At 35.2% G+C, this 115,343-nt stretch carries 98 protein-coding genes and 6 tRNA genes (2 of these 104 only partly in view); 40 read left to right on the top strand and 64 right to left on the bottom strand.

Translation table 11 applies throughout. From position 1 onward, the window contains the following. The 3 genes in view from porA to AW729_RS05480 are tightly spaced (at most 16 nt apart) and all read right to left on the bottom strand, a layout consistent with a single transcriptional unit that may run on beyond the window. On the bottom strand, positions 1-826 hold the 5' portion of the coding sequence (porA, locus tag AW729_RS05470; RefSeq protein WP_112124158.1) for a pyruvate synthase subunit PorA. The gene continues 314 nt to the left of window position 1, outside the view; only the first 826 of its 1,140 coding nucleotides appear in the window; it begins with the start codon at positions 824-826; its stop codon lies beyond the left edge, outside the window. After that, positions 827-1,069, bottom strand: coding sequence for a pyruvate synthase subunit PorD (porD, locus tag AW729_RS05475; protein WP_112124159.1), 243 nt, complete (start codon positions 1,067-1,069; stop codon positions 827-829). 16 nt (positions 1,070-1,085) lie between these two features. After that, positions 1,086-1,631, bottom strand: a complete 546-nt coding sequence (locus tag AW729_RS05480; protein ID WP_112124160.1) for a pyruvate ferredoxin oxidoreductase subunit gamma — start codon at positions 1,629-1,631, stop codon at positions 1,086-1,088. Positions 1,632-1,870: 239 nt separating this feature from the next. Here AW729_RS05480 and AW729_RS05485 point away from each other — a divergent pair, with 239 nt between their 5' ends. The 3 genes from AW729_RS05485 (at position 1,871) to AW729_RS05495 (ending at position 4,879) form a co-directional block, all read left to right on the top strand. Next, positions 1,871-3,457 carry a dihydropteroate synthase-like protein gene (locus tag AW729_RS05485; protein WP_112124161.1) on the top strand — a complete coding sequence of 529 codons (1,587 nt, stop codon included), beginning with the start codon at positions 1,871-1,873 and terminating at the stop codon, positions 3,455-3,457. A gap of 170 nt (positions 3,458-3,627) precedes the next feature. Next, positions 3,628-4,584: a TIGR00269 family protein gene (locus AW729_RS05490; protein WP_112124162.1), complete on the top strand. Its 957-nt coding sequence runs from the start codon at positions 3,628-3,630 to the stop codon at positions 4,582-4,584. 94 nt (positions 4,585-4,678) lie between these two features. Then, complete coding sequence (locus AW729_RS05495) at positions 4,679-4,879, top strand: MoaD/ThiS family protein (protein ID WP_112124163.1); 201 nt, start codon at positions 4,679-4,681, stop codon at positions 4,877-4,879. Positions 4,880-4,927: 48 nt separating this feature from the next. Here AW729_RS05495 and mfnA read toward each other — a convergent pair whose 3' ends face one another. The 4 genes from mfnA to rplJ all read right to left on the bottom strand — a co-directional run bounded on the left by mfnA (position 4,928) and on the right by rplJ (position 11,555). Next, a complete protein-coding gene (gene mfnA, locus AW729_RS05500) occupies positions 4,928-6,094 on the bottom strand; it encodes a tyrosine decarboxylase MfnA (RefSeq protein ID WP_112124164.1) in 1,167 nt (388 codons plus the stop codon). 15 nt (positions 6,095-6,109) lie between these two features. Further along, complete coding sequence (locus AW729_RS05505) at positions 6,110-8,437, bottom strand: hypothetical protein (RefSeq protein WP_112124165.1); 2,328 nt, start codon at positions 8,435-8,437, stop codon at positions 6,110-6,112. Positions 8,438-8,601: 164 nt separating this feature from the next. Continuing rightward, positions 8,602-10,899 (bottom strand): phosphoenolpyruvate synthase, encoded by a 2,298-nt coding sequence (gene ppsA, locus AW729_RS05510; RefSeq protein WP_112124166.1) that lies wholly within the window; start codon positions 10,897-10,899, stop codon positions 8,602-8,604. 170 nt (positions 10,900-11,069) lie between these two features. Continuing rightward, positions 11,070-11,555: a 50S ribosomal protein L16 gene (rplJ, locus tag AW729_RS05515; RefSeq protein ID WP_112124167.1), complete on the bottom strand. Its 486-nt coding sequence runs from the start codon at positions 11,553-11,555 to the stop codon at positions 11,070-11,072. Between the two features lie 272 nt (positions 11,556-11,827). Between rplJ and AW729_RS05520 the strand changes: the two genes are divergently transcribed. Further along, on the top strand, positions 11,828-12,052 hold the full coding sequence (locus AW729_RS05520; protein WP_112124168.1) for a KEOPS complex subunit Pcc1: 225 nt from the start codon (positions 11,828-11,830) through the stop codon (positions 12,050-12,052). Positions 12,053-12,111: 59 nt separating this feature from the next. Here the strand turns inward: AW729_RS05520 and AW729_RS05525 are convergent, their stop codons facing one another. Beyond that, positions 12,112-12,930: a peptidylprolyl isomerase gene (locus tag AW729_RS05525; protein ID WP_112124169.1), complete on the bottom strand. Its 819-nt coding sequence runs from the start codon at positions 12,928-12,930 to the stop codon at positions 12,112-12,114. Further along, a complete protein-coding gene (locus AW729_RS05530; protein ID WP_112124170.1) occupies positions 12,921-14,036 on the bottom strand; it encodes a nucleotidyltransferase family protein in 1,116 nt (371 codons plus the stop codon). The genes AW729_RS05525 and AW729_RS05530 overlap by 10 nt, the downstream gene beginning before the upstream one ends. An 88-nt stretch (positions 14,037-14,124) precedes the next feature. On the opposite strand from AW729_RS05530, the gene AW729_RS05535 reads away from it, so the two are divergent. Then, positions 14,125-15,414 (top strand): dihydroorotase family protein, encoded by a 1,290-nt coding sequence (locus AW729_RS05535; protein ID WP_112124171.1) that lies wholly within the window; start codon positions 14,125-14,127, stop codon positions 15,412-15,414. A gap of 497 nt (positions 15,415-15,911) precedes the next feature. Here AW729_RS05535 and mcrA read toward each other — a convergent pair whose 3' ends face one another. From mcrA to mcrB, 4 genes are read right to left on the bottom strand one after another with little or no spacing between them, the layout of a single operon-like run. Then, the gene (mcrA, locus tag AW729_RS05540; protein ID WP_112124172.1) at positions 15,912-17,570 is read right to left on the bottom strand and encodes a coenzyme-B sulfoethylthiotransferase subunit alpha; all 1,659 of its coding nucleotides are present in this window, start codon (positions 17,568-17,570) and stop codon (positions 15,912-15,914) included. Beyond that, positions 17,570-18,367 carry a coenzyme-B sulfoethylthiotransferase subunit gamma gene (gene mcrG, locus AW729_RS05545; RefSeq protein ID WP_112124173.1) on the bottom strand — a complete coding sequence of 266 codons (798 nt, stop codon included), beginning with the start codon at positions 18,365-18,367 and terminating at the stop codon, positions 17,570-17,572. The genes mcrA and mcrG overlap by 1 nt, the downstream gene beginning before the upstream one ends. Before the next feature lie 6 nt (positions 18,368-18,373). Continuing rightward, the gene (mcrD, locus tag AW729_RS05550) at positions 18,374-18,880 is read right to left on the bottom strand and encodes a methyl-coenzyme M reductase operon protein D (RefSeq protein WP_112124174.1); all 507 of its coding nucleotides are present in this window, start codon (positions 18,878-18,880) and stop codon (positions 18,374-18,376) included. Between the two features lie 17 nt (positions 18,881-18,897). Then, on the bottom strand, positions 18,898-20,226 hold the full coding sequence (mcrB, locus tag AW729_RS05555) for a coenzyme-B sulfoethylthiotransferase subunit beta (RefSeq protein WP_112124175.1): 1,329 nt from the start codon (positions 20,224-20,226) through the stop codon (positions 18,898-18,900). A gap of 654 nt (positions 20,227-20,880) precedes the next feature. On the opposite strand from mcrB, the gene AW729_RS05560 reads away from it, so the two are divergent. Continuing rightward, positions 20,881-21,780 carry a hypothetical protein gene (locus tag AW729_RS05560; RefSeq protein ID WP_112124176.1) on the top strand — a complete coding sequence of 300 codons (900 nt, stop codon included), beginning with the start codon at positions 20,881-20,883 and terminating at the stop codon, positions 21,778-21,780. Between the two features lie 686 nt (positions 21,781-22,466). On the opposite strand, the gene AW729_RS05565 is transcribed toward AW729_RS05560, so the two are convergent. From AW729_RS05565 to AW729_RS05575, 3 genes are read right to left on the bottom strand one after another with little or no spacing between them, the layout of a single operon-like run. Further along, a complete protein-coding gene (locus tag AW729_RS05565) occupies positions 22,467-23,900 on the bottom strand; it encodes a Ni/Fe hydrogenase subunit alpha (protein WP_112124177.1) in 1,434 nt (477 codons plus the stop codon). Positions 23,901-23,924: 24 nt separating this feature from the next. Then, on the bottom strand, positions 23,925-24,842 hold the full coding sequence (locus tag AW729_RS05570) for a F420-nonreducing hydrogenase (RefSeq protein ID WP_112124178.1): 918 nt from the start codon (positions 24,840-24,842) through the stop codon (positions 23,925-23,927). Between the two features lie 4 nt (positions 24,843-24,846). After that, positions 24,847-25,275, bottom strand: coding sequence for a hydrogenase iron-sulfur subunit (locus AW729_RS05575; RefSeq protein ID WP_112124179.1), 429 nt, complete (start codon positions 25,273-25,275; stop codon positions 24,847-24,849). Between the two features lie 769 nt (positions 25,276-26,044). On the opposite strand from AW729_RS05575, the gene sufC reads away from it, so the two are divergent. Beyond that, the gene (gene sufC, locus AW729_RS05580) at positions 26,045-26,782 is read left to right on the top strand and encodes a Fe-S cluster assembly ATPase SufC (RefSeq protein ID WP_112124180.1); all 738 of its coding nucleotides are present in this window, start codon (positions 26,045-26,047) and stop codon (positions 26,780-26,782) included. A 1-nt stretch (position 26,783) separates the two neighbouring features. After that, a complete protein-coding gene (locus AW729_RS05585; RefSeq protein ID WP_112124181.1) occupies positions 26,784-28,001 on the top strand; it encodes a SufD family Fe-S cluster assembly protein in 1,218 nt (405 codons plus the stop codon). Positions 28,002-28,275: 274 nt separating this feature from the next. Here AW729_RS05585 and AW729_RS05590 read toward each other — a convergent pair whose 3' ends face one another. From AW729_RS05590 to AW729_RS05600, 3 genes are all read right to left on the bottom strand, one after another. Beyond that, positions 28,276-33,030 (bottom strand): DUF3344 domain-containing protein, encoded by a 4,755-nt coding sequence (locus AW729_RS05590; protein ID WP_112124182.1) that lies wholly within the window; start codon positions 33,028-33,030, stop codon positions 28,276-28,278. A gap of 628 nt (positions 33,031-33,658) precedes the next feature. Next, complete coding sequence (locus tag AW729_RS05595; RefSeq protein ID WP_112124183.1) at positions 33,659-33,928, bottom strand: PRC-barrel domain-containing protein; 270 nt, start codon at positions 33,926-33,928, stop codon at positions 33,659-33,661. A 124-nt stretch (positions 33,929-34,052) separates the two neighbouring features. Continuing rightward, the gene (locus AW729_RS05600; RefSeq protein ID WP_162685809.1) at positions 34,053-34,640 is read right to left on the bottom strand and encodes an NTP transferase domain-containing protein; all 588 of its coding nucleotides are present in this window, start codon (positions 34,638-34,640) and stop codon (positions 34,053-34,055) included. Positions 34,641-34,829: 189 nt separating this feature from the next. On the opposite strand from AW729_RS05600, the gene AW729_RS05605 reads away from it, so the two are divergent. Continuing rightward, positions 34,830-35,708, top strand: coding sequence for a M48 family metalloprotease (locus AW729_RS05605; RefSeq protein ID WP_112124185.1), 879 nt, complete (start codon positions 34,830-34,832; stop codon positions 35,706-35,708). 147 nt (positions 35,709-35,855) lie between these two features. Here AW729_RS05605 and AW729_RS05610 read toward each other — a convergent pair whose 3' ends face one another. Then, positions 35,856-36,785 (bottom strand): TMEM175 family protein, encoded by a 930-nt coding sequence (locus AW729_RS05610; protein WP_112124186.1) that lies wholly within the window; start codon positions 36,783-36,785, stop codon positions 35,856-35,858. A gap of 273 nt (positions 36,786-37,058) precedes the next feature. Beyond that, entirely contained in the window at positions 37,059-38,708 is a 1,650-nt protein-coding gene (locus tag AW729_RS05615) for an AarF/ABC1/UbiB kinase family protein (protein ID WP_112124187.1), read from the bottom strand. A 373-nt stretch (positions 38,709-39,081) separates the two neighbouring features. On the opposite strand from AW729_RS05615, the gene AW729_RS05620 reads away from it, so the two are divergent. Together AW729_RS05620 and AW729_RS05625 are read left to right on the top strand one after the other, a co-directional pair. Beyond that, positions 39,082-39,576: a hypothetical protein gene (locus AW729_RS05620; RefSeq protein WP_162685810.1), complete on the top strand. Its 495-nt coding sequence runs from the start codon at positions 39,082-39,084 to the stop codon at positions 39,574-39,576. A gap of 31 nt (positions 39,577-39,607) precedes the next feature. Continuing rightward, complete coding sequence (locus AW729_RS05625) at positions 39,608-40,786, top strand: pentapeptide repeat-containing protein (RefSeq protein ID WP_112124189.1); 1,179 nt, start codon at positions 39,608-39,610, stop codon at positions 40,784-40,786. 262 nt (positions 40,787-41,048) lie between these two features. Here the strand turns inward: AW729_RS05625 and AW729_RS05630 are convergent, their stop codons facing one another. Continuing rightward, on the bottom strand, positions 41,049-41,684 hold the full coding sequence (locus tag AW729_RS05630; protein WP_112124190.1) for a zinc ribbon domain-containing protein: 636 nt from the start codon (positions 41,682-41,684) through the stop codon (positions 41,049-41,051). A gap of 107 nt (positions 41,685-41,791) precedes the next feature. On the opposite strand from AW729_RS05630, the gene AW729_RS11255 reads away from it, so the two are divergent. Beyond that, positions 41,792-42,427, top strand: coding sequence for a hypothetical protein (locus tag AW729_RS11255; protein ID WP_162685811.1), 636 nt, complete (start codon positions 41,792-41,794; stop codon positions 42,425-42,427). Positions 42,428-42,563: 136 nt separating this feature from the next. Here the strand turns inward: AW729_RS11255 and AW729_RS05640 are convergent, their stop codons facing one another. Next, positions 42,564-42,794, bottom strand: a complete 231-nt coding sequence (locus AW729_RS05640) for a hypothetical protein (protein WP_162685812.1) — start codon at positions 42,792-42,794, stop codon at positions 42,564-42,566. Between the two features lie 349 nt (positions 42,795-43,143). Between AW729_RS05640 and AW729_RS05645 the strand changes: the two genes are divergently transcribed. Continuing rightward, a complete protein-coding gene (locus AW729_RS05645) occupies positions 43,144-44,103 on the top strand; it encodes a PLP-dependent cysteine synthase family protein (protein ID WP_112124192.1) in 960 nt (319 codons plus the stop codon). 214 nt (positions 44,104-44,317) lie between these two features. Here the strand turns inward: AW729_RS05645 and AW729_RS05650 are convergent, their stop codons facing one another. From AW729_RS05650 to mcrC, 11 genes are all read right to left on the bottom strand, one after another. After that, positions 44,318-45,538, bottom strand: coding sequence for a chloride channel protein (locus AW729_RS05650; RefSeq protein WP_112124193.1), 1,221 nt, complete (start codon positions 45,536-45,538; stop codon positions 44,318-44,320). Between the two features lie 57 nt (positions 45,539-45,595). Further along, entirely contained in the window at positions 45,596-46,957 is a 1,362-nt protein-coding gene (locus AW729_RS05655; protein WP_162685813.1) for a methanogenesis marker 14 protein, read from the bottom strand. Positions 46,958-46,962: 5 nt separating this feature from the next. Beyond that, a complete protein-coding gene (gene mtrH, locus AW729_RS05660) occupies positions 46,963-47,895 on the bottom strand; it encodes a tetrahydromethanopterin S-methyltransferase subunit H (protein ID WP_112124195.1) in 933 nt (310 codons plus the stop codon). Positions 47,896-47,913: 18 nt separating this feature from the next. Then, complete coding sequence (mtrG, locus tag AW729_RS05665; protein ID WP_112124196.1) at positions 47,914-48,102, bottom strand: tetrahydromethanopterin S-methyltransferase subunit MtrG; 189 nt, start codon at positions 48,100-48,102, stop codon at positions 47,914-47,916. A 1-nt stretch (position 48,103) separates the two neighbouring features. After that, a complete protein-coding gene (mtrF, locus tag AW729_RS05670; RefSeq protein WP_112124197.1) occupies positions 48,104-48,292 on the bottom strand; it encodes a tetrahydromethanopterin S-methyltransferase subunit F in 189 nt (62 codons plus the stop codon). Continuing rightward, positions 48,289-49,059, bottom strand: a complete 771-nt coding sequence (gene mtrA, locus AW729_RS05675) for a tetrahydromethanopterin S-methyltransferase subunit A (protein WP_112124198.1) — start codon at positions 49,057-49,059, stop codon at positions 48,289-48,291. The genes mtrF and mtrA overlap by 4 nt, the downstream gene beginning before the upstream one ends. A gap of 16 nt (positions 49,060-49,075) precedes the next feature. Then, the gene (mtrB, locus tag AW729_RS05680; RefSeq protein WP_162685814.1) at positions 49,076-49,372 is read right to left on the bottom strand and encodes a tetrahydromethanopterin S-methyltransferase subunit MtrB; all 297 of its coding nucleotides are present in this window, start codon (positions 49,370-49,372) and stop codon (positions 49,076-49,078) included. Next, on the bottom strand, positions 49,362-50,156 hold the full coding sequence (mtrC, locus tag AW729_RS05685; RefSeq protein ID WP_112124200.1) for a tetrahydromethanopterin S-methyltransferase subunit MtrC: 795 nt from the start codon (positions 50,154-50,156) through the stop codon (positions 49,362-49,364). Before mtrC ends, mtrB begins: the two co-directional genes overlap by 11 nt. Continuing rightward, entirely contained in the window at positions 50,149-50,850 is a 702-nt protein-coding gene (gene mtrD / locus AW729_RS05690) for a tetrahydromethanopterin S-methyltransferase subunit D (protein ID WP_112124201.1), read from the bottom strand. The genes mtrC and mtrD overlap by 8 nt, the downstream gene beginning before the upstream one ends. Before the next feature lie 73 nt (positions 50,851-50,923). Then, positions 50,924-51,796, bottom strand: coding sequence for a tetrahydromethanopterin S-methyltransferase subunit E (gene mtrE / locus AW729_RS05695; protein ID WP_112124202.1), 873 nt, complete (start codon positions 51,794-51,796; stop codon positions 50,924-50,926). Between the two features lie 19 nt (positions 51,797-51,815). Further along, positions 51,816-52,418 (bottom strand): methyl-coenzyme M reductase I operon protein C, encoded by a 603-nt coding sequence (gene mcrC, locus AW729_RS05700; protein WP_112124203.1) that lies wholly within the window; start codon positions 52,416-52,418, stop codon positions 51,816-51,818. A 320-nt stretch (positions 52,419-52,738) separates the two neighbouring features. Here mcrC and mmp10 point away from each other — a divergent pair, with 320 nt between their 5' ends. After that, on the top strand, positions 52,739-53,980 hold the full coding sequence (gene mmp10 / locus AW729_RS05705) for a methyl coenzyme M reductase-arginine methyltransferase Mmp10 (protein ID WP_112124204.1): 1,242 nt from the start codon (positions 52,739-52,741) through the stop codon (positions 53,978-53,980). Between the two features lie 33 nt (positions 53,981-54,013). Then, positions 54,014-54,745, top strand: a complete 732-nt coding sequence (locus AW729_RS05710; RefSeq protein ID WP_112124205.1) for a class I SAM-dependent methyltransferase family protein — start codon at positions 54,014-54,016, stop codon at positions 54,743-54,745. Between the two features lie 61 nt (positions 54,746-54,806). Here AW729_RS05710 and AW729_RS05715 read toward each other — a convergent pair whose 3' ends face one another. From AW729_RS05715 to AW729_RS05745, 7 genes are all read right to left on the bottom strand, one after another. Next, the gene (locus tag AW729_RS05715) at positions 54,807-56,300 is read right to left on the bottom strand and encodes a DUF2779 domain-containing protein (RefSeq protein WP_112124206.1); all 1,494 of its coding nucleotides are present in this window, start codon (positions 56,298-56,300) and stop codon (positions 54,807-54,809) included. Positions 56,301-56,313: 13 nt separating this feature from the next. Next, on the bottom strand, positions 56,314-56,658 hold the full coding sequence (locus AW729_RS05720) for a hypothetical protein (protein ID WP_112124207.1): 345 nt from the start codon (positions 56,656-56,658) through the stop codon (positions 56,314-56,316). A gap of 82 nt (positions 56,659-56,740) precedes the next feature. Next, the gene (locus AW729_RS05725) at positions 56,741-57,640 is read right to left on the bottom strand and encodes a hypothetical protein (RefSeq protein WP_112124208.1); all 900 of its coding nucleotides are present in this window, start codon (positions 57,638-57,640) and stop codon (positions 56,741-56,743) included. Between the two features lie 323 nt (positions 57,641-57,963). Beyond that, positions 57,964-59,061, bottom strand: coding sequence for a 7,8-didemethyl-8-hydroxy-5-deazariboflavin synthase subunit CofG (gene cofG / locus AW729_RS05730; RefSeq protein ID WP_112124209.1), 1,098 nt, complete (start codon positions 59,059-59,061; stop codon positions 57,964-57,966). Positions 59,062-59,106: 45 nt separating this feature from the next. Further along, positions 59,107-59,562, bottom strand: a complete 456-nt coding sequence (locus AW729_RS05735) for a DUF2120 family protein (RefSeq protein WP_112124210.1) — start codon at positions 59,560-59,562, stop codon at positions 59,107-59,109. 1 nt (position 59,563) lies between these two features. Further along, complete coding sequence (gene mptA, locus AW729_RS05740) at positions 59,564-60,511, bottom strand: GTP cyclohydrolase MptA (RefSeq protein WP_112124211.1); 948 nt, start codon at positions 60,509-60,511, stop codon at positions 59,564-59,566. A gap of 311 nt (positions 60,512-60,822) precedes the next feature. Beyond that, on the bottom strand, positions 60,823-61,323 hold the full coding sequence (locus AW729_RS05745; RefSeq protein WP_112124212.1) for an Lrp/AsnC family transcriptional regulator: 501 nt from the start codon (positions 61,321-61,323) through the stop codon (positions 60,823-60,825). Positions 61,324-61,761: 438 nt separating this feature from the next. Here AW729_RS05745 and AW729_RS05750 point away from each other — a divergent pair, with 438 nt between their 5' ends. Continuing rightward, a complete protein-coding gene (locus AW729_RS05750; protein ID WP_112124213.1) occupies positions 61,762-62,454 on the top strand; it encodes a hypothetical protein in 693 nt (230 codons plus the stop codon). Positions 62,455-62,618: 164 nt separating this feature from the next. Here the strand turns inward: AW729_RS05750 and AW729_RS05755 are convergent, their stop codons facing one another. Beyond that, the gene (locus tag AW729_RS05755; RefSeq protein WP_112124214.1) at positions 62,619-63,773 is read right to left on the bottom strand and encodes a tRNA (guanine(10)-N(2))-dimethyltransferase; all 1,155 of its coding nucleotides are present in this window, start codon (positions 63,771-63,773) and stop codon (positions 62,619-62,621) included. Positions 63,774-64,112: 339 nt separating this feature from the next. Between AW729_RS05755 and AW729_RS05760 the strand changes: the two genes are divergently transcribed. After that, the gene (locus AW729_RS05760) at positions 64,113-65,204 is read left to right on the top strand and encodes a DegT/DnrJ/EryC1/StrS aminotransferase family protein (RefSeq protein WP_112124215.1); all 1,092 of its coding nucleotides are present in this window, start codon (positions 64,113-64,115) and stop codon (positions 65,202-65,204) included. A gap of 47 nt (positions 65,205-65,251) precedes the next feature. Then, positions 65,252-66,115, top strand: coding sequence for a TIGR00269 family protein (locus AW729_RS05765; RefSeq protein WP_394339566.1), 864 nt, complete (start codon positions 65,252-65,254; stop codon positions 66,113-66,115). A gap of 15 nt (positions 66,116-66,130) precedes the next feature. Here AW729_RS05765 and AW729_RS05770 read toward each other — a convergent pair whose 3' ends face one another. Both AW729_RS05770 and AW729_RS05775 read right to left on the bottom strand, forming a co-directional pair. Continuing rightward, complete coding sequence (locus tag AW729_RS05770; RefSeq protein ID WP_112124217.1) at positions 66,131-66,343, bottom strand: DUF1922 domain-containing protein; 213 nt, start codon at positions 66,341-66,343, stop codon at positions 66,131-66,133. A gap of 87 nt (positions 66,344-66,430) precedes the next feature. Beyond that, a complete protein-coding gene (locus AW729_RS05775) occupies positions 66,431-67,738 on the bottom strand; it encodes a TraB/GumN family protein (protein WP_236951201.1) in 1,308 nt (435 codons plus the stop codon). Positions 67,739-68,014: 276 nt separating this feature from the next. Between AW729_RS05775 and AW729_RS05780 the strand changes: the two genes are divergently transcribed. The 9 genes from AW729_RS05780 to comE all read left to right on the top strand — a co-directional run bounded on the left by AW729_RS05780 (position 68,015) and on the right by comE (position 77,201). Continuing rightward, the gene (locus AW729_RS05780; protein WP_112124219.1) at positions 68,015-68,539 is read left to right on the top strand and encodes a hypothetical protein; all 525 of its coding nucleotides are present in this window, start codon (positions 68,015-68,017) and stop codon (positions 68,537-68,539) included. Then, positions 68,524-69,432 carry a methanogenesis marker 7 protein gene (locus AW729_RS05785; RefSeq protein ID WP_112124220.1) on the top strand — a complete coding sequence of 303 codons (909 nt, stop codon included), beginning with the start codon at positions 68,524-68,526 and terminating at the stop codon, positions 69,430-69,432. Before AW729_RS05780 ends, AW729_RS05785 begins: the two co-directional genes overlap by 16 nt. A gap of 395 nt (positions 69,433-69,827) precedes the next feature. Then, the gene (locus tag AW729_RS05790; protein WP_112124221.1) at positions 69,828-70,685 is read left to right on the top strand and encodes an Mrp/NBP35 family ATP-binding protein; all 858 of its coding nucleotides are present in this window, start codon (positions 69,828-69,830) and stop codon (positions 70,683-70,685) included. A gap of 202 nt (positions 70,686-70,887) precedes the next feature. Next, on the top strand, positions 70,888-71,508 hold the full coding sequence (gene psmB / locus AW729_RS05795; protein ID WP_112124222.1) for an archaeal proteasome endopeptidase complex subunit beta: 621 nt from the start codon (positions 70,888-70,890) through the stop codon (positions 71,506-71,508). Between the two features lie 353 nt (positions 71,509-71,861). Then, positions 71,862-73,769, top strand: coding sequence for a beta-CASP ribonuclease aCPSF1 (locus AW729_RS05800; protein ID WP_112124223.1), 1,908 nt, complete (start codon positions 71,862-71,864; stop codon positions 73,767-73,769). Positions 73,770-73,930: 161 nt separating this feature from the next. Further along, on the top strand, positions 73,931-74,956 hold the full coding sequence (gene purM / locus AW729_RS05805) for a phosphoribosylformylglycinamidine cyclo-ligase (RefSeq protein ID WP_112124224.1): 1,026 nt from the start codon (positions 73,931-73,933) through the stop codon (positions 74,954-74,956). Positions 74,957-74,968: 12 nt separating this feature from the next. Then, a complete protein-coding gene (gene comC, locus AW729_RS05810) occupies positions 74,969-76,000 on the top strand; it encodes an L-sulfolactate dehydrogenase (protein WP_112124225.1) in 1,032 nt (343 codons plus the stop codon). Positions 76,001-76,116: 116 nt separating this feature from the next. Next, on the top strand, positions 76,117-76,626 hold the full coding sequence (gene comD / locus AW729_RS05815; RefSeq protein ID WP_112124226.1) for a sulfopyruvate decarboxylase subunit alpha: 510 nt from the start codon (positions 76,117-76,119) through the stop codon (positions 76,624-76,626). Then, positions 76,626-77,201 (top strand): sulfopyruvate decarboxylase subunit beta, encoded by a 576-nt coding sequence (comE, locus tag AW729_RS05820; protein ID WP_112124227.1) that lies wholly within the window; start codon positions 76,626-76,628, stop codon positions 77,199-77,201. Before comD ends, comE begins: the two co-directional genes overlap by 1 nt. Positions 77,202-77,400: 199 nt before the next feature. Here the strand turns inward: comE and AW729_RS05825 are convergent, their stop codons facing one another. Continuing rightward, positions 77,401-78,999, bottom strand: coding sequence for an AarF/ABC1/UbiB kinase family protein (locus AW729_RS05825; RefSeq protein ID WP_112124228.1), 1,599 nt, complete (start codon positions 78,997-78,999; stop codon positions 77,401-77,403). A 369-nt stretch (positions 79,000-79,368) separates the two neighbouring features. On the opposite strand from AW729_RS05825, the gene AW729_RS05830 reads away from it, so the two are divergent. Next, on the top strand, positions 79,369-80,769 hold the full coding sequence (locus AW729_RS05830) for a carbon starvation protein A (RefSeq protein WP_112124229.1): 1,401 nt from the start codon (positions 79,369-79,371) through the stop codon (positions 80,767-80,769). A 680-nt stretch (positions 80,770-81,449) separates the two neighbouring features. Here AW729_RS05830 and AW729_RS05835 read toward each other — a convergent pair. The 6 genes from AW729_RS05835 to AW729_RS05860 all read right to left on the bottom strand — a co-directional run bounded on the left by AW729_RS05835 (position 81,450) and on the right by AW729_RS05860 (position 82,068). After that, positions 81,450-81,522: transfer RNA gene (locus tag AW729_RS05835), tRNA-Asn, on the bottom strand. A 14-nt stretch (positions 81,523-81,536) separates the two neighbouring features. After that, positions 81,537-81,611 (bottom strand) — tRNA-His (locus AW729_RS05840). A 25-nt stretch (positions 81,612-81,636) separates the two neighbouring features. Continuing rightward, positions 81,637-81,720, bottom strand: a tRNA-Leu gene (locus tag AW729_RS05845). Between the two features lie 109 nt (positions 81,721-81,829). Beyond that, positions 81,830-81,904 (bottom strand) — tRNA-Glu (locus AW729_RS05850). Between the two features lie 8 nt (positions 81,905-81,912). Beyond that, positions 81,913-81,986, bottom strand: a tRNA-Ile gene (locus AW729_RS05855). A gap of 9 nt (positions 81,987-81,995) precedes the next feature. Further along, positions 81,996-82,068 (bottom strand) — tRNA-Asn (locus AW729_RS05860). 249 nt (positions 82,069-82,317) lie between these two features. On the opposite strand from AW729_RS05860, the gene AW729_RS05865 reads away from it, so the two are divergent. The 8 genes from AW729_RS05865 to AW729_RS05895 all read left to right on the top strand — a co-directional run bounded on the left by AW729_RS05865 (position 82,318) and on the right by AW729_RS05895 (position 91,121). Beyond that, positions 82,318-83,328 carry a radical SAM protein gene (locus AW729_RS05865; RefSeq protein ID WP_112124230.1) on the top strand — a complete coding sequence of 337 codons (1,011 nt, stop codon included), beginning with the start codon at positions 82,318-82,320 and terminating at the stop codon, positions 83,326-83,328. Positions 83,329-83,508: 180 nt separating this feature from the next. Beyond that, a complete protein-coding gene (gene gatB / locus AW729_RS05870; protein ID WP_112124231.1) occupies positions 83,509-84,867 on the top strand; it encodes an Asp-tRNA(Asn)/Glu-tRNA(Gln) amidotransferase subunit GatB in 1,359 nt (452 codons plus the stop codon). Between the two features lie 75 nt (positions 84,868-84,942). Beyond that, entirely contained in the window at positions 84,943-85,719 is a 777-nt protein-coding gene (locus AW729_RS05875; protein ID WP_112125243.1) for a CBS domain-containing protein, read from the top strand. A gap of 1 nt (position 85,720) precedes the next feature. After that, entirely contained in the window at positions 85,721-86,011 is a 291-nt protein-coding gene (gene hisE, locus AW729_RS05880) for a phosphoribosyl-ATP diphosphatase (RefSeq protein ID WP_112124232.1), read from the top strand. 151 nt (positions 86,012-86,162) lie between these two features. Continuing rightward, positions 86,163-88,277: a class I SAM-dependent methyltransferase gene (locus AW729_RS11420; protein WP_204355172.1), complete on the top strand. Its 2,115-nt coding sequence runs from the start codon at positions 86,163-86,165 to the stop codon at positions 88,275-88,277. A 321-nt stretch (positions 88,278-88,598) separates the two neighbouring features. Next, positions 88,599-90,137 (top strand): type I restriction-modification system subunit M, encoded by a 1,539-nt coding sequence (locus tag AW729_RS05890; protein WP_112124233.1) that lies wholly within the window; start codon positions 88,599-88,601, stop codon positions 90,135-90,137. 35 nt (positions 90,138-90,172) lie between these two features. Continuing rightward, positions 90,173-90,316 carry a hypothetical protein gene (locus AW729_RS11260; protein ID WP_162685815.1) on the top strand — a complete coding sequence of 48 codons (144 nt, stop codon included), beginning with the start codon at positions 90,173-90,175 and terminating at the stop codon, positions 90,314-90,316. A gap of 514 nt (positions 90,317-90,830) precedes the next feature. Continuing rightward, positions 90,831-91,121, top strand: a complete 291-nt coding sequence (locus AW729_RS05895) for a hypothetical protein (RefSeq protein WP_112124234.1) — start codon at positions 90,831-90,833, stop codon at positions 91,119-91,121. Positions 91,122-91,379: 258 nt separating this feature from the next. On the opposite strand, the gene AW729_RS05900 is transcribed toward AW729_RS05895, so the two are convergent. The 7 genes from AW729_RS05900 to AW729_RS05930 form a co-directional block, all read right to left on the bottom strand. After that, the gene (locus tag AW729_RS05900) at positions 91,380-93,866 is read right to left on the bottom strand and encodes a hypothetical protein (protein ID WP_112124235.1); all 2,487 of its coding nucleotides are present in this window, start codon (positions 93,864-93,866) and stop codon (positions 91,380-91,382) included. 829 nt (positions 93,867-94,695) lie between these two features. Beyond that, the gene (locus tag AW729_RS05905) at positions 94,696-95,466 is read right to left on the bottom strand and encodes a DUF389 domain-containing protein (RefSeq protein ID WP_112124236.1); all 771 of its coding nucleotides are present in this window, start codon (positions 95,464-95,466) and stop codon (positions 94,696-94,698) included. Between the two features lie 81 nt (positions 95,467-95,547). Then, on the bottom strand, positions 95,548-97,224 hold the full coding sequence (locus tag AW729_RS05910) for an AMP-binding protein (RefSeq protein ID WP_112124237.1): 1,677 nt from the start codon (positions 97,222-97,224) through the stop codon (positions 95,548-95,550). 12 nt (positions 97,225-97,236) lie between these two features. Beyond that, on the bottom strand, positions 97,237-97,794 hold the full coding sequence (locus AW729_RS05915; protein WP_112124238.1) for a helix-turn-helix domain-containing protein: 558 nt from the start codon (positions 97,792-97,794) through the stop codon (positions 97,237-97,239). 223 nt (positions 97,795-98,017) lie between these two features. After that, positions 98,018-99,361, bottom strand: coding sequence for a phosphoglucosamine mutase (glmM, locus tag AW729_RS05920; RefSeq protein ID WP_112124239.1), 1,344 nt, complete (start codon positions 99,359-99,361; stop codon positions 98,018-98,020). Between the two features lie 107 nt (positions 99,362-99,468). After that, a complete protein-coding gene (locus tag AW729_RS05925; protein ID WP_112124240.1) occupies positions 99,469-100,947 on the bottom strand; it encodes a hypothetical protein in 1,479 nt (492 codons plus the stop codon). 10 nt (positions 100,948-100,957) lie between these two features. Next, positions 100,958-102,487 (bottom strand): glycosyltransferase family 39 protein, encoded by a 1,530-nt coding sequence (locus AW729_RS05930; protein ID WP_162685816.1) that lies wholly within the window; start codon positions 102,485-102,487, stop codon positions 100,958-100,960. 226 nt (positions 102,488-102,713) lie between these two features. Here AW729_RS05930 and AW729_RS05935 point away from each other — a divergent pair, with 226 nt between their 5' ends. Further along, on the top strand, positions 102,714-102,941 hold the full coding sequence (locus AW729_RS05935) for a hypothetical protein (protein WP_112124242.1): 228 nt from the start codon (positions 102,714-102,716) through the stop codon (positions 102,939-102,941). A gap of 85 nt (positions 102,942-103,026) precedes the next feature. Here the strand turns inward: AW729_RS05935 and AW729_RS05940 are convergent, their stop codons facing one another. Continuing rightward, positions 103,027-103,392: an OB-fold nucleic acid binding domain-containing protein gene (locus tag AW729_RS05940; RefSeq protein ID WP_112124243.1), complete on the bottom strand. Its 366-nt coding sequence runs from the start codon at positions 103,390-103,392 to the stop codon at positions 103,027-103,029. A 37-nt stretch (positions 103,393-103,429) separates the two neighbouring features. Next, positions 103,430-104,155 (bottom strand): sugar phosphate isomerase/epimerase, encoded by a 726-nt coding sequence (locus AW729_RS05945; RefSeq protein WP_112124244.1) that lies wholly within the window; start codon positions 104,153-104,155, stop codon positions 103,430-103,432. Positions 104,156-104,385: 230 nt separating this feature from the next. On the opposite strand from AW729_RS05945, the gene AW729_RS05950 reads away from it, so the two are divergent. Beyond that, complete coding sequence (locus AW729_RS05950; RefSeq protein ID WP_112124245.1) at positions 104,386-105,057, top strand: flavodoxin family protein; 672 nt, start codon at positions 104,386-104,388, stop codon at positions 105,055-105,057. Between the two features lies 1 nt (position 105,058). On the opposite strand, the gene AW729_RS05955 is transcribed toward AW729_RS05950, so the two are convergent. The 3 genes from AW729_RS05955 to AW729_RS05965 form a co-directional block, all read right to left on the bottom strand. Continuing rightward, positions 105,059-105,427: a helix-turn-helix domain-containing protein gene (locus AW729_RS05955; protein WP_162685817.1), complete on the bottom strand. Its 369-nt coding sequence runs from the start codon at positions 105,425-105,427 to the stop codon at positions 105,059-105,061. Positions 105,428-105,564: 137 nt separating this feature from the next. Beyond that, entirely contained in the window at positions 105,565-107,241 is a 1,677-nt protein-coding gene (locus AW729_RS05960) for an ATP-dependent DNA ligase (RefSeq protein WP_112124247.1), read from the bottom strand. Positions 107,242-107,254: 13 nt separating this feature from the next. Further along, positions 107,255-108,463 carry a hypothetical protein gene (locus tag AW729_RS05965; protein ID WP_112124248.1) on the bottom strand — a complete coding sequence of 403 codons (1,209 nt, stop codon included), beginning with the start codon at positions 108,461-108,463 and terminating at the stop codon, positions 107,255-107,257. A gap of 235 nt (positions 108,464-108,698) precedes the next feature. Between AW729_RS05965 and polC the strand changes: the two genes are divergently transcribed. Then, a complete protein-coding gene (gene polC, locus AW729_RS05970) occupies positions 108,699-112,052 on the top strand; it encodes a DNA polymerase II large subunit (RefSeq protein WP_112124249.1) in 3,354 nt (1,117 codons plus the stop codon). A 173-nt stretch (positions 112,053-112,225) separates the two neighbouring features. Beyond that, positions 112,226-114,541, top strand: a complete 2,316-nt coding sequence (nrdD, locus tag AW729_RS05975) for an anaerobic ribonucleoside-triphosphate reductase (RefSeq protein WP_204355173.1) — start codon at positions 112,226-112,228, stop codon at positions 114,539-114,541. 29 nt (positions 114,542-114,570) lie between these two features. On the opposite strand, the gene AW729_RS05980 is transcribed toward nrdD, so the two are convergent. Further along, positions 114,571-115,343, bottom strand: the 3' portion of a protein-coding gene (locus tag AW729_RS05980) for a heavy metal-binding domain-containing protein (protein WP_112124250.1). 46 nt of this gene lie beyond the right edge of the window; the window shows 773 of its 819 coding nt (coding positions 47-819); the start codon falls outside the window, past its right edge; it ends in the stop codon at positions 114,571-114,573.

Consider the following 115,343-nt stretch of genomic DNA (forward strand, 5'->3'; position numbering starts at 1 on the left):
TTATGGTGTCACATAATGAACCCATTGCTATGAGTATAATTTCAGCATCTTCTGATTTGTATTCTTCTATTAAACCGTATGTTCTGCCGAATTTTTCTCCGTATTCTTTTCCCACTTCTTCGATTACTGATAATGAATTTTGTAGTGCCTTTTCGATATCATATCTTATTTCCATGTAATGAGCTGGATCTGCGAGTGTTCCTAAACTCATTGGATCTTTAGGATCTAGGTAGGAATGTTCAGGTACGTATGGTGGTAGGAATTCATCCACATCTTCCTGTGTGATTAATTCTACAGGGTCTACTGTGTGTGTTAGGATAAATCCGTCTACACATACCATTACAGGCAGTAGTACATCCTTGTTTTCGGCAATTTTGAATGCCTGTATTGTTGTATCGAATGCTTCCTGTCCGGTTTCTGCATAGATTTGTATCCATCCGGCGTCACGTTCAGCTAATGAATCCTGTTGATCGTTCCATATGTTGATTGGTGATGACAATGCACGGTTTACATCTGCCATTACTATAGGAACTCTCATACCTGCTGCCGCGAAGACTGGTTCGTGCATGTATGCCAGTCCCTGACTTGAAGTTGCTGTAAATACTCTTACACCAGCACCTGATGCACCTATAGCTGCACTCATTGCACTGTGTTCTGATTCTACTTTAATGTAATGAGCATCCAATTCACCATCTGCAACGTAGTCCGCTAGTTTTTCGGATATTTTTGTCTGTGGCGTAATTGGGTATACAGGAATTACATCTGGTCTTGCACGTTTTACAGCTTCGGATATTGCTTCTGCTGATGAAATAACTTTAACAACCATTTATTCTCTCTCCATTGATATTGCTTTTACCGGGCATTCTTCTGCACAAATTCCGCATCCTTTACAGTAATCATAGTCTATTTCAACGTCTAAATTGATACATCCTTCAGGACAGAAATAGTAACAGATACCACATTCTATACACTTTTCTCTGTCATGTACTGGCTTGAATGTTCTCCAGCTTCCAGTTTTATTTTTTCTTGAACTTCCAGGTTCTCTTACAACTGCACCTATTGAATCCATATTCTCACCTATTATCTTATTCTTGGTCAACACATGAGTTGTAAACATACTCTGTAGCTTCTTTGTTTGTTTTTGCAATCTTTTCAGGGAATGTCTGATCGATGATTTTAAGTAATGAATCGATTGATACTACTCCTGTTTTTGCAGATAAGAATCCTAACATTATAGTATTTACTATGTTTCTTCCAATAGTGTCTAATGCTATTTTTGTTGCATCCACTTCATGTGTTTTAATATTTTGTTCTTCTAATGATGGTATTGATGTTCTTTCAGTATTTATTAATACTGCACCATCATCTTTTAATCCTGAAGTTAAGTTAACTACATTTGCTAATGTTTCATCTAAAACTACAACATATTTTGGTTCGTATATCTGATATCTTCTTCTGATTGGCTGATCAGATATTCTTGTAAATGCTGTAACTGGTGCTCCCCTTCTTTCCACACCAAATGATGGAAATGCTTGAGTGTATTTTCCTTCCTCAAACACCGCTTTAGCCAATATCTCTGCTGCGGTTACAGCACCTTGGCCTCCACGTCCATGAAATCTAATTTCAATCATAGAATATTATTCCTCCAAACTTCTTATTAATATTTTAATGTGAATAAAAATAGTTTAAATTATAGATAATAACATTATAAAATTTAGAATTATCTAGACTATATTTATCATGTTAAATCGTTATGTTTGTTATTATATTTATATTTGTGGTTTTGAAAAATCAAAAATTAAAAAAGCTTTTATTTTATTTCAAATATATTAACATATATTCAGAGAGTAAGTAGAAGACGAGTGATACGATGAAAATATTAATTGTTACGGGGACTATCGCCAAAGACAACATCATAAAACATGTTTTTGATTACAAAAAACATGAATTGTACATTAAAATACTGCCCATCCCAATTGCAGCATTCATAACACCAAAACTAGTTCTATACCACCTTAAAAAGGAGAAAGTGTTTGAGTCAATCAATTCTGATAAGGACTGCGGATTAAGTGACATTGATTTGATTATTACACCAGGTTTGATGAAACAGGATGCAATTGCTATTAAGGATGAAATCAATATACCTTGCGTTAAGGGTTCGACCAATTCGGCAGATATAAGATTGACATTGGACATCTTAGGCGATATGGACTTGTCAACCACAACCCCCGCCGACATATTAATACGGGAAAAACAATATGAAGAAAGCATGAACATCATAAACAAATTCAACAAGTTATCTGATGAAAATAAGGGATTGCTGGATAAAAAGTCCAATATTATGATTGGAAACTGTCCTACAGGGCAGGATTTTCCAATGAGAGTTCTCGGAGAAATTGCCAATGCTACCAGTTTTACAGAAGATGAACTGTTAAAAAAAGTGGACTACTACATCAAGTCAGGGGCGGATATGATTGACGTTGGAATGACTGCTGGAGAAAATAATCATAAAAAAGCTTATGAGATGATAAAGACAATCAAGGACAACCATGACATACCAGTCAGTATAGATTCAATGAATCCCGATGAAATTATAAGTGGATTGAATGCCGGTGCGGACATGGTATTGAGCCTTGATCATGGAAACTACAAAAAGGTTATCGCTACCATAGCAGACTATGAAGCAAGGGCAGTCATCATACCGACGGATTATTCGAAAAATCACATACCCTCAAGTCCCGAGGATAAGGTCAAATCCCTTGAATTATTGGATAAAAAATGTGAAAGCATTACCACGATAGCGGATTTATTGCTTGACCCGATTAACAGTCCATCACTAGTAAAATCCCTTGATGCGTACTCTCTATATAGAAGACAAAATCCATTAAAGCCCATGTTTTTTGGAGTGGGTAATGTGTCAGAGCTGCTTGATGCTGATAGTCAGGGCGTTCATGCACTCCTTGCGGCTATAGCAATGGAACTGAAGATGTGCATATTGTTTACACCAGAGGCTAGCCTAAAGACTAAAAATGCAATAAGTGAATTGAAAACTGCATCCCATATGATGTTTATATCAAAATATAAAAATAGTATTCCTAAAAATATTGGAATCAATCTTATTCAACTTAAGGATGCTTACAGAAAGGATGATGCAAAAATCGATACTGACGGTTTGGAAAAGATTGAAGCATATGGAGATGGAAAGTTCATACCCGATAGAAAGGGAAGTTTTAAGATAATTGTTGAGGATGGATATATAAAGGCCATTTATTATGTCAACTATAAGAAGACATCCGTAATTTATGGCCGGTGTGCCCGTGACATCTATGAGGAAATTCTTAGAAGGGATATGATTAGCAGGCTTGAACACGCCGCATATATGGGCATGGAACTGCAGAAGGCCGAGACCGCATTGAAGTTAAACAAACAGTATGTGCAGGATTTTCATGTCTTTTGATGATTATGCTTTAGTTATCGGATGTTGTTAACCATACTTTGTTTTGGTCACATTATGTAAGAAAGGATGTATCCATCCCTACTTAAAAAAAAATATTATGCGTTGCAATAAATTAATTAAGATTGATTAAGAAAAATTATTATAAGAAAAAAAGATAAGGATTGTTAATATTGACAGATAACATTTGTACACAATGTGGGTATGAACATGTTGTGATTAATAGAAAATATAATGGTCAAAAGCTATGTAGCAGTTGTTTTAGGGATTCTATTGAAAAAAAGGTACTTAAAACCATTAAAAAGAACAAGTTAATCACCAAGGGCGATAAGGTTCTTGTAGGATTATCCGGTGGAAAGGACAGTGTTGCACTTTTAAACATTCTTAATATTCTAAAAAAGAAGGGCATCATAGAATTGGAAGCCGTGACCATTGATGAGGGTATTGGCGGTTATCGTGAGGAAGGAGTACGTATTGCCAAGGATGTGGCCGGCAAATTAGACGTCAAGCATCATATTGTTAGTTTTGATGAGAAATATGATTTTACGATTGATAAGATAATGAATGCTCAAAAAGATAAGGGTCATAACCAGAATGCATGTACTTTCTGTGGGGTTTTCAGAAGACAGGTGTTCAATCAGGTTGCAAGGGACATAAATGCAACAAAGCTTGCCACGGGACATAACCTGGATGATGAAACGCAGAGCATTGTGATGAATTATCTTGAGGGAAACATCACCAACATGGTTAGAATTGGTTACAAGACCGAATCACGGGACAAACGCTTTACCCCCAAGATTAAACCATTACGTGAAATTCCTGAAAAGGAGATTGGACTGTACGTATTGGAAAGCGGATTCGAGGTTCACTTTGATGGTTGTCCATATGCCCATGAATCATTTAGAATGGAAATAGGAGACTTTATTAGAGAACTTAATCTGAAACATCCGACCATCATGTATTCGACGCTCAATAACTTTGAAAAGATTAAGCCCGCCATTAAGAAGGAGTATGTCAAGACCCACAGTGTGCCGAACGGTACGTGTGAATTATGCGGCGAACCTGCAAGTAGCAGGATATGTAAATCATGCAAGTTTTTGGATGTGATTCACAATCAACTGCTTGATTAGAATAATTGATTTTGCAATGACAAGGATAAGTATATAACAATGTTATAAATATATTTAATTATACCAAATAACAAAAAAGACAGGAGAATATGATATGACAATAACACTAATCAATAAAAAAGATGTTAAAGAAATAGAATATGAAGAAAATCTAAAGGTAGAGGATATATTAAAAAGAGAAGATATCCCTATTGAAACTGTTGTCGTTAAACTAAACGATCAGACCGTTACCGAGGATGAACCCGTCAACGATAATGACAAGATGGAAATCATAAAGGTCATCTATGGAGGATAACCCCTCCCATTTTTCAAACTTATATTGGAATTTAACATGTCAAATGGGTTAGCTCCCACCAATAATCTCTTCCAAGTCAGACAGGAATTCATCGATGTGTTCACGTTTTACATGAGGCATCAGTACCAATCTGATTGCATATGGCTTAACAGTATTTGATACTCTCCATCCTTTTTTAAATAATTCTTCTTTTAACACGTTTACCTTCATGTCATCCACATTGAATGCTATGACATTCAACTCAGGCTTGACTATGACGTTGACGTTTTTCATTTGCCTGAGCTTATTATATGTATACCCGGTCAGATTAATTGACCCCTCAACGATATCTGCATAGCCATCCATTCCATAGTAGTTTATAAGGGCCCATGTAGCTGCTGTTGTAGCACCGGTACGTGTGCCTACAATGGTTGTCTGTACATTTTTTGTCAGGTATGGTGCATCTATTGCAAGCTTGTCGAGGTATTTTTTTTCACGGAATAATATTCCGCCTGCCGGTACAGGTGCAAGTCCCATTTTATGTGGATCAAGGGTTATGGAAGATACACCTTTACACTTGAAGTCAAAGTTTAATCGAGTCTTATTTCTATAATTTAAGAAGGGTATTATGAATCCACCTAATGCAGCATCGACATGTAGATACACATCATTTGAATGTGCTATTTTTGATATTTCATGGATGTCATCAACCAAGCCGAACTCAGTGGAGCCGGCAATTGCAACGATTGCCATGGTATTATCTGTTATACAATCCTCAAGTGCTGTCGTGTCAATCTTATATTCATCATTCAACGGAACTTCAACAGTCTTTAAGGATAACATCGAACATGCCTTCTTAAATGAAAAATGAGCCGTTCTAGGAAGTATTACCTCGGGAGTATCCTCATTATCCTCCTGGAAAATATACTTTGCAGCACACATCGCCATTATATTAGCCTCGGTACCTCCTGTAACGATATGACCACAAGCTTCACTTGAGTGAAGAAGCCTTGATAATGATGAGATTACTTCATCTTCCATCATGCTTGTACCCTTAAACAGCCCCCCATCACCAAGATTAGTTTCAGTAAACATCCTAAATGCCTCCAATGCAATAGGATCCGGCTTGGTACACATAGAACCCAATATTCTCCCAGAGTCATAGGTCATATCCATTTGATGAAAGGATTCCAGTTTTTCAAATATATACTTCTGATCATGCGTCTTCTTAAACATTACAAAATACCCCCTTTAATTTATGTCAAACTCCTTCGTGATAACTCGTGCCTTTGTGGACTCAGATTCCTCCAGACGTAACTTCAATATGTGACTTCCCACATTCAAATATTCAACGCTCAAACTGCATATGCATCTTCCCTGCATCAATTCCCTTTCACATAAGAGTTCATCGTCAATATAAAACTTTAATGTCGAATCAACGGGAAGATTCCTGATATCCCTACAGCTTACCTCAACAGTCAGTTTATTATCCTCCTGTTCAAATTGATTAACATTGATCTTGACGGGAATCAAGACATGTGAGTTGTCGTTGATGATGAATGTCAGTGCCGTATCCAAAAATCTTTCTGCCTTGACTTCGATTACGACATCAAAACTTGCATAATCAATCAGATTCTTGTTGAAATACCAGAAGTCATGATAGAAGAATACTTCCCGGAAGTATGCAATGAAAGCCTCAAATAGTGGATGGGCTGACTTGTCACATATAATCAATGCCCTTCTATTGCTGATGCTGTCAGGATTGTGAACATAATCTGATGCCACATTGTTAAATTGTAGAAATTCCTCGTCAATATCCATGTGGGTTAGCTTGTCCTTGGCAATTAAGGATAATTCATCTATATTGATTTTTGAATATTTTTCATAAACATCATCCTTCGGATAGGACCATGCCTCATCGGTAAATAAATCGCCCTGGTGTGTCACTTTATTTGTCGTGAATTTTTCAAGAATTTCGCCTTTAATTTCCGAAAATGACTTTTCTTTGAATGTCTTGAATAATATGTAACTTACGGCCTTAACTGCCGCTTGTGAGGTGAGTTTTGTATCGTTTACCAAAAAGTCATCATTGCCTATTACATCAGATAAATCATAGTAATAATTTTTAAGGCTATCCCAGTTACGTTTAGCATCCGTTGTCTCAAAGGGAAGATATTCTCTTAATACTACACTTTTATCAGGTATGATAAACTGTGTAAATTTGATATTCTTCTTTGCAAGATATTTCCTTTTTGATTCAAGGCTTTGTTTGAATTGTCTTAAATCCAATGATGAATCATATTCCAAGTCATAATGCTGTAAGAGTTCATTGGTGTTGTCATTTACCAAAAAGAATGTGTTGTCCAATCCCTTGATGGAGGATTTCAGATTAGCAAAATACTTCCTGATGTCCTCGGATACTAGTATGCTTCTTGTAAACTTGAATGTGTTTGTTGTATCTGTGGCGTTTACTATTACCTTGAGGTCGTATCTGTTAGTTGGATAACAGGATAGGTCATAACACTTATCGAATATGGAATTGGTTGTATCATCACTGACAAATGGTTCGTCATTTATGTATATGTCCACTTTCGTATCGATTGGCCGGTTATAGTAGTCCATGATGTCAAACTTAACTTTTAACTTCTTGTCATGTGACTCGATTGTCTCCAAATTAAGTATTACATCCTGTTTTATTTTAAAGTCTGTTTCAGCTGTCGGATAATGTGGATTTTCAATAAACCTTTCAGTTCTTATTTCAATTACATCATCAGGGTTGAACCATTCCACCAGTTGTTTATTGAAGTACCAGTGGTCCCAGTAGAAAAATACTTCCCTGTAATAAGCTATGAAGGACTTTGTCAGTGAGTTTGTAGAGGAATCCCTTAATATCAAAGCTTTTTTATTGCTTATGCTGTTTGGGTTTATGTAATACTCGGATTTTCTTTTTGATACCCTTCGATACTCTTCTGGTATGTCCTCAAGTTCCACTTGTTTGTATTCATCATTTAATTCCAAAGTCTCCAGTTGCATGTGTGCATAATTTTTGAATCTTTCATCCTGAGGATATGACCAGTTGAATACGAAAAACAAATCTCCCTTATGATCTACAATTTCAACATGAGTTTTATCTGTTATCTGTTGAGCATATTCTTCGGCTTCGGTGCCGTGTAAGACCGACAATATGTGGGGAGTGAGCTTAAGTGAAGACATTACAGAGATGTGCGTATCGTTTCTAAGCACGTCATCAATTGTGATAACACTGCTTAAGTCATGAAGCAATCCTCCCAATTGATCCGTGATTCTTTTTGGTTCGGGAGTTTCGAAGGGCAGATATTGGCGTGCAGTTATGCTCTTATCAGGTATGACAAAGAATTCATAGTTGATGTTTTTAGAATAAAAGTAGTCTTTCTTGGAAGCAATGCTTTTTGCAAATCTTTGAATGTCGATAGAACTTTGATAATTATAGTCATAGTGTTGTCTTATTTCATTATTTGTATCGTTGACTAGGAAGTAATAATTATCCTTTCCCTCTATGGTCTTTTTCAGGCCCCTAAAATATTGATTAAAATCTATCATAAATAATAAAACCCATATCATTTCTTATTAAATATTATATATTTAAAGGTTAATATGTTATTCTATTTGAATGGATTAATTGACAATATACTACTATTGGAATAGTAAATGGAAAAACTTAAATTAAAATTAGAAAATAATGGGTGGAGAAGAGTGTTTTATATTTAATTATCTTTCAATACTTTTTTAGCAGCATCAAGCATGATTTTTTTCTCTACTTTAGCTACTATTCTTCTTATTTCTGGAACTGCATCAGTATTAGCGGAAATACTATCAATACCAGCTTCAACTAGTTTTTCAACAATTTCCGGTTTACTGCCAGCTTGTCCACAGATACTGGTTGTGACTCCAGCTTCATTACATTTTTTAATTACACTCATTAATAATTTCATTACAGCCGGATGTGCTTCAGTGTAATGTTTTGCAACCAATTCATTGTTTCTGTCTAATGCAAGGGTATATTGGGTCAAATCATTAGTTCCGAAACTAACGAAGTCCAATCCTTCTTTAATAAACTCTTCAATGATTATTGCGGATGCAGGTGTTTCAACCATCATACCGAAGTCGACATCTACGTGTGGTATTAAACCGACGGAAGTGGCTATTTCTTTTGCTTGGCGTAATTCTTCAGGTTTGTGTAATAATGGTAGCATTACTCCAATGTTTGTGTAACCTTGTTGGTGTAACTTTTTGATAGCCTTGAATTCTGCTTTTAAGATTGCCGGCTGATCTATTTCTCTTCTGATTCCTCTCCAACCAAGCATTGGGTTTGCTTCGTCAGGTTCGTTTTCTCCACCTTCTAGGGTTTTGAATTCATCGGTTGGAGCATCTAATGTCCTATACCATACTGTTTTTGGATAGAATACATCGACCACTTTAAGAATTCCGTCTGCCAGTACGTGTACAAGTTCATCTTCTCTTCCTTCATCAATGAATTTGTAAGGTACTGTACCTGTAGCAAGCATCATGTGTTCGGTTCTTAGTAAACCTACACCATCGGCCCCTGTTTCATATGCTTTTTGAGCAGCTTCGGCCATACTTACATTTACTTTTACATCGGTAACCGTTATTAACGGTGCTGATTGAACATTAACAGTTTGTTGTGATTGTTCATCTGTTGAGTCTTCTGATGCGAATGCTCCTTCAAATACCAATCCTTTTTTACCGTCAATGGTTACTTGAGTATCTTCTTCGAGCACTGATGTTGCATCACCTGTTCCGGATACACATGGTATACCCAATTCACGTGAGATGATAGCTGCGTGACAGGTTACTCCACCTTCATCTGTTACAATTCCGTTTGCACGTTTCATTGCCGGAACCATGTCAGGTGTTGTCATGGTTGTTACGAGTATGTCACCATCTAGGATTTTATCTAATTCATCAAGGTCGCTTACGATTTTTACGGTTCCTGATACTAATCCAGGACTTGCACCTAATCCTCTTGTAATGATTACTCTTTCTTCATCATCGGATGATTCTTCAACTTCAGTTATGTTATCTAATGTTGTGATAGGTCTTGCCTGTAGCATGTATACCTTATCGTTTTCAATACCCCACTCAGTATCCATTGGAGCTTGATAGTGTTTTTGTATTCTTCTACCCAGTTGGGTTAGCTGTTTTAGGTCTTCATCGGTTAAGACCCTTTTATCCCTGCATTCTTCAGGAACATCTATCTGTACTGTTTTACCCGTTTCAGGGTCTTTAGTGAACATGGTTTTCTTGGTGTTTACCTGATATGATTTGACTTCATCGTTTACTTTGTCATATCTGCAGGTGTCCGGTGTTACTGTACCAGATACAACCCCTTCTCCAAGTCCCCATGCTCCTTCTATGAGCATTTCTTCAGCACCTGTTGAAGGGTCTACTGTAAACATTACTCCGGCTTTTTCGGAGTTGACCATTTGTTGTACTACTACAGCTATTAATACCTGTGAGTGATCAAAGTCATTTTCTGCTCTGTAGAATATTGCTCTTGCTTCAAATAGGGAAGCCCAACATTTTCTTACGTTTTCAATTACATCATCAATTCCGCTAATGTTAAGGTAAGTGTCCTGTTGACCTGCAAATGATGCATCAGGTAAGTCTTCAGCTGTTGCTGATGATCTTATTGCTACTACAACATCTTCTATATCCACATCGAGACATAATTTATTGTATGCTTCTATTATCATACGTTGGATGTCATCAGGGATACTGGTTGTAATAATTAAATCTTTTATTTGATCGGATACTTTTTGTAATTCAATGGTATTGTTTATATCCAAACCACTTAACATATCATTGATTTGATTATCAATACCTGTTTTTGTAATGAATTCACGGTACGTTCCGGCTGTTACAACAAAGCCCGGTGGAACTGGAATTCCAGCGTTTGTCAATTCACCAAGGTTTGCACCTTTACCACCCGCAATAGGTATATCATCTTTACCCAACTGTTTGAAAAATTCAACATAATTCATTGATAACACTCTTCTATTCTATTTTTCCATTATTATTATATTAAATGAGTTTAGGAAGATTATTTAATAAAGGATATAACGGATAATTCAATATCCCATTAAATAGCAACTTCCAAATGTTTAATTTGATTAAAAACATCAATAATCCATTAGTCTATCAAAAAAAGCGATTAGAACTGAACTAAATCGTTACCTTTGTCGACGACAAGTTTACATGTTACAGGTAGTTTCATTCCAGCCCTGTTTAATGCTATTTTAGCACTTTCGAAATCTTTCACATTTACATAAGCTGTGATAATTTTTTGATTTGCACGAACTAAAGCTTCAGAACTTACAGCTTTACCGAATGCTCCTCTCATACCACTCTGAACCCTATCTGCCCCTGCACCAGTTGCCATAGGATTTTCTCTTACTATGTGATGTGGATATACTCTTATTTTTAATCTGTAACCGAGTTTTCCGGTTGTTCTTTGTAAATATCTGTTTGCAGCAATCCTAGCAGCCTCTAAAGAATTATGTGATAAATGTGCATGATCTTTAACTGCTAATGTTACTTGTAAAGGAAAGTCTTCTGTTAAGTTTCCCATATCATACTGAACAATTTTGGATGCTGGTATTTTCCTAATATAATCTTTTCTTGTATATGGACGTACCATTATAATTTTCCTCCTTAATTAAACTGTTAAATATTTTTATATTAAAAAATATCAAAAAAATCATCGTAAAAATGTAATACAATAAATATATTCTCTCAAAAATATTACGAATTCGAATTACATCATCATGTAATTTAGTATAATAGTATATAATATGTTTAAACAGTTATATAAATTTATGGTTAACATATCCACTTAAAAAAATAAGTCCCCTATTATTAATATAATGAGATGGACAAATACTAATATAATAAGACACCAAGGAATTTAATATGAACGTTAAAACTAGAATGGTATTCACCTATAAAAGCAAGCAATTGGCTGAAATTGCTTATAATTCATTGTACCCGGACAATGAAAATCACATCGAAAGCTTCGTTGAAGACAATAGATTAACATGTATTATTGAAAACGAAAATATCGGCAGTGTACTTAACACCATTGAGGATTTGATTCAATGTGAAAAGGTTATTGAGGTAACTTCCGAAATTATTTAATTGAGGGATATTCATGTATTGATATTCAATACATTAAAAGAAAAAAAGAGTTGATGAGATTATTGCTCATCTTCATTTAATACTTCAGGTACTTCTTCTTCAACTTCAGCATCATTTGCTTCTTCTGTTCCGAATACATCTTCAACATCTGATACTTCTTCATTTTCCTGAGGTACTACTTCCTGGTATTCATCGATGAATTGAACTTTTTCAACTGAATCTATGTTTTCATATGCTACACGTGCTACTTGGAATTTTGCTAATGTAACTTCTTGAACTGTTCTCTGTTCAAATCCTGCTAGTTTGTCGAGTATGATTTTAGCTGTGCCATCTTCTATTTCAACTTCTGTTTTTTCCAGGTTTATATTTGGATTTCCATAGTATACATCGATTAATCCTTTGATTTTTTCCACGTCATCTTCAATTTTTTCTTCAATTACTACATCATATACTATGTCTTTGCCTGCTAATCTGTGGTTGAAGTCTACTCTTACTCTTCCGCCATCTACTGTTCTGACAATACCTTGTTGACCGTCTAGGCTTATAGGCATACCAGGGAATGGTCTGATGTTTTGTTGTTTGAATTCTTTCATTGGAATGAGTTGGATTAGACTTGGATCTTTTTTACCGAATGCATCTTCACATGGTATTTCGATTGTTTTTTCTTCTCCTACTTCTAAACCAATTAATTGATCTTGTAGAGCGGATAGTACTTGGTCTGCACCTACTGATAATACTATTGGATGGTAATCTTTACCTTCAACTTTGATTCCCGCTTCTTCAGCTACTTCTTCATAGGTTGTGTCGAACACTTCACCGTTTTGCTGTACTTTTCCTGTGTAGTTTAATCTTATAAAATCATTTTCTTCTATTGGCATATTATCTTATTATCTCCTATTGAATTATTATTTAAATTATTTTTAAATTTACTAAGAGTTTCTTCATTTTTATATCCTAATACTCTAATTTTCTGAGGATAGTTATTTATATATTTATGTATCTCATCCTTTAAAATACCTGTTTCCAATACACTTAGTATTCTCTGTTTTCTATGGGTACTGAATCCTTGAGATATGTTCTCCAATATACTTGAAACATCCTCAAACGGCCGGTTGTTGATAATATTTTCAACCGTTTTGTCGTCCATCAGTGTTAAATTGGATAACTTTTCTTCGTCAAAGGTATTGACGTTATCTAATAGAATCCTTTCAGCCCTGTATTCATGTAATGGGGCTTTGGATTCACTGATGGCCTTTTTTAAAGTATCTATGGTGTTCTGTGGCAGCATGTCATCAAGATTGTCAAAGTCCTTGTTGGATATTTTTTCTCTGATTAGACTACCACTGACATTCTCCAGACGAGGAATAAAAATAAATTTACCCTTGTAATCAAAATCTAGTTTTGTTAATGACTTAGCTAATGAAACAATAACGTAATCGTCATTTGATAGCTTTCCATCAAGCAGCACTTTTTTATCGTCCATTGATATAATTTTGTATGGCCGTGGTGCTACTGGCTTACCATTATTTATGTAGTTCAATATATTTTTAAATTTCGCATCCTGACTGATGTATCCACGTGGTATGTAATCAGCATTTAATGTTTTAAAAAGTAATGACAGACACAACGAGTACTGTCCTGAACCCATAACTCCCATAGGTGGGCCTTCTATAGCAATGTCGGCACCCAAGCTGATTGCCAGATTTGCCCTGTTGTAACGATCAAGTATATATGGAAGTCCTCTACCGTTGCGTTCAAACAAGCCCGGTATTATAGCTACAAATAACGCTTCAGGATGTAGGCGTTTTGCCTCCTGCATACAATATAAATGACCATTATGCAATGGAGAGTACTCCGTGAAATCTGCTATCACGGGGGTGATATTTTTATTACATGACATCTCGATTTTTTCCATATCCAAGTCCTTATAAAACTGTCTTTTATCTTCAAGTAATATATTTTCAACATAATCTTCTATCATCATTTAAATACACACTTACCATAGAGCTCTAATTAAACATATGTTTAAAATACTATTAATAACTAAATAAGAATTAGAGTAGGTGGAAAGTATGAACAACTTGATACTTAAGAATTGTAAATTTTCTGATAAGCAAATAAAAAACATAATAATAGAAGATGGAAAAATAGCCAAAATTACAAAAACTTTAAGTAAATCCGACTTGACCAGTGACAATATAATAGATTTAAAGGAAAAATATGTAATACCCGGACTTATAGATCCACACGTTCACTTCAGAGACCCCGGCTTAACATATAAGGAGGACTGGGCTTCAGGAAGTATGGCTGCAGCACACGGAGGATACACCACGGTAATCGATATGCCCAATACCAATCCACAGACGGATACCTTGAAAAATTTCAAAGAAAAAAAACAGATAGCCCTCAAGAAGTCATACTGTGACTTTGCACTTCAGGCAGGCGTCAAATCAAAAAAGGATGTGGATGAGATAATGACCGAAAAACCTGCATCCTTCAAGATTTTCATGGATTTATACAGCGATGATGAGTTGAATGAATTGTTCAGCCATATTGAGAATACGGGTAAGCTTCTATGTCTGCACTGTGAGGACCAGAAATTGGTGAACTATTACACGTCCAAACTAAAGGAAAACCCCGACAATAAAAGTGACTGCAAGGCATACAGCCGGGCAAGATCGGAAATTGCCGAGCTGATATCAGTACATAAGGCCATGACCTATGCAAAAAAATATAACCTGCAATTACATTTATGTCACATTAGCAGCAATCAAACCCTCAAATATGTAGAGGCATATAAACAAGACATGAACATAAGCATAGAAGCAACCCCACATCACATCTTCCTTGATAACAGTACATACGACAGTTATGGTACAAAGGCCAAGACCAATCCACCACTTAGAAATAAGAAATATGCGTTATGTGTAGATGATTTATGCAAGTTTGACAGCATCGGAACAGACCACGCACCTCATACACTTGAGGAAAAAACAAAGGATACCTGGACAACTGCTGCTGGAATACCGGGATTGGAGGTTACCATGAAACTGCTCTTATCACAGGTAAACAAAAACAAGCTAAGCTTAGATGAGATAATAAGATTAACCAGTGCCAATCCTGCAAGAATATTTAAGATAGAAAATAAGGGATTCATAAAGGAAGGCTATGATGCAGACTTATGTGTAATTGACATGGATAAATACGGAAAAGTAGACGTGGATGAATTTTATACACAGGCAAAATACACGCCATTTGAAGGTATGGAATATAACGGTGATGTCATCATGACAATTAACAGGGGAGAAATAATCTGTGAAGATGATGAATTAATAAAACATGACGTCAAATACGTTTACTAAAAATCTCCAACCACCTTTTTTTTAATAAGATAATTAAAGCATTAATTTAAACACCAGAAATAACAACGTCCTTGATTCTTAATTGATTAAATGCATCAAAAAGATGTTCTTTTTTAATAATTTAAAGCATTATTCAATAGTTAATTATGAAATTTTGTATTGAAATTGAAAATATACCTAAAAAGGCTTTGTTAAAAATGAGTTATGAATTTAAAAAGATTTTAAAAAATAGAGAAATAATATGAAGGAATATAATGACTCCCAAGTAGCATTATAATTCCTTATGTTATTCCCAGTAAAAGTATATAATAGCTTTATTATGGATGATGCAGATCGTACCTAGTTTACCTTGGTAATACTGGTCGTATCTTGCTCATATTCATTAATAAACCATTATTGAATATATTACTATACTTAAGTTTACTTGGAAACTCTATAATGATATATGTATATCATCATATATAAATATTCCTTCATATCACCTTAATCAAAAATGCTTATAAAGCTGGGTTGATTAAGTCACGTTCACCGCTAGGCATAAATTCTCTGATTGCACCTTTTGCGATACATTCTCTTGGGTTAGCCCAATCGAATAATAAGTTTTTGTCAGCAAATGCAACTTTTATGAGAGGGTTGAGTGTGAAAGCGTCTCCTCTAGCTGCGTGTGGTGCTTGAGCAATACCTGCGTATTCAGGTTGGTGACCTACGTTCATTGCGTAGTTAGGGTAGTTAGGACCTCTTAATTCGTGGATGAGACCTTCGTCACTTCTGATAGCGAGTGAGTTGGATGAACCACATTGATCTTGTAAGTCGTAACCGTAGAATCCTAATCTGCTGTGACCTTCTTTGTGTAATAATTGACTTAAGTACCATCCGTTTACACCAGCGTTTGAGTTACCGGTAGCGAATGCTACTGAACAACCTGCACCTGCTGCAGCTACACATGCTCTTTGTGATCCACCGAAGTGGTCTTCGAGTGCTGCTGGGGTTTCGTATTGTTCTAATGCGTATAAAGTTACTTCACTTGCAATGTCTTTTACTACATCAACGGAAGCATCAGCTTGACATAATCCACCATAGTTTGTTTCTACGTAATCTTTACCGTAGTATATGAAGTCATCTAAGATTTCGTCGGTGTATGCTGCGGTAGCATATTGTGTGAATCCTACACCACCAGACATGTATGAACCTAACCATACTTGGTCGTATAATGGTGATGCTGCACCGATTACTTCTAATGTTACTTTAGCAGGGTCGTCAGATGTTCTGCTGGTTTGTACCATATCTGAGAATGCACCGAAGGTTACACCTCCAGGTTCGTTAGGACCTCTTGCTCTTCTTGATGGCATTGCACTAGCCATAGATACTACGTCTGCGTGTTTTGCAGCGTATGAGAAGTCAGCAATAGCAGCTTCTCCTGCACATAATTTGTATGCAGAAATGAAACTCATACCGATTTGCATAGCAGACCATCTTGAGGTTGTACCACCGTCACAAGCACGTACTACTAAAGTAGGTACTCTTGATACTTGGTATGTTTTTTTACCTATGTATTTTTTGAGCATTTCAGCTTGTTCTTCAGGGAATTCTTTGTTGATGTCGATTACGAATCTCTGATCTAATTGGTCGAGTAAGTCATCGTCACCAGTAAAGATTTTTGCGTATGAATCTACAACGAGTCCAGGGTCTACTTCAACCATGTGTTCTTGTACAACTGCTCCTCCAGGGAGTGCGTGGTTGATTGTTTCGAGGTATTCGTTGATTGTTTCAGGAGTTACTTCTACACCAAGTCTTTGTTCGAGTACTCCGTGAGCTGTGTCCATACCTACAATTACAGTTCTTTTAATATCGTCAACTAATTGTTGGATAGCAGAGTTGTTACAGAAGTGAAGGTCGTCTCCTTCTACGTATGTGTCTGTTCCAGATACTTGGTAAGCCATTAATTTTCTTTGTCCAAGAGGTACCCCAATATCTGGGTTGTAGAATGGTAATCCTCCACGAGCTTCCATAGCTTTTTCTGCTTGTTCATTAAATTCTCTTTTTCTTGCGGATTGTTCCCATCCACCGTAGCAGTAATATTTAGTGTTTTGTTCTTCAGGGTCTTCGTCAAATTTTTCTTGTAAAGCCTTTAAGAATAATTTTTTCTCATTATCCATTATTTACCACCTAATTTACTTTGTAAATCTTTGTTGAATACTTCTAATCCGTATCCACCGTCAGTTCTTGCGAAGTGGATTTCTTCAACTACTTTGATAACTTCTGGGTCGTCTCTTAAACTTATGTTGTCACTTCTGTAAATAGTTGTGATTTCTTTAAGTTTATCTTCTGGTAAAGGTTCTCCTACTGATATAGGTTCGTCAAGTTCTACACCTACTTGGTCTTTTACGTATTTAACTACTCCTTCATCTTCGTCAAATACATATCTTTGTAATGCGTCGAACATTAAACCGTTTTCATCAAGTCTTAATGAGTGACCGTGTACGGTTGCTCCTCTTAAACCTGTTTTTGCTGGATCAAAGAATTCTGATTCAATTAATAATTTTGAGGTTTCTTCGAGGTCTGATTCTCTCATTTCTACTACTTGTCTTCCTGAGAGTGTACCGGTATCTACTCCTCTGAATCTTCTCATGTATGATCTTGCTCTGTCGTATGGTTGAGCTGGTGCGTTATACATGGAGTCTGCGAATTGTACGTATCTTATACGAATTCCTTTTTTAGCTCCGTCGATAGGTTCAACGAAGTCTTTCATATCATCTGCTTCAAAGTCCATTTCATCTAGAGGTGGGTGTACTGTTTTGTAACCTTCCCCTGGGTTTCTGTGACTTAAAAGTTTTACTATGTCATCATCTGCTATACTTCTTAGTATTTCGAGTTCATAATCTGGGTTTAAGTGTTTTTTACGGTTTTCCGCAATCTTACTTTCCCCAGGATAAAATTGTACGTCATATGCCATTTACAATCACCTGATATATTTAACAGTTTCTGATGATTTTGCATTTGGATCAACTAATCCGATAAGTCTAGAATCGATTTTATCCTCAAAACCTTTTCCGTATTTCATGTAATCTGATACGGATGTTTGTGTTTTGGTGAAAACACCGACTTTCAAATCATATCCGAAACTTAGTGTGTTTTCTAAAATTTCATCTACCTTTTCTACAAAATCTTCAAGATTGTCTAATTGGACAGTCAATATTATTTCACCAACAGATACCCTTAGCGGTACGTCATTACCTTTGACATTGATTGTCTTTCTGTCAGTATGATTAACCGGCAATCCTCTGGCAGGACCGAAGTTAACTACCGTAGGCAATGATTCCCCATTAATTAAAACTCTCAAAACTCCATCTAAAACCATGACTTCATTCAAAATACTTTCCGCCGTTTCTGGTTTCAATATCCGATATGGAAATATCTTTACATCGGTTGCTTTAATTATATTTGATTCGTCTATATCTGTTGACATAACATAACATCCTTTAATTAGATTTTATCTTTTATTTGACTAGCTCCTTCAGCAACATATTTTACTGGTTCTCTTAAGTTATCTACATTACCATATACTTCTCCAACTAATCCTGATGTAGCTTCTACAGAGAACATCTGTGTACCTGCATCTAAGGACATAGCTGCTGCGTTACATGGAATTGCGTAACCTTTACTGTGTCTTGTTACTACGTGGTTACCGTTGAATACACCAGGTCCTCCTCCACCGTATATACCGTGTGAGAAGAAACTCATACCTACACCTGTACCCATTACTCTACCAAAGTCTACACCAGGTAATCCTGCTTCGTATTCTAAGATATCGTTAAAGTATAAAATGGATGATGCAATACCTTGTGCTGCTCTTGCTGCACCTACGTTTACAATAACAGATGCTACGAGACCTGCTGCTGCATATGCATTCCATAATGCCCAGTCAGCTGGTTCATATAATTTGTATCCGGATGGTAATGTTTCTTTTACTTTGATTACTCCATCGTCTTCTGCTCTTGCTAATAATGAAATAACAACGTCACCAAGGGTTCCTTTACCGTTTTCTTTTACTAAGTCGTAAACTAAGTTGTTTGCGTTTAATCCTTGGAATGCTAAACCTAAAAGGTGGCTTCTTTCGAATGCACCGATTGCGTCACCCATTTCGAAGGTAGCTGTTTGTTCTAATATAGAGGATAAAGCTACTGCGTTGAGTGTGTTTTTCTTAGTAATTGCTACTACGTGGTTTGCTCCGATGTTTCTTAAACTGTAACCTAAACCTTCAAGGTGAGTGGTTTGACCTAATAAGGTTGTTAATGCTCCACCTAATTTAACGTTGTGTGGGTATCCACCCATAGCTGCGGTTTTTATTTCTACAGCTTGGAATTTGTCAATGTCGAAAGTGTCTAATATAGCTTGGATTAATGCTGAACCTGTTGCGAGTGGTGCAACTGAGTAGTCACCAGCAATATCTAATCTTTCAGATGGTAATTGAACTAATAATTGTTTACCGCCGTTTAAGACTTCAACGTTGAGATCATCGTCATCGTTTACTTTTAACATTCTTCCAATTCTGCAAGCAATAGCATCAGCATTGTCAACAATGTCTAATTCTAATTCTCTTCCTGGAATAAAGTTAGCTTTTCCACCGTAAGCTCCGTTTGCTAATGATTTTTCAATACCTGCAAGGTTTACAGCAACTGAACGCTTAATTTCTTGTATAATACTTTTTATTGTAGGGTTTACTACTGGACTAATTGCTTCTAGAGGTACTTGTTCTTCTAAAAGTTTTCCATCTACCCCATATAGATCTATTTTGTCTTCATATGTTGGCATTTATATGTACACCTCTTAAATAGTAAATTCATTAAGAAATGAATTATCATATTCATTCCGGTCTATATGTCCACTTGAAAATCAATTATTAAAAAATATAGTTATAACTTCAACAACACTTAGTTGGTAAAAATGTTTATTGAATAAGTATATCCTTTATATCAATGATACTGCAATAATTAATTTAAAATACAAATAGACATACTCCCTCCAACTCTTATCTAAAAATACATTTCTATGTGTTCAAATATTTATACAAAGAAAAAACTCCTAAGAACAAATGATTAACGATACAAAAATCACAACCCCTATATCATCATGATTAAAGTATCATATACATCAATCAACCTTAGGATGTAATTTACAACCGTTATTAGTACGTTTCTTATTTCATAGAGTAATACAAATAAACATCAATTTGAATACCTATGTTTGTGATAAATATTCTTACAATTGAAATATTTAAAAAAGAAAACATATAAATGTTTTTATATTTTTAATTTATATATAAATGGGATATTTAGTATAAGATAGTTTAATATGATAAAATAGTCAACATAAAAAATTCATTAATTATTATACAAAGTGAAAAAATAGTTTACAAGTAATAAAGGATTATTTAATCAAAATTCTTTAAAAGAGTGGAGAAAAAAAATGATTGAAAAAATAGTTAAAAATCTGGAAAATGCGCGATTGTTTTTTGAAGACATGAAAATTTTATTATTCACTGATGATGATTGTATTAATATTTTATACAAGAAAGCTGCCGATATCAACATAAAAGAGCATGATGCGATAAAATTGGAAACGAAGATTTTTTACCCGCTTGTTTATAGTGTTCAGAGCAATTGTCCAACTTGTGGTTACCAGACTCCGGAAAGCCGCAGGGAGTATAATCCGGCATACATGGAAAGTGTGATTAAATACAATATAGATGTAATTAAATCATATGATATTAAAAGAATTAACTGTTTACATATAGAGAACAATAAGAATTATGAAAGAGAGTTATTTTTGAAAATATTGAATAAATATGATATAGACAAAGCCATCAAAATTGATGACATTAAAGAATTGGACATTATTGAAAAATATGATTTTGCCTCATTGATTATGGATTCCAAAAACCTCGAACTGTTCAAGTACCTTAAGGACAACAAGTCCATACAAAAAAGTTACCATATCACGGCAAACGTAGAAATCTATAACAACAATCTTGAAGAAAATATAGAATTCATCAATAATCTAAGAGAATATGATGTGGATGCAGTTGAGATAGTTGGTTATGATCCGTTTTATGACGATGTTCACGAGTACAATCCACAGTATAACAAAGAATACGTCAAGAGGGTAATTTCCACTTTGAGAATAATGTATCCTGAGTTGGAATTGAAAATATCCTATGCTACAAACGGATGCAACTATTTTGATGAAATTATACCGTTGGGAATTAATTCAATAAATGGAATATACTGCAATAGGACAAACAAGTTGTTTAACATGGAAAAGATAATGGACATATTACAAAAAATACCTCAAAACCAGGAAAAGTAATACTTTTTAATAAAAAAGTATTTATCATAGGACATACATATTAATTATTGTAAAAGTAATACGAAAAATAAAATAAGTATTATTTTTTACAACATAAGTTAATTTACCTAAATTAATTAAAAAAACTCCCAAACTCTTATAAAACGTGTTCAAATTAAAATATATATTCATAACGGATAAGACTTAAAAAAAGTCTTAAATATTTTACTTTTTTTTAAAAAAATAATACATTTAAATTAAGACGATAAGACAATATTCTTTTTTTTAAAAATTACAGCAAACGCTCTTTTTTAAAATAAATCTCATATTAACCCATTATTAGGATATGACTTCAAAAATCAATGCTAACTCAATAATCTAATAAAAATCAAGGAAAAAAAGTTCATTAGGACTATGAATAAAATCAATGATTGAAAATAAAAATTATAAAAAAAAGATTGATAAAAAATAAAAAGAATAAGGCTGTTAGTTGAGAATGAACTTCTCATACTACAACCATTGTTCCCTATATTTGTATTATTTTAGTCATTATTTGTTCAAAAGATGCGACAAACAAATATTATATTAAATACAATACCCTATAAATCAGCGATAACTAATTTAAATATTTGAAAGAAAAGAAATTAGGGAAACTGATCCCCAATTCCACAACTTCATAAGAAGTTAGTATTTTTAGATTTGACTAATTATATTTTTTTAACTAAGTTACCCATGTGGTCGTATACTTCAACAGTAGATAATCTCATTTGAGTATCTAATTGGTGAGTTGCACATGATAAACATGGGTCGTATGCACGAATAACCATTTCCATTAGGTTGAATATTTTGTCGTCTACTTCTACACCAGGTTTGATGTAAGTTTTTGCAACTTGTTGAATACCCATTTCCATGGAAGGGTTGTTTTGTACAGTAGCTACGATGATGTTAGCTTTTGTTACTAAACCGTTTTCATCGGTTTCGTAGTGGTGAGTTAAAGTACCTCTTGATGCTTCAACTATACCTACACCGCTACCGGTGATAACTTCACGGTCTAAAGCTTCTGGACGTTTTTGACCACTTAAGTCACCTTCAAGTCCATCTACTGCTAATTCAGCAGATGCAACAAGTTCTATGAGTCTTGCTGGGTGGAATAATAAAGGTGCTTGAGGACATCTTCCGAAAGTGTCTCTGAATGCTTCTAATAATTCTTGAGCTTGAGGAGCAGCATCAGGCATTTTTGTACATGCGTTGATTCTTGATAGAGGTGCTACTCTGTAGATACCTTCAGGATATCCGATGTCTTTGATGTAAGGGAATTTTAACCAGGAGTATGGTTTTACACCTTCAGCCATGTAGTCGGTGTAGTCTTGTGGTGCAAATTCAGCATAGGTTTTTGCTTCTTTGTCTACCATTCTTACGTTACCGTTGTACATGTCCCAACTACCATCGTTTTTGTCTACTAAACCACAGTGGTATGTTTCTACATAACCTAATTCTGCGATTAAGTCTAAGTTTTCTTCAAAGATAGGTTGAGCTGCTTCCCATGTATCCATGGATAACTCGAGTCCTCTTTGTGCTTTTACTAAGTTTTCTTTTTGTTCTTCATCACTTAATACAGTGGTAATTCCACCAGGGGTGTTTGATACTTGGTGAATTGGTCTTCCACCGATAGCTGTTACGATATCTTGTGATAAGTGTCTTAGTTCTAAAGCTTTTTTAGCTAATTCTGGGTGAGTTTTGATGATTTGGAATACATTTCTTGTTTTTCTGTCTGCTCCACCGATAAAGTCAGGTGCACTTAAGAAGTAGAAACTTAAAGTGTGTGAGTGCATTACAGATCCCCAGTTCATGATTTCTCTCATTTTGTATGCTGCTGGGTAAATGTTATCATCTTCAAATCCGAATACTTGGTCACATGCTTTAGCTGCAGCTAAGTGGTGCTGTACGTCACAAATACCACAGATTCTTGGTACGATTCTTGGTACTTCTTCGATTGGTCTTCCTTGTAAGAATTTTTCAAATCCTCTGAATTCCATTACATGTAATTTAGTATCTTTTACGTTTCCTTCTTCATCAAGGTCTACTGTAATTTTAGCGTGACCTTCAATCCTTGTTACAGGTTCTAAAGTTAATTCTACCATATAAGTTATCCTCCTATAAATAATCTAGTTTCTTAATTTGAGTGGAATTAAAGCTGCTGGTAATGTGTAAGTGTAGAATGTTCCTACTACATCTTCAACTTGGTTTGCAACTTCTTCTGGATCAATTTCTTTATCGTTTTCTACTCCGTAGTCTGATGCGATAGCACTGATCATTTTAGCTCCTGCATCTAATACTTTGTCTGTAGGTCCGTAACATCCTCTACATGGGGTGTCTACTGATGGACATTGTGCACCACATAATGGACGGGTAGCAGGACCTAAACAAATAACTCCTTGAGGTACTAAACACATGTCTCTGTCGGTTTCTCCAACTTCCCATGGTCTTTTGATTTTGTCCATTGCCATACCCATAGGTGGTTTTTCTCTTTCACATACGTCACAGAGGTTGTTATCAGGTATTTCTGGGGTTTCTCCATCCAATAATGCAAGTAATACTTGTGCGATTACTTCTGATTTAGGTGGACATCCAGGTAAAGCTGCGTCTACTTTAATTACATCTGATAATGGTCTTACTCTGCTTTCTAAGTGAGGTACGCTTTCACTAGGTATGATTCCATCCGGGTTAACTGTTGATACTGAGTTGATGTATGCTTCAGTTGTTAATTCATCGTTGGTGTGTAAGTTACCGAGTCCTGGAACTCCTCCGAATTCAGCACAACTTCCGTATGCGATTACAAAACCAGCTTTTTCTCTTAATACTTCAGCTAATTCTTTGTTTTCATCGTTACGGATTCCACCTTCAATTAATAAAATGTCCATTTCTGGAATTTCATCATATTTTGTATCCATAAGTACTGGACTGAATTGGAATTCTACAGCTTCTAATACATCTAATAATAATTCGTGTAAATCTGTTAAAGCGATGTGACAACCAGAACATCCTCCGAGCCACATTGTTCCTATTTTAACTTTTTCTGCCATGTACTTATTCCCCCTCTGCTAATTGTTCTTTGAGTGGTGATGGACCTAACTCTTGAATTTCTGCAGTTACTCTTCTAATTGTTGAAGCGAATTTTTCTCCTTCGGAAGCTGAAATCCAGTCGTGCTGTACTCTCTGTTTTTCAATTCCAAGTTCGTCTAATAATCTGTATACTAATCTCATTCTTCTGTCAAATTTGTAGTTACCTGCATCGTAGTGACAGTCACCCATGTGACATCCACCGATGAATACTCCGTCTGCTCCTTCTCTTAAAGCTTTTAATATGAATTGAGGTTCAATTCTTCCAGAGCACATTACTCTGATCATTCTTATGTTAGGTGGGTATTGCATCCTTGATGTTCCAGCAGTATCTGCTCCACCATAGCAGCACCAGTTACAACTGAAAACGATTATTTTAATATCGTCGTTAGCCATTATTTTTCCTCCTATTATAAAACATGATTATTTTATCTTGTAAAAACAATCATAAAACTTTTTAAATGTTTACATTTAAATTTCTTATTTAAACACGTGTTTATTGTACTAATATGACTCTATAGTACAATATTAAAAAATGTACAAACTAAAATAATGTACAATATTATATCACTTTAACTATTATTATAAAGGTTGTTTTATCATATCAACCATAAAGTATAAATATTATGACTGTAATTTTTTGCTTTTTTTAGTGTAAAATATGGATGAAAATGATAATAAAAAAAGGGCATTAATGCTTATAATTTAATTTAAAGGACAAATTGCAAATATTTATTTTAGATGATTTTTAATAAAAAAATGATATAATTTTAGGTAAACCTAATAAAAAAATTCGGTCCAAAAGCACATCGCATCAAAAAAAAATACGCCAAAACATCAAATACAGTGAAAGCATTATTATGTTATGACAAATGCCCATATTTTTTCAGATTTATTGTACCTATTTCCAAAATATATTTAAAGTTATGTTTTAATTATCAATAAAAACTTGTTTAAATGAGTAACTGCCCATTATCCTATAATGATTATTGAAACAGTAAAAATTCCAATAACACATTCAATAACAATAGTTATATAATACTTATTAGATAACGATAGTTATAACACTAAAAAAATATAACCAATAAAAAATATATAATAATATATTATTGAAGAAAAAAATATAACGATATTTTATTATTTATAAACAAATTATGGTGATTGAATGCTACTTGAAATATCAGATTTAGAAGTAGAAGTAGAGGGAAAAAAGATACTTAAAGGAGTAAACCTTCAAATTGACGAAGGAGAAACACACGTTTTATTAGGACCGAATGGTGCAGGAAAAAGTACATTATTCATGACCATACTAGGATTTCCTAAATACGAAGTAACAAAAGGTAAAATAATATACAAAGGACAGGACATAACCAATTTAGAAACCCACGAAAGAATAGCCTTAGGTTTAGGAGTAACATTCCAGAATCCACCGGCAATCAGAGGAGTAAAACTCAAAGATTTACTCAAGATAGTTGATGGAAAACATGAATACAAAACAGAAGATGACCTGGATGATGAAGTAGTAGCACTAGGAGAAAGATTAAAACTCAATGAAAACTTCCTTGACAGAGATGTCAACCTAGGATTCTCAGGTGGAGAAGTAAAAAGATCAGAACTGTTACAACTTTTAGCACAGCAACCTGACTTCATCATGTTTGACGAACCGGACAGTGGTGTAGACATAGAAAATGTGGAATTAATATCAAATGAAATAGGAACACTACTCGGTCAGGATGATGAAAACACCAAAAAAGCAGGACTGTTAATTACCCACCTCGGATATATATTGAACTTCGTAAACGCTACGCATGCCCATGTATTAATAGATGGAAAAATAGTACGTACAGGAGAACCTAAAGAAATAATGGATAACGTAAGAACAAGTGGATTTGGGGAGATATAATATGGTATCAATAAAAGATAGAGCAGAAAAAGCATTAAATAAAAAAGCGGTGATAGGTGAAGATATCGATTTAAATGAATATGAAACCATGGATGTTGACGCATACGAACACGTAGACTCCTTGGAAGATTTGGATAAATCAGATAAACAAATGCTCACCAGTGTAGGAATGGACACCACAGAAGAAGACAGATCTGCATCATTCCTTCAGATGGATCAATCCGAAATACTTGCAAACGTAATGTATCCGGGTGTAGAGGTAATGAGTACGCCAAAGGCACTTGAAAAATATGACTGGCTACAAGATTATATGTGGAACGCAATGGCAGTAGACGCGGACAAATATACTGCAACGACAGAACTTGATGGAAAAAGTGGATATTTCATAAGAAGCCTTCCTGGAACCAAGATGGAACTGCCTATACAGGCATGCATGTACATCGGTGATGATTCAGTAAGACAGACTGCCCACAACATAATCATAGCTGAAGAAAACTCTGAAATAAACATAATAACCGGTTGTTCAACGGCAAATCATGTAGATCATGCTGCACACATCGGTGTAAGTGAATTCTATCTTAAAAAAGGTTCAAAAGTAACATTCACCATGGTACACAACTGGGCAAAAGAGGTAGACGTAAGACCAAGAACAGCTGTAATAATGGAAGATGACAGTACATACATATCAAACTACATATTGACAAGTCCCGTAAGAAACATACAGGCATATCCAACAGCATATGCAAGTGGAAACAACTCAAAAGTATTTTTCCAGTCAATACTCGCCGGAAAAGAAGATTCAACGATAGATCAAGGTTCAAGAACCATATTATCAGGTAACAATTCACAGGCCGAAATGATTACCCGTGCAATAAGTGATGATGATTCATACATCATGACCCGTGGAGACTTACTTGGTAAAACACAGGATGTACGTGGCCACATAGAATGTATGGGTCTGATACTATCTGATAATTCAAAGATATACTCCGTTCCAGAGCTAAGAGGAGAATGTGCAAACATGGAACTATCACACGAAGCGGCAGTAGGTAAAATAGCCGAAGACGAAATCCAATACCTGATGGCCAGAGGATTAACAGAAGATGAAGCAGCTTCAATGATAGTAAGAGGTTTCCTGGACATAGACATAAAAGGATTACCTGAAGAACTTGCTAAGGAAACCAAAAAATTAATGGAACTTAGTATGGAAGGAATGTAAATTCCATACCTCTACTTTTTTTAGATTGAACCCCATAAAATATATTTAAAAATAAAACTATTTTTTAAGCACCAAAGATTGTATGTGCAATTATTTTGGTGATATGCATTGTATTTACTTAATTACATATTTTTAAAATAAGTAATATCCTTTTAAAAGTATAAACAGCATAGCTAATAAACTATGGCAATTATGGAACCTGATTCGTCTGCGTTACAATTTAAATTTTAAAAAAAAAGAATGGATTTAAAAAAATCCATTGATAAGAACATTTTTAAACAGTAACAGTTAAAGTCTTAACATCTTCTAAATTACCATATACAGAAGATATGAAAATTGCAGTAATATTATATTCCCCTACTTTAAAGTTTTCAGGTAAAGTGTAATCTACACTTACTGCATTGTTAGATACTTTAGCATATATTATCTTACCATTTTCATCTTTAACAGTTTTTCCGTTAATTTTGAAAATTACTTTACCGTTATTTATTGCAACATTTGTGTTTATCGTTGCTTTAAGTGTGATATCAGTACCTGCTTTTGTTACAATATCTTCCGTTGTAATTGTAACACTATCCTGTGTTATTGATAGGGTTTGCTTATCACTAGTTAATGAGGATACTTCAACTGAACCTGAATATATGGCTTGTATTGTAGAATTTTCATTCCAACTTGCCGGTATTTCATAGCCGGTTATTGTAGCTGTACCGTTAACTACTTTTGCATAGATAACCTTACCATTTTCATCCTTGAGTGTTTTACCATTTACTTTGAATACTACTTTTCCTTTGTTTATGCCGGTCAATATATTTTCACCATCATAAATGCTTGCACTTATATTGGTTGTTGTACCTATTGTAAATGCCGTAGTGTCAACTTTTAATGATAACTCTAATGGATGATTTACTACAAGTATTGTACCCATTGCAAATAGGTTGTCGTTGATACTTTGTAAGCTAACCAAGTTTGTACCATCTTCCAAGTTGTCCAAGTTTGTTTCAATTATGCTTATTTTTGATGTTGAATCGTAGTTGTCTGCTAATGATTGATATTCTTTGTTGTTTACTATGATTTTACTTTCACCAACTTTATCTGCTGCTGCAGATATTGTGTACAACATTGCATCTGCTGATTTGATGTTTTCATAGTTGGAGTATGCTATAGTATACTCATTTGTTGTTAATCCACTTGCTTCTGGGTTTAATAGGTCTGCTCCTTCATTTATTAGTATACTGGTGGTTTCAGTATTGTTTGCGTAGATTATCACTAGTATTCCACCGTAAAGTATGTTACTGTTGTTTTCTAGTTGTATTGGCACAATTTCATTTAGTTGGCCTGCCTTGAATTGTTCTGTTATGTTAAATACTACTACTCCACTCGGGTAGTTGTATGTTCCAAATCCTTTGGTGTCACTGTAGTTTGCAATTATTGGTGATTCTTCGTCATTTACATTTAATCCGAAGTTTAAGTTTTTGTCCCAGTTGTATCCTTGGTAGTATAGTACATCAACTATTTTGTCACTGCTTAGTTGTGTTGCATCATATGTTGCTTTTGTGCTTTCATTCCAGTTGTAGTAGTTGAACTGTTCAAGTATCAGCGTGTTTTTGCCTTCGTATTGTCTTTTTGTTGTGAAGTTTTCTCCACCTGTGAATGATTTTCCTCTGTATCCATTGTAGTATGCGTTAATTGTTCCTTCATATAATGTTTGTGTTGTTTCATCATTTATAATATCTATTTTAATGTTTTTTGCACCGGTAGTTGCAGGATTGTATGTTACATCAATGGTAGTTTCACCTGTAAAGTTTTCAACTGTTTCGGTTATGTTTTTGTCATCAATGGTTATGTTTAAAGTTGCAGTTGCTGCTCCCCCATCGTTTGTTAGTTTGATGGTAATTGTATTGTCTGTTTCTACGAGAAGATCCCCTTTGCTTGCTGTTACATCCACATCATCTACAACCACATTTGGCATTGCAGGATGTGTTATCATAAGTATTGTGTTCATTACAAGCAGATTATCATTAATACTTTGTAAACTAACCAAGTTTGTACCATTGACTAAGTTATCCAGATTTGATTCTACAATACTGATTCTACTTGTACTATCATAATTATCTGCAAGTGATCCATATTCTTTGTTGTTAACCATAATCTTACTTTCACCAGCCTTATCTGCTGCAGCAGATATTGTGTATAATATCGCATCATCAGCATTGATGTTTTCATAATTTGCATATGCTATAGTATTTGAACTGTTTGCACCATATCCACTTGATTCTGGATTTAACAGATCTGCACCTTCATTAATAATGATATCTGTTTCATCAGTGTTATTTGCATATATTACTATGAAATATCCTCCATATACTGAACGATCATTAGATTCAGGTAGTATATCCAATTGATTTTGACCGTTTGCTATGAACTGACCTTTAGCATCGAATACTGATAAACCGGATGGATAATCATAACTTCCAAATCCTTTTGTATCAGTATAATCTGAAATAGGATCCCATAATCCTTCTTCATTTAATCCTATAAACATGTAGCCGGTATCTTTAAGCCAGTTGTATCCTTGATAATAGAGAACATCCACTATTTTGTTTCGTTCGGTAATACCATAATCTGCTGAATTGAAAGTAAACTGTTCCTCACCATAATTATTGGACAAATAGAATTTTATTGGAATAATTACCACTGTATTTTTACCAGTGTAGTGACGTTTTGTTGTAATATTTTGTCCATTAGTAAATGATTTGCCCATATACCCATTGTAATATGCTACAAGAGAATCTTCATAGATAAATGAGACACCGTCATCAATAGAGACACTTATTGATTTTTCGCCATTGCCTTGTGGCATATAAGTAATATTTATTACGGATTCACCTAGACTTGCTTGTGAAGTATAACTATAATTATCTATTGTAATTGTTAAAGGAATATTATCCCGAAGAGTATTTGTAACATCTATTGAAATTATGTTCTCTTCATTTACCAGTAAGTTACCTGAATTGGATGAAACTTTTAAATTATTTACCGTTACATCACCAGGTGTGTCTGTTCCAACTTGAATGTTTTCAATTATATTAGTATTTCCAAGTAGTTTAGATGATGCGGATATGGAATATGTTCCTTCTGTATCAATAGTCAAGTTATATACATTGTCTGAAGTTCGGATAATTTCTTGATTATTAATATAATAAGTGTATTCATCCTTATCCAATATATTTCCATCATAATATGTTGGATTTGTTAAAACGCTTATCACTTCAAGTTCTATTGAATCTGTTGTTGCGTATACTTCTTTAGGATTGTTAACTTGTAAAGTTAAATTATCATAGAGTATAGAAACATTTTCATAATTATTTTCTATGAATGTATTTTCTCCTTGTAAGTTTAATGTTTCATTGTTTGATGTTATGTCTTTGAAGTTTGATCTAGTGATTTGAGTTGTTGAATCACCAGTAGCATATATTGCTCCACCTTCATCTGCATTTCCATCAGTGAAATTACATGAACCCACTATTAGGTAATCCTGAGCATATATTGAAGCACCGGTTGTAGCAGTATTTGAATTAAATTTAGAATTCGTAATAGTAGTTAGAACTTTCGTATTAAATACACCACCCGTTGTTGCGGAATTATTCTCGAATTCCAAATTATTGAAAATCAAATCAGTACAATTAGTGTTAATATATATACATCCACCATCTTGTGCAAGATTATTCTTAAATATACTTCCAGACACATTTGCTTTTGCATTCCACAGATATATTGAACCACCATAACTATTTGCATTGTTGTTAATAAATACATTTTCTGGATTAACTATTAGATTGCCCCTATTTGTATAGACACTTGCACCAGCATAATTTGCTTTATTAGCATCAAAAGTATTGTTTTCGTTTATTGTTATGTTACCTGTTGAATTAATAACTCCACCGTATGTTGCCGTGTTATTTATGAATTGGTTATCATTTTCAATTAGAATATTTCCCAAATTACTTGAAATAACTCCACCGAAACTAAAACCATTATTATTTAAGAAGGTATTGTTTTGTTTTATGGTTACGTTACCTCTGTCATTATAAACAACACCAGCATAATTTTTTGCAGATGAAGATTTAAAGGTGTTATTTTTATTGATTATTAATGTTGCCTGATAATTATATATTGATCCTGCCCAATCGGCAGAATTGTTTTCAAAGAGATTATCAGAATCAATATTAAATATGACTTTGTTATTGTATAATGCCCCGCCTTTGCTTGCATTATTGTTAGTAAATATTGAATTCATAAAGGATATATTTCCGGTACTGTGTATAGCTCCACCATATCCGTTGGTTCCACTACCGGTTGCTTGATTATGATCAAATATTGAGTTCATAATTGTTAAGTTACCTTTGTTATTATAAATTGCCCCACCACTTGATGCTATATTGTTGTAAAAGGAGGAATTTACAATGGTTAAATTTCCTGCATTTATAATCGCTGCCCCATTATTACTTTCTGAGTATGCGTTGATGAAGCTTATATTATTTATTGTAACTGTGTTATCTGTTTTTATATCAAACAAATTGATTTTATTTAGCCCATTAATTGTCACATTACCTTCAGATTGAATAAGAATATCTTTAGCATAACTTTTAGTTATCGTTACTGCTTTTTTAAGATTATATTCACCTTCGAGTAATGTAAAGTTCTTTTTATTTTGTATGTTTGTATTATTAAAAGCAACAGAGATATTATATGGATTATTTCTAGAACCATCCCCCTCCAATGTTGCCTCCGGAGAGATATACGCAACTTCATCGGATTCCCCATCATTTTTAATATTGCTTTTAGGAAGGATATTTTCCTTTATAGTATTCTCTTCAAGTATTTCAGCATTAGTTGATTGTTCTTGAATAGAGTAATCATCCAAACTTTGAGATGTTGTAGTATTTTCTGTAGCAGAAACTACACCTATTGCAAAAATCATCACTAATACAAAAAACATGAATAAATATTTTGTATTTATTTTTGTCATTATTCAACCTCTAAAATGTAATACATTATTGTAAAAAATTATTAATGTATTATGATATAATATGTATAGAAGATATATAAAAAGGTAAGCAAAGTAATAAAAAATTTAAAAACTTAAAAAATAAGTAATAATGCAATATAACATGGCAACCACTTACGGACATTACTCCATTTTAATAATCAATAAAATTTATCGTAAAAACATTATTTATCAAACTCCACCATTGACAGTCATTAAATACAATATCAAAACATAATATAGAATTTTTACTTATCCTAACCACGGGAAAAGCATTACATTATTTTAAATTACTTGACAATAATTTGTTTAAAAATCAAACATTTAAAAATAGAATAGATAAAAACAGATATGGCAAACCATAGAATATAACCATATATTTAAGTTATACTTATATTAAACAGGACCCCTATTTAAATAAACAAATAACCCATTAGCTAATTTATGAAAAAATATGTTTTGTTTATGAACAATAATAAAAAGTTTTGATTAAACTTATTAAAAGTAGAACCCTGTGGACTGAATTTAGGACACCCCACAAATAGTTTAAAAAAAAAGTATGAAATACAAAAAATAGGTAAAATAATCAAAAAAAAATGATTATTTAATATTATCCTGAAATGATAATAAATTCCCCAACTTTTTCTACTTTACCGAAAGGTACTGAAAGCCTATCGCCTTCACGTTTAGCACCTTTAACGTTGACAGATCTATCTTGTTGTGTTTGTATAACTATGTCAGTGATTTTTCCTGTTTTTTCATCAATCGTCAGTTCATCTAGTATTCCTAGTATACGAGCACTATTAGTAGCTACTTGGTAACCTTTAATATCGGCCCATAATTTTTCTTCGCCTTTAATTAATTCCCTTTCTTTAGTCATTATTGCCACCTAAGGTCAATTTAATTTTTGTCATTATTAAAATCAATTTTTAAAATCAATATTAATATATATTTTTATCCAATATTCTATATAAAACTTTTTGTTTTACAAGAGCATAGACGAGTTAACTCAAATTACCACTCTTATCCAAATCATGAAGCGTATTGATATTGAATGCCAATTCCACATTATCCGTAATGTATATGGTCTGTTCCTGTTCTTGACTATTGGCAATAAGCATATTCACACCGCTAGGAACCAATCCTTCATAGACCAGTGTTGGTATGATATCATATTCCTTAAATAATTCTTCAGATACTGAAACACACATTGCAGGTTTATTTCTCTTATAATACTCTGTAAGAACATCATCAATGTGATCGGCCGTTACAAAGGGCAAATCAGAAACTATTGTCATCACCGGTTCATCCTCATTCAAATAATTCCTATCCTGCATGATATCTGCCAGGTCTTCAATGTACCCCTTAGCCTTAGTTTCAACTATGACCACTGGAAAATCCTTTAGAAATTCCCTGGTTTTGGGAGTATTTGGACTTATAGCAACAAGAATCTTATCCACATACCTTGAATTCAATAAGGCATCCAATACATGCTCAATCATTGGCTTATCATTTACCTTAATGAGTGGTTTTTCCTCGTCAAGATCCATTCGCGTACCTCTTCCACCAGCCATAACTAATGCGGTTGTCATGATAATCACCTTAAATATAGTAATTGTTATATTATATTTATCACCATCATATCTAAAAAACATATACTATTGACGATTCATCCAATAAAATAGAAATAATGAAAAAAAGAGGACCATACCTTAAAAGTAAAAAGTATAAATACCATATGTGATAATTAATTATACGTAAGAAAAAAATTGTGATTAAATATGTTAGAAAATATTAAGACAGTACTGCTACTTAGTGTACTATCTGTAATTCTAATAATGATATTTGGTTTTCTTGGAAGGTCATTTGGTCTTGGAAGTCTGGGACTGCTTATAGGATTGATTGTTTCATTAGCAATGACATTCGTAAGTTACTTCAAATCAGATGAAATAGCCCTCAGATCAAACCATGCACAAGTTGTATCCGAACAGGAAGCACCAAATCTGCATAGAATTATCAGAGAATTGACCGCCAGTGCAGGTTTAAAAATGCCAAAAGTAGCAGTTATCAGAAGTAAAGATCCCAATGCATTTGCAACAGGAAGAAATCAGGATCATGCAGCCGTGGCTGTTACAACAGGACTGCTTGAATTGTTAACAGAGGATGAATTACGTGGCGTACTATCACACGAACTTGGACATATAAAAAACAAGGACATACTAATAAGTAGTGTAGCAGCATGTATAGGTTCAATCATCACTTATGCGGCAAGTATGGCACGATTTGCCGCCATCTTTGGTGGAGGTGATGGACGTGACGGTTATGATGTTATTGGCGGACTTATCATCATGATACTTGGTCCGATATCCGCGGTAATCATACAAATGGCAATAAGCAGAACAAGAGAATACAAGGCAGATGCCACAGGAGCTGAAATATGTGGTAACCCATTAGCACTGGCAAGTGCTCTTAGAAAAATAGAGTTTGGCGTTCAACAGCATCCGATGACTGATGCTAAGGCTACCGATGCCCATATGTTTATCATGAATCCATTCGGTAATGCCATAAACAGTATGCAAAAGTTATTTTCAACTCATCCACCTACAGCCGAAAGAATAGCAAGACTAGAGGAGATGGCTGGTAGAAAATTAGAGTACTGAATTTACCTCCCCATTATTTTTTTAAAACCCATCCTGAAAAAAGGATAATCTGTTAAATTAAATATCATTGTTAAAAAAAAAGAATTATAGGATGATGATTAATCTAACCCTATTGATTATTTTGATATTTTTAGACCATTTTCCTATCTACTTGTCAGCACCCAATGGGACGTGTCTTAGTTTAAATAGGCTTTCCCTGATAATGGTTAATACTGGAACAAGAAGGAACAGGTATACACAGTATCTTGATATGAAAAATGTGAGTATGGTCACTATGACCGTTCCACCCAAAATCATATAGAATGTATTGTATGTGTATTTTTTTTCATCCTCAGTGAGTTCACTTTCTAAAAAGTTTCTCTTATCAGCATATTTAAACATCCACAGAAACATTACCAATGTCAATAAAATATTTAAACCAAACAATAATGTAGCCAGGAAAAATTTAGAATATGTTCCTATAAGAGTTGTTGTAAATGGAACAAAAGACAAACATGCTAGAAACAAAATATTTAACCATAAAAACGGCATATTCAAAGATTTTATCTTTATAAACTGATGATGATAAATCCAAAATGAAGCAAGAAGAATAAAGCTTACAATGATTACACCCAGTTTTGGTAACATAGACCCAATAAATGCGGAAAAGTCACTTGCCGTCACCAATTCCATATCCGGCAATGCCATACCAAAAACAAGCAATGTCATGACAATTGAGAAAATACCATCGGTTAATCCCATCAGTCTTCCGGGATCTATGTCAATTACCGTTTGTATAGCCATAACATACCTATTTGAAAAATCTAAAAAGCTATTATAGAACCGGAGTTTTTTCTTTTCTTTTTCCTGTTGTTTCTTATCCATACTGTATACGACTTCATCATCATGCAAAACACTTGATTTAATGTTAATTTTTTCCTTATATTCCTCAGCTTTTTCAATAGATTCCTTATTAGCATTTTCATTGAAATACTTGATTTTTTCATCGATTTCCTCTTTCAATTTTAGAATCTCTTCAAAATCATCCTGACTAACAGAATCTTTTTTTGTATCCTCAGAATCGTTAATTTTTATCACCTAATTATACCATTTAGATTTCATGTTTAAAAAATTTATGGTAAACAAGCCAAAAAAAAGTTATTTATTTTGGTGAAAATATAACAAAAATCATTATTCCATCAGTATTTAAAAATCCATAATTATTTGGATGGGCAATCAAAAAAAAAGGTAATTGTCATTTAAAAAAACAGACTAAAAAAATAAGATTAATAGTTGCATAAATTCTCCATTATAAGAAAAATAAAAAAAAGGATAGTTCTGATAAGAAGTTTAGAACTATAAGCTGGTTGACTAGTTACGTAGATATTTGAATACTATGTAAATTCCGAGAACCAAACTGATGATAAAACCTATTAATGCCACCATGTATACATATCCAAGTGGTATGCCCGCACTGGTTTTATAAAATGCCTGGGCAATGATTGTAGCGGCCAATACCAATGCCGTACCGACTATTAATGCTGCAAGTATTAATGATAAGGAAATCATGTTTTTAAGGTCATCTAATCCCCTGTGTTTTAAATTGACTTCCAAGTCACCTTCTTCAAGTTTATCAAGTGTGGAGTTAAGTCTGTCTGGTAAATCTTTAAGTAAATGTTCAATTTCCACTATGTAGTTTAATCCGCCGCTTACAAGATTACCTGCACTGAATTTTTGACTCACCATTTTTTTGGCGAATTTTTCAAGTTCCGTTGTTAGGTTAAATGATGGATCCAATCTGCTTCCAGTATCTTCCAGTAATATGAATCCTCTTCCTATCATAACAAATTCCCTTGGGAGAACTATGTTATGTTTAATCATAACGTTCATTAGGCTTTCAAATATTCCGTCCATTTGGTCCAAGTCAACGCCGAGGTATTTGTTTAATAAATCTTCCACATCTTCCTGGAATTCCTCCGTATTCTGTTGAGGAGTTATGATTTTCATGTATATTAATTGTTTGATAAGTTTTTTGGAATCACCAGACAATAAAATCAATATCAATTGAGCAAGGTTTCCTTTGAACTCTTCAGTAATAATTCCAACCATTCCCCAGTCAATGTAGGATATATTTGCGTCTTTTGTAACGAACATATTTCCTGGATGTGGATCTGCATGGAAGAATCCGTCAAGTAATATCTGTTTTAAATAGGATTGTACTGCAATTTGTGCCATTTCCTTATTGTCAATGCCTTCAATTTCTTTGTCAAATAACTCTGAAATTACATATCCATCAACAAGTTCCATTGTAATAATTTTACTTGTGGAATATTCATTGAATGCTTGTGGAATTACTACTCTTTCATCCTCTTCGAAGTTCTTTGTAATTTTTTGTATGTTAAGTACTTCTTCCATATAATTAAGTTCTTTGAATATTGATCTTTCAAATTCCTTCATTATAGCCGGTAAGTTATATGTTCTAGTTTTTGTGATGTATTTATCAGCTTTTCCAGCCAAATCATTCAATATCTTTACATCCGCCACTATTATATTATAAATATTTGGTTTTTGAATTTTTACTGCTACTTCCTGTCCATTTTCTTTTAAGGTAGCTTTATATACCTGACCAATTGACGCTGAACCAAGAGGGTTTTCATCGAATTCTGAGTAAATTTCTTCAAGGGGTTTGCCCAGTTCACTTTCCACAACTTCCCTCATTTGATCAAAAGGAGTAATTGGAGTATTATCCCTGAGTTTTTTTAGATCTTCTGCAATTTCAGGACCAATCATATCCGGACGTGATGCCAGCAATTGACCTAATTTAATAAAAGCAGGACCTAATTCTTCCATTGCTTCCCTAAGACCGGTAAAATCAATTTCTTCATCAGATCCATCATCAGACTTTTTACGTTTTGATGATGAGGTTAATAAGGATATTACTTTATGTTTTTTTGCCACATCTAAAATTTCATTCAATCGTTTATTTGCATTTATTTCATTATCGTCTTGTTTGGATGCCATACTAATCACTGTTTAAATATATAAAAAAAGATGAATAGCCTTTGTAAAATAACTTATTGTTTAATTTACATGATGTATAAAATCAACAGAATCAATATAAAAATGTTTAATTTTCAAACCCTATTCTTTTCCTTTTTTTACTTCATTAAAGCCAAAATATATATATGTATATTTGTAAACTTTAGTATATAAAGCAATTGAGTAAATGAACAAAATATATTATGTTTAAGATTGTTTAAATGAATATTAAATATAGTATACATTATTTAATAAAATATACCAGATATATAAAAAAAATCATGAACAATACCGTATAAATATAAAATAATATATTCACAAAGCCCATATTGCATAATAATAAGAAGGTGATATATTGACTTTGAAAGAACAAAAAGATAAACTATCCGAAAAGATAGATGAAGCAAAAACCAATACAAAAAACAAAGTTAAAGAAACACAGACAAACTTTGCAAATTCTACTGCTGAAAAAATGATTGTCTCACATATGAATAAAGCAGAGAAAAAAATTGATAAGGCAATAGAAGAAGCAGACAAAAATATATGTAAAATGTTAGAAAATACGGACAAGGAAATTGAAAAAGGAAACAGACCAATTGATTTAATTTTATTCAAGGCCAACAGCCAATTTGAAGAAATCCTATTAGAAGCCGAGTTAAAAATGCAAAAAGCCAAAGTAGGATTAATCAACTCACTAGAAAAAGATGTTGATACATTTGAACATCTTGCCAATATAGAAGGCAATACTTCCGAATTTAGAAATAAATTACACGAAGGAAAAGCAAAAGTTGCAGATAAAATTGAATGTAAAAAAGAAGAAATTAGAGAAAAACTCAATAAAGAGGAATAATTAAGTTATTAAATATTTAGGAGAAGATATAATGTTATCTAAAAAATACATATATGCAGTAGCATTATTGCTGGTGTGTTTTTTAGCAATTTCATGCGTAAGTGCAGCTGATGAACAGGCAAGTACCGATAACTCCGCTACAAGTACTTCCGACAGTTCAACTTCAGAACAAACTAGCAGTATGCCAAGTTTTGACATGAACAGCTTAAAAACTTCATCAAATAGTAATGCTGGAGGCAACAATTCATTTAGTTTAGGAAATTCAAACGGTAGCTCAAGTAGAGGTAATTTTAATTTCAGTAGCTTAAACTTCAGTAGTTTAAATACTTCAGGATTCAATTTATCCAATTTAAATTTCTCAAGCTTAAACTTTAGTGGAATGAATTCATCAGGATTTGACTTATCTAAATTAAACATATCCAGTATGGGAAATGGTAGTTTCAATACATCCGGAATGAATATGTCAGGAATTGACTTATCCAAATTAAACCTATCCAGTTTAAACTTATCAACCCTTAATTTCAGTAGTTTAAACACTTCCGGATTAAATACTAGTGGTTTTAACTTATCCGATTTAAGTAACTTAAACCTATCAAGTTTAAATACCTCTGGATTAGACTTTTCCAGCCTTAACCTATCAAGCTTAAACTTTACAGGAATGAATTCATCAGGATTTAACTTATCAAGCTTAAACCTATCCAGTTTAAACCTATCCAGCTTGGATTTATCAAAATTAAACCTATCCAGTTTGTTTAATATGAACAAAACAAACGATACTCAAAATGATACACCAGAAGTAGCTCCGATAGTGGACAATAAACCCGTAACTGATGATGTAAAACCTGATGTAAAAGTTGTTAAAACTACAACAAAAGATAAAGCAAAAACAACAACAGTTAAAAACATAGCCCCAAGTGCTGCAAAAACATTTACCATAAAAAGGGCAAATGATTCCAGCGTTCTTTATCAAGGTGACAGTACAGTAACCCTTGGTGAATTAGATAAAATATTTGGCACATCATTTGCAAGTGGACAGTTAGTTCTAACTATTGATGGTGAAGTTGTATTTAACGGCACTGTAAACGGTGACTTAGCAAGTGTAATATTTGATATCATTGAAAAATTCCTTGGTGAACACAACATAAAAGTAGAATTTACAGATGATGCCAATAACACAAATACATTCGAAGAGAATGTTATTATAGAATAACCCCCTCATTTTTTCTTTTTTTAAAAAATCAATAATAATGGATAATCACTTATTTAAAATCATTCCATCCAAACTCTTGTGTAACAAAGCACTTTTCGGATATGCACTAAATAACCTTAGTCCAATTAACCCTCAATTTATAAAAAAAAAAGATAATATAACAAAAAAAACTTAATCAAAGAAAACATGATAAATGTTACTTAAATCAAAAAATAAAATCTAACAATAAAAAAAATTGATAAAAAAGAAAGAATGGAATGTTTTATTGTAAATCGAGTATACCAAATAACAGCGGTATTGATCTACCTTCATTGATTGCATTTGTACATATATATGCATCATATGCACAATATATAACATATACCAAACCCAATATTGTTATAATGGAATAGATACCAGTATTTAAAAATATGATGTTCAAAAGTATTGGGACAAATCCAATCAGACATAAGACAATTCCTCTTTTGATTAATCCAAGATATAACTGACCCAGTCCACTTAAGAAATATATGAGAAATCCTGCAATTCCGCTTAGTAATGTAGCTACCCATTTATTTTTTTGATTGACCGGCACATTGTATCCTCCAGGATAAGGGTTTTGACCTGGATTATATTGACCATTACCATACTGACCATTGTTGTATGGACCATTATTGTATGGACCATTATTGTACTGGTTATTATCATATTGATTAGATGTACTCTGCTGATTATTTGGCTGAGGAATATCCTGTTGTTCAATTTGAGGATTGTTATCAGGTTGATAGTTATTGTTAAAATTTTGATTAGTATCTGCCTGTGGCTCTTGCTGAGAAGTTATTTGCAAATTACCTCCACAACTTAAACAAAATTGTGCATTATCTTGATTATCATACCCGCAAAGATGACATTTTTTCATGAAATACCTCCGAATATTAATTTATAAAAACAATTATATTAACCATCATTATATATATTTTATTCCAAACAAGGATATGATAAAAATAATTTTCTGATTATATTTACATGGTTGAAGAATTCTCCCATTATAACAACAATTATAACAACAATTATAACAACAATTATAACAACAATTATAACAACAATTATAACAACAATTATAACAACAATTATAACAACAATTATAACAACAATTATAACAACAATTATAACAACAATTATAACAACAATTATAACAACAATTATAACAACAATTATAACAACAATTATAACAACAATTATAACAACAATTATAACAACAATTATAACAACAATTATAACAACAATTATAACAACAATTATAACAACAATTATAACAACAATTATAAGAATAATTATAACAACAATTATAACAACAATTATAACAACAATTATAACAACAATTATAAGAATAATTATAAGAATAATTATAACAACAATTATAACAACAATTATAACAACAATTATAACAACAATTATAACAACAATTATAACAACAATTATAACAACAATTATAACAACAATTATAACAACAATTATAACAACAATTATAACAACAATTATAACAACAATTATAACAACAATTATAAGAATAATTATAAGAATAATTATAAGAAATGTTGTGATTTAAATCAGCAAATATATAATAATGGAAAATTAAGATTAAAACAAAAAAAGCAATAGTGGAAGCAATATGTCAAAACATGACTACTTCCATAGTGTTAATGAGTCATAACACATCGTATTTTTAGACAATAATTATTTTATGGAACAATTTACGCATACATCATACCAATATATTCATATGCAAAAACAAATTTCAGAAATAAGTTTTTCCATATTTATCCTTAGTGTACTTGTTGGTTTTAACCAATAACTCTATGGATTTATCTATTTGTTGTTTATTTCTAAGATCACCATAATTGATATTTTTTTCCATCTTTTTAACTCCATCGGGCGTTAACTGTGGATAAAGATCATGTTTTCTTAAGTACTTTAATAAATCATCTTTACTATCTTTTTTTGCAAATATTATGTCTGCTAATCCCATAATGATACACCTCTTTATTTTAATTTGTATATTTTTTTCTATTTTTTTATTTTTTTCGTCTCCGATTATAATTGTGACAAAGTTAATATAAACTTTTCGATATCCCCCACTACAATCCATTAACAAAAATCTGATTAAATATGTCTTTGTGGTTATGCAACCGAAAAGTTAAAAGCAGATATCAAATATATTATTATTAGAGATTGATTGTTTTTAAATTAATTATATGCATATTCATCATTAAAACTGTTTTAAACAGCAGTCTATTAGCATATGGAAACATGAAAAAACGGGATATTGAATATGCTATTTGATAAGGGATTTAATCATTTTAAGTGGATGGGATTTTATGAATGTTGAAAAGCTGGTTGGCAATACGCCAATGATAAAGATTGATTACGAATATGAACAAAAGAAGGGAAGTATATATACCAAACTTGAATCATACAATTATTCCGGAAGTATAAAGGACAGAATCGCATTATACATTATTCAAAATGAACGAAAAAACGGTAACCTAGAGGAAGGACAAAGTATTGTTGAGGTTACAAGTGGAAACACGGGCATTGCATTCAGTGCCATAGGTGCACTTTTTGGTCATGATGTCCACATATTCATGCCGGACTGGGTGAGCTTGGAAAGAAAAAAACTTATTGAAATGTATGGTGCCCATGTTCATCTGATATCAAAAGAGGACGGTGGATTTAAAAGGGCTTTGGAATTAGCAGAAGAATTCGCATTAGAAACAAATGCATACCGGCCACTTCAATTCGACAATCCATTGAATATAGAAGCACAATACAATTCTACAGGAAAAGAGATCATTGACAGCATCCCTGATGTTAACGCATTCGTTTCAGGTATAGGAACTGGTGGAACATTAATGGGAATCGGTAAAAGATTGAAAGAACATAATCCCGATTCAAAGGTATTTGCCCTGGAACCATCCACTTTATCCATTCTTAAAATGGGTATGGAAGAAGGAAGTCATATGATTGAAGGGATAGGAGATGACTTTATTCCTGGAATTGTGGATAAGGATTTGATTGATGACATAGTATTAATTGATGACTTGGATGCAATCAACATGGCTAAAAGAATAGCCAAAGAATTCGGTTTAGGTATTGGTATTTCAAGTGGTGCAAACTTCCTGGCAAGCGTGTTGATGGATAACAACAACTTGAAGATAGCCACAGTATTTCCTGATGATAATAAGAAGTACATTACAACAAAGTTGTCAGAGCCAATTGATGAAAATCCGGAACTACTTTCAAATAAGATAAAGCTTATCGGCTTTGAAGCTGTATAAATCAATCTACATATGCAATGATGATTAATAGACCATGGATTCAGATCATGCCAATCAGCAAACTGGCCGAAGCAATAATACGCTTTATGCCAACAGATACATCATCATGGAAATAACTTAACTATCTTATTTACCCATTTCGACCTTTTTTTATAATATTTTTACATCTATTGTTCGCATTGTTGAATTTCATTTTACACCCATCAATATGGAATCAATCCCCATTTAACTGTAATCTTTTTGGAGTTTGGAATAGACATGATATAACCGCGGTTATAAGCATCAATGGAATTAAATTAACCGGAAATAGAATCATCAACAGTAATACAACAGCTATCGGCTTTTTTAATATGTTGGCTAGAAGTGCCGTGGTGACTATTGCCATGGAAAGTACCGGATCCATATTGAAAATCATACTCATTGCATATCCCATTGCAATTCCCGAAAAGATCAATGGGAAGAAATGTCCACCCTTCAATCCACTTTCTATACAGATGTTGGTTAAAAGAATTTTGACAATACTTGTCAATATCAACAAGGCCACGCTTATTTCCAGTGCATTATCCAATAGAATATGAATCTGATATTCTCCTGAAAACATCGTTAACGGCAATAATGTTCCTACAATACCTAGAATCAATCCTCCAATAACGCTTTTTATGATATAACATTCACAGATACCATTGAATAATTTTTTCACCAATATATTCATTAAAAAATAGAAATATCCAAGGATTATTCCCACAAGCATCAAAAGAACAATATAATAATAATTTAAATTTGACAAAGAAGCAGCTCCAACCAATTGCATTCCCATATTACTGGCAGTCAAATGGTTCAGTAACATGAATACGCCAAATGAGCTTAATATAGCTGCAAAATAGAGAATGTTCTTTGAAGTTTTAGGAAGCTTAACGTTTTCTTCATTTTCAATCGGCTCTACAAATGCAAATAATGGGGAGGCAAAGATTACGCCCAAGGTAGCTGAGACACCAATGCTTGCCATGTCTTCAAGTTCCTTATTGAATATCTTCAGCCTATCTGATGCCCATGTACATAAACTTGCTATTATCCCCGTTAGACCTGCTTCCGGCCCTACACTTGCACCGATCATCAACGGAAGCAGAGCCGAGACTATTGACTGGAATATGTTTTGATAGGGGTATCGGTGATTTGTCCTTACATTCTCAACTACAACCTTCAGCTCCTGAGTCGCATCCCCATACTTCTCCTTGAACAATCCGATAATCAATCCTCCCAATAGACAGGTGACTACCGTATAGTATTTGAAATGTAGCAATTCCGGCAGATAATCCCATAAGAAGTATATACCCAGATTCATGATTTCGATAAAACTCCATATGATAACGCCAGATATGATTCCCACAATTATGGTATATGCCAGTAGAATCAAGTCATTTTCTATTTTTTCCAAAAAAAAACACCCTTCCTTATATTCCTTATTATAATAATCGTATTTTTGGAGTACCGATCATTTTTTATTGTGTTTTATCCTTTCATGCATTATGCATATTCCACCTTTGCTTCCGCCCATCGGACTTATAGGTGTTCCAAGTGAGTTCATGCATCTTGCCATCATCGTCGCTCCCTGTGCAAGTGCATCCTCTACAAGAAGTATGTCCTCAAAGGCTTCTGAAAGATATTCTTTAATGTATTTCATTTTGTTTGCAGTAATTCCTGCACGTCCTGTTATTGCAAGAGTGGAATTAGGACTGATTAGATTAAATTCCATTGACTTATCAATCACTCGTTTAACCAGATATGCGTAGAAGTCATCTATTTGTTCTGAGAGTATTTGAGGATTAACATCGATTATTTTTCCAAATTCTTCTATTAGTTTTTCTTCATCATTTATCCTGCAACCTATCAACTTGACTTTTGAGTTGATTCTTTTGTCTTGATATACGGCCACGCATCCAAATTCATCAACGTCATATGGTACTTCCATTATATCAATAAATTCATGTAATTTAATGGTATCCTCATGAAGTTTATCATCATTTAATTTATCGTCAAATGTATTAAAATCAACGTCTATGGTTGAGTGATTATTCTCTATCAATCCACAACCCCTTAGCACCATGTCCATGATTCCACCTGCAAGGCCCAAATAGTTACATACCACCTTGGCATATGGTCTGGAGTCATCGACAATCTGCCCGGCAAGCGTTGTTCCCATATCAATGGAGACCACCGGATTTCTATATTCGATGGATGATGACTTGGAGGCCAGCTTCATACCCGCCGTTACCAGTTCACTTTCCATTTCATTTGCAACGGCACCATTTAACTGACCGGATGAAATGCCAACGACCGATCCGTCAAATTCAATATTGTTAAAAAAAGAGTACTTGCGTATGTGTTCTGGGATGTTATCCAAGGAAAATGGAGCCCTCATCTGGGAAGCCTTAATGCCCGCTTCAAGACATGCCAGGGACAATGCCTGTATTATATAGTTCAACTCGTCATCAGAGGACAATACGGCAACTACTCCCGTTGACCGGACAACAAAGTCCAATTCATCAACGGACATGTTTATTTTAGAAAGAGATTCAAGTATCAAATCCCGGATGGCATCTATTATTGCCTCCTTGGATAAGTCCTTACCCCAGATGGTATTACCGAATACGGTTTCACCATCCAGGGGTTTTCTTATGTCACGGGTTAGCTTTACCAGTTTAACCAGTTGGAATGATTTGTTGTTTTTAACGTTACTTGTTGTTATAATGGATTTGATGGTGGTATTTCCCAGCTCTACGGACAGTACTGTGAAATACTGTCCACCCATATCATTTTTATTGCCAGATGTTACTGATACTTTTTCTATTGACATATTCATCAGAGTAAGTTCTTATATGGATGGCTATCTACAGGCGTTATGCCTATTGCTTCGTTTGCTTCTGCTATAAACATGTCAGTCATGGCACAGGCAGTAAAGGCCATACGAGTGTTTTCTATTGGACCAAATAGTACAAAGTCTCCACCGGCCATCTGTTGAACTATGTTTGCTCCAATATCACATACCGGCCAGACTTCCTTATATTCCTTCTTGTACTGTTTTATCCATTCCCATGCAGACGGTACGTTGTGCACTCCACTACCTGCAGGGTATCCCCATATACTTTTTTCCTTCAGTGTTGCCTTTATTGCAAGTCCACCACCCTGACCAAGTGGGGTGACTGCCACATCCATCAACGGCTTTGTGATTCCACAGTCTGAGGCTATTTCCAATAGTCCCTTGTCCATTATGCCTGATCCATCCTCCCAGAGGCTTATCTTACCATCCACTCCAGGCTGTGTTGGATTAAATCCCAATATGATGGATGAGGTAATGTCCGATTCGGTTATGGCATTTATCTCATCATCATCTATGGACATGTTGATGGAGTTATAGACCGTACGTTCAGATAAACCTGACTCCGTTACGAATTCGGCACCTGCAATACGTGCATCGGCAGATGTTGAATCTATCAGAAACGGTGAGTTTGAAACGTCGGCTACATAGTCAATGTATTTTGTTAATGCTTCCGGCGTAGCCCCAAATACCTGTACTATATTAGGATTTCCAGTCTGGTCGGTCATTTCATCCATCGTATTTAGCAAGTCTTCGGCTTTGGCCTTATCGAATTCTCCCTTTTTCTCATCAGATATTATGTTGTGTCCGGCATAGAATATTGTTCCGGCCAGTACTGTTGGATATTCACCAGGCTGACCTCCAACTTTTACACCATATATGTCAAATACTTCCTGTTTTTTCTCAAACTTAAACATTATAATCATTCCCTCTAGTTATATTATATTTAATTTCATAAGTATTATGACCAAAATCAGTGCGAATATCACACCATATAATACTCCTACTTCACGTCCCAATGATTTACCCATATTTTGTGAATATTCTCCACGTGTTTCTTCAAGCCTTTGTTCAAATTCATCCAATCTATCATTGATTGCTTCGATATTTTCATCCCTTGACATTTTATATACCCCCCTTATAATAGAGTATTGGCAATAGGATAACAATACATGTAAGTATAAAACCAATCAATATCCCCTTTAGACGAGTTTCTCTAACGCCACTTGTCAAACGTTCATTTCGTCCTATCAATTGAGTCTTATATTCAATAGTATTAGTTAAATCGTTGATGTGTTCAATGTTCTTCCTCATAATACCAACAATCCCTTAAATAACAATATTAATGTGAGGATAATCGTTAAACAAAATCCTATCACTATTCCTTCCATTCGACCGGCGTAGTAACCTGAAGAAAATCTTTCAATAGCTGCTATTTCATTTATCTGTCCTTTCAGGTATCGAATTCTTGATTCGACATGTTCCAACATGACAATTGATGAGTCCACGCCTACACCGTCAAATTCCTCATCATCTTCGGTTATTTGCTCATCGTCTTCTTCATCTTTAACATCATTCAGCTCAACAATCATTGCATCCTGCGGGTATGCTCCAGGGTCATTGGCTATGCATTCAGAGATTTTTTCCTCTATCTCATCAAGATTTTCATTGTTTATCATGCTTATTAGCGTAATTTGATCCTGGAATCTTTCCACTGCTTCAACGGATAGATTTTCTACAAATGGTATGGCACCTGGTGAGCCCAGTATAACCTTTTTTTCGGGGTCTATACCGTTTTCATAGAGTGCCTCCATTGTTTTACCTGTGATGTGACCTTGAACCTCACTACCGCATACTATTACAAATCTTATATTTGAGTTTGATATTACATTTGCAACTACCTTTTCAATCCCCAAATTTTCGGTATGCAGTGGCCCCGCTATGGCGGCTCCACGTTGAACCACGTCTGCGTTCATCTTTGAACCTAGGGTAACAACGGCAACTGGACATTGAATATCACCGACATCATAATCACCAGTCTCAAGTGGCCATCCTTCTATAACATCCTTTTTTTCGACCATTTATATTCACATCCAATTAAATTATCAATATTATAAATATCAATGCTAATATTACACCGATGACTATGTTTGTTATTAAGCCTTCCTTCAGGTAGATTCCTTCGCGATTTTGCATTGAATTTGAGGAAATTGTATGGGCATCCAATGATAACTCCAAGTCCTCAATAGATTCTTCCAAGCGGTCAAGTGCCGCGTTAATCTCATCATAGTCAAATGAAGATGATTTACCGGCTTTCTTATTTGACTTTAAGCCTACGGTATATGTATCCATATCCAATATGTATTCATCATCAATTATCACACTACTTGTCATAGTAACCACCTTCGTCTCCTTTTGACCAGAATCCATAGTATTTTACTTCTGCTGCCTGTCTTAATGAGTATTTGACATACCTTCTAAATGTTAAAATCCATCCAATTATACTGATTATAAGATAGATTATGTAAATTTGATTATTCAATAAACCTATTACAGATAGTATCATCAGCATTAAAAATGCATTTGATAATGCCAATGTCAATGTTCTTAGTTGATCCTCGTTTGAACCCATACATGAGTTGTATGGATTTTGAATGGTCATCACACACATAAACAACAGCAACACTACCAATCCCGTGAATATTATGTCTGAAAACAGAACTCCCGGAGCATATGTTGATGTCAGGAATGTGGATAATGCCATTAGGGCCAGATTTGATGCCATGGATAATGCCATGAATGACCATGACAATATTTCAATTTCTATCCTGAAGACGTATCTGCATATCAATGAGATTACGGCGCCCATTAAAAGTGCCAGCACCCATGATAATACCGGAAATATGAGAACATTACCCAGATAACCCGCAATGGACATGGCCATTATCATGGATATTAGCCCACAAGTGGCAAGAAGATATACGATTGATGGAACACCGGTACCCAGACTGTAATTACCGATGTATCTTAAGGTATTTGTACCCAAAATTACGGCCAATGCAAATGCCAGAATTGAAAATATACCGCCAAAGGGAATACTTGACAGATATACTGACAATAGTCCACCTATTACTGCAGAAATTAGAATAATCTGTTGAGGCACCACATCATCAGACATAAATTAGTCCCCCTATAATAATTGTATAAATCACCGCTATCAATATTGCAGTTAGAATTGATGCGATAAAAGCGGATTTGATTTTCATATTGAATTTCTTATCATAAAATCCCTGTATGGTCCCACCAATGTTATATGAGGACATTACGGCAATAACGAAGAATACAAGCAATGTTAAAATTGCTGATATAACACCCGCTTGCATGACAAATGAATTGTTAACTATCAATGCTTCATATATTGCCGAATATAAAAGGCTTCCTCCTAGTCCGCCCAATAGTGAACCGATTAATCCGCTGATAAATGATACTGTTGGAATCCCATGGCCGGTTGTGCCGGGACTGACATATTCCCCCTGATTAAAGGAGGTTATAGGATCCTTTTCAAATGTAGATGATGCTATGTTTACCCCTACACCATAAACGTGGACAAGATTAGAAAACAGCATGGTAATTGCCATCATGAGCATTGAAGCTGACATTCCTGACAATAACACCACCGGTAGTGACTTACCAATAACTGAGCTTGTTACCAGTATACCCGTTACTCCCATACCTATCGTAATCATCGGTGCTCCAGTAGGAATTCCCGCCGTTGTGGATAGTGCTGCAGGTGCACCACCAACGGGGATAAAAAGAACACCCACTCCAATTAATGTTGAAGCTATGATTATTAAGATTAACATTGATAACATATTCTTCCCCAATCATTCTCTTTTCTATTTTGTTAAGTTTCAAGTTTCATTAACTGACCTTTATTGAAGGTCATTACTGTTGATATTTCCCATACGTCTTACGCGTATTTTTTTCCAATAAATAATTTAACAATGTGATTATTATTACCAATATGATGCTTACTATAAATGCATACTCTACCTTGAATACTGTTGTAGTCCAAAAGCTCAGGAATATAACTGTACCAAAGGCAAGACCGGTTAACGGACCGGCAAATTTTGAACAAAAATGCAGCACGTCTATTGAATTGTTTGAACCCATACTTGACATTCTTACAATATTACCGCTGTTTGAAACAGGAAGTCCTGAACCAAACTCCTGATTCTGGTATAGCTTTTCGGCCCCATAATGAATATCTCCAACGGCTGATCCTATGGAACCCAAGGTAATTCCCATTAATGCGGATACAACAGGCAATGATAAGCTGACAGCCGGAACCAACAGGTATGTCATGATATATGACAGAAGCACTATTGAAAATTGAGTGACAAATGCGAATGCCATCATCGTCGGAATATGCTTATAGAGCATGTCCATGAATAGCGGTTGATTATAGAGTGATTGACTGGTTATTCTTCCCATGTATGATGTTATGGAGAGTATCGCCTGTACCAGGGTTACCAGAATACTGGAAATGAATATGGCCAGCAGGACATTCATATCATTTGACAAGAATGCATAACATAAGCTACCCGAAATAACAGACATAAATCCAATCATTAATGGTTCGCCGGATATTGCACGGTTAAAATATTTGTGTAGCTTACCTACCTGTGGAGCCAGCTGTACCTGACTGTTAGGATTACTTGTACTTGCAACGTCACTTTCCAAATCCTCGAACATACCGGCAATTATAGCAATTAATCCCATAAAAGTAACTAATAAAATATTTGATAATATATTCATATGCTTACCTCATCATAGGCTATTTAGCATACTTTTCAATAGCATTTTCTACTTTATTTATTATTTCATCAAGTTTTTCTTGTGTACATGTTTCTCCACGAATAACATCCGTGATTAAATCTACTATTGTTCCCTTGGTTTCAGGGTTATCCGGCATTACCTCTGTTGTCTTAACTCCAATTCTTGCAAAGTCTTCAAAGTCTACAGGATACTGTGCAATGATAATTACCGGTTTGTTGATGTTTCTTAACACGTGACGTGCCTTGTAGATGATATGATTTTTTACCCCACCGAAGTGTATGAGCACTATGTCATGTCTGTTCATCTGGGATATTTCCTTTGGAGTTACACCGAAGAGTCCCTGACCTCCACCGGATGGAGTATCTCTAGGTACACCACTACCCGCATCAAGTACAAGAGTACTTGTTTGAATATTGGCTTCACGTAATGCAAATGTAATCTCACATACCGGTTTTGTAATATGCCTGCGGCCCGGACTCATTGCCACTGCAAGCAAGTCATCCCCACACTGGGCATAGGTTCCACGCTGAGCGATACCTCCACCTTCACCTATACCTCTTGTTTCACGGCAATCAACTATATGTGTACTTTTTCCTATCATAATTACTCAACCTTGTATTTATTGAATTTTTTTATTATATATAGATATTTGATTTTTATCAATTATATTATTTTGTCTTTTATAAATTTAAGTATTGATTAAAAATGCTTTAATTAAATCCATTAATTATTTATTTTTAATTTTTTCACTACACGTTGCCACCATATGAAAATATCATATGGACATCCATTTTCATCAAATCATAAAAATAATACTCTCTTAAGTATTGGAAATTGAGTCTGGATATGATGAACACTTAAAAAATATTCGTGTAAATATCGATAACATTAAAACTGATTATCAAGATATATATCTATATTATGCAAATTATGGCTGATGTCGGAGGCATACCCGGTAAGAATTGTAGGGGTTTCTGCAAGTACTGCTACTTTAAAACAGTTACACAAACAAAGGTGCTGGGTTGTAAACACTGCCCTCCAGGACAAATTGGATGTAGTCACTGCACTACAGAAACGAACATGACAAGGGATTATTTCCCGGCATATCAGGTATTGAGTTCCCTTCAAACTAACATATTCCAGACAAAACTGCCGAAAGATACCATGGTAAACATTACAGGTGACGGTGATGTCAGTTGTTATCCCGAGCTACTGGATCTTACCCGTGGAATATATGATATGGGCTTAACAACACATCTGGGATATACGAGTGGAAAAGGAATTGATGATGCGTCAATTGTTGATAAGCTGATAAACAACAATGTGGTTGAAACGACATTCACCACCTTCTCGACAAATCCAGAATTAAGGCGTGAATGGATGTATGATCCTACACCGGAAGCGTCAATCGAAGCACTTGAAAGGTTTTGCCAGTCATGTGATGTGCATGCGGCTTCCATCATAATACCGGGCGTAAATGATGGGGAAGAACTTGCACGTACATGTGAGGATCTTGAAAGCTGGGGAGCCAAGGCATTGATTCTCATGAGATTTGCAAACTCCAGAAATCAGGGATTGATTCTAAGTGACCGGCCAATAGTTCCGGGAATAGTAGAACAGGACGTGCATGAATTTGAACAGCTTGTAAAGGACACCGCGAAGGAATATAACCTGAAAGTCACCGGTACACCACTGTGTGATCCTGATAATGACAGCCCATATGCAATAGCAAAAAGCAAAAACAGGGAGTATCTTGACATCCTGACAAGCGTGAAGGCCGAGGCAACAATCATTACCAGTAAAATATCCGCTCCTTATATCGAGAAGGTATTTGACAGCATAGGTGCGTCAGAACACGTGAATGTTATTCCAACCCAACAGGAAATAGCATGTCTTATAACGGCAGAGGATTTGGAAGAAATCGACTTGAATGAAGTGAAGGATACTGTAATCATACCCGGCCGATGCTTCGTACATGACATGGTAGCAGAGGAAATACTTAGAAGAGACGGAAAGTTCAGATTAATTCATAGGGGACCCGACATGCTCACATATGATGGTGAGATGAGCGGATCAATGACTAAAAATGACGTGCTTAAACATGAACTGATATCATTTGAGGATTTGATAGAATTAATCAACTATATGGGCGTAAGAATATAGATAAAAAAATACATAAGGTTGGATGCTGGTTATATGAAGGGCAAGCTTATCGGAGACATAATGGTCGTTAAAAATAAACCTGAAGACATGGATGAATTAATAAACAGGCCATACATCAACAAGATAGTTAAGTTAGGCAAGATTCATGGACAGAAAAGAGAACCGGAAGTGGAGTTACTCTATGGTGACAGTACAGAGACCATTCATAAGGAAAACTATTGCAAGTTCAAGTTGGATGTGGCCAAGGTAATGTGGTCCAAGGGAAATACCAATGAGAGAAAACGTATGAGCACATTGCCTGATGACGGCGAGGTAATAATAGACATGTTTGCAGGCATAGGATACTTCACCGTGCCAATGGCCGTTCACTCCAATCCCAAAAGGATATATGCCATAGAGATTAATCCCAACTCCTACCAATTCCTATGCGAGAACGTTAAGTTAAACAAGATAGATGATATTGTGGAGCCGATACTGGGTGACTGTTCACAGCAGGACTTCGACCACGTAGCCGATAGAATCATGATGGGTTACATCGGAGGCACCCACCATTACCTTGACAGTGCAATGAAATACCTTAAGCATGGAGGCATTATCCACTACCATGAATCCACGCCTGAGCCCATACTCTTTACAAGGCCTGTCGAGAGGGTCAGATGTGCTGCGACTAAGGTGGACAGGGAAATTGAAGTACTTGATAAAAGAAGTATAAAGAAGTATTCACCGGGTGTTTATCATACTGTAGTTGATATTAGGGTGTATTAAAACAATTATTTAAATATTTGAATTATTAACTTATACGACTGAAGAAAATGAATGAATATGATTATTCATCCACCCATTCTCTGAATTTCTCCCATATCTTTACCATTGCATATGTATCCAGTTTACAGTACTCCAATAGCCCACGCCTTATTTTTTCCTGTTCTGATTTACTTTTATTTTTCATTGACTTAAATGCTTCGCTAGCCTCATCACCCTTATGTACCACTTTCAGTTTATTATAATCCAATTCAGGGTCATTCGGATATAATGCGGGAAGTACATATTTAATTGAATATGAACCTTGCATTTGTCTTGTATAATAATTTCTCTTACTGAATGCTTTCATGAAGTCAACAATATTGCCGTTTATTCTTTCAAGTTCATCCTTCAAGTCAGGATACATTTCGGCTATTTCTTCATTTCTTTTTGCCTCAAAGGATTTATTGTATACTATGACACTTCCATCTTCGGGCATGTCTCTTATCATATTCTCTGCAAAGTGTCTGATAAAGTCACTATCATCCACATCCGCCAGAAACTCCCTGTGTTCCAGTGGTGCATTCTCATGAGTTATTATATGTAATGAGTATTGGAATGGCAGTTGTTGATATGGAGTTGTGCCTACAACCTCGGGTATTGGAGTCATATACGATTCATAGTCAATAAAATATAATGGATATTTAAGGGAACTTAGAAGCTCTTTGATTGCATCCTTTTCTATTTTAGGCTCTTTGTCATGGAGTTCATAGTCAATCTGTTCGAGGGATTTTTCATTTAAGTCCTCATCTTCCAAGTCCTCAAATGATATTTTTCCACTGTAATACTTTTCAAATTTGTCTTTCATTTGCATTCCTGCTACATCAAATATGTTTGGCTTTGGCAAATCTCTTGTACAGTACTCCCAGAATTCACAGGTATATGGATTGAAGCAATTTTCGGATATGTCCATATCCGGTTCGTTATCAGCGTCATGTTCATCCATGAATTCATTTATACGTATGATATTGTCTCTGATTTCATCCTGCTTTTGGCGGACAATTTCGGTTATGTCACATATGTTGAATAACTTGTCAATTTCCAATTGACCATTACGTACATATTTCTTATTGATGTAGACAATGGCCACTTTCTTTACATTATAGCCCAGATTTGACAGTACATAATACTGATATGCCGCATCATCCAGATATATGTCCTTGACACCCGTGGAGCTTTTTACCTCATATATCTCCAGACCATCCTCGTCATTTTTCAGTATGTCAACGCTGCAGAAGTTATTGTCATATGTAAATGATGCTTCGGTGATGATTGGAGTTTTCTTATCCAAAAGTTCACGTGTCTTTTCTATCATGACTGTGAGATGTTTATTGTATTCAACGTCCCTGTATTCTCCAAATAATCCTTTAGCCAGTTCACCTACCTTTTTACCGTTTTCAAAAAGGACGGTGTTGTCAATTTCAGTGGCTGATTCCCTATTATATTTGTTTAACCATAATATTTTTTCACATTGTATACATTTGCAGTATCTTGATTTTGATAGATATACCCTAGTCATAATAATCACTCCCTTATAAGTTATTTGCCCATTCAATCAGTTGTGGTTCTAATTGCCTCCATAACTCTTCTGTTTTTTTAATTATAACATATGATTCATCCTTATTTTTATTTGAAAGTTCATTAATTGAATCTGATAAATTATCCATGATAATAGTCAATTGAGGTGTTATGTCAGGCACTGCCCATAAAATATTATCATTTATCAAATCCAGCTTTTCAAATAATTCTTCGGGAATTGTTGATGATAAAAAACTGAATTCATCATTGTATATTTCTGTTATTTCCTCAAAGAGAATATTAACATCATTTAGTTTATCAAGGTATTCCTTTTTGAACTTTTCAACATAATTACTCATTATACTCACCTTATACAATATCAGTTTATGATATTGATTTTGTTGGAAGTCGTTTAATTATTTGTCATTTTCTTTAGCCTATTTAAATAAATTGAATATAGTTTTCGGCTACGTCTGCTGCGGGCCATTTCTTTTCATAGCATTCTTTGATAAAATCCATTGATTCTATTACCTCTTTTCTAGCACTTTCCTCCGTATAATAGGAAAAGCTTGCTTCAATACATGCAATTACATCCTCCATGTATTCGTTGATATTCTCATAATCCTTAAACTTATAACAGCTTTCTAAGGTTTTTTCAATATCCTTTTGGTGACATATATGTGCATATCTTTCATCGGCATCATCGGCTGAGAGATATTTTTGAGCCTTTTTCTTGTCCCAGCCTGTCTTATGTTCTTTGATTATTTCCCATATCGTTTTGAATTCATCGAGTGATAGGGCGTTTGCATGATTTTCTTGAACATATTCACATATTTCATCTGTAGAGGTGTCATTGGTGTATTCTTCATGTTTAACATTTACCAATAGCCACCCGGTGGGTGTTATGTCATTTAATGGGTCAAAGTTTTCATTTTCAAGATATGTTAGAAATTCATTGGATGGATTCTTCAATTCATCATCTTTAACTAGAAAGCAGGAAGAACCCATGGATAAATATTTCATATCGCCGCCTTCAGGTTTTTTATTATTGTTTCTATGTTTTTTTAGTATGTTCCATATTGTCTTGAATTCATCTATGCCGAATTCGTTTTCGGGTACTTCATCGATGATTGTGAAGGCTGTTCTAACCCCACTTATCACGTGTCCGTAGCACATTGTTTCCACATTGACATATAAACTTTCCAAATGAGGCAAGTCAATCCATCTTGTATGTTTGAATCCTTCATCTTTAAGATATGTGAGTAAATTTTCGTTGGATTTATAGTCAATTTGATTTACCATAAAACATGATGTTCCATCGAATATTTGTTTAGGGTCCATTTTGTTATCCTCCTCGTTTGTTGAATTTTTTCATTAAATATATTTTCACTTAGTACTAAACAATACTTTGACATATTTATTATTTATATTTTTCGTAATAATATGCCAAATATGTTAAAAAATATATGATTTGATGTAGATCATGTCAAACTTCTCATTAAATCACGGAAAACTAAACCCACAAACAAATCTTAAAATCAATATTTAATAAAAATAAAGGCCATATCAATTTAAATATCTGAAATAATATGATGAATTTAAAATATTCCAAAAAGGGATAATTTAAAAAATAAGTGAAAAATGAAGGTTATTTAAAAAGATAATCATAATATGTTATTTCTTTTCTTAATTTTTCCTGCCACATCCAGTACATCCTGTGACAGGTAGCTGTCGTTAATATACTTATCATAGACGGGCAGCCTTTCTTTTAGATTGTAGCCTATAGAGCCAAGCTGTCTTTTCAGGTTACTTACACTTGGCCATGGAAGCTCCGGATTTATGTAATCGCTTGTTAATGGTGATATTCCACCAAAGTCATCTGCCCCTGCAATAGCAAATAGGCTGACAAGATTGATGTTTAAATTTGGTGGTATCTGTATGCTGACATCCTCAAAAAGTAATGATGCCAAGACCGTTAGCTTAATCAAATCGGTAACGGGTACTTCCGGATAATCTGCCATTGGCGTGTTTATCTTAGGCTTGAAGTTTTGTATTATTATCTCCTGGATGTGATTATATTTTTCATGTAACCTTTTTATCTCAAATAGGGTATCCACCCAGTCTGTGGGACTTTCACCTATGCCCACCAGCATACCCGTCGTAAATGGTATCTGTTGTTTGCCTGCATCCTCTATAAATTTTATTCTCTTTGAAGGATCCTTTGTCGGACTGTCCTTGTGGACTATCGTCTTGAGAAGACTCTTATTTGTAGTCTCGAGCATCAGCCCCATTGATGCGTTGACATCCGAGAGATATCTCAAGTCCTTTCTTGTGATTATGCCCATATTTGTATGCGGCAATATTTCATATTCATCCAATGCTATTTTAGAGAGGTGATGAACGTATTCCACCATCGAATTGAAGGAGTATTCATCCAACCTTTCCTTGACGACGTCCACTTCATCGGCGGATTCACCGAATGTGAATAGTGCCTCACTGCATTTATATTCATTTGCAGTTTCAAGTATTCTTCTTACCTCATTCTCGTTCATCAATAAGTTAACGCTTTCTTCGGGTGATTCTTTGAAGTTGCAGTAACCACAGCTATTTCGGCAGATATGGGTAAGGGGCAAAAATACGTTTTTTGAGTATGTTAAATCCTTTTGTCTGTTTTGATTGATTTGTTTAATACAATCAATAAATGTCGTCATGTCCCCATTTAACAACATATTTGCATCCTGTTTTGTGATTATTTCCATCATAAAACCACCATTTGAGAGTATTTTCCTAAAAATATATGTTATTGTTTAGTCATCATCTTCAGGATCAAGTTTTATTACTGCTGATTCTACAAACATTGGCCAGTATTCTGATTTGTCAAACCATACCATTACATATACCACTATGTCGGAATCCATCTCACCAATCATGTACTCTGCAACACATCCGGTCATCTCGAAGGACATTTTCATCCTTTCCAGACCGCTGATACCGGCTGATTCATCGTATACTTCGGCTACTTTTCTTAATTTTTTATCTGCCCTGTCGGTGAATTTTTTTGCCTTTTGACTTGACAGGTAGACTCTTCTAATGTTGAGGTGTTCGAATAATTCCTCGAGTTTAGGAATGATCTCATCCTGTTTTAGTTTATCGTGGGTTTTACCCTTGATTATCATTGCTTCGGTGTTATGCAGTACAGGTTTTGATCCTTTGAAAACTCCGAGATATTCCATTATTTGTCTTGATACTTCTATTACTTCCATTTTAATTTCTCCAATTTGTTTCTTCTCTTAATTGTCCTAGTGAAGCATTTTTTTGAGCAAATGCATTGTGTTGATGTATACTTTCCTCATTTACCTGTTTTATTGTGACGAATGAATTGTCCGGCAGTTGAGGATATTTTTCAAGCAATCCTGCAACCATGTTTCTTACACAGTCTTCAACAAATACGGGATTTTTATGTGCATTTGTAACTATCTTGTTTTCATCCGGTCTTTTTAGCAGTTCACATACTGGAGAGCTCATGGAGTTTTGTATGATTTCTATCAGATCATCCACGTTTACGTCCTGGTTTTCGGATACTTCAAGCAGTATTGTTCCAATTCCTCTTTGGTTATGTGAGGCAAATGTTACTGATTCTATTACCCGTTGGGTGGTTTCTTCATCAAGAAATTCCAGCAGTTTACTTTTTGATTCCTTGATGACTGATTCCTGTGCACATGGACATACTGTCATTCCTACAACTTCTGCTCCTATCATCTTCTTTACCGATATTGTGCCGTCATCGTTTTTGACTGCTGTTGCCCTTGCTATTATCTGTGTTGTTTCCTGTGTTTTCTTATGTGTGACGGGAGATAACTTGTTTACTATGTATTCTCCACGTGCCTCTGTTTCTGCCTGTTTGGCATATTCATGTTTTTCAAGTAGTTTTTTTACCAGGTTTGCACATAATGTTTCTATGTGGATTTCTGATTCGTTTACTGCTTCATCGATTATCTCAGATATTGCTTCGGGATTTCTTGACATGTGCACTCCTTTTTGGGTACTTGGCAAGTCGACAAATGCATCAAAAGTAGGCAGTAGGATAATCGGTCTTTTGTCTTCACGTTTTATTTTTAATAGTTTCTTTACTCCCGTTACTCCAACTTTGGTTAGTGATATGGGTGTTTCGGGTGTTTTATCTTGTGTATCCGGAAATTCACATATGCTCATTTTATTGCTCCTTTGGAATTTTTTTATAACATATTAATATTTTATTCTTTTATTGTTTTTTGTTGTAGTTTATTTTATTCATGTTATATTTTTGTGACTGGAAATACTAATAATTTAGATGTGAAAATTTATTGATTAATTATAAAATGTAACAATTGGAAAAATGTTGTATGAAAATTTGGAAAAAATAGCTTTGTTTGGAAAAAAACGTTATGAATAATAGATTGTTCCAATCTATTAAACATATAACATTTTTTTTATTGTAGAATAATAATTTAATGTCATATATAATAATTGAAGAAGTTTATCAACTAATCCACTACAATCATAGATGAGTTTAACTCTTCTTTTATTATGTTTAATACTGTTTGTGTATATGTTTTAATTACTGGTTCTTCTTTTAGCAGTAATTTAATAAAATCATTTAATTCAAAGGTATCCCTGAATTTAGCTATTAATATTGCATCAAATTGACCAGTTACATCATAGACAGCAAGTAAATTATTTTTAAATGGTTTTTTATCAACCAGATAGGTTATTGTTCCTCCTTGAAGTTCTAAACCGATTATGGCTGTTAAGTTGTAACCTAGTTTTTCATGATCGACTATAGGAACAAATTTGTTTATTATTCCTGATTTTGTTAATTTATCAACTCTGTTATGAACTGTTCCTACAGATACCCCTAATTCTCTTGAGATTTTTCTGTATGATTTTCGTCCATCTACCGTTAATAAATCCAATATTTTCTTATCCAACTCGTCCATAGAAACTATTTGACTATTTTGAGTTGTATTTTCTTCATTTTGACTCATAATATCACCATACATTATTTTTTTATGAAAAAAATTACTGAAATTATTAAGATATACATAATACTTTAATAATCACCATATATAAACCTTTTGAAAATCACCATTATTATAATATAATTTCTAGAAATAATAATCACATTAGATAAAATTTAATGAAATTATATTTATTTTTTTTATGTAAATTATGAAAATAACACAAACCAAATAATACAATAGCCCATTTGGACATTTACCAAAAATGAATTATACCTATTTAAACTAAAAAATAATAAGTTTTATAAATATATCAAAATACAACAATCCATTTTTTTATGGTACATGATTATCACAATTAATATCAATAATACCAAAAAAATATACACAAATTAATAATACTAATAAATATAAAAATAGTAAATAATTAAGTAAAAACACATAAGTTAAAATACAGGTGAAATAATGAAATGGTATGTATCTTTCATAATTGTAATTTTTTTACTTATAGGAATCGTTTATTTAGCTTCATCAGGAGCATCCGATGATGTGGAGCCATTAGGCAGATTAGCATTCGTTAAAATAGCCAACCCTGACATGTACCCGGAACATGTTCATGCTAATTTACTTGCCCAATATGCCGAAGAAAGAAACTCCAAATGTGCAATAGTACTTCATTATGCCGGAAGCTCAAACTATAGAAATTTCATGAATGGAAAAGTCTACATTATTGAAATGGCATTCATGGATACAGCCGGTGCTCAGGTAAACATTGACTGGAATCAAGTATTGGACTATGGAATCAACGGAGTGCCGGACGACAAATGGAATTACAAGGTTGATGGAGAAATATTTGATAACTTCGATGATGCCTGGGCCAGAGTAATGGAATTTGCTAAAGGCCAAGGACAGGAAGGTCCCGTCCCTATGGTATGGCATGGAACTGTAAGACAGGGAAGCATATTCATAAATCCTGGTTGTGGATTCCCATTATATTACCAGGTATGTTGCAAGCAATATGGACATATCGGCGGTATATTACATGCTGCTACCGGTTCAATATTCCCCTACTTCAACAACCCATACAGATCATATGAAATCCAACATGCATCAGAATTACAATATTACTACACGCACAACATGTTAGATTATGAATAGTAGTATACTACTACTATCAACATTTTTTTTTATAATTTTAAAAATATTCATATACAACTTTTAAAAATATTCATATACAACTTTTAAAAATAACAATATACAACTTTTAAAAATAACAATATAAAAATTTTAAAAAAAGAGTTTGAATAATAACCATTAAATTATTATCCATTTTTAACATCCTGAATTACTGATTTTAACTCATCCAGCGGCATATCTGTTCTCATACCTGTTAACTTAAAATGGGTTCTTGATATGGAATAACCCCTACTTCTAATCTCATCAATAACCTCATTCATCTTTGGAGCACTTATTTTTAGTTTTTTACATAACTTATGAATATCATAGAAAGTGATTGGACCTTCAGATTCATTGAGACACTTCTCAAACAGCTCAAGTAACTTATCCTTTGTATTAAGTTCCAGTGTATCGGCCATTTCAATCATTTTAGAGATAAATTCCCTATTGGATATATGACCCAACCATAATGGACCGGCTATATCAAACTTATGTCCGCATTCGGGACAGCATTTATCCATTGCAGGTGCATATCCATGATAGGTCTTACGGTATAGGCAATTAGGACAATGAGATATAAAACCGATATTGTCCAATGACTTATTTGTACTTTTGCCTCCACGACTTACCGTTGCATATATTCTCATGTAATGCTCGGTACTATGTGAAAACAGCACATTCAAATACTTCTGATTAACGGCCAAATTACGTGCTATAGCCGCTATCAGTATACGTATACCATTTTCATGACAATACTCCGTTTTTTGAGGTTCCGCTCCATACTTTCTAAGGCACGGATCATGATATGTGCCACATAATGCGGAGGTATCGGTTGCACTTATGCATATCAGTCCACCCGGACGAATATTTGCACTTGTTGCCTGTAGAAACATCGCGGGCGTTCCGAACGGATCTATATCAACCACGTCAAATAAGCCCTTATTTGATTGCAGCAAGATGTTGGCATCCGTTTTATATACTTCAACGTTGTCAACATCATTCAACTCGACGTTCTTTTTAATCTGTTCTATAGCCAGAGGATTTACATCACATATGGCTATTGAGTCCACGCCATCTATTTCCTTCGAGTATCTTACCCCACGTATACCCGTTCCACCAAACGCGTCACATATAGTAATGTCATGGTCCAACTGTTTTCTGTACTGATTTATCACTACAACAGATATGTCCCTGTTTAATTCCATAACCGGATTGTAAAATACCGGTGCCTCAGATGATACCTTCTCAAAATTAGGTACTTGAATCTTTACTAATCCTTCCTCAACAAAATGTGTCTCCATAAATCTACCCCATATAATTATTAACTTATCATGGTCTCTAATAATACTCTCTTTTTTGAATCTAATATGCCTTTGTAATTTGTGTGATGACAAATGTATGCCCAAAAAAAGGAAAAGACATAACATAAACATGATAAAAAGCATCACATCCCCATTGATTATAACCTTGCACATTCCAATCATAGAACAAAAAAAGCCCATAAAGTCAATGTTAATCATAAGCATAAAAATAGTATTGAATATTTATATTATTAGTTAAATATATGTAATTAGGAATAATTTAATAATTAAAGTAATATTCATATAATTTACATAAACAAATCTCAGAGGGGTTATTTAATGATAAACATAGCTAAACCTATAATTGGTGATGAAGAAATAGAAGCGGTAACAGAAGTATTGAAATCAGGAATGCTCGCACAGGGACCGAAAGTTGAGGAATTCCAAAAGGCATTCGCCGAGTATACCGAGAGCAAATATGCAGTAGCTACAAGTTCAGGTACAACAGCACTACATGCAGCCCTAAAGGCTGTTGACGTGCAAAAAGGTGATGAGGTAATCACAACACCATTTACATTTGCAGCAACATCAAATTCAGTATTATACTCAGATGCTACACCGGTATACTGTGATATTGACCCTGTTACATTCAACCTTGACCCATCAAAAATCGAGGAAAAGATAACCGATAAAACAAAGGCAATACTACCTGTACACCTATACGGTCAACCTGCAGACATGTGCCCGATAATGGAAATAGCAGAAGAACATGACTTGAAAGTAATCGAGGATGCCGCCCAGGCACACGGTTCCACATATAAGGGTAAAAAGATTGGAAGTATCGGAGACATGGGATGTTTCAGTTTCTATCCAACAAAGAACATGACAACCGGTGAAGGTGGTATGGTCACCACAAATGATGAAGAGCTGGATGAAAAAGCGGGCATGATCAGAGCTCACGGTGAAAGTAAAAGATATGAACAGTCACTGCTGGGTTACAACTATAGGATGACCGATATAGCAGCAAGTATTGGACTTGTACAGCTTGACAACATCGATAAATTCAACAGGATAAGAAATGAAAACGCAGCATACCTGAATGATGCATTGAGTAATGTTGAAGGCATTACAACTCCTGAAGTGGCAGCTGACAGAACCCATGTATTCCACCAATACACCATCCGCGTATCCGATAAAAGAGATGAATTCCGTGAATACCTGACCCAGAATGGTATTGGAACCGGTGTTCATTACCCTATCGTATTATACAAACAGCCATACTACCAGAAACTCGGAATTACAGGCAATTGTCCTGAAGCTGAATGTGCAGCCAGACAGGTTATTTCATTACCTGTACATCCATCACTTACCCAGGATGAACTGGATACTGTAGCATGTTGTGTTAAAAAGGCAGCAAAAGAAGTATTATAAACCCCCACCTCCCATTATTTTTTCTAAAAAAACTTTTACTATAGATTATCATGAAAATCGAGAAAGAATCATTCAACAACTATGTTCAAAAGAACGTATTTGATACGCTTACAGGTTATCAGTTAATTAACGACAACGATAAGGTCATGATTGGCGTTTCCGGTGGCAAGGACAGCATTCTTACATTACACATGCTCAGCAGGTATAGACAATTATCGGATATTGACTTCAAACTGGAGGCCGTCTGTATCGACGAGGGCATAGCCGGATATAGAAATCATGGAATAGAATCAGCTGTAAAAAACTGCAAACTGTTGGATATTAACCTGGAAATCATATCATTTAAGGAAGCCTTCAATCACGACCTGGATGACATTCAGGGTTTGTATAAAAGCAGCTGTATGCCATGCGGCATTTACAGGAGATATCTTTTAAATAAGGCTGCATATGACCATGGCTGTGACAAGATAGCCACAGGCCATAATATGGATGATGAAATCCAGTCATTTTTAATGACCTTTGCAAGAAATGATCAGAACAAGTTTTCCAAGTTTGGACCCGCTTTAAACAGAATTCATGAAAAGATGGTTCCACGTATTAAGCCGCTGTGGCAGTTAGCAGAAAAGGATGTTGGAATTTGGTGTGTTGTCAATGACATTGAAATTCATGACGAGGAATGTCCATATTCTGTCACGTCCCTCCGCAGTGATGTCAAGAATTTCCTGAACAGATTGGAACAGGAAAACAAGGGAATAAAAAGAAACATATTCGATTCGTTCAAAAATACGTTCAATATTGCACAGCAGGATGTAAGCCTCAGTACCTGTGAATTTTGCAGTCAGCCAACAGCCAACAGTCCATGCAATGCATGCAAGCTAACAGAGGAAATTAATGAATTATTGAATAAATAAAAAAAAAAGAGAGTTTTAGAGTTTATCGGCTGTTTTAAAACAGCTACCTCCATATATCTCCTCCTGCATCTGTTGGACCGCTTCGGTTGCTGAAGCCGCGTCATAAGCTTCTTTAAGTATCCTTCTTTTTTTCACGTTTAGACTTTTACCGCATGGACATTTTCTTGTTTTTGTAGTGTCCTTTGCATATAGTACTCTTCCACAGTCACATCTAAATATCAGATACATTATATCACCCCCACATAAATTAATGTCTAAGTATCTTATTATGAAATTTCCATCGTATTATCCTATTTAAGCAATCTATAATCTTATCTATATTCCGAATATGGAATGGATGTATGGCAGAAATACGTTGTTTATTGTAAGCAGTACGCCTATTGTACATCCGAGGTTTGTACCAATTACAACAAGGATGACACGAAACAGCTGATTATGCCAAAGGTCCCTGAATGAATCGAAGTCAGACAAACCATGCAAATCGTCCCATCCCACATGTCGAAGTTTTCCCTCTACCAGTCCCGAAAACCATCCCGCAGCCAGGATTGGATGTATGACCGTTATCGGTGCTACAAGAAATGCCACTATTGCAGATTGGATTTTGGAGCCTGATAACAATGAACCTAGAAATGCCCCTACTCCGGCAAAGAGTATGTAATTTACTATTCCTCCCTGAATGTTTATTCCCTGCATGAATGCCATTATAAATAGGACTATGAATATTACGGGTATCAGATAGAGTATTACTTGGATTATGGATATTCTTGATTCCTTGACATAGTTTATTGTGCTTAACTCAGGGATTGTATCGGGATTGTTCAGGTATGTTGTTATACCCTCCTTGTGTCCGGCACCCACCACTGCAACCACGTTATGTTCCTCAAGACTTTTAAGGTTATATGCCATATATGCATCCCTTTCATGTACCAATGCGTTGTATCCGCCGGGTGATGACTGCTTGAAAAACTCCATTACCTCCTTGATGGTATCCTCCTGCTTTAGGATTTCGACCTCTTCTTTCAGGTCCTCTTCCATTTCATCATCGATAAAGAATGACTTCAACAACTCCCATCCAAAGGTTAGTTTTTCGCGAAGACTCATACCGTTAATTGTTCTTTTTAAGGTTACCTGAATATTTCTGTCGATTAATGCCACGTCCGCGTTTACTTGCCTTGCTATGTGGTATGCTTCTAGCATCTCGGAACCCGGGTCCACTCCTACTTCTTCACCCATTTTTCTTTGGCTTGATGATAGAAATGAGCTGACAAGCGTTACTATAAGATTTGATCCCTTGAGCATCTTCTTCAAGTCAAATTCCTCTTTACGTTGAATGCCGTTTTCTTTGTCCAGCAATGCCTGGAATCTTCCCGCGTCCAATTCTATTGCAACTATTTCAGGCCTGTTTTCATAGATTACCTCTTTTACCTTTTCAACACTATCCTTGGAGATGTGTGCAGTCGGTACGATTTCAAGTCTTGGTTCACGTATTGGCTCATTTAATTCTTCTTCGTCGGATTCTTCCTCTGATGGGTTAACCGTGATTGTCGGATTGTATAATCTTATTATTGGTGGTTTGTTAAAAATTCTTCGAGTATCCCCATTGGTTATGTTTTCATCATTCATAATATCACGCGTTTATTTAATTTAATATATCGAATGTCCTTAATTAGTATTTTAAAGTATTAACTGTTTGTTTGAATCCCGATTATATGATGAGATTGATTATATTAGTTTAATATATCCTGTTTTTCTATTATTTTATATCATTTGAATAAAATTTATTGTTAATATTTAATATTTATAGATAACATCTTTTTTAAAATATTGGATTTGTGTATGGATTAAATAGTTAAATGATGAAAATCATATATAATAATCATATTAAGTAGATGTGATTTGATGAAAATAATTACTACACCGATGTGTGAGGATATTCTTAGATTATCAAATGTAGAGGAATATGAAGTTGTGACGGTTGACCGGATAAGTGATGCTGATGTTGTCATAACATTGTCCGAGACAGACGTGGATATTCCGAAAATACCGGTTAAACTGAATACATATACTCAGTTATTAGATTCGATAAACAGCATTTCAGAAAGATTCAACACAGTTTGTGATGAAGAGAAGATTAATTTAATCAAATCATTAATAGAGGATAATGATAAGAACAAATATAAAAGAGAAGATATTAAAGTTAAAGTATACAGTAATTTCTTAACAGATACCGTGGAGGATATGGGATTTTTCATTACTGATGACGACTATGATTATGTGGTTGTCCCAGACTATATGAAGGATGAAGTTGATGAAGCAGAAAACATGATTATAGTCCCATCACATAAAAATGTATCTTTTGATATTATTAAACGGATTAACAAACGTTATCAATTATTGGAGAGTAAATTATGTATGAAACAATGACATTTTCAGGTGGAATCCATAAACATAATGAAATTGAAGAGTTAATTGAAGATTTAGGTGGATTTGTTTTACAAAAAAATGATCAGCAATTGGATGTTACCATAACAATGGCCGTACCTGCAGAGGATACTGATAAAATAGAACAGAAGGCTAAGGAGCTGTTGGGCAGCGTTGAAATTTCACCGCTTGCAAGTACCGAAATAGCCGTTGTATCACCTACCCTTGCACGGCAGCATCTGCCTCATGCTGCCTGTGATATAGCAGAGTACATGAGAAGATACGGTACCAAGACAAACATGATTGGTCTGGCCCGTGGTGCCGGTAAGGGAATCTCACAGATTAGCAAGTCCGAGAAGGATCTAATCGAGGAGCATGACCTTGCAATATTTTCACTGGGCAGTTTTGATGATTGCATACGTAAGAAAACCCATCTGTTTGAGGATATTGATATTCCAGTTATTGTTACGGGTAGTCCCGAAATTCCGGCGGAGGAAATCAATGCCAATGCTTATGTATCCGGTTTCGGTAGAATTCCACGTAGATTAAAACGTGGAGAAAACATCAGGGCATTAAGACAGCTTGTCAAGGTATCAGAGGATATCATATCCAAGCAGAAAGAGGATATTGAGGATGATCCGTTGATTGTATCCCCTATTATCGTCAAGATAGCACTGGAACGCAAGGTTCCAGAGGTAGCACATATCAATGCCCCTATGGCACTGGTAAGTCAGCTTGACGGTGTACGCGTTAAGCTTCCATTTGACAAGTTCCACGATGAGATAGCAGACGTCGAGGTTGAAGGTTATCGTTTGGGCGATATTTCCGAGATTAAAAAATCCAAGATGTATGACCATATCCTCGTTAAGATTTTACCTGAAACTTCATTATACTAATTTCCACTTCCCCATATTTTTTTTTAGCAATTTTTCATCGTATTTTTCCAAATTCCAAGCATTACAATAAAGTCAATCTATTGGTATTGCCTGTTTTCAATAGATGACGTGATTGAAGTTAAAGCAACAGACATATCCGATTAAAAAAATGAAGTAAAATAGATAAATACCTCGATATCCCATTCAACATTTTTCTTTTTTAATATCCGCACAAACATCGAAGCATTCACGTCAATAGTCAATCATGAAAGCGATTCATATCTGATTATTATTTCAGGACGAATCATACATTTATATAAAATAATCTTTAAATGATTATATATCGAATGAATAAATCAATAACATATCATACTCATGGATATATTTAATCATTCAAAAATGGAGTTGAAAAACGAATGGCACATGAACATGGAGCCGACTTATCTGATGAAGATAGAAAGGCTATGCTAGAACAAAATATTAATATAACTCGTAATTTAGCTAACATAAAATATAAGGTAGCTGTTATGAGTGGTAAAGGTGGAGTGGGAAAATCAACAGTATCTGTTAACTTGGCACAGGCATTTAATGCCATGGGCTTGAAAACTGCAATATTTGATGTTGATATCCACGGACCTAACGTTCCTAAGATGTTGGGAATTGAAGGAGAAAAAATGGGAGTTAAAGGCAACAAGCTGTTGCCTGTAGAAACCGACGATGGAATACTTGTTGCATCAATGGCATTTCTGATTGAGAATATGGGTTCACCAATCATATGGAGAGGACCTCAAAAAACGGGTGCCATCAAACAGCTGATATCCGATGTGGCATGGAGCAATATTGACGTCATGATATTCGACAACCCTCCTGGTACCGGTGATGAACCTTTAACCGTTCTTCAAACAATACCTGACTTGGATGCGGCTGTTATGGTTACCACGCCTAGTTCAGTTTCCGAAGAGGACGTTATCAAGTGTGTGACAATGACCAAAATGTTAAACATCAACAATATAGGTCTTGTTGAGAACATGTCCTACTTTGAATGTCCAAACTGTAATGAAAAATTCAACATCTTCGGGGACAGCAAAGGTCTTGACTTTGCAAATGCAATGGACGTTAAATATTTAGGTGACCTGCCTTTCAGAACGGAAGTATCAGAATCTGCAGACAAATATGATACGCCTATAGTCAAGTCAGACCCTGAAAGTGGTGCTGCAAAGGCATTTATTAAGATTGCAGAGAAGATTCAGGAAGAATACTTCAATAAGGATTAAATTTAATCACCCTTTTTCTTTTTTTATGGTATTTTTTACATATTTTTTAAACGTCATATTCCAACCCAGAATCTTTTAATTACTAAAAGTTATTTATAGTATGAGAATAAAATAATATTATTGTAAAATCAACAATGAAAAAATAAAAAATATAAAAAGTTATAACATTAACCAATCATGTAAAAATAAATGAGGTGAAATGATGACGGATAATGAAAAAAATTTCAAAGGAACCACAACAGTAGGATTCGCATGTAAAGACGGTGTTGTATTAGCAACAGAAAAAAGAGCAACAATGGGTTCATTAGTAGCAAATAAAGGAGCAGACAAATTGTTCCAATTGGATGACAAGATAGGTGCAACCATAGCAGGTACAGTATCACACGCCCAATCATTAATGGACGTCATAAAAGCGGAAATATCCCTATACAAGTTAAGAAATGGAAAAGACATGTCCATTGATGCACTTGCAGTTCTTACAAGCAACATATTAAAATCAGGACCATTCATGGTACAGACAATCATCGGTGGAATCGACAAGGATGGAGCAAAACTATACTCCCTTGATCCAAGTGGAAGTTACATGAGAGACGACTGCATATCCACTGGTTCCGGTTCACCATATGCCTATGGGGTTCTTGAAGACAGATACACCCAAGATTTAACCGTTGAAGAAGGAAAGCTTGTAGCAGTTAAGGCATTAACTTCAGCCATGGAAAGAGATGTTTATTCAGGAAACGGCTGTAGATTAGCAACCATCACCGAAGATGGTATGAAAATATACACCGAAGAAGAAATAGATGAAATTAAAAGTAATCTATAAACCCTTTTTTTAAACACTCTTCAACTTTTTTTCCACATTAAAAAAAAAGAACTATTATATATAAGATAGTACAAAATATTAAATAGATTTGTTTTAAAAATTTTTATTTTATTTTCCAATAAAATTAAACATTAAATAATTAAGCTAGTTATATTTATAAAATTCGAAAATACACTTATTATTAAAATATAACTATAATTTCAATTAAAAGTAATTTAATACTTTTTAAAATTCCATTTAAATTAAAATAATTATTATTGAATAAACAAACTACAAAAACTAAACTAATTCTAGATTAATAATTAAAATTAGGTAAAAAAATTAAAAAAGAATACTAGAGAGAGTGATCAATTATGTGTGCCATGATTGAAGAAATTAAAGAAAAAATCATTGAAAACTTACCTGAAAGAGTTAAACTAGCGAAAGTAGAATTTGAAGGACCGGAAATAGTTATTTATACAAAAAATCCGGAAATAATTAAAGACAACGGAAGCCTAATAAGAGACTTGGCAAAGGATATCCGAAAAAGGATAATCATACGATCGGACAAATCCGTATTGATGGAACCACAGGAGACAATAACAACCATCGAAGAGATAGTTCCAAAAGAAGCCGAAATAACAGACATATCCTTTGATGACGTGACATGCGAAGTAATCATAGAATCCAAAAAACCGGGACTGGTAATAGGCAAATATGGAGCAACATCCCGTGAAATCGTAAAACAAACAGGATGGGCACCAAAAATACTAAGAACCCCTCCGATTACATCAGAAACCGTTCAAAGAATAAGACTAACATTGAAAAGAAACAGCAAAGACAGAAAGGAATTCCTGCAAAAACTAGGTAAAAGAATCCACAGAGAAGCAGTATTCGACAATGACTGGACAAGACTAACATCCCTTGGTGGATTCAGAGAAGTTGGAAGATCATGCCTATTTTTACAGACACCCAACAGTAAAGTAATACTGGATTGTGGAGTAAACGTAGCCGGAGTAGATGACAAAACATCATATCCATACCTGAACGTTCCGGAATTTAACCTCCATGACTTGGATGCGGTAATCGTAACACACGCACACCTCGACCATACCGGATTCGTACCATACCTATACCACTACGGATATGAAGGACCAACATACTGTACAACCCCTACAAGAGACCTTATGACACTACTGCAGCAGGACCACATAGACATATCCCACAGGGAGGACAATCCACTGCCGTTTAACATAAAGGACGTTAAAGAAACAATCAACAAGACCATATGTCTTGACTACGGAGAGGTAACAGACATCTCCCCCGACATAAGACTAACCCTCCACAACGCAGGTCACATCGTAGGTTCAGCTATGGCCCACCTTCACATCGGTGACGGAAAACACAACTTCGTATATACGGGAGACTTCAAAAACGAAAAAAGCAGACTGCTCGAGCCATCAGTGACAAGATTCCCACGTATAGAATCAATGGTAATGGAAAGTACCTACGGTGGTCATGAGGACGTAACCCCTACAAGAAATTCCGCAGAAAAAGAACTGATAAAAACCATATATTCAACGTTAAACCGTGGAGGAAAAGTACTCATACCTGTTTTCGCAGTGGGAAGAGCACAGGAAATAATGATAGTGCTGGAAGAGTACATAAACCATGGAATACTAAAAGACGTACCGGTATATCTTGACGGAATGATCTGGGAGGCAACCGCAATACACACCGCCCACCCAGAATACCTAAGTAACGACCTCAGAGACCAGATATTCCACGTAGGCAAAAATCCATTCATATCAGAAGTCTTCAAGAAGGTTACCAACCAGGAACAAAGAAGAAACATCGAGGAAAGTGACGAGCCATGCGTCATCCTCTCAACATCAGGTATGCTTACAGGAGGAAACTCCGTGGAATACTTCAAACACATGTGTGAAGATGAAAGAAATACCATCATCTTCGTAGGATACCAGTCAGAGGGATCTTTAGGTAGAAGAATACAGAAAGGATGGGAAGAAGTACCGCTGGATGATGACGGCGTGACAAGACTATACCACATCAACCTCGAGACAGTAACCATCGACGGATTCAGTGGTCACAGTGACAGAAAACAACTGATGGAATATGTACGCAGACTGTCACCAAAACCTGACAAGATACTTGTATGTCACGGAGATGCATATAAGGCACTTGACCTGGCAAGCAGCATATACCGTTCATACAAGCTTGAAACAAAAACCCCTATGAATCTTGAAACCACAAGATTACAATAGTAACCTCCCCACAAACTCTCTCTTTTTAATGATATTAAAAAACTAAAATATAAAACTGATAAACCAGATATATAATTATATATTAATTAAGAAATTATTTTTCAGGACGAAAAAGAAATTACTATTTAAAATATAACAATTATCATTTAAAGGTGAAAATAATGGTTACATATTCTGAAGCAGGTGTAGATATCAGTTTAGAAGAACAGACAGTCAAAGCACTTACAGGAGAATTATCCGAAACATTAGACTATCAAAATATTATAAAAAACGATGGTCACTTTGCAGCCCTGGTTGACTTTGGTTCACAGGCAATAGCAATGAGTACAGACGGTGTCGGAAGTAAAATATTAATAGCAAACTTAATGAACAAGTTTGATACCGTTGGAATCGACTGTATAGCAATGGTTGTAAATGACATCCTATGTGTCGGTGCAAAGCCAATAGCAATGGTGGACTACCTGGCGGTGGAAAAACCGGATCCTGAAGTAGCACGACAAATAGCAATAGGACTCCGAGAAGGATGTAAACAATCAAACGTTGCAATGATCGGTGGAGAAACAGCATCACTACCAAAGATTATCAAGGACTTTGACCTTGCCGGAACAGGTATAGGAATTGTTGACAAGGACAAGATAATCACCGGATCAAATATAGCAGATGGAGATATCGTCATAGGTATAGCAAGTAGTGGAGTTCACAGCAACGGTTTAAGTCTTGCAAGAAAAGCATTGCTTGACATTGCAAACTATAACGTGGATGACCCGTTACCAACAAATTCCAGCATAACAGTAGGGGAAGCATTGCTCGAGCCAACAATAATATACGTAAAGGCAATAATGGACCTTCTGGACTCAGATGTTGAAGTGCACGGATTAGGCCACATAACAGGTGGAGGATTCAGTAACCTTAAAAGATTGAATCATGACATGAGTTACTACATAAACAGTTTACCAGAAACACTTCCAGTATTTAAGGCAATACAGGCAACCGGAATTGAATCCAAAGAAATGTACCACGTATTTAATATGGGAATCGGATTTGCAGTAATATTAGACAAGAAATATGAAGAAAAGGCACTTGAAATATTAAACAAACACCATGACAGCTATGTTATCGGACAGGTAATCGAGGATGATTCAAACATAGTCCTGATAGAAAAAGATAATGAACAAATAGAGTTATAGGGAGGATACACTATGAAGATAAGTGTTGAAAATGAAACAAAACTAATAGAGGAGATATTGAAGGCATACAACGTTAAGGATAACGAAGCCAAAATAGTTGCAGACGTCATAACCGACGGGGACCTTAAGGGATTCTCCACACATGGAATAGGAAGATTCCCACAATACATCGAAAGCATCAAGAAAGGAACAATCCTGACAGAAGGAGACTATGAAATAGAAAAAGAAACCGCCGCAACAGCACTGATTAACGGAAACCATAAATTCGGCCATTATGTTACGGTAAAGGCAATGGACCTGGCAGTTAAAAAGGCATCCGAAACAGGTGTCGGAATTGTAGGAATACATGACAGTAACCACTACGGTATAGCCGGTTATTACTCCGATATGGCAAGCCTTCAGGACATGGTGGGAATTGTAATATCAAACACGGAACCTGCAATGGCACCATTTGGCGGTAAAAAGGCAATGCTCGGTACAAATCCGATAACAATAAGCATACCATCAGATGACATACACACCTACATCTGTGTAGACATGGCAACAAGTATCACCGCAAGAGGAACACTTCTACAGGCAAAAAGAAAAAATGAACAAATACCAGAAGGATTGGCATTAGACAAGGACGGTAAACCAACAACCGACCCAACTGAAGGACTCGAAGGTTCAATATTACCTTTCGGTGGATTCAAGGGATACGCATTGGCATTCATGTTTGAACTCTTGGCAGGTCCACTGGTAGGAGCAGAAGTAGGAGAAAGCGTAAAGGGTACCGCAACACCCGATGACATGTGTACCAAGGGAGATTTGCTAATAGTAATAGACCCTGAACACTTTGCAGGCTCAATGCAATTCAAGTTCTTTACAGACCAGTTCATAAGGGAAATCCGTGAAGAAAATGGTGTAATACCGGGAGACCGTGAAGTTGAAAACATAAGAAACAACAAGGAAAACGGTATCAACATAGACTCCTCATTATATGAACAGTTAAATAATATTGCACAGGAAAAAGGATTGGATATCCAGTCATACTTCGAAGAATAAGCAACTGATTAAGACACTTACTTCACCCCCCCAACCATTTTACCTTTTTTTGAAAAAAATTAATATACAAGATTTGAAAAAAATCATTATTATACATATAACCATATGAGAGTGGAATTAATATGGACAGTACAGATGTTATATACAATGGCATTAAAGAGGCAGGAATCAACTTTATAGTAAGTGTTCCATGTGCCAACCTAAAGAAACTATTAGAACTAATCGATGAGGATGAAGAAATCACCCATGTACCTGTTACAAGAGAGGAGGAAGGATTCGGAATCTGTGCAGGAGCATACATGGGCGGCATGAAAGTAGCGATACTGATGCAGAACTCGGGACTGGGAAACAGCGTGAACGTGTTGACTTCACTGTTTAAACTATATGACTTTCCAATTCTGATGATTATAAGCCATAGGGGTACCTTTGGTGAGGGAATATGTGGACAGGTGCCTATGGGCAAGGCCACAACCAAGATATTAGACAGCATTGACATATTCTATGAAAAGGTTAACCATCCGGCACAGTCGACAGAATACATTAAAAGGGCATGGAACATGGCATCCATCAGTGAGGAGCCAATAGCATTGCTATTTGATATCAATTATTGGACCAGGTGTGAATGATGAAAAGATATGATGTAATCAGGGCAGTTGTCAAAGACCTGAATGATGAACTGATAATTTCAAACATAGGTGTTCCGTCAAAGGAACTGCATGAAATAAGAGAATCAAAAAATAACTTTTACATGCTCGGATCCATGAGCATGGCAACTCCTATAGGATTAGGCCTGTCCATGGCATTGGAAAAAAATAATGACAACAGGAAGGTCATCGTATTGGATGGTGATGGATCGGTACTGATGAATCTTGGTGAGCTTGTAACAGTCTATGTGCAAAATCCCACAAACCTGATTGTCGTAATCATCGACAATGAAGCATATGGCTCTACAGGTTCTCAGAAAACATATGCATCAGAGGTAAACATAGCAAATATTGCACGCAGCGTTGGAATAAAAGAAGTATATTATATTGATGCAAAGGATAATACTGACCATATAGATATGAATGAATATTTGAATAAAAAAGGACCGATTGTACTTCACATCAAAGTCAACGCCGGAAATTCGGATGCCAAAAACATCAAATACACTCCATCAAAAATAAAAAACAGGTTCATGAAAAGTATCCAGAAACGCTAGATGAACCCAAAACCCCTCATCCACCACTTTTTTTATAACTAGACCTATAAGAAACTAAAAAAAATGAGACAAACATGAATACATGACCTTCGGTAAACAGCATACCCCCATCAAATCATGAAAAAAATAGTTTTAGAAGAAGATTAAAATTGCTGTAAAAAAATGAATATTGGAAAGAGTTATTCCCAATACTCCTGATTTATTTTAAAACGAATTTCTTAAGACCAATAACACTCAAGATGATGGCAATGATATATCCGATCAATGAAATCAACGGCATGTCAAATACCATTGGACCGAAGGAAACAACAGAAGAACCAATTATAAGTGCTGAAACCAGTGCAACTATTGAAACCTTATCAGTAATGTCAACTTCAAAGCGGAACTGTAACTCCTCATTGTCAATCTTATGAATAGTCCTTGTAAGAAGTTTCGGCAAGTTACTGAGCATGTGCTCATAGAGGATAAGATTGCTTTTTTTACTTTTCAAGAACTTTTTAGGACTCATTCTTTCCTTGGCAATTTGGGAAGCCACGGGTTTGATTGATGAGAAAACATCAATTTGAGGGTCAAGATTATGTGCAACGGATTCAATCATTGAAAGACCCCTCGCCATGGTAACTACCTCATTAGGAAGAATTACGCCATACTCCTGCATAAGACTAAGCAATGCCTCCAATACTCCATCGAAGCGGTCAAGCTGAACACCGAAGTATCTTCCGAACAAATCATTCAAGTCCCTTCTTAAAGACTTCGTATCGATGTCATAATCCAATATGTCCATGTACATCAATTGATTTATCAATCCATCAACGTCCTGGTCAACAAATAAGAGCATTACCTCTGATAGATTACGTTTAAATTCCTCATCAAAGAATCCCATCATACCCAAGTCAAGATAACATACCACATTATCCTCTAATATAAGGATGTTACCTGGATGTGGATCGCCATGGAAGAATCCATCAATAAACAGCTGCTGAAGATATGATTCGAGGACATTCTTTGCCAAAAGCTTCTTATCAAATTCATCACCCTCACTTGCATAGACATCATTGAGTTTTGTACCTTCAATAAATTCCATCGTTAAAACTTTTGATGAACAGTACTTAGGATAGGTAACGGGAATATGAATATATGGATTGTCTTCAAAGTTGAATTCGATACGCTGCATGTTCATGAATTCATTGTTGTAATCAATTTCCTTGTGGATTGAACGATCAAATTCATCAAAGATTCCAGGTAAATTTAATTTACGGAGACTTTTGTTCCATCTGTCTGCACGAACGGCTAGGTATTTCATAATCTTTAAATCAAGGTCAATCTTATCGGTGATGCCCTCTTTTTGAATCTTGACGGCAACCTTTTCACCGGTCGGTAACTTGGCTACATGAACTTGACCGATGGAAGCCGTAGCCAGATGTTCATGATTAAATTCAGAGAACAATTCATCGATATTACCATTAAGTTCCCTTTCAACTATAGCCTTGACCTGTTCATAGGATATTGCAGGGTTGTCATCCTGCAAGTTAGCAAGCTCGGATGCTATATTTTCACCAACGATATCAGGTCTCGTACTTAATAGCTGACCCAACTTGATGAAAGTAGTACCCAATTCCTGCAGCATCAAGCGGAGTTTTTCAGGAACCTCATTATCCTCAATTATATCATAAGAGTCATCTTCCCCATCTTTTTGGTGTAGCTTATTCTTTGCACTTTCGCCCAACAGTTTATCGAAGCCATATTTTTTTATGACCTCACGAATTTCGCCCAAACGTTGTTTAGTTTCTTTATCCATATTCATTATCTCCATTTAAGTGTTAATTATCCCATTAAAAAATAAAGCATGAAAAAAGATTGTAAAGACTACTTATCATCACCCATAATGACAATAAACTGCAAATAGCATATTCTACATTTATTTATTAATATCCCTGCTTTATTTAATAGTTATGGTTTAAAGTATGGTTTTAACAGATTTAAAAAGCAATATGTGAATTAAATTACATCACTTTTTTAATAATCTTAATTTAAGAACTTTTTGTTTAATAATTATGTTATGAAGATTATAAATATGTATCCTCATTAAATAAATCAGACGGCAAACGAGAACAAATACCAATCAATCACTAATTTTTTTTATATTAAAAAGAATAGAAAGATATTTATGTATAGTTTTATAATTTGTTTTTTAGTATTAATCGCGTCATATTTTGTTTATGGAAAATTTATTGAAAAACTGGTTGGTGTAGATGAGAGCATTCAAACGCCGGCATACCGATTACAGGATGGCGTTGACTATATACCAATGTCAAAAATCAAGAATTTTTTAGTGCATTTCTTAAATATTGCTGGTTTAGGACCTATTTTTGGAGCAATACAAGGAGCATTATTTGGTCCTGCAGCATTTTTATGGATTGTTTTAGGTACAATGTTCATCGGAGGAGTTCATGACTTCTTTTCAGGATTCATGTCTTTGAGAAATGATGGATCCACAATGCCCAATATAATTTCAAAATATCTGGGAAGCCCAATACGAAAGATTATGGCTGTTCTTATCGTAATAACAGGTATTCTTGTTTCAGCTACATTTGCAACAGGAGCTGCGGATTTACTCAGTAATTTAACCAACATGCCCATCCTTATTTGGACTTTAATCATATTCCTATACTTCCTTATTGCAACCGTATTTCCGGTCGATAAAATTATTGGAAGAATATATCCAATCTTTGGAGCATTACTGCTTATTATGGCCGTATTGATGACAGGGGCATTAATATTAAACCCTGCATACACCATTCCAGAGTTTACAACACAAGGACTGTATTTAACAGATAAAAATATTTTCCCATATCTATTTGTTACCATTGCATGTGGAGCAATAAGTGGTTTTCATGCATCCCAGTCACCGATTGTCGCAAGATGTATGAAAAACGAGAGGGATGCAAGACCCGTATTTTATGGTGCCATGGTATTGGAAGGATTGGTTGCACTATGCTGGGCGGCCATTGCAATGGCATTTTTCAACGGACAGCCACAGCTTGCAGTTTTATATGGTGCATCACCATCAATAGCAGTTAATCAAATGGCCACTACATTAGTGGGACGTATCGGTTTAATCCTGACCATTATTGGAGTTGTGATTTGTCCTATTACATCAGGAGATACTGCCCTTAGAAGTTCAAGAATTACTATTGCCGATGAGTTTGATTTAAATCATGAAAAATTGACTTCAAGATTAAAGATAGCTGTACCATTGTTTTTAGTAGCATTCGGATTAACCTTTATGGACTTTAGCTTAATTTGGAGATACTTTGCCTGGTCACAACTTATAGTGGCTACAATAGTATTGTATGCTGCAACGACTTATCTGATTCAAAAAGAAAAAATGTATATCATCACATTGCTTCCGGCAATCGTGTGTACTTTAATTGCATTTGCATATATACTGCAGGCACCTGAAGGTTTGGGTATATCCTCCACCATTGCCAATATCATTTCAGTAATTGCAACTGCAGCTGTCGCGGCATTCTTTATTAAAAAATACAGAAACAAAAATGCAACTTAATTAGTAACTTCAATTCATTACTGAAAGATAAATGGAATAAGACTACAAAGTAAATTATGTTATTTGCTTTGAAAAAGGGATGATGTGATTTTTGAAGTCATCCTCATTACTATTTTTTTTAATATTTTTCAACCATCTGGATAATGCCGATGACATGTGTTTATTTGTATGGATTGAATTTCCAAGAAAGTATGAAAATTCAGTAAAATGTTGTAATCTGCCAATAGGGATTATTTTTAAAAAGAGTTACCCTTAGATTTGGAGAATATAATCTGATTTTATAAGTTTTATTGTAATAATGAGTATATTAAAAAAAAGTATGTTGATATCAACCAATAATCGGATGTTGTTATTGGTTGACAATAGAATATAATTTGATTAAAATTTTTAAACATTTTTTATAATAGGCGTGTTTTTTTGTTTTATAATAGGCGATTTTAACTAAATTATATTTTTACCTTGGAGTGAAATAACTAATACCTATACCCCTATAGGTATAATAAATAATATGGCACTAATAGTATATAAAGATTAAGAACAAAATCATTAAAACAACTTGAAATTCATTAAATAAAATAGGAATATATACAATAAGATGACTTGAAAGATTATAATACATTATTAAAAAGTCGATAAAATCAGTATAAAAAATAATGCAATATCTTGAAAAAAGGTATTGACGCCGTCGACAGGACTTGAACCTGTGACCAATCGGTTAACAGCCGAACGCTCTACCTACTGAGCCACGACGGCATCTTTTTTTTAAATGGGGCCGGAGCCGAGAATCGAACCCGAGTCATGGGATCCACAGTCCCAAAGGATAACCACTACCCTACTCCGGCAATGAAAAATTCATGTATTCTAAGGTGCGGGAGCAGGGATTTGAACCCTGGTAGGCCTGCGCCAACAGGTCCTAAGCCTGTCCCCTTTGGCCAGCTCGGGCACCCCCGCATATTAAAATTTTCTTTTACCGCATACACTATGAACTTTGTAAATAAATAATTCTTCTAGAATCTGAATTGATTAAATTAAATTAAGTAAAACAAAGGTTCTAGAAAAATGCTCCGACCGGGATTCGAACCCGAGTCTTCGGCTCGAAAGGCCGAAATGATTGGCCGGACTACACTATCGGAGCATATAAAATGGGCCCAATGGGGTTCGAACCCATGGCCGCCCGGTTATGAGCCGGGCGCTCTACCTGGCTAAGCTATGGGCCCAAAATTAAGCGCCGTCGACAGGACTTGAACCTGTGACCAATCGGTTAACAGCCGAACGCTCTACCTACTGAGCCACGACGGCACATTTTTCCATTTTACATATCATTATATATTTTTATTCATATATATACTTTACTACAAAATCCTTTAAAAACAAGTATAATTTTTGTAGTACATATTAAGATATGTTTTTATAGTATATATACTTTATGGCAAATTAAATTATCCAACAATCCTTAAACCAAATCAAAAAAAGAAAAAATGAATAAATATATACTTTAAAAAAAACAAAAATAATAATATTTGAATACTCTAATTAGGAAGTATATATGTGGATTTAATAGAAAAGATAAAAAATAAAGAAGTTTTTGATTTGCTGATAGAAGCCAATCGCATCACTGAAAAAGTACATGGAAAAGACATTACATTAGAAAGAGCCATCTTTTTATCATGGTGGTGTGAAAAGGGAGACTGTAAATTCTGTTATATGTCCTCACAGAAAGATAGAATCCAGGATCCTGAAAAGGCAAAAAGACATGTGAAAGGAATTTATGCAGAAGCAGAACTTACAAAACGTATGGGATGGAACATTGAATTCCTATCCGGCGGATATGGAATCTACGAGACAAGTGAAATAAAGGAAATTTCAGAAACCATATATGACATTACGGATAATCCCGTATGGCTAAACATTGGAATAACAAATGACCTGGATCAATACGGTGAAGAAATCGTAGGAATAACAGGGGCAGTGGAAACCCCAAATCCACAATTTCAACACCATGTATGTCCAAGCAAATCATTAACCGAAATAAAAAGCATGCTAACGCAGGCCGGCCAGTTAGGCTATAAAAAGGCAATAACAATAATCATAGGATTAGGTGAAGAGATAGAACACTTAAATGACCTGTTTGATTTGATAGAAGAACTGGAAATAGACAGAATCATATTCTATTCACTTAACCCACATCCGGATACGGAGTATCATCTGACACCACAGCCCGCATCACTATACTATGCAAGCATCGTTGCAAGCGTAAGGATAAGATTCCCAAATATAGAAATCATAACTGGAACATGGACGGATAACCTTGCAAACATAGGAGTACTGCTCAAGGCAGGAAGTAATGGAATAACAAAATTCCCATTGTTTAAGATGTATGGAAACCGTTTTGGCAGACGTGTTGAAGAAGAGGTCAGATGGGCTGATAAAAATCTTGTAGGCAGTTTTTCGGATATGGAAAGAATAAAGGGAAATGATCCGCTACGACCTGAGCTGGACCCATTTATCCAAAGATACATTGACATGTGCTATGAAAATAAGGACATTAAAAGAATTTAAGGCACATATTATTAATCCACATATATTATCCATCAAATATTTAGAAAAAAATTTAGATAAATTTAAATTAATTAGAAAACAAAATATAAACATATAATATAATATTAGTTTATCAAAAAAAATTCAAAACAAAAAGATTATTTAAAAAGATTATTTAAGGGAGGAATACATATTACCGATATGATGTGTGGTTTAGAAATCCACGTACAATTAAATACAAACTCAAAATTATTCTGTAGTTGTCATACCAATTATCAATCAGCAGAAAATAACACGAACATTTGTCCGGTATGTTTAAATCAACCAGGAGCAAAACCTTATCCGCCAAACCAATCAGCATTAGATAATGCAATTAAAGTAGCATTGATGCTTGGATGTGATATTTCTGATGAAGTAATCTACTTTATGAGAAAACACTATGATTACCCTGACTTATCAAGTGGATATCAGAGAACATCCGTACCAGTAGGTATAAACGGTGAATTGAATGGTGTCAGAATACATGAAATTCACGTAGAAGAAGACCCTGGTCAATACAAACCAGACCGTGGAACCGTTGACTTTAACCGTTCAGGTATTCCATTGATAGAAATCGTTACAGAACCTGACATGAAATCACCTGAAGAAGCCAGAAGTTTCCTAAACGAATTAATTCGTGTATTAAACTACAGTGGAAGTGCTCGTGGTGAAGGTACCATGAGAGCAGACGTAAACATCTCCATTGAAGGTGGAAAAAGAGCAGAAGTAAAAAATGTAAACTCAATCAGAGGTGCATACAAAGTTCTTAAGTTTGAATTAATCAGACAGAAAAACATCCTACGTAGAGGTGGAACAGTTCAGCAGGAAACAAGAGCATACCTTGAATCCCAGATGATAACAGTTCCTATGAGATTAAAAGAGGATGCTGATGATTACAGATACATACCTGATCCTGATTTACCACCTATGAAAATCGATCCGGCACATGTAGAAGAAATCAGAGAAAACATGCCTGAACCAGCACACCTCAAGACTGCAAGATTTGTAGAGCAATATGGTATTGATGAAGCAGATGCAAAAGTATTGACTTCAGAGTTAGAATTAGCCGATGCATATGAGGAAGTATGCAAAGAAGTGGACGCTGAAGTTGCCGCAAGATTAATGAGAGACGAACTTAAACGTGTACTCAACTATAACAAAATCAGTTTTGCTGAAAGTAAAATAACTGCAAGCGATATCGTTGAGTTAATAGGATTAATTGAATCAAAACAGGTTACACCGGAAGCAGCACATAAACTCATCGAACAAATGCCTGGTAACGATAAAACACCAACAGAAATTGGTAAAGAAATGGATATCATCGGTGGAGTATCTGATGATGCAGTATCAGATGCAATAAATCAGGCAATAGATGAAAATCCACAGGCAATTGAAGACTACAAGGCAGGTAAGGAGAATGCCGTGAACTTCCTTGTCGGTCAGGTAATGAGATTGACTCGTGGAAAAGCCAATGCTGGTGAGGCCAATAAATTAATTAGAGAAAAATTAGATCAGCTATAATTTTTCCAAACGGAAATTGTAAACAACAACAAAGGAGGAGTAGTGGTGAGCGATTATAAAAAGGTCAAGGATTATATGACACGTAACGTAATAAAAGTCACTCCCGACATGTCTATATCCGAGATTAAAGAGATAATCAAAAAAACAGGACACGACGGATTTCCAGTAGAACAAGATGATAAAATCGTTGGAATGATCACAGCTTCTGATTTACTTATTAGAGATTTGACTCCAACCGTATCAGGTATGATGTCAAGGGACATTGTAATTGCCAATGAGGAACTATCCATAAATGATGCCGCTAGGGTAATGTTTAGAATGGGCATTTCAAGATTACCTGTAACCAATGAAAAAAGAAAGGTTCTTGGCATAATTACAAATACGGATATATTGAGATCCCACATAGAACGTTCTACCCCCGAAAAGGTAAATCAATTCAGAGATTCAATAGAACAATTATATGACATTACAACCGACTTGTCACATGAAAATGTTCATATCAGCAAATTAAAGCCAACACAGGATAAGGTATATGCTGATGAACTGGAAGGTAGAACATATGAGATTGAAAGGGGCCTGGCAGAACCTATAATCGTTGTTAAATGTAATGACAACAAGTACTTGGTTGTGGATGGACATCATCGATTGGTTGCATCAAATCAAATGGGCAACGATGAGATAAATGCATATGTCATTACACTAAGCAAACCAATAACATTAGGATTGGAGAAAAATGCGAAAAACAATGGAATACACTCCATCAATGACATAGAAATAATAGCAGATGCACAGCATCCACTAATTGCCATTACTGGAAGTCTAAGAGAAAAAAATACCACCATAAAGAAGTGAAATGATGAAAGATGAAATAATTAGAGAAGTATATGATACGCTTGTCGATAGAAAAGAAAACCCGATTGACTCATATACCTCAAAGTTAATGCAGGATTCTGATAAAAAGGCAGAAGACAAGATACTTGAAAAACTAGGTGAGGAAGCAACAGAAGTAATACTTGCCTCCAAAAATAATGAGGATTTGGTTCATGAATCAGCGGATTTAATCTTCTTTACAATATTAAATCTTGTATATAAGGGAATTCCATTAGATGATCTTTTTGATGAACTAGAAAGCAGACATAAATAATCATTCTCCCCCCATAAATAATCTTTTTTTAACTATATCATTTTAATGCAATATTAACATTATTTTCCAGTTATACCCCTATTTGATGAACAATTTAAAGCGGATACCAAAATGAATAATATTAATAATTAATAATGTAATAAATATATTCATGAAATTAACAATCGAATCACTTGTTGAAGAAGCACGATTATTTTGTGATATGGAAAATCTTGAAAAACACCCTCAATTAACGGGAATAAGTGATGGTAAGGCTATAGGCACATATATCGAACAGGAATTCAAGGATTATTTGAGTGAAAGATATAGCTTCAATCAAGGCTCTTGTGCCCATGGAATTGATTTTCCTGATGAGGACATCAACACCGACATAAAAGTAACGTCAAGTAAAAAACCACAGAATTCATGTCCTTTCACGGATATAAGACAGAAGATATATGGTTTAGGTTATAATATCCTATTATTTGTCTATGATAGCAATATTGAAGATTATACTGACCTTAAATTTGAATCATGCACCTTCATCAAAGCATCCGAAACCGGTGATTACAACCTGACAAGAAATCTTATCAAGATGGTTGAGAATAAGTGGGATGCCGATAGGATAACAGAGTACCTGATTGAATGCAAGATGCCCGGAAACTACAACAGTCTTAATGAACTTGCACATGAAATTATTGAAAACCCGCCACGACAAGGTTACCTGACAATTTCAAATGCACTGCAATGGAGATTAAAATATAGTCATGTAAATAAAAAGAAGGAGGAAGAGATGAAAAGCAATTCCAAGAAGGAGTATGGTGACTATCAAACCCCACAATACTTTGCAAACAAGGTAGTCAAATATGTTAAAGAAAAACTGGAATATGAACCCGATTTGATTATAGAGCCAACATGCGGTGTTGGAAACTTTATCAAGGCATGCAGAAAATACTACTCTGCTACCAGAATTGTGGGTATAGACATCAATGAAGAATACCTAAACGAAATTGGAGCTACAAATAATCTGCAGCTGTATCATGGAAATATTTTCGACCTTGACTTTAACAGAATAAAAATAGATGATGATACTAAGTATTTGATTATTGGAAATCCACCCTGGGTTACCAATACCCGCCTTTCAAAGTATGAATCAGACAATATACCCGAAAAGAACAATTATAAACACCTTGAATACTTTGATGCAATTACCGGCGAGTCAAACTTTGACATTTCAGAACACATTATCCTGTCACTCATAGATGATTTTAACAAATCAAATGCAGCAATAGTATTCCTATGCAAATATAGCGTAGCATGCAATATATTCAAACACCTAGCACAAAACAAGATTCGACTTGCAAATGTCCAAATTATAAAGTTTGATTCCATGAAGGTCTTCAAGGCAGATACCACGTCATGCATACTGATTATGGAATTTAATGATGATGGTAGACTAGTCAATAAATGTAACGTCAGCAATATGGACAACCCAAAAGAGAATTATACAATTGGAGTCATAGATGATAAGTTCTACTCCAACACTGATAATATGGTGGATATTGATGGAATTTGCTCCTTTGAGTGGAGACAGGGCATCAAACATGACTGCGTGAAGGTAATGGAACTTAAAAAGGTTGGAGATAAGTATGAGAATAAAAAAGATGAAAGGGTATATCTTGAAGAGAATCTGTTATATCCGCTGCTTAAAAGCAGCAACCTGAAAAAACCCATAGTTACCGACAGTAACTATAGCATTTTACTTACCCAGCATAGACTTAAGGAGGATACATCATACATTAAAGACGAGTATCCCCTTACGTGGAAGTATCTTGATGAAAATAGGGAATTATTTGCCAATAGAAAAAGCAGCATCTACAGACGTTGTCCGGAGTTCAGTATTTTTGGAATAGGAAAATATGCTTTTAGACCATATAAAGTGGCAATTTCAGGCTTTTATAAGAAGGGCCTGTTTAGCTTGGTGTACAATGATGAGAAAAGTATGATGCTTGATGATACATGTTACTACATATCCTTTGATGACTATGACAGTGCCTATATTACAATGCTGATACTTAACTCCAACTTAGTACAGAATTTTCTAAAAAGCATTGTAGTAATAGATTCAAAAAGACCCTACACTAAAAAGGTACTTAAGAGAATAGATATAATTAAAACACTTAAAAAGATAACAATCAATGACCTGATTGCTACTGAGAAGGATTTGAAACTGGATGGCTATATCACGAGGGATAAATTTGAGAAGTATTATAGTTTGTATGGATAGCTACCCTAGGAATAAATCAACAACTATGTTAAAGAGATGGTGTGAAAGTATTTGAAAAAGTAGTTCTTCATCATTTCTTATGACTATTTTTTTCATAATCATTTCGTTAAATCCTTTATCTCATAAAGATATGATGATACGTTTATATGTTAATATCAAAAAATATGATAATAGTCCTACATTCATATGACAAAATTTTATTGTTGAAAGATGAGATAAAAATGACATACAAAAAAATTAGAGGAAATAGATGAAATATTCACCGGAATATGAACTTCACGTTATAAAAACATAGTAAATGGTAAGAAATAGGTGGTCAATATGTCAAATTATGAAACAAAACTATGGGCAATAGCCGATAAATTAAGAGGAAATATGGATGCAAACGAATTCAAAAACTACATGTTAGGATTTATCTTCTACAGATACATATCAGAAAAACTAGAAATAACACTAAACAAGTTACTTGAAGAAGAAAAAATCACATTCCAAGAAGCATACCATGATAAATCATATGAAAATTACCTGGAAAAAGAGGGAATAGAAAAACTCGGATACTTCATCCAACCAAAATACCTATTCAGCAGCATAATCAATGAAATCAATCAAGGAAAAGAAATACTGGAATGTTTAAGCAATGCCCTCCAGGAAATAAATGACTCCACCCTAAATACAAAAAGTCAGGACGACTTCCAAAACCTATTTGAAGATATGGATTTAAACTCGTCCAAACTAGGAAACAGCAATGCAGAAAAAAACAAACTCATCTCTGACATACTACTGGACATTAATGACATCGATTTCAAATTAGAAAAAGACAACTCAGACATACTCGGTGATGCATACGAATACCTGATAAGCCAATTTGCATCAAGTGCAGGAAAAAAGGCAGGAGAATTCTACACACCACAAGAAGTATCAACAATACTTGCAAGAATAGTCACACAAGACAAAAGCAGACTCAAAAACGTATACGACCCAACATGTGGAAGCGGATCATTACTATTAAGAGTAAGTAAAGAAGCAGACGTATCAACATTCTACGGACAAGAACTAAACCAAACAACATACAACCTGGCAAGAATGAACATGATACTACACGGAGTCAAATACGACCACTTTGACATAAAACAAGGAGATTCCCTGGAAAACGACAGACATAAAAAACTAAAATTCGATGCAGTAGTAGCCAATCCACCATTCAGTGCAAAATGGAGCAGTGACAACTCATTTATCAATGATGAAAGATTCTCAGGATATAAAAAACTAGCACCAAAAAGCAAGGCAGACTATGCATTCATACAACACATGATATACCACCTAAACGAAGAGGGAACACTAGCAGTAGTACTACCACATGGAGTACTCTTTAGAGGAGCAGCAGAAGGAACCATACGAAAATACCTCATCAAAGAACTAAACTACCTAGACGCCGTAATAGGCCTACCGAAAAACATATTCTATGGGACAAGCATCCCCACATGCATACTAGTATTCAAAAAATACCGAGAACACAAGCAAGACGTACTATTTATAGATGCATCAGAACACTACGAAAAAGTCAAAAACCAGAACAAACTACGAGCAGAGGACATAGATAAAATAGTAACTACATACGCGGAAAGAAAAACAGAAGACAAATACTCCTACATAGCAACACTAGAGGAAATAGAAGAAAATGACTACAACCTAAACATACCCAGATATGTGGATACATTCGAAGAAGAAGAACCAATAGACCTAGACAAACTAGTAGATGAACTAGAACAAATCGAAAAAGAAATACGAGAAGTAGACGAGAAAATCATAGAATACTGCAAAGAAATAGGCATCAGACCACCGATAATAATGAATGATTAAAATGAAAGATAAGTCTACAGAAAGAAGTGGAAATAATGACAATAACCTCAACAAAGAAATCATCTTCATCTAAAGGTAGTAGTGATGATGGCTATCATTATAGTCAGCAGTACGGAACATATATTAAGGAATGGGAGGACAGTAGTGGTTCCCATATGAAAAGTAGGGATGGACAATGAGAAGGACATTATAATGAAAAAACCGGTGCTTATAGTGAAAAAACCCCATATGATGGGTGGACATCAAATCAATAAATAGGTATCTTCTGGCATATGATTATAAGATAAAAATGTATTATTTTCTTTTCCTAGCCAGTATATTCACCCATTTTTCATCTTCTATCCTTTTTTCGTCATTGTTATTCTGGTTTTAGTTCTTTGTAACTTTAGGGCATTATTTGCACAGGATTTCAGTTTTTTAATAAAATCAATATTCATTCATTTATATCTTTTGGACATCTAATAATATGCTTGTATTTATGATGTATTATTGTTATTGTTTCATGGTAAGCATGTAATATTATCAAATCATTCTTTAATTATTTTGACTTGATATTATTTTTTGTTAAAATTGTATTAAATATGCTAAACTTGGAATGATCAATCCATTATAACTGCTACATATACCGGCTCAACACAATGTGCAAAACTGGAAAGTGAAGCAAGCATCACGATTACATCCAAAGAACTTACATTGTCCACTAATGACATTCAAGCAACCCAATCATCTACAATCACATTAACAGCAGCGTTGAATGATGATTCAATCAATAGTGGAAAGGTAATATTTAAAATCAATGGTAAAACCGTTAAAGATGCAAACAGCAAGGTTATTTATGCAAAAATAGTTAACGGTACTGCAAATGTAGAGTATGCTCTGCCGGCATCTATGAAAGTATCTAGTTACACCATTACAGCTACATACATGCCTATAAGTGGTGAAAAGTTAACTTCCGAAGCAACATTGCTTGTTACGAAAGAATAAATTGTTAAATCGGCATAATCGGATTTAACTTCCTCTCCCCCCCATAAATAATCTTTTTTTTAACTTTATCAAAAGTGTGCGACTATTATTTTATGAGAATTGTATTCTATATTATATATTAAACACGATATCAATTGTATTTGATAATTATGAACATAGTTATAAGAAAATCTGGTTAAAAAACCTCTGAAAGGAATTGTTACACGTTCCATTATAAGAAAAAAAGTATTTTTTATAAAAAAATAAAGGGGTTTAAGGTTATACAGTAATGCTTTCTGTATATGTATTGGTGTTTCCTTCACTGTCCTTGAATTCAACTTTAATTTCATGTTTTCCGGTTAATAAATTAACGAGGTTGTAGATTAGTTGTGATAGGTCGTCTGTTGTTGTAGCGTTGAAGACTAGTTTTCCATCAATGTAGACAAGTAGGTGTCCGTTTGTGAAGTTTTGGTTGAATATCTGGTTTAGTACCCCCAGCGTTAGTTGGTTGTTGGTTAGTGGTATTTGCTTGTTGTTGCTTGTTGTTATTGTTTTTTTATTTGGACTTTTGATGGTATTTTTTGGAACTGTTTTTATAAGACTTAGTTTAATATGATGTTTTATTGTATAATCTGCATTTCCACCATATTCTAAATATGAATTGTTTTCATAGGTGTTATTGTCCCATCCACTGAATAAACTATAATATGGTCCTTCGACACATACGCTTTGACCTGTTTTTGCCTGGTTATTTGTGAATATGTTATTTGAATATCTGAAAAACTTACCATTAGAGTATAGTGCTGCTCCTTTATCAGCTGCATAATTTCTGTCAAATACACTGTTGTTTATAAAGGCAGCTTCACCATAGGAGTATATTGCCCCACCGTTTGTTTCTGCAAAGTTGGACTGGAATGTTGAGTTATCAACCGTTCCTCCGTCGCCGGTAAATGTTATTGCAGCACCATTGTATGCTTTAGCATTTTTAATTGTAATGTTCTTAAACATAACATCATCTGCGGTCACATAGAATCCACGGGTTTTATGGTCCAGGTCTATGGTTGCACCCTTACCGTCAATGGTAATTGTCTTGTTTACAATTATTCCATTTACCATATCGGCATCTACATCGGGATCATATTTATACGTATCGTAAATATAGGCAGAATCATTCTCCCATACATTATCAATAATATTTTGTAATCTGGATAACGGATAGGTATCTTTAAACGTGAAAGTAGCTACGGCACCGATCATACCGTTTCCAAATGTTAAAAATGATTTGGGATTATTTGTTAACATACTAAAAGCTATGCTATCTCCTTCAAATTTTCTTGATATGCTGTTTGTATATTTATCACCATCCCATAAACTAAGTTTATCACCTCTTAAACTAAAATCATTTTCAAAGTAAGGAAAATTGAAGTTACCCGTTCCATTATTCAATTTAAACATGATTTTAAGGTCAAATGTATTTCCAACAAAATCTCCTATTCTGGTGATTTCTTTTGGAATTGTATTGTTTAACTGATCTACAACATCAATATAGTACCAATTATTCACAATAACTTTAATGTTGTTGGTTATTGGTTTAGCATCCTTATCTTTCAATTCACTTGTTAATGGTGCCAAAATATCTGTATTAATATTACCCCACCAATTATTATCAACAGAGAATGTAACTGTGGAATATATATCGTCATACTCAATTTCTCTGAATTGGCTTAAAGATTTTAAGTTATCATTCATATTATTAAGATAAAAGATGTTGTTACTAATATTATTGTCCCGGGCATCTACATATATAGCCCCACCGTTTATTCTTGCTCTGTTATCAAGGAATATACAAGAATCAATTACATTGTTTGCCCTGTTTAAATAAATTGCTCCACCTTCTTGAGCAAGATTATATGCAAAATATGAGTCTTTTATGGTGTTTCCAGTATTATCTACATAAATAGCACCACCACCTATATTATAATCATATCTTGCAGCTATGTTCATTGGTCTACCATCAAATGTCGATGGCATAGTATAATCTTCATAATAAAAATAATTATATGTAAATGAACATTTATCTATAACATTATTTTTAGAATTAAGATAAAGTGCACCACCCATTTTGCCTTGTAAATGATTGAATTCACAGTTTCTAATGGTTAAATGTTCACCATTAACGTAAATTCCACCACCCAGACATTTGGTTTTAGCATGCATTAGGGAAGATCTTGTATAAGCGTATTTTATAATAGAATTTTCTATTAATCCATTTTTACCGCCCCAATATATAGTAGCACCATCATGTAGATGACCTACTTCACTATTTGTTAAGGTCATGTTACGTAATATAACATTATCGGCCTTAATATCAAAAATTCTGTTTTTTCTATTGGCATCTAATGTATGTCCTTGACCATCTATTGTGATTGGTTTTTTGATAACAATATCATCTGAATGGATATTTAGATAATCTTTTTCCAGGTATATTGTTGAACTTTCATCAGCATCATCAATCAATTCCTGTAATTGCTTAAAAGTACCTTTTTGAGGCTCTGTTTTTAAATTTTTAGAATTATCCTTTTTCTGAATTGCTTTAATTTCAGAACTACCCATACCATTAGCATCTGTTAAAACTGCTTCTTGATTATGAATATTTTCACCATTTGAATCGGTTAATATACTATCATCAACAGCATCATTAACATCACTAGCACTAATTACAGTAAAAGAACATAAAATCACCGTTAAAGATAATAATATTAACATTTTAGCTCTAACTTTAATATTTTCACCTCATTTATTTTCAATAATAATAATAATATATTTACATGATATAAATTATTTTCTGTTAAAAATCAATGCTGTTAAGTTGAGTTAATTTTTAACAAAACATTTTATAAGTATCTTGATAAAAATTAAAAGAATTATATAGTACGAGGTGGGAAAATCAAATTAAACTATGAGAAAATAAAAAATAAATTACGTATAGAAAATTTTTCAGGTAAAAGACAAATAATTGTCGAACAAAAATTTTATTCACAAATATACATCTTCAATTTATACTTATTACTTAAAATGAAAGCCGAACAAGAGTTAGAATCTGAAAATAAGAAGTTAAAAGAAGATTCCGGAAAGAAAAAAGACCAAATAATAATATAGGAATAGGAAAACTAAAAAATAACCTGATTAAATTAATAACAAAATATGTAAGAGAATTACTCCGGTTTCTTAAGAAGCTCATTAAAAGTTTAGCAAGCATAACTACCGATTACAAATAGAATAGAAATACAACAAAAAGAACAGCAAAATACCATTAAAATCAAAGAAAAGCCTTTTAAACACACCACTACAAAAATTTTCAAAAAAAAATATAAAAAATACCTATTATCATATCTAAAATTAAGTTGACAGCATTGAACTTTTTCTTCGCAATATTTCATAAAAGAAGTAAAAAGTGTAAGATTATAAATGGTGTGGCAACATTAACTTTTTTCCTGATTATTAATCATCAGCCTAAAGAAAAAGAGGTAGGGTTATGAGGTGATGATTGGTGTTTATAATCACTTCATTACATCGATTGGTTATGTTATTTGTTTTATAGCATTGAATAAACTGCTATTATACTTGGAATTGTGACGATTATCGTGTTTCGGACCATACGTAAACGATATCTTCTCCATTCCTTATCCGTTAATTCCCTGCTTCTAGGGATTTTCAGGACACTCATGATTATTGCCGCGGATATGAATATGAAGTATGCGTTGATGATAAAGAGGTATCCTGCCCCTAAGAGCATGTCCCATCTTCCGTTTGCTATTGAATATCCACAGGTACATAGTGGTGGCATCAGTGCGGTTGCTATTGCAACTCCTGGGATAACTGTGTTTGTCTTGTCCTCCCTGGTTTGTCCGATGATTCCTGCAATTCCACCGAAAAATGCTATGAGTACATCGAAGAATGTTGGTGATGTTCTTGCAAGCAGTTCTACTGTTGGCTCCTTGACCGGTGAGAGAAAGAAGTATATGGATGCCGCGATTACGCTGAGGGCAACCTGCAATGCCAATCCAGTCATGTGTTTTCTTAGTAGGGAGTAGTCTGCGGATATGCTTGCATATGCTGATGCCAGTATGCTTCCCATTAATGGGGATATCAGCATTGCCCCGATGATTACTGCCGTTGAACTCATGTTTAATCCGACGGATGCTATTACCATTGCACATACCAGTACGCACATGTTTGTTCCCGTGACTTTTCCTCCATCCAGGATACGGGAACGAATCTCTGAGTGTGATGCTGAATCATCCGCTATTGAAAATATTCTTTTGAACTTTTCGGGTATTGTTTCTTTTTGATTTTCCATAGTCATATTGTCATTTCTCCTATTTTCATATTAGCATAATCATTAAATAGATAAATAAAGGAATATACATCTTTTTATAAGCATTATCTAATTGTTTTTGTATTTTTCTTCATCGGCAACTCTGATTTTCTTACGCATGATTTTTCCGCTTATTGTTTTCGGCAGTTCGTCAACGTATTCTATTGCACGTGGATATTTGTATGGTGCGGTTACGTGTTTTACGTGGTTTTGTATGTCCTTGGTCAATTCATCCGATGGAGTGAATCCTTCTGAGAGTACTATTGTTGCCTTGACGATTTGACCCCTTATTGGATGTGGTATACCTGTTACTGCACAGTCAAGTACGGCTTCATGTGATAATAATGCACTTTCTACCTCATATGGGCCGATTTTATATCCTGAACTTTTGATTACGTCATCTATTCTTCCCTTGTACCAGAAGTATCCGTCTTCATCCTTCCATGCTGAGTCTCCGGTATGGTAGTATCCGCCATAGATTGTTTCATTTGTCTTTTCATCGTTGTTGTAGTATCCCTTGAATAGTCCTAATGGATAACCTTCGGATATGTCAAATACTATTTCTCCTTCTTCTCCAACATCACATTCATTGCCTTCGGAGTTTATTAGTCTTATGTCAAATAGTGGTGCAGGTTTTCCCATTGACCCGAGTTTTATGTCCATCCATGGGAAGTTTGCAATCGTTGCGACTGTCTCGGTTTGTCCGAATGATTCTCTTATTTCCAGTCCTGTGAGATCCCTGAATTTATAATATACCTCATCGTTTAATGGTTCTCCTGCTGTTGATACATGTTTTAGTGATGAGAAGTCAAGGTTTTCGATGTCTTCCTTGATGAAGAATCTGTACATTGTTGGCGGACAGCACAATGTGGTGATGTTATGGTCCAATGCACGTGAAAGTACGTCTAATGGGTGGAATCTGTCATAGTCATAGATGTATATACCGGAACCGGATATCCATGGACCGTATATTTCTCCCCAGAGTGCCTTTCCCCATCCAGTATCGGCGATTGTATAGTGAAGTCCGTTATCTACTACCTGATGCCAGTAGTGGCTTGTCACGATGTGTGCCAATGGATAGCCGAAGCTGTGTTTTATCATCTTTGGCTGGCCGGTTGATCCTGATGAGAAGAAGAGTACTGATGTATCCTCCACTGAGTCATCATCATATACCGGTCGTTTGAAGTCATCTGATGCATGGCGTACTTCACTTCGCAGGTCATACCATCCGTCGAGTTTGTCGTAACCTACATAGATTTTGTTTAAGTGTATTCCAAGGTCTTTTTCTACCTGTGCATAGTTTTCAGGTACTCCGTCTTCCCTGATTACTATTACCGTGTTTATTTCTCCGGCCTTTATACGGTATTCTATGTCCTCTGGTTTGAGCATATGTGTTGCAGGTACTGCTATTGCCTTTAGCTTGTGCAGTGCGAGCATGCAATACCAGAAGTCATATCTGCTTTTTAGTGTTAACAGTACGCGGTCTCCCTTGGTTATTCCGAGGGATGAGAAGAAGTTTGCTGCCTTGTCACTGAAGTATTTAAGGTCCTTGAATGTGAATACCTTTTCGGTTTCTTCATCACACCATGATAGTGCCACCTTGTCTGGTTGTTCCTTTGCATAAACGTCCACTATGTCATATGCGAAGTTAAAGTCCTCCGGTACGTTTATTTTTAGGTTTTTGTAGAAGTCTTCGTATGATTCGAATTCTGTTCTTTCAACATATCTTTCTAATAATGATGTCATTTAGTCACCCTTTTATAGTTTTAGTACGTCGAGGAATTTGACGGGCTTGTTATCCAGTGCTATCATTGAGTGTTTGTATAGTGAGTCGAAGTATATTGAGTCTCCCTCATCCAGGTCTATCTGGTTGTCCTTGATGAATACTCTTAGTCTTCCTTCCAGTACGTATACGAATTCATATCCCTTGTGGTAGTTTGGCTCTGGGACGTATCCTTCCTCTTTCGGCATGACGTTTACGATAAATGGCTCCATTTCCTTGTGTGCAAAGTTTGATGCGAGGTTTTCATAGTCGTATGCTTCACGTCTGTCGATTCTTACTCCTTTGCCTTTTCTTGTTACTGCAAATACGCTCATACGTGTATCTTCACCCGTTAATAGCAGGCTTGTGTCCACGTCAAATATCTGGGAGGCTTCATATAGAATGCTGGCAGGGATGTCTATTTCTCCTGATTCATATTTCTGGTAGGTGTCTACCGGTACGTCTAACTTTTCTGCCATGTCCTGCATGCTTATTTCGCATACTTCTCTCATGTCTTTTACACGGCTTGCTATTTCCAGTTGTATGTTTGTCATATCTTCATTCACTCCTTGTTGTTGTATCATATGATTAAGATGTATTAATTAGTTTGATTTAGTAAATCTTTAATTCATTAATAGTTATGTAAAACATGTTATTAATAGTTTTAAGTTCTAAGGGGTAGGTTATTCTGTTTCCGGACTGTGGATAATGTTATGGATAACTAGAATAGATAAAAGGTGGTTATGTAAAAAATAGTTTTGAGAGGGGAAACTCTTCCTATTTTAAGTTATTTTCTATTAGTGTCATTCCCCAATCTGCCAGTTCTGCAGCTTTTTCTGGTGTTTTTGCCTCTGAGAAACATCTGTAGATTGGCTCTGTACCTGATGGTCTTATTATTACCCATCCGTCATCGGTGATTACCTTTACACCGTCGGTTGTGTCTACTTCATACTCGGTTGTGTCTTTGAGTATTCCTTCTGCTACGCTTGATTTCTTGTCGTCGGGACATTCTATTTTTCTTTTTTCTGAGTAGTATGTTGGAAGGTCTTCTATTAATTGTGACAGCGGCTTGTCGCTTGTTGCTAGTATTTCAAGCAGCATTGCTGTTGCAAGTCCTGAGTCTCTTCCGTATACGAAGTCAGGGAAGATGAGTCCACCGTTTTCTTCTCCTCCGAAGAGTCCGTCGACTTCCTGGAGTTTTCTTGCTACTACAAGGTCTCCTACCTTTGTAAGGATTATTTCTCCATTGTTTTCCAGTGCTATGTCTGCTATTGCGTTACTTGTTGCTACGGTGGTTACGATTTTGCCGCCGTTGTTTTTCTCAAGCATTGATTTTTCCACGAGTGCAAATGATTTGTCACCGAATACGAACTGTCCTTTTTCGTCTATGCATATTGTTCTGTCGGCGTCTCCGTCATGTGCTATTCCAATGTCTGCTCCTGTTGCTTTGACTACCTCTATTAGGTCTGTGAGGTTGTCTTCTGTTGGTTCAGGGTTTCGTCCAGGGAATGCTCCGTCCGGCTGACAGTTTAGGGTTGTGATTTCACATCCCAGTTTACGTACTATAAATGGTGTTGTGTCACATGCTGCTCCGCTTCCACAGTCAAGTACCACTTTTAGTTTTCTTTCTCTGATTTTATCGGCGTCAACTCTTTTTATTACTTCGTCGATGTATTCGTCGATGATATCTGCCTTGTATGCCTTTCCTATTTTGTCCCATGTTACTCTTTCTTGTTTGTCATTGAAGTAGATGTCTTCTATTTCTTCTTCCAGGTCATCTGGTGTTCCGATTCCATCCTTATCAAGTAGTTTTAGTCCATTGTATTTTGGTGGGTTGTGGGATGCCGTTACCATTATTCCACCGTCATAGTATTTGCGTACTGCGTATTGTACTGCTGGTGTTGGTAACATTCCTAAATCCACCACGTCACATCCTACTGATAGTAGTCCTGCCGTTACTGCATGTTTTATCATTTCAGAGGATGTTCTAGGGTCTGATCCTATGGCTATTGTTCCTTGAACTTTTGTTCCATAAGCTGCTGCTATTTTTGATGCAAATTCAGGGGTTAATACCGTATTTGCTACTCTTCTTACCCCGAATGTTCCGAATAATTGTTTCATGTAACCTACTCCCATTTTTAATAGTAATAAATTTTATTATAATAATAATTTTTTTTAGTTATTTACAGTTATATATTTTTTAGTTATTATTTTTTTCTTGTGTTGAGTTATTCTAGTATGGACAAGCTGTATGTTAGTTTTTCATCTTGGCCGTAACAGTACCAGTTGGCCCCATCATTAATCCATGTGTAGTTTTTATTTTGTTGTATTTCAGTCCAGGTATTGTCGTTATTTTCTATCCATGTGGTATTGTAGTATGCGGTATTGTTAAATATGTAATCCACCCTCCAGGCTTCATCGGTATAGGTCCACCTGTATTCATATCCTGTGTTTGTTGTTGCATAGTAGTGGGTATCGTCGTGTTTAATCCAGGTATATGGGTGTATTGTGCTCCATTTGACTGTCCAGCTGTTATCGTCCATGGAGGTTATGTCTGCTGTTATGTTGTTTGAATCCACATATTTCTTATTTTTTAACATCTCAAGTAGGGGAGGCAGTGTTTTTAGAGAATTCTGAACTTTTTTGTCGGAGCTGTTAATGGGGTTGTCATCATGTGATTCCAAGAGTATCATCTTTGTATCGTATAACCCTGTTGCCTCATCCAGTGTCCTGTCCTTTGTTATAAATGTGACGTTGAATTCGTTTTCTTCAAGTTTTGCTATGACATCCCCCGATATGTAGTCGGTTTCCTCCATTTGTATATAATCGGACTCGGTATTTCTGGTTACGTATATTTCACTTACATTATTTTCCTTCAGATAATCTATCGTACTTGTATCGAATGATGAGTCCTCCATCAGATATGCCTTATCCCTGATAACAGATGGAATCACGGCAGGTATTTCACCATAAAAACCATAGTATACCCTGTTACTGTCGATGATGCCCATACTGTTAAGCTTTTTGTTTATGTTGACACTTAGCTGTGCACTGCTTTGGCCTGTTATGACTTCCACTGTGGTATTATATTCGTTTAACTTTTTGATTATATTATCAGGCAGGCTTCCGACTACTATGATGTTTTTAATTTCATGTTCGTCAAGGTATCTTATGTAGTTTTCATCCAACTGTTCACTTGATGTGTATGTGCTGTTGTCTGCGGTGACAAATACGGGTGTCTTCAGGCATGCTCCCAGAAAGCCCGCCATTGGATCTGATGCCGTGAATATTATGGTGTCGTTGTTTTTGTCTTTTGTGTTGTCTGCGATTTTTGTTAGTATTGAGCTTATTGAATCTCCGTTTACTTGTTTTACTTCAACGCCCATTGATTTAAGTTTGATTAACTCATCAATGTCCATTGAGCCTACTACTATGACCTTTGTTATATTGTTTCTTTTTATGTATGAGGGCAGCCAATTAGCTATCTGTGTGGGTATTCTCTTATCGGACAAAAGCATCGGCACTCCCTTGTATCCGGCGTATACGGATATTCCCGTTTCAAGGCCCCTCATATTGGCTGTGCACTGTGATATTATGAGTGTGTTTTCATCACAATCTATGCTGTCGGCATAAATGGAAGCAAATGTTACGATGATTGCCGCCAATATAATTAATGCGGGCACCAATAATTTATATACTTTCTTCATTTTTCATACCTTATTTGAATGTTATCTTGCATAATTTATAGTCATCGTTTTGGTAGACCACTTCGGCATAAGTTGCTATAGATGTATCCTTCCGGATAAGCAGATATGTGACACCCAAGTTGTCAAGCTCACTTATCGTCGCCTGGCTGTTAACAATGTGAACAGGATCTATCACATACTCCGGTATGGACTCGGTAAAACCACCATAGACGACACTGGCATTGGTTGATGAGACAATAATCGTATCCATAATGGCATCCTCCGATACTACAAGACCTGAAACATTATTTTTCATCATATACCCCGTCATATCATAGCGGCTACCGGCAAGACTTGAATCACCATATCTATCCGCGATGATTGAAGGCTTTAGCGTAGAGCCTACAGGGTCAAAGAATATGTGAAATTCATCCGGAAGTAGCGTTACACCCTTATCATCATCATCCATCAAATCAGGAGTATAACTGTCCACATAGCTGATACAGGCACCCAATGAGTATATGACAAAGAGCACCAGGATTATCTTTCGCAGATTGATGGACTTCAATGAATCGATTAAATAATCAACACCTATTCCAGCTATCAGTATGAGCGGATAGGCACTGACTTCAAATATTCTTATTGAAACCGTGTCAAAACCCAATAGGGGCACCTGACTTAACAGTACAATTGATAAGGACCATAATGCCAGGAAGATACTTTTTGAGGATTTTTCATTATACAAACAGTAAAATCCCATTAACGTAAACAATGACGGAATAATACCATAATATTTTATCAGAAACTCGTCGATACGAAGATAGCTGCCGGCTATTGAATTGAATACCAATGTATAATTCATTGCTATATACAACCACCATGGTGCCGATAAGATAAAGGAGAATATGGCGTAAAATGCCAAATATTTCCACCTAACCCTACGGGTAATGATTAGATATAATGTGTATAATCCAAGTACACCCGTTGTTATGATGGCCGTGGCCATGTGCAGGTTGCATATTAACGAAAAGCATACCGCGGATGCTATGATCTTTTTAGATGAGTTTTCATCGAATGCCTCATAATAAAATAGTAATGCAAGCATTGAGAATGCTATTGCAAGTGTTGCGGGCGTACATATTACGGACCTGTTGAACGTTGCAAAACTCATCATTGCAATAAATGACGTGAAAAGACTGATTCTGATGTTGTCATCGGATAATCTATATGCAACGTATCCTATCACAAATATCATGAAGAATGAAAAGAAAGGCTGTAGAAGCCAGGTGACTGCAAATGGGTTAAGATTAAATATATTGCATATAACTCCCAGAAAGAAGTGAAAAAGTGGAGGATACATTATCAGTCTACCTGTCGGTGCAACCGTTGAATAATCCCAGAATACAAGCCCATTGTTCATGTAGAGATTGACCATGTGAATATGATAATATACATCCCAGCTGATGGGATATGAAAACTTGTAGAGTAAAAGACAAGTCACAATAAATGATATGACCGCCGGAAGAATTATTATTTTCTTGTTGTTTAATATTTTATTCATGGATATCAACACGGATGTTTTTGGAGGCATTGTATTCTGATGAGTTTACTCAACACCTATTAATAATTATACTTCTATATATTATCGTTATTATTTCTTTTTAGGATATTAAAGTGGATGCATGAATCTTCTTTATTTAAACCGAATTAGGAATAATGTCAATAGAAATTGTTAAATAATTTCATGAAGAAAGAGTTAAAATAAATTAAGTTAAAAGGTGATGACTATGTTTGACGGAAGCGACGATTGGAACATAAGACTGATATTGGACAACGTGGAATTTTTACCGGACATCTATGCAAAGGTCACATTAATTCAAGCGGATACTGCCATGGCCAATTGCTTGAAGATGTATGAACTCGGATTGATGGATGCTGATGAACTGGAAAGAAGACGTCAGATATATATCAGACAATACAATGCCGTTGAGGAATTTACAAACGGCAAAAAATAAATAAAGATGTGAATTGAGAGTAATCCTCTCATTTTACAATGTTTTTAATCATTTGATGATGGCAAATATTATTTTAAGTAAAATATCAGATAACCTTCAGATTACCCCCTTCTTCGAGAATCAATTCTTTCTGTCCATTATACTGGGTTACTTTTGCCTTTATGTTAACTTTTTCGCCTCTATGTATCTCAACCACGTTTAACGTTGATGCAAATATTACCAGGTTGATTCTGGAGGTATTGTCCTTTAGGGTTATTATTGTCGTACCGCCTTTAGTCTTGTGTATATCCTCGACGATTGCCGTTACTTCCACCTGATTGTCTATTTTGGAGTTATCTATCTTATCTATGGTCAATTTCTCGGGATTGACATAGGGACTTAATAATATTATTGCAAGCAAACCAACAGCGGCCGTGATTATACATATTTTAAATATTTTATTATCGTTCATAATATTTTATACAATATATACTATATTAATCATATTATTAAATGTTTGTCAAATTTTCAATTATATTCTTACATTTTAGTACATCATCAAAATTATTTAATTCAATGATGCCGTAATCAATCCTTTTAAGCAGGTCCAACTCCAGGGTACCATCACCCAATGCGATATGCTCATCATGCAATCCATCATTATCATGTATATGGCAATAACTGATATTATCCAACCCCAATAGTTCAGATAGATTATTTGTAGTATTTGCATGGCCGGTATCAATAGTCAAGTTACAGCCCGTGGCATTCTGTATCAATTCAAGCTCATCAAGGGTGTTTGCCAAAAAGGATTTTCTAACGGGCATGTTTTCAACAGATATTTCAACCTTTGAGCTGTCCATTATCTTGCCGATACTTTCTATTGCCAATTCCAACGCATACTTTCTCAGTCTTGAATCATTACGACCGATTTTTCCCGGATGAACCGTTATTGTCTTGGCACCTATTCTTTCAGCATAGCCCGCACAATGAATCATCTGCCTAACACTTTCAGACCTTATTCCCTTGTTGATACTTGCAATGTTAATGTCAACGGTTGGTGCATGTATCCTAATGTCCAATCCACAATCCTTAAATATATACTTATTTTCCCTTTCATAGAAGATGTCCTCTGCCAGAATTTCCAGCATTTCAAATTCATGCCTTTTTGCCGTGTCAATTATTTCCTCGTTAGATTTCATAAACAGGGATAACGTTGAAAAACCAAGTTTCATAGCAAACCACCAAATAGAATATTATCATTATTAAATTATATGTCTTTTCAGATAGATTAATTAACCTGCAATTAATTTCATCTTCCAAAAAAAATAAATTAAACTAAAAAAAAGCTTATGGCAACTCCCTATGGTTACATCCGATTTACAGGATTAGCGGTTAGCTTGAACTAACTTTTGTTTTTAAATAACCAATATTACAAATAGAATAACAATAGGAGTAATTTTATATGAAATATTATGTAATTAACAGCAGTCCAAGAAAAAACTACAATACGAGTCAATTGTTAGATAAGGTAACTGAAGGAATAACAGATGCACTTAAAGATAAAACCGAGAATGTTGAAATAGAAAGAGTAAATTTATATGATTTAAACTATACAGGTTGCAGGTCATGCTTCTTATGTAAACAAAAGGACGGACCATTTTATGGAACATGTCCTGTAAATGATGACATAAAGGACATAATAGCCGATATGACCAGTTGTGACGGCATAATTTTTGGAAGCCCGGTATACTTTGCAGACATAAATGGAATGATTAGATCATTTATTGAAAGATTATGTTTCCCACAGTTTCCATACGCCGATATAGACATTAGCAAAAAACGCATGCCGACCGGTATAATATATGACATGAACATTAAGGAGGATAATCCATCAATGCCATTTTATAATAGCGTGTTCGACTTTTTGGAGGAGAATTTTATTGGAAGGGTATTTACCAAGCCGTACTCACTTAAAGTAAACAACACGTACCAATTTGATGATTATTCAAAATACGTTAATGAATGGTTTGATGAAGAGGATAAACGACTGCAAAGAGAAACCCAATTTCCTAAGGACTTGGAAAAAGCATATGAAATGGGAGTCAAAATTGCAAATGATTCAATGAATAAATAACCTAGGATATTTCAAATATTTCCTTGAAATATTCTTTTATTTCTTCACGACAATCATCGTACTCTCCTGATTGAATACCATAAACACCCAATTCATATAAAATCTTATTTAATGATCTTCCTTTGCTTGTCAATATGTACTTTGTATTGGACTTGACAGATATCTTCTCAACTAATTTTTCATCCATCAAGAATTTAAGTGTATCCGACAATACGTTACTGCTTAGTTGGGAATTAATTTCCTTAAATTCATTGAAGTGTTCATATCCATTAAACATATCCCACAACAATATAACGGCCCATTTTCTATTGATTATTTCTACAGTCTCCCTTATGGGACACCTGTTTGCTAATACTTGCTTAACATCCATCTGCATCACTGTTTATAATATATGTTAAATGTAATATTTTAGAGGAAGGGTTAGTTTAAACTAACTTAACTTTTTATAGAAAAAGGAAGGTATTCATGAAAAGATTGGAGAAGATGAATCTTGAAAAAAATTAGTTATCAGGAGTTTTGTAACTCCAACATTTGATGAAGCTTGGCGATTGTATCCACCTGGTCCAATCCTATGTCATCACGTACTCGTTTTATTGCCGGAAATCTCAACGAATAGCCGGATTCATATTCATTGCTTTCAACTATTTCACTGTAGGCCACCTCAAGTATAACGGCCGGCTTGAACACCACCGTCTGCTCTGAGGTTGATATGATGTATTCCTGCATTCGGTCTGTCATGTTTGCAAGCATTTCATCATCCATTCCTGTTGCGGCATGTACCAGGGTTTTATATTCACCGCTGTCCTCATCGTATAATGATAAGAGGTATGATCCGAAGAACTTGGCACGTTTGCCCTTACCATATATTCCACCGGTTATTACACAATCCAATGTTTCACGTATTGGCTTGTATTTTAGCATTGCCTTTCCACGTTTTCCCGGTGAATATGGACTGGTTTTGTCCTTGAACATTATTCCCTCATGTCCGGCTTCTATTGACCAGTTGAATAATTCTTCGGCTTCATTATAGTTTTCAGGTGTTACCATTCGCATAGTACTTAGTTCAACATGATCGGATTCGGTTACAATTTCCTCAAGCAGTTGTCTTCTTTTTTCAAGTGGTTCTTCAGCGGTAGGTTTTTTATAATATAATACATCAAAGAGGAATAGTTTAAGCGGCACTTCATCCATCATCTTGTCTATGTCATATTTTCTTTTGACCCTCTGCAATATGTACTGGAATGAAATCGGTTTTCCATCCTTTGTTGCTATAACTTCCCCCTCTACTATGAAGTCTTCATCGTCAATGGCACCTTCGACGTATTCCACTACCTCAGGAAGAGCGTTTGTAACGTTTTCCAGTCTTCTTGTGAAAATCTTTGTTGTCCCGTCAAAGTGGTGTATCTGCACTCTTATTCCATCATATTTTGTTTCACTGATTACTTCCTTCATCTCATCTATGCTTTCCTTTATTCCGGGACTTAGTTGTGCAAGCATTGGACGTATCGGCTTACCCGGCTGGATTGTCAAGCTTTTTACCGATTCAACTGACTCTGTGGCCCTTTTTGCAACTTCTCCCAAATCGTTTGAGAGCATGTATGCACGGTCTATTACGTCTTTGTCGATATCATATGCCTTTGCTATTGCATCTACAAGGGTACCTTCACCGACACCTATACGTAGCCTTTCGGTTATTGTCCGAGTAATGTATTTTGCCTCTATTGGCTCGGCTGAGGTATACAGCTCCAACAGATAGTTTAGTTTCTTGTTCTGTGATTTGCTTCCGGTTATCTCTTCCGTTTTTCTTAGGTTGGAGATTACCTTTGCTACTGTCAGGGGTACCTTGAAGAACGTTACCTGCTTATTGTTTGCAACCAACTCCTCTGTTATTTCTCCCATATCCCCGACGGATGCCAGCTTGTTTTCTATGACTGTGGTGTTTTCACCCAGAAGCTTTGAGAGTGCCTTTATGATTAGCTGGGTGGATATTCCCATCTCCTTTTCACTCCATGGAGGAAATATTTTTCCCTGCAATAGAAGCGTGATGTCATATGTTATCTCGGGATCGTTTTGCTTGATGTCCTTCAGAAAATCCGCGAGTATGTCCCTTTTTTCCAGGCGTGCAGGTGTAGCTGCTACCTTTTCATAGCATTCCACCAGTTTTATGTATGATGTTTTGGTCATTTTTATCACTGATTTATATTAATGATTTGTAGAGCATTCCATTTCCTTCTTTGATTTTGAATATTTTCACGTCATTGTCGTTTGCCAGTTGGTTATATTCATTGATTTTTTCTTCATTGAAGTTTTTTCCAAGATATATTGCCTCGGGCTTCAGGAAGTCCACTTCAATCTCATCGTCGGTTAGACTGTAGACGTTTTCAAGGTCATCCTTTATTAAGTCATATATCTCATCAGACTCAATCAGAGATATGACCTCATTTATTATTGATTTATAGTCATATTCAAGACAATCTTCTTTCATTACAAGATAATTCTTTTTGTTTAACTCCATTATCTTTGGATGTGTCATTACCTTTTCATATGCCGGCTGAAGGATTCTGTCAAGTAGCGAGTATTCCTTTTCATTGTATTTGTAGGAGTAAATGTATTCCCATCCGTTATCCTCATCGTTGATGTCATTGTCCACTTTTACAAGGCTTGCACAGTATGCGTTGTATATTTCATGGTCAAAGTCATCCCGGGATAGTTTGCTGCTTGAGTATACTACCGGAAACAGCTTGGATAAGTGATATGCATTGGTTTGGGATATTTCCTTAAAGTCATATGTAAGGCATATTCCCTCATGGCTGTTTGCATATTTATCCCATGTGTGTATCTTGTTGTATGGTGTTTGGAATGTTAGGGTGTATATGTTGTCCCGGTAGAGTTTCATTGTAAAGTATGTGTTTACTAGTGAAAATATCAGCTGTTGGTTTATGAATTCATTCATCGTATTTTTCCATTGCATCTGGTCATCGACGGTCATGTCACCTGTATCCTTTGAGTAGACCAAGGTCATCAGTTTGATGAATGGAAAATCGGCTTTTTCTATGATTTCTTTTTCGTCATCCTTTAGAAATGTTGGATCTTCCTGTTTTAGGTTTTCTATTTGCTGTTGTGTGACTGCATTTAGTTGTGTTTTTATCGTTTCAACGTAATCCACACTGATTATGTCCTCATTGTAGTTTAATGATAATTTTGCCTTTTTGAGTTTGACTTTTGCGGCAAATAATTCTTCAACATTCAATTCATCAACATTCTTATAGAACTTGGCTATTACTGGTGGAAAGTGTTCGAATTTTAGTTTATCCGCCTTTTCCAATTCTTCTTTTGTATTGTTGTTTCCAGAGAATATTTCAAAAAAACTTCTCTTCCATTCTTTGTTTAAGCTTTCATCTAACATATAATCCCCGTTTTAATATTTAGTATAGTAATGTTTAATATCTAATTAATTTGTTTTGTAATATTTTTTGTTTATAATATTATTATATATGTAGTTCAAAGTAAAAAATTTTTATATGAGTATCATCATAAAATAATATTCTCACAAAAAAATGAATAGTACAAAAATACAATATATAATATACTGAAGACAAAAAAAATATCATGATAATAACAATTAAAGAAGGAGGTTAAACATGGACTATTTTCAAATGCTGGAAGAAAAAACGCAGGAACTGTATGCCATAGCAAGAGAGGCTAGAAAACAGGGAAAAGACCTGGAATTGGAACCTGAAATCCCACTTGCAAAGGACTTGGCCGAGCGTGTGGAAGGGCTTGTTGGTCCTGAAGGAGTGGCTAAAAGAATCAAGGAACTGGAAAAGTCTATGAGCCGTGAAGAGGTAGCATTCCAGATTGCAAAGGAAATTGCTACAAAGGATGACGTGACCGGTGAGGACAATAACTATGAAGTTCAGGAAGCAAACGCTGACAGTGCTATCCGTACGGCCCTTGCTATTCTTACAGAAGGAGTAGTGGCAGCACCCCTGGAGGGTATTGCTAAGGTTAAGATTAAGGATAACCCTGACGGCGGCAAATGTTTTGGTGTTTACTTTGCAGGTCCTATCCGTAGTGCCGGTGGTACCGCTGCAGCTTTGGCCGTTCTTTTAGGTGATTATATTAGGATTGCCCAGGGACTTGACAGATACAAGCCAACTGATGATGAAATTGAAAGATACGTAGAGGAAGTTGAACTGTACGAGTCAGAGGTTACCAACCTTCAGTATTCTCCTACACCCGAAGAGGTAAGGCTTGCAATTAGGGGTATTCCCGTTGAGGTAACCGGTGAGCCTACAGATCAAATTGAGGTACAGAACAGGGATTTGCCGCGTGTTGAAACAAACAATATACGTGGTGGAGCATTGCTTGCTGTAGCTGAGGGAGTTATTCAGAAGTCCCGTAAGATTATAAAGTATGCCAGCACCCTGAAGATTGACGGTTGGAGCTGGCTTGAATACTTCACCGCACCTAAAAGTGAGAAAAAAGAGGAAGGAAAAAACGAAGAGAAAAAGGACAAGCCAAAAAAGAAGAAGGCTAAATATCTTGAGGATATCATAGGTGGAAGACCAGTATTGTCATATCCTGGTGCTAAGGGTGGTTTCAGATTAAGATATGGCAGAACCAGAGATAGTGGACTTGCTTCAATGGCTATTCATCCTGCCACTATGGAGATTATTGAGTTTTTGGCAGTCGGTACCCAGATGAAGATTGAAAAGCCGGGTAAGGGTAACTGTGTGGTGCCGTGTGACTCTATTGAAGGTCCTATCGTTAAGCTTAAAAATGGGGATGTTGTCCAGGTTAATTCCATCAGCCAGGCAATCAAGCTAAGAAGGGATGTTATTGAAATATTGTTTGTAGGTGACATGCTTGTGGCATTCGGTGAATACCTGAGGGGTAACATACCTCTTGATGCATCATGTTGGTGTGAGGAATGGTGGGCACAGGAGGTCGAGGTGTCTGATTACTTCAAAGATAGCCATGATGACTTTGGAATTGGCTTTAAGGAAAACCTTGAACTTGATGACTTGTTGAAGTTGGATATTGACATTCACAAGGCCATTGAGATAGCCCAAAAAACGGATACACCTCTTCATCCTAAATATACCTATTATTATCATGATATTTCCAAGGAGGAGATGAATAACCTTAGGGATTATCTTTATTCATTGTTTGAAAGTCCCGATAAGGTATTTAATGTGGACATGAACAGGATTCCTATCGATTATAACAAAAGGATAGTGGAGGTTCTGGGTATTTGTCATCATGTTAACAACAATTCATTTGTTATGAGCAATGATGATTTGTATGCCCTTATGTATACCGTTCCTAAACGTTTGACCGATGATGAGGACGTCAGTACTCTTGAGGCCATTAACAGAAATAGTCCCGTTAAGATAAAGGCTAAGGCTCCCGTATTTATTGGTGGAAGGATGGGTAGGCCTGAAAAGACTAAGGAACGACTTATGAAACCTGCACCTCACTCCCTGTTTCCTATAGGAAACTATGCGGGTAATATCCGTAACATAGTGGAGGCCGCCAAGAAGGGAACTATCAAGGTTGATTTGGCCAAGTGCAGATGTACCAATCCTGACTGTATGGTTACCTCCTTCAAGGCAATCTGTCCGGTCTGCGGTTCAAGGACTGAACTTCAGAATTCCGGTTCGTCTAATATCAAGTTAGGTAAGCTGCTTGCCGATGCATTTGACAGTGTTAATGTCAGAAGACTTGACGAGGTCAAGGGAGTTAAGGGTTTGATTTCACAGGATAAGTTCCCTGAACCATTGGAGAAGGGTATTCTTCGTGCAAAAAACGGGGTGTTTACATATAGGGATGGTACTGTTAGACATGACTCCACTGATTTGCCGTTGACGCATTTTATTCCACGTGAAATAGGCGTTAGTCATGAGAAGATTTTGGAGATGGATTATACGGAGGACATCTATGGTAATCCTATTACCAATGATGATCAGATAATTGAGCTTAAGATACAGGATATCGTTGTCAGTGAAAGTTGTGGGGATTATCTGTTAAGGGTTTCAAACTTTATTGATGATTTGCTTGTTAAGTATTATAATATGGAACCGTTCTATAATGCGGAAACTAGGGTTGATTTAGTGGGTCATCTTGTAGCGGGACTTGCACCGCACACATCTGCGGGTGTTCTTGCAAGAATTGTTGGTTTTACCAAGGCCAGTGGTTGTTATGCTCATCCTTACTTCCATTCTGCTAAAAGGAGAAACTGTGACAGTGATGAGGATGCCGTGATGTTGCTTTTGGATGCCTTGCTTAACTTCGGTAAGACGTATCTTCCTAATACCCGTGGTGGTAGTATGGATGCTCCTCTGGTTTTAAGTATTCGAATTGATCCGGAGGAAATTGATGATGAGTCCCACAATATTGACTGTGTTGCCAGAATTCCTTTGGAGATTTATCGTAAGACTGAGGAGGGTGGTGTGAAGCCGTCTGATGTTAATGATTTGATGGATAATGTCGAGTCAAGGTTAGGTACTGATGCCCAGTATAAAGGTTTAATGTATTCACACCCAACTAGTTCGATACATGCCGGACCAAAAATTTGTCTTTATAAAACATTGCAGTCAATGCCTGAAAAGGTTGAACGGCAGATTGGTTTGGCTGAAATGTTAAGATGCGTTGACCAAAAAGGTGTTGTTGAGGGTGTTTTAAACTCTCACTTCCTACCAGATATGGCTGGTAATATTAGAGCATTTTCCAGGCAGAAAGTAAGGTGTACTAAGTGTGGAGCCAAGTATAGGCGAATTCCTTTATCAGGAGAATGTACTTGCGGTAACCCATTAATATTCAGTATATCAAAAGGTTCTGTTTTGAAGTATTTGGAGATTTCAAAGGAATTATGTCAGAAATATCCGATTAATCCGTATGTAGTAGAACGTATTGAGATATTGGAGACTTCTATTAATTCTTTATTTGAAAGTGATAAATCTAAGCAGAGTTCTTTGGACGTATTCTTCTAACCCCCATATTTTTTTTAACAATAAAAATAGTTTATTACTATACGAACTGTTTTAATATATACGAACTACTTTTTTAAAAAAATGCGACTTATTAAATACTAGGACAACCAAAGTAATAATAAGAAATAATGACTAAAAAATTTTTACCACTATAATAGGATGGACGTGAAAAAATGATGAAAGACCCAGAAACAATTCAAGAAGCATATAACCTAAACGATATATATGTTATCAAAAACGATGGAATTAAAGAGAAATTCAGTTATGAAAAACTAATCCGTTCATGTATAATGATAAACATCCCACTAGGATTATCAGAAAAAATAGCATACAAAGTATCTAAAGAAGCACATGACAACATAACAACAAAGGAAATAAAAACCATAATATATGAAATACTCAAAAAGGAAAACGTAAATCTTGCAGACAAATACTACAACACAAACACATTACGTGTAAGAACAGGTAGAGATACAATAGAACCATTCGATAAGACAAAAATTGCAAATACCTTAATTCAGGAAACACAGACAACACCGAAATTAGCAAACAAGATAGCTAATGAAGTGTATAAAGAACTTAAAAAATTAGAGTTAGACTATCTAACAGCACCAATAATAAGGGAAATGGTTAATACAAAATTAACCGAAAACGGTCTTGAATCATTAAGAAGAAAATACACAAGATTAGGAATGCCAGTATACAACATTACAAACCTAATCGAATCAGGAAACAAAGATAATGCAAACATGATGCACAACCCTGAAACAATACACAAATACGTAGCAGACGAGTCATTAAAACAATACGCATTATTAAACATACTCCCACACAACCTGGCAGATGCACACATGAACGGTAGCGTACACATACACGACCTAGAGTTCTTTGCAGGAAGACCATTAAACTGTCTGCAACACGACCTCAGACAATTCATAAAATACGGATTAAAAGTGGATGGAACAGGAGATCATACAAGTGTAGCAGGAGCACCTAACCACATAGAAACACTCATGAACCACTCCGGAGAAATCATGCTCGCAGCACAGCAGAACATGAGCGGTGGACAAGCAATGAGTCTATGGAACGTATTCGTAGCACCATTTGCAGTAGGCCTTCCATATGAAAAAATCCAACAAGCAGTGGAAATGTTCATATTCAACCTAAACATGGCATACGCTGCCCGTGGAGGACAAGTACCATTTACAAGTGTAGGACTTGAATTTACCGTACCGGACTTCCTAAAGAATGAACCGGCATACGGCCCTGGAGGAAAACAGGTAGGAGTATATGGAGACTACGAAAAAGAGGTAAGACTCATTCAAAGAGCATTCACCGAAGCATTAATCAAAGGAGACTCCGAAGGAAAACCACACCTCTTCCCAAACACCATCTACTACCTAAGAAAAGAATGTCTAACACCTGAATTTACCGAAGACATTGAAAGAGTACACTTCCTATCAGCAAAATTCGGAACAGCATACTTCATCAACATGCTACCAAAATACATGGGAAACCATACCAACTACATGGGATGCCGTACAAGATTCTCAGACGACTGGACAGGAGACTGGGATACTGATACCCTAAGAACAGGAAACCTTGCATATGTAACCATGAACCTGCCACGTATCGGATACAATGCACGAGATGAAAATGAAATCTTCGACTACCTTGATGACTATATGGGCATAGTTGAAGACGTATTGATGATTAGAAGAGAAAGAGCACTCAAATGTCTAAATGACTACAAATTACTACCGTTTTTAACACAAAAAGTAGGTGACGACCCATACTACAGAATTGAAAACAGTACACTTTCATTCGGATTTGTAGGATTAAATGAAATGCTGCTGGCACAGACAGGTGCAGGATTGGAGAACCCTGACTCCAACAAGTTAGGATTAAAAGTAATCCAATACATAAATGACAGGGCAAGCCAACTTAAAAGTGATACGGGACTAAGATGGAGTGTAATCCAAACACCGGCTGAAAGTACCGCATACAGATTTGCAACCATGGACAGGGAAAAATATCCTGATCAAATAATATGTAATGGAGACTCATCCGCTTCATACTACACAAACAGTAGCCACGTACCGGTAGATACCGGAATGAGCCTACCTGAAAAAATAAAAATAGAATCCGAATACCACCCATTAACTCGTGGTGGACACATATTCCATGCATTCATGGGTGAATCATACAGTAATCCGGACAGTCTAATGAGCCTGACCGATAAGATAACCCACAAAACAGATATCGGTTTCTGGGCATACAGTAGTGCATTAAGTTTCTGTGTAAACTGTAAAACTTTAATGAAAGGCTTACAATCAAAATGTACACATTGTGGTGAAACACAAGAAGTAGAATGGTATGATAGAATAACAGGATACGTTCAACAAGTAGGTCATGCCAAAAATGCATCCGGTGGATGGAATGCAGGTAAAAAACAAGAACTATTAGACAGAAACAGATGGCAGAAATAAATGCATTATTTCTACCTTAACCCTTTTTTTTAGATTAAATAATCATTATCCAAAGTAACTGCAGTACCATAGATAGCAATCAATACATCTGGTGGAAACTGCTGATTATAGTTAGTATACTCTATTTCTATATCAATAATTGCATTAGCACCTATTTCTTCGGCATTTTTCTTCAAATCATTAAGCATATACTCTTTTGCAATTGCATAATCCTGTTGTTTAAGCATGTTTTTCTTAGATACGTCTGAACCAATAAATTCAACTACCTCTTCTGGCTTTTTATCCTCAAATTCAATAACCTTTTCTGAAAATATCAATCCATGATATTCTTTTATAGGTATTTCCGGTTCGTTGGTCAATACTAAAACATCAGATGAAACATACTCCTGTACATCCGCAATAGGCGTAATTTTACTACGTTTGACAAATATCGTCTCAAGTGAAGAACCAACACGACCCATCAAATAAATGAATAACAACAACAAGGCCAATACCATATAATTTATTGTCAATGGAAATGCTGCCTGCAGCATCAAAATAACTCCGGCAATTGTGAAAAGATTCCACGTTATTGCATTAGATGTAAATACCCAACCTAACGCGTTGGTTATAATAAACAATATAATGGAACTTATTGCACCGGAAGTTTCACCCGTGAAGTTCTTTGAAACAAATGTTTCAACAAAACCAGCAATTATTGGAGATATTATAATATAAATATTAAATCCAAATATAGCCAGGTTTAATTTGATACATATCTGAACGGAGATTAATCCTGCTATTGTTCCAAGAATTATTGCAA

The sequence above is a fragment of the Methanosphaera sp. BMS genome (genome assembly GCF_003268005.1).
GTDB lineage: Archaea > Methanobacteriota > Methanobacteria > Methanobacteriales > Methanobacteriaceae > Methanosphaera.

Coding starts and splice junctions, on each gene's coding strand:
- mptA (WP_112124211.1), bottom strand. CDS start 60,511: ATGAGCATATGTGAATTTCCGGATACACAAGATAAAACACCCGAAACA.
- AW729_RS05925 (WP_112124240.1), bottom strand. CDS start 100,947: ATGAAGAAAGTATATAAATTATTGGTGCCCGCATTAATTATATTGGCG.
- AW729_RS05630 (WP_112124190.1), bottom strand. CDS start 41,684: ATGAAAAAATGTCATCTTTGCGGGTATGATAATCAAGATAATGCACAA.
- AW729_RS11260 (WP_162685815.1), top strand. CDS start 90,173: ATGACAATAACCTCAACAAAGAAATCATCTTCATCTAAAGGTAGTAGT.
- mtrE (WP_112124202.1), bottom strand. CDS start 51,796: ATGAATATATTATCAAATATTTTATTAGTTACTTTTATGGGATTAATT.
- AW729_RS11420 (WP_204355172.1), top strand. CDS start 86,163: ATGAAATTAACAATCGAATCACTTGTTGAAGAAGCACGATTATTTTGT.
- AW729_RS05605 (WP_112124185.1), top strand. CDS start 34,830: ATGTTAGAAAATATTAAGACAGTACTGCTACTTAGTGTACTATCTGTA.
- AW729_RS05775 (WP_236951201.1), bottom strand. CDS start 67,738: ATGAATGATGAAAACATAACCAATGGGGATACTCGAAGAATTTTTAAC.
- AW729_RS05615 (WP_112124187.1), bottom strand. CDS start 38,708: ATGGCATCCAAACAAGACGATAATGAAATAAATGCAAATAAACGATTG.
- mtrD (WP_112124201.1), bottom strand. CDS start 50,850: ATGTTATCAATGTTAATCTTAATAATCATAGCTTCAACATTAATTGGA.
- purM (WP_112124224.1), top strand. CDS start 73,931: ATGGTTACATATTCTGAAGCAGGTGTAGATATCAGTTTAGAAGAACAG.
- AW729_RS05915 (WP_112124238.1), bottom strand. CDS start 97,794: ATGACAAACATACAACTGGAAATAGCAAGCCGTGTAAAAGACATGAGA.
- AW729_RS05480 (WP_112124160.1), bottom strand. CDS start 1,631: ATGATTGAAATTAGATTTCATGGACGTGGAGGCCAAGGTGCTGTAACC.
- AW729_RS05570 (WP_112124178.1), bottom strand. CDS start 24,842: ATGGCAGAAAAAGTTAAAATAGGAACAATGTGGCTCGGAGGATGTTCT.
- AW729_RS05790 (WP_112124221.1), top strand. CDS start 69,828: ATGGCACATGAACATGGAGCCGACTTATCTGATGAAGATAGAAAGGCT.
- AW729_RS05960 (WP_112124247.1), bottom strand. CDS start 107,241: ATGACCAAAACATCATACATAAAACTGGTGGAATGCTATGAAAAGGTA.
- porD (WP_112124159.1), bottom strand. CDS start 1,069: ATGGATTCAATAGGTGCAGTTGTAAGAGAACCTGGAAGTTCAAGAAAA.
- sufC (WP_112124180.1), top strand. CDS start 26,045: ATGCTACTTGAAATATCAGATTTAGAAGTAGAAGTAGAGGGAAAAAAG.
- AW729_RS05485 (WP_112124161.1), top strand. CDS start 1,871: ATGAAAATATTAATTGTTACGGGGACTATCGCCAAAGACAACATCATA.
- mcrG (WP_112124173.1), bottom strand. CDS start 18,367: ATGGCATATGACGTACAATTTTATCCTGGGGAAAGTAAGATTGCGGAA.
- AW729_RS05905 (WP_112124236.1), bottom strand. CDS start 95,466: ATGACTATGGAAAATCAAAAAGAAACAATACCCGAAAAGTTCAAAAGA.
- mtrF (WP_112124197.1), bottom strand. CDS start 48,292: ATGAGGAAGAACATTGAACACATCAACGATTTAACTAATACTATTGAA.
- AW729_RS05755 (WP_112124214.1), bottom strand. CDS start 63,773: ATGGAGACACATTTTGTTGAGGAAGGATTAGTAAAGATTCAAGTACCT.
- AW729_RS05715 (WP_112124206.1), bottom strand. CDS start 56,300: ATGACTAGGGTATATCTATCAAAATCAAGATACTGCAAATGTATACAA.
- AW729_RS05585 (WP_112124181.1), top strand. CDS start 26,784: ATGGTATCAATAAAAGATAGAGCAGAAAAAGCATTAAATAAAAAAGCG.
- AW729_RS05590 (WP_112124182.1), bottom strand. CDS start 33,030: ATGACAAAAATAAATACAAAATATTTATTCATGTTTTTTGTATTAGTG.
- gatB (WP_112124231.1), top strand. CDS start 83,509: ATGATGTGTGGTTTAGAAATCCACGTACAATTAAATACAAACTCAAAA.
- mfnA (WP_112124164.1), bottom strand. CDS start 6,094: ATGTTTAAGAAGACGCATGATCAGAAGTATATATTTGAAAAACTGGAA.
- mtrC (WP_112124200.1), bottom strand. CDS start 50,156: ATGTCTGATGATGTGGTGCCTCAACAGATTATTCTAATTTCTGCAGTA.
- mcrD (WP_112124174.1), bottom strand. CDS start 18,880: ATGTCAACAGATATAGACGAATCAAATATAATTAAAGCAACCGATGTA.
- AW729_RS05785 (WP_112124220.1), top strand. CDS start 68,524: ATGTATGAAACAATGACATTTTCAGGTGGAATCCATAAACATAATGAA.
- mtrB (WP_162685814.1), bottom strand. CDS start 49,372: ATGACAAGTAGTGTGATAATTGATGATGAATACATATTGGATATGGAT.
- mtrH (WP_112124195.1), bottom strand. CDS start 47,895: ATGTTTAAGTTTGAGAAAAAACAGGAAGTATTTGACATATATGGTGTA.
- mmp10 (WP_112124204.1), top strand. CDS start 52,739: ATGCAAATTATGGCTGATGTCGGAGGCATACCCGGTAAGAATTGTAGG.
- AW729_RS05575 (WP_112124179.1), bottom strand. CDS start 25,275: ATGGCTAACGACGATATTAAAATAATCGTTTTCAGTTGTAACTGGTGC.
- comE (WP_112124227.1), top strand. CDS start 76,626: ATGAAAAGATATGATGTAATCAGGGCAGTTGTCAAAGACCTGAATGAT.
- polC (WP_112124249.1), top strand. CDS start 108,699: ATGGACTATTTTCAAATGCTGGAAGAAAAAACGCAGGAACTGTATGCC.
- AW729_RS05535 (WP_112124171.1), top strand. CDS start 14,125: ATGAACAACTTGATACTTAAGAATTGTAAATTTTCTGATAAGCAAATA.
- AW729_RS05525 (WP_112124169.1), bottom strand. CDS start 12,930: ATGCCAATAGAAGAAAATGATTTTATAAGATTAAACTACACAGGAAAA.
- AW729_RS05595 (WP_112124183.1), bottom strand. CDS start 33,928: ATGACTAAAGAAAGGGAATTAATTAAAGGCGAAGAAAAATTATGGGCC.
- hisE (WP_112124232.1), top strand. CDS start 85,721: ATGATGAAAGATGAAATAATTAGAGAAGTATATGATACGCTTGTCGAT.
- AW729_RS05900 (WP_112124235.1), bottom strand. CDS start 93,866: ATGTTAATATTATTATCTTTAACGGTGATTTTATGTTCTTTTACTGTA.
- AW729_RS05930 (WP_162685816.1), bottom strand. CDS start 102,487: ATGAATAAAATATTAAACAACAAGAAAATAATAATTCTTCCGGCGGTC.
- mcrA (WP_112124172.1), bottom strand. CDS start 17,570: ATGGATAATGAGAAAAAATTATTCTTAAAGGCTTTACAAGAAAAATTT.
- comC (WP_112124225.1), top strand. CDS start 74,969: ATGAAGATAAGTGTTGAAAATGAAACAAAACTAATAGAGGAGATATTG.
- AW729_RS05505 (WP_112124165.1), bottom strand. CDS start 8,437: ATGATAGATTTTAATCAATATTTTAGGGGCCTGAAAAAGACCATAGAG.
- AW729_RS05645 (WP_112124192.1), top strand. CDS start 43,144: ATGAATGTTGAAAAGCTGGTTGGCAATACGCCAATGATAAAGATTGAT.
- nrdD (WP_204355173.1), top strand. CDS start 112,226: ATGATGAAAGACCCAGAAACAATTCAAGAAGCATATAACCTAAACGAT.
- cofG (WP_112124209.1), bottom strand. CDS start 59,061: ATGATGGAAATAATCACAAAACAGGATGCAAATATGTTGTTAAATGGG.
- AW729_RS05750 (WP_112124213.1), top strand. CDS start 61,762: ATGAAATGGTATGTATCTTTCATAATTGTAATTTTTTTACTTATAGGA.
- AW729_RS05495 (WP_112124163.1), top strand. CDS start 4,679: ATGACAATAACACTAATCAATAAAAAAGATGTTAAAGAAATAGAATAT.
- AW729_RS05780 (WP_112124219.1), top strand. CDS start 68,015: ATGAAAATAATTACTACACCGATGTGTGAGGATATTCTTAGATTATCA.
- AW729_RS05560 (WP_112124176.1), top strand. CDS start 20,881: ATGATTGAAAAAATAGTTAAAAATCTGGAAAATGCGCGATTGTTTTTT.
- AW729_RS05520 (WP_112124168.1), top strand. CDS start 11,828: ATGAACGTTAAAACTAGAATGGTATTCACCTATAAAAGCAAGCAATTG.
- AW729_RS05565 (WP_112124177.1), bottom strand. CDS start 23,900: ATGGTAGAATTAACTTTAGAACCTGTAACAAGGATTGAAGGTCACGCT.
- AW729_RS05625 (WP_112124189.1), top strand. CDS start 39,608: ATGTTATCTAAAAAATACATATATGCAGTAGCATTATTGCTGGTGTGT.
- rplJ (WP_112124167.1), bottom strand. CDS start 11,555: ATGGTACGTCCATATACAAGAAAAGATTATATTAGGAAAATACCAGCA.
- AW729_RS05640 (WP_162685812.1), bottom strand. CDS start 42,794: ATGGGATTAGCAGACATAATATTTGCAAAAAAAGATAGTAAAGATGAT.
- AW729_RS05955 (WP_162685817.1), bottom strand. CDS start 105,427: ATGGATGTTAAGCAAGTATTAGCAAACAGGTGTCCCATAAGGGAGACT.
- AW729_RS05830 (WP_112124229.1), top strand. CDS start 79,369: ATGTATAGTTTTATAATTTGTTTTTTAGTATTAATCGCGTCATATTTT.
- AW729_RS05825 (WP_112124228.1), bottom strand. CDS start 78,999: ATGGATAAAGAAACTAAACAACGTTTGGGCGAAATTCGTGAGGTCATA.
- AW729_RS05950 (WP_112124245.1), top strand. CDS start 104,386: ATGAAATATTATGTAATTAACAGCAGTCCAAGAAAAAACTACAATACG.
- mtrA (WP_112124198.1), bottom strand. CDS start 49,059: ATGGTCGAAAAAAAGGATGTTATAGAAGGATGGCCACTTGAGACTGGT.
- ppsA (WP_112124166.1), bottom strand. CDS start 10,899: ATGAATTATGTTGAATTTTTCAAACAGTTGGGTAAAGATGATATACCT.
- AW729_RS05760 (WP_112124215.1), top strand. CDS start 64,113: ATGATAAACATAGCTAAACCTATAATTGGTGATGAAGAAATAGAAGCG.
- AW729_RS11255 (WP_162685811.1), top strand. CDS start 41,792: ATGGTTGAAGAATTCTCCCATTATAACAACAATTATAACAACAATTAT.
- psmB (WP_112124222.1), top strand. CDS start 70,888: ATGACGGATAATGAAAAAAATTTCAAAGGAACCACAACAGTAGGATTC.
- mcrC (WP_112124203.1), bottom strand. CDS start 52,418: ATGATAGGAAAAAGTACACATATAGTTGATTGCCGTGAAACAAGAGGT.
- AW729_RS05720 (WP_112124207.1), bottom strand. CDS start 56,658: ATGAGTAATTATGTTGAAAAGTTCAAAAAGGAATACCTTGATAAACTA.
- AW729_RS05725 (WP_112124208.1), bottom strand. CDS start 57,640: ATGGACCCTAAACAAATATTCGATGGAACATCATGTTTTATGGTAAAT.
- AW729_RS05800 (WP_112124223.1), top strand. CDS start 71,862: ATGTGTGCCATGATTGAAGAAATTAAAGAAAAAATCATTGAAAACTTA.
- glmM (WP_112124239.1), bottom strand. CDS start 99,361: ATGAAACAATTATTCGGAACATTCGGGGTAAGAAGAGTAGCAAATACG.
- mcrB (WP_112124175.1), bottom strand. CDS start 20,226: ATGCCAACATATGAAGACAAAATAGATCTATATGGGGTAGATGGAAAA.
- AW729_RS05655 (WP_162685813.1), bottom strand. CDS start 46,957: ATGTCAATAGAAAAAGTATCAGTAACATCTGGCAATAAAAATGATATG.
- AW729_RS05745 (WP_112124212.1), bottom strand. CDS start 61,323: ATGAGTCAAAATGAAGAAAATACAACTCAAAATAGTCAAATAGTTTCT.
- AW729_RS05935 (WP_112124242.1), top strand. CDS start 102,714: ATGTTTGACGGAAGCGACGATTGGAACATAAGACTGATATTGGACAAC.
- AW729_RS05945 (WP_112124244.1), bottom strand. CDS start 104,155: ATGAAACTTGGTTTTTCAACGTTATCCCTGTTTATGAAATCTAACGAG.
- AW729_RS05965 (WP_112124248.1), bottom strand. CDS start 108,463: ATGTTAGATGAAAGCTTAAACAAAGAATGGAAGAGAAGTTTTTTTGAA.
- AW729_RS05530 (WP_112124170.1), bottom strand. CDS start 14,036: ATGATGATAGAAGATTATGTTGAAAATATATTACTTGAAGATAAAAGA.
- AW729_RS05735 (WP_112124210.1), bottom strand. CDS start 59,562: ATGGAAGTAATAGAAGTATCAAGACAAATAATGGAATATCTCGGAGTT.
- AW729_RS05875 (WP_112125243.1), top strand. CDS start 84,943: ATGACACGTAACGTAATAAAAGTCACTCCCGACATGTCTATATCCGAG.
- AW729_RS05940 (WP_112124243.1), bottom strand. CDS start 103,392: ATGAACGATAATAAAATATTTAAAATATGTATAATCACGGCCGCTGTT.
- mtrG (WP_112124196.1), bottom strand. CDS start 48,102: ATGTCAAGGGATGAAAATATCGAAGCAATCAATGATAGATTGGATGAA.
- AW729_RS05770 (WP_112124217.1), bottom strand. CDS start 66,343: ATGTATCTGATATTTAGATGTGACTGTGGAAGAGTACTATATGCAAAG.
- AW729_RS05910 (WP_112124237.1), bottom strand. CDS start 97,224: ATGACATCATTATTAGAAAGATATGTTGAAAGAACAGAATTCGAATCA.
- AW729_RS05600 (WP_162685809.1), bottom strand. CDS start 34,640: ATGACAACCGCATTAGTTATGGCTGGTGGAAGAGGTACGCGAATGGAT.
- AW729_RS05890 (WP_112124233.1), top strand. CDS start 88,599: ATGTCAAATTATGAAACAAAACTATGGGCAATAGCCGATAAATTAAGA.
- AW729_RS05710 (WP_112124205.1), top strand. CDS start 54,014: ATGAAGGGCAAGCTTATCGGAGACATAATGGTCGTTAAAAATAAACCT.